The sequence below is a fragment of the Pseudomonas sp. KH_050 genome, assembly GCF_057838875.1.
Map to the genome: position 1 here is coordinate 1359817 of NZ_CM174478.1, position 114704 is coordinate 1474520.

The 114704-nt window shown below is 58.9% G+C and carries 101 protein-coding genes (1 of these 101 running past the window's edge); 44 read left to right on the top strand and 57 right to left on the bottom strand.

All coding sequences use genetic code 11. The annotated features are described in order from the left end of the window. Positions 1-144 precede the first annotated feature (144 nt). Positions 145-291 carry a hypothetical protein gene (locus AC3IUA_RS06240; protein WP_168756985.1) on the bottom strand — a complete coding sequence of 49 codons (147 nt, stop codon included), beginning with the start codon at positions 289-291 and terminating at the stop codon, positions 145-147. A 182-nt stretch (positions 292-473) separates the two neighbouring features. On the opposite strand from AC3IUA_RS06240, the gene AC3IUA_RS06245 reads away from it, so the two are divergent. Continuing rightward, positions 474-680, top strand: coding sequence for a co-regulatory protein PtrA N-terminal domain-containing protein (locus AC3IUA_RS06245; protein ID WP_277352211.1), 207 nt, complete (start codon positions 474-476; stop codon positions 678-680). A 199-nt stretch (positions 681-879) separates the two neighbouring features. On the opposite strand, the gene merR is transcribed toward AC3IUA_RS06245, so the two are convergent. Beyond that, positions 880-1299 carry a mercury resistance transcriptional regulator MerR gene (gene merR / locus AC3IUA_RS06250; protein WP_168758921.1) on the bottom strand — a complete coding sequence of 140 codons (420 nt, stop codon included), beginning with the start codon at positions 1297-1299 and terminating at the stop codon, positions 880-882. A 71-nt stretch (positions 1300-1370) separates the two neighbouring features. Between merR and merT the strand changes: the two genes are divergently transcribed. The 8 genes from merT to merB all read left to right on the top strand — a co-directional run bounded on the left by merT (position 1371) and on the right by merB (position 6022). Further along, positions 1371-1721 carry a mercuric ion transporter MerT gene (gene merT, locus AC3IUA_RS06255; RefSeq protein ID WP_168758920.1) on the top strand — a complete coding sequence of 117 codons (351 nt, stop codon included), beginning with the start codon at positions 1371-1373 and terminating at the stop codon, positions 1719-1721. Positions 1722-1734: 13 nt separating this feature from the next. Then, on the top strand, positions 1735-2013 hold the full coding sequence (gene merP, locus AC3IUA_RS06260; RefSeq protein ID WP_168758919.1) for a mercury resistance system periplasmic binding protein MerP: 279 nt from the start codon (positions 1735-1737) through the stop codon (positions 2011-2013). Positions 2014-2025: 12 nt separating this feature from the next. Next, the gene (gene merC / locus AC3IUA_RS06265; RefSeq protein WP_168758826.1) at positions 2026-2460 is read left to right on the top strand and encodes an organomercurial transporter MerC; all 435 of its coding nucleotides are present in this window, start codon (positions 2026-2028) and stop codon (positions 2458-2460) included. 33 nt (positions 2461-2493) lie between these two features. After that, positions 2494-4176, top strand: a complete 1683-nt coding sequence (merA, locus tag AC3IUA_RS06270) for a mercury(II) reductase (RefSeq protein WP_168758825.1) — start codon at positions 2494-2496, stop codon at positions 4174-4176. A gap of 226 nt (positions 4177-4402) precedes the next feature. Then, positions 4403-4765, top strand: a complete 363-nt coding sequence (merD, locus tag AC3IUA_RS06275; RefSeq protein ID WP_168758823.1) for a mercuric resistance transcriptional repressor MerD — start codon at positions 4403-4405, stop codon at positions 4763-4765. Further along, entirely contained in the window at positions 4758-4994 is a 237-nt protein-coding gene (gene merE, locus AC3IUA_RS06280; protein WP_168758822.1) for a broad-spectrum mercury transporter MerE, read from the top strand. The genes merD and merE overlap by 8 nt, the downstream gene beginning before the upstream one ends. Before the next feature lie 132 nt (positions 4995-5126). Further along, positions 5127-5354: a DUF3330 domain-containing protein gene (locus AC3IUA_RS06285; RefSeq protein ID WP_168758821.1), complete on the top strand. Its 228-nt coding sequence runs from the start codon at positions 5127-5129 to the stop codon at positions 5352-5354. A gap of 26 nt (positions 5355-5380) precedes the next feature. After that, on the top strand, positions 5381-6022 hold the full coding sequence (merB, locus tag AC3IUA_RS06290; RefSeq protein ID WP_168758918.1) for an organomercurial lyase MerB: 642 nt from the start codon (positions 5381-5383) through the stop codon (positions 6020-6022). A gap of 216 nt (positions 6023-6238) precedes the next feature. Here the strand turns inward: merB and AC3IUA_RS06295 are convergent, their stop codons facing one another. The 6 genes from AC3IUA_RS06295 to AC3IUA_RS06320 all read right to left on the bottom strand — a co-directional run bounded on the left by AC3IUA_RS06295 (position 6239) and on the right by AC3IUA_RS06320 (position 10261). After that, positions 6239-6418, bottom strand: coding sequence for a DUF1289 domain-containing protein (locus AC3IUA_RS06295; protein ID WP_096511483.1), 180 nt, complete (start codon positions 6416-6418; stop codon positions 6239-6241). 2 nt (positions 6419-6420) lie between these two features. Continuing rightward, positions 6421-6792: a hypothetical protein gene (locus AC3IUA_RS06300; RefSeq protein ID WP_168758917.1), complete on the bottom strand. Its 372-nt coding sequence runs from the start codon at positions 6790-6792 to the stop codon at positions 6421-6423. A 251-nt stretch (positions 6793-7043) separates the two neighbouring features. Next, positions 7044-7784 carry a DUF6602 domain-containing protein gene (locus AC3IUA_RS06305; RefSeq protein ID WP_168758916.1) on the bottom strand — a complete coding sequence of 247 codons (741 nt, stop codon included), beginning with the start codon at positions 7782-7784 and terminating at the stop codon, positions 7044-7046. Positions 7785-7832: 48 nt separating this feature from the next. After that, complete coding sequence (locus AC3IUA_RS06310; RefSeq protein ID WP_168758915.1) at positions 7833-8771, bottom strand: AAA family ATPase; 939 nt, start codon at positions 8769-8771, stop codon at positions 7833-7835. Then, a complete protein-coding gene (locus tag AC3IUA_RS06315) occupies positions 8771-9286 on the bottom strand; it encodes an HORMA-1 domain-containing protein (protein ID WP_168758914.1) in 516 nt (171 codons plus the stop codon). The genes AC3IUA_RS06310 and AC3IUA_RS06315 overlap by 1 nt, the downstream gene beginning before the upstream one ends. Before the next feature lie 9 nt (positions 9287-9295). Beyond that, positions 9296-10261 (bottom strand): CBASS oligonucleotide cyclase, encoded by a 966-nt coding sequence (locus AC3IUA_RS06320; protein ID WP_063341191.1) that lies wholly within the window; start codon positions 10259-10261, stop codon positions 9296-9298. 194 nt (positions 10262-10455) lie between these two features. Between AC3IUA_RS06320 and AC3IUA_RS06325 the strand changes: the two genes are divergently transcribed. Next, the gene (locus AC3IUA_RS06325; RefSeq protein ID WP_063341190.1) at positions 10456-10779 is read left to right on the top strand and encodes a helix-turn-helix domain-containing protein; all 324 of its coding nucleotides are present in this window, start codon (positions 10456-10458) and stop codon (positions 10777-10779) included. Then, entirely contained in the window at positions 10779-11651 is an 873-nt protein-coding gene (locus tag AC3IUA_RS06330) for an ImmA/IrrE family metallo-endopeptidase (RefSeq protein WP_168758913.1), read from the top strand. Before AC3IUA_RS06325 ends, AC3IUA_RS06330 begins: the two co-directional genes overlap by 1 nt. 55 nt (positions 11652-11706) lie before the next feature. Here the strand turns inward: AC3IUA_RS06330 and AC3IUA_RS06335 are convergent, their stop codons facing one another. Beyond that, positions 11707-12360, bottom strand: coding sequence for a transcriptional regulator (locus tag AC3IUA_RS06335; RefSeq protein ID WP_168758912.1), 654 nt, complete (start codon positions 12358-12360; stop codon positions 11707-11709). A 161-nt stretch (positions 12361-12521) separates the two neighbouring features. Continuing rightward, entirely contained in the window at positions 12522-12740 is a 219-nt protein-coding gene (locus AC3IUA_RS06340; RefSeq protein ID WP_168758911.1) for a hypothetical protein, read from the bottom strand. Between the two features lie 321 nt (positions 12741-13061). Here AC3IUA_RS06340 and AC3IUA_RS06345 point away from each other — a divergent pair, with 321 nt between their 5' ends. Further along, positions 13062-13634, top strand: a complete 573-nt coding sequence (locus AC3IUA_RS06345; protein WP_489359625.1) for a LuxR C-terminal-related transcriptional regulator — start codon at positions 13062-13064, stop codon at positions 13632-13634. Between the two features lie 230 nt (positions 13635-13864). Here the strand turns inward: AC3IUA_RS06345 and AC3IUA_RS06350 are convergent, their stop codons facing one another. From AC3IUA_RS06350 to metG, 8 genes are all read right to left on the bottom strand, one after another. Then, entirely contained in the window at positions 13865-14044 is a 180-nt protein-coding gene (locus tag AC3IUA_RS06350; RefSeq protein WP_018926601.1) for a PA3496 family putative envelope integrity protein, read from the bottom strand. Positions 14045-14151: 107 nt separating this feature from the next. Further along, positions 14152-14790 (bottom strand): endonuclease III, encoded by a 639-nt coding sequence (gene nth, locus AC3IUA_RS06355; protein WP_489359626.1) that lies wholly within the window; start codon positions 14788-14790, stop codon positions 14152-14154. Between the two features lie 25 nt (positions 14791-14815). Then, positions 14816-15406 (bottom strand): Rnf-Nqr domain containing protein, encoded by a 591-nt coding sequence (locus tag AC3IUA_RS06360; protein ID WP_489359627.1) that lies wholly within the window; start codon positions 15404-15406, stop codon positions 14816-14818. Continuing rightward, entirely contained in the window at positions 15399-16010 is a 612-nt protein-coding gene (locus AC3IUA_RS06365; protein ID WP_489359628.1) for an RnfABCDGE type electron transport complex subunit G, read from the bottom strand. The genes AC3IUA_RS06360 and AC3IUA_RS06365 overlap by 8 nt, the downstream gene beginning before the upstream one ends. Beyond that, a complete protein-coding gene (locus AC3IUA_RS06370) occupies positions 16007-16996 on the bottom strand; it encodes an RnfABCDGE type electron transport complex subunit D (RefSeq protein ID WP_489359629.1) in 990 nt (329 codons plus the stop codon). The genes AC3IUA_RS06365 and AC3IUA_RS06370 overlap by 4 nt, the downstream gene beginning before the upstream one ends. Further along, positions 16983-17987: an electron transport complex subunit RsxB gene (gene rsxB / locus AC3IUA_RS06375; protein WP_489359630.1), complete on the bottom strand. Its 1005-nt coding sequence runs from the start codon at positions 17985-17987 to the stop codon at positions 16983-16985. The genes AC3IUA_RS06370 and rsxB overlap by 14 nt, the downstream gene beginning before the upstream one ends. After that, complete coding sequence (locus AC3IUA_RS06380; RefSeq protein ID WP_489359631.1) at positions 17984-18571, bottom strand: electron transport complex protein RnfA; 588 nt, start codon at positions 18569-18571, stop codon at positions 17984-17986. The genes rsxB and AC3IUA_RS06380 overlap by 4 nt, the downstream gene beginning before the upstream one ends. Positions 18572-18707: 136 nt before the next feature. Continuing rightward, a complete protein-coding gene (gene metG, locus AC3IUA_RS06385) occupies positions 18708-20762 on the bottom strand; it encodes a methionine--tRNA ligase (RefSeq protein ID WP_489359632.1) in 2055 nt (684 codons plus the stop codon). Between the two features lie 234 nt (positions 20763-20996). Here metG and apbC point away from each other — a divergent pair, with 234 nt between their 5' ends. Then, positions 20997-22091, top strand: coding sequence for an iron-sulfur cluster carrier protein ApbC (gene apbC / locus AC3IUA_RS06390; RefSeq protein ID WP_489359633.1), 1095 nt, complete (start codon positions 20997-20999; stop codon positions 22089-22091). A gap of 89 nt (positions 22092-22180) precedes the next feature. On the opposite strand, the gene AC3IUA_RS06395 is transcribed toward apbC, so the two are convergent. Then, entirely contained in the window at positions 22181-22939 is a 759-nt protein-coding gene (locus AC3IUA_RS06395; protein ID WP_489359634.1) for an SDR family oxidoreductase, read from the bottom strand. Positions 22940-23102: 163 nt separating this feature from the next. Between AC3IUA_RS06395 and AC3IUA_RS06400 the strand changes: the two genes are divergently transcribed. From AC3IUA_RS06400 to groL, 4 genes are all read left to right on the top strand, one after another. Next, complete coding sequence (locus AC3IUA_RS06400) at positions 23103-23834, top strand: HugZ family pyridoxamine 5'-phosphate oxidase (protein ID WP_489359635.1); 732 nt, start codon at positions 23103-23105, stop codon at positions 23832-23834. Positions 23835-23900: 66 nt separating this feature from the next. Further along, positions 23901-24374 carry an FxsA family protein gene (locus AC3IUA_RS06405; protein ID WP_489359636.1) on the top strand — a complete coding sequence of 158 codons (474 nt, stop codon included), beginning with the start codon at positions 23901-23903 and terminating at the stop codon, positions 24372-24374. Positions 24375-24631: 257 nt separating this feature from the next. Then, positions 24632-24925 (top strand): co-chaperone GroES, encoded by a 294-nt coding sequence (locus AC3IUA_RS06410; RefSeq protein ID WP_489359637.1) that lies wholly within the window; start codon positions 24632-24634, stop codon positions 24923-24925. A 49-nt stretch (positions 24926-24974) separates the two neighbouring features. Beyond that, on the top strand, positions 24975-26618 hold the full coding sequence (gene groL, locus AC3IUA_RS06415; RefSeq protein WP_489359638.1) for a chaperonin GroEL: 1644 nt from the start codon (positions 24975-24977) through the stop codon (positions 26616-26618). A gap of 138 nt (positions 26619-26756) precedes the next feature. On the opposite strand, the gene AC3IUA_RS06420 is transcribed toward groL, so the two are convergent. Further along, positions 26757-27506 (bottom strand): phosphatase PAP2 family protein, encoded by a 750-nt coding sequence (locus AC3IUA_RS06420; protein ID WP_489359639.1) that lies wholly within the window; start codon positions 27504-27506, stop codon positions 26757-26759. A 219-nt stretch (positions 27507-27725) separates the two neighbouring features. Here AC3IUA_RS06420 and colR point away from each other — a divergent pair, with 219 nt between their 5' ends. From colR to AC3IUA_RS06445, 5 genes are all read left to right on the top strand, one after another. After that, entirely contained in the window at positions 27726-28409 is a 684-nt protein-coding gene (gene colR, locus AC3IUA_RS06425) for a two-component system response regulator ColR (RefSeq protein WP_150803962.1), read from the top strand. Then, positions 28399-29679: a sensor histidine kinase gene (locus AC3IUA_RS06430; RefSeq protein WP_489359640.1), complete on the top strand. Its 1281-nt coding sequence runs from the start codon at positions 28399-28401 to the stop codon at positions 29677-29679. The genes colR and AC3IUA_RS06430 overlap by 11 nt, the downstream gene beginning before the upstream one ends. A 197-nt stretch (positions 29680-29876) precedes the next feature. Beyond that, positions 29877-30557, top strand: a complete 681-nt coding sequence (locus tag AC3IUA_RS06435; protein ID WP_489362251.1) for a class I SAM-dependent methyltransferase — start codon at positions 29877-29879, stop codon at positions 30555-30557. Positions 30558-30561: 4 nt separating this feature from the next. Beyond that, positions 30562-31278: a lipopolysaccharide kinase InaA family protein gene (locus tag AC3IUA_RS06440; RefSeq protein ID WP_489359641.1), complete on the top strand. Its 717-nt coding sequence runs from the start codon at positions 30562-30564 to the stop codon at positions 31276-31278. Next, positions 31278-31505 (top strand): hypothetical protein, encoded by a 228-nt coding sequence (locus tag AC3IUA_RS06445; protein ID WP_489359642.1) that lies wholly within the window; start codon positions 31278-31280, stop codon positions 31503-31505. The genes AC3IUA_RS06440 and AC3IUA_RS06445 overlap by 1 nt, the downstream gene beginning before the upstream one ends. 863 nt (positions 31506-32368) lie before the next feature. Here the strand turns inward: AC3IUA_RS06445 and AC3IUA_RS06450 are convergent. The 7 genes from AC3IUA_RS06450 to AC3IUA_RS06480 form a co-directional block, all read right to left on the bottom strand. Beyond that, a complete protein-coding gene (locus tag AC3IUA_RS06450) occupies positions 32369-35395 on the bottom strand; it encodes a multidrug efflux RND transporter permease subunit (protein ID WP_489359643.1) in 3027 nt (1008 codons plus the stop codon). A 13-nt stretch (positions 35396-35408) separates the two neighbouring features. Then, positions 35409-36560: an efflux RND transporter periplasmic adaptor subunit gene (locus tag AC3IUA_RS06455; RefSeq protein ID WP_489359644.1), complete on the bottom strand. Its 1152-nt coding sequence runs from the start codon at positions 36558-36560 to the stop codon at positions 35409-35411. 233 nt (positions 36561-36793) lie between these two features. Next, a complete protein-coding gene (locus tag AC3IUA_RS06460) occupies positions 36794-37891 on the bottom strand; it encodes a DUF1513 domain-containing protein (protein ID WP_489359645.1) in 1098 nt (365 codons plus the stop codon). Between the two features lie 14 nt (positions 37892-37905). After that, positions 37906-38970 carry an imelysin family protein gene (locus AC3IUA_RS06465; protein ID WP_489359646.1) on the bottom strand — a complete coding sequence of 355 codons (1065 nt, stop codon included), beginning with the start codon at positions 38968-38970 and terminating at the stop codon, positions 37906-37908. Between the two features lie 67 nt (positions 38971-39037). Continuing rightward, positions 39038-40465, bottom strand: coding sequence for a di-heme oxidoreductase family protein (locus AC3IUA_RS06470; RefSeq protein WP_489359647.1), 1428 nt, complete (start codon positions 40463-40465; stop codon positions 39038-39040). A 259-nt stretch (positions 40466-40724) separates the two neighbouring features. Further along, positions 40725-42068, bottom strand: coding sequence for an imelysin family protein (locus tag AC3IUA_RS06475; RefSeq protein WP_489359648.1), 1344 nt, complete (start codon positions 42066-42068; stop codon positions 40725-40727). Positions 42069-42378: 310 nt separating this feature from the next. Then, complete coding sequence (locus AC3IUA_RS06480) at positions 42379-44430, bottom strand: putative bifunctional diguanylate cyclase/phosphodiesterase (RefSeq protein ID WP_489359649.1); 2052 nt, start codon at positions 44428-44430, stop codon at positions 42379-42381. 1002 nt (positions 44431-45432) lie between these two features. Between AC3IUA_RS06480 and AC3IUA_RS06485 the strand changes: the two genes are divergently transcribed. After that, positions 45433-45852 carry a hypothetical protein gene (locus tag AC3IUA_RS06485; RefSeq protein WP_489359650.1) on the top strand — a complete coding sequence of 140 codons (420 nt, stop codon included), beginning with the start codon at positions 45433-45435 and terminating at the stop codon, positions 45850-45852. A gap of 12 nt (positions 45853-45864) precedes the next feature. On the opposite strand, the gene AC3IUA_RS06490 is transcribed toward AC3IUA_RS06485, so the two are convergent. The 3 genes from AC3IUA_RS06490 to AC3IUA_RS06500 all read right to left on the bottom strand — a co-directional run bounded on the left by AC3IUA_RS06490 (position 45865) and on the right by AC3IUA_RS06500 (position 47646). Further along, complete coding sequence (locus AC3IUA_RS06490) at positions 45865-46461, bottom strand: superoxide dismutase (RefSeq protein ID WP_489359651.1); 597 nt, start codon at positions 46459-46461, stop codon at positions 45865-45867. Positions 46462-46636: 175 nt separating this feature from the next. After that, positions 46637-47239 (bottom strand): LysE/ArgO family amino acid transporter, encoded by a 603-nt coding sequence (locus AC3IUA_RS06495; RefSeq protein WP_489359652.1) that lies wholly within the window; start codon positions 47237-47239, stop codon positions 46637-46639. A 5-nt stretch (positions 47240-47244) separates the two neighbouring features. Next, on the bottom strand, positions 47245-47646 hold the full coding sequence (locus tag AC3IUA_RS06500) for an ACT domain-containing protein (protein WP_489359653.1): 402 nt from the start codon (positions 47644-47646) through the stop codon (positions 47245-47247). Between the two features lie 96 nt (positions 47647-47742). Here AC3IUA_RS06500 and AC3IUA_RS06505 point away from each other — a divergent pair, with 96 nt between their 5' ends. The 3 genes from AC3IUA_RS06505 to AC3IUA_RS06515 all read left to right on the top strand — a co-directional run bounded on the left by AC3IUA_RS06505 (position 47743) and on the right by AC3IUA_RS06515 (position 50672). Beyond that, positions 47743-48654, top strand: a complete 912-nt coding sequence (locus AC3IUA_RS06505) for a LysR family transcriptional regulator ArgP (RefSeq protein ID WP_489359654.1) — start codon at positions 47743-47745, stop codon at positions 48652-48654. A gap of 84 nt (positions 48655-48738) precedes the next feature. Next, positions 48739-49731: an NAD-dependent epimerase/dehydratase family protein gene (locus AC3IUA_RS06510; RefSeq protein ID WP_489359655.1), complete on the top strand. Its 993-nt coding sequence runs from the start codon at positions 48739-48741 to the stop codon at positions 49729-49731. A gap of 104 nt (positions 49732-49835) precedes the next feature. Further along, a complete protein-coding gene (locus tag AC3IUA_RS06515) occupies positions 49836-50672 on the top strand; it encodes an ATPase (RefSeq protein ID WP_489359656.1) in 837 nt (278 codons plus the stop codon). 53 nt (positions 50673-50725) lie between these two features. On the opposite strand, the gene AC3IUA_RS06520 is transcribed toward AC3IUA_RS06515, so the two are convergent. Beyond that, positions 50726-52237 carry an MDR family MFS transporter gene (locus tag AC3IUA_RS06520; RefSeq protein WP_489359657.1) on the bottom strand — a complete coding sequence of 504 codons (1512 nt, stop codon included), beginning with the start codon at positions 52235-52237 and terminating at the stop codon, positions 50726-50728. Positions 52238-52601: 364 nt separating this feature from the next. Here AC3IUA_RS06520 and AC3IUA_RS06525 point away from each other — a divergent pair, with 364 nt between their 5' ends. Next, positions 52602-53498: a helix-turn-helix domain-containing protein gene (locus tag AC3IUA_RS06525; RefSeq protein WP_489359658.1), complete on the top strand. Its 897-nt coding sequence runs from the start codon at positions 52602-52604 to the stop codon at positions 53496-53498. A gap of 8 nt (positions 53499-53506) precedes the next feature. Here the strand turns inward: AC3IUA_RS06525 and AC3IUA_RS06530 are convergent, their stop codons facing one another. After that, positions 53507-53686 (bottom strand): hypothetical protein, encoded by a 180-nt coding sequence (locus AC3IUA_RS06530; protein WP_489359659.1) that lies wholly within the window; start codon positions 53684-53686, stop codon positions 53507-53509. Positions 53687-53937: 251 nt separating this feature from the next. Then, on the bottom strand, positions 53938-54843 hold the full coding sequence (locus AC3IUA_RS06535) for a LysR family transcriptional regulator (RefSeq protein WP_489359660.1): 906 nt from the start codon (positions 54841-54843) through the stop codon (positions 53938-53940). A gap of 114 nt (positions 54844-54957) precedes the next feature. On the opposite strand from AC3IUA_RS06535, the gene AC3IUA_RS06540 reads away from it, so the two are divergent. Continuing rightward, a complete protein-coding gene (locus AC3IUA_RS06540) occupies positions 54958-55842 on the top strand; it encodes an MBL fold metallo-hydrolase (RefSeq protein WP_489359661.1) in 885 nt (294 codons plus the stop codon). 168 nt (positions 55843-56010) lie between these two features. Here the strand turns inward: AC3IUA_RS06540 and AC3IUA_RS06545 are convergent, their stop codons facing one another. After that, positions 56011-56895 carry a LysR substrate-binding domain-containing protein gene (locus tag AC3IUA_RS06545; RefSeq protein WP_489359662.1) on the bottom strand — a complete coding sequence of 295 codons (885 nt, stop codon included), beginning with the start codon at positions 56893-56895 and terminating at the stop codon, positions 56011-56013. A 157-nt stretch (positions 56896-57052) separates the two neighbouring features. On the opposite strand from AC3IUA_RS06545, the gene AC3IUA_RS06550 reads away from it, so the two are divergent. From AC3IUA_RS06550 to AC3IUA_RS06575, 6 genes are all read left to right on the top strand, one after another. After that, complete coding sequence (locus AC3IUA_RS06550; protein ID WP_489359663.1) at positions 57053-58690, top strand: 5-guanidino-2-oxopentanoate decarboxylase; 1638 nt, start codon at positions 57053-57055, stop codon at positions 58688-58690. Beyond that, complete coding sequence (locus AC3IUA_RS06555) at positions 58687-60135, top strand: aldehyde dehydrogenase family protein (RefSeq protein WP_489359664.1); 1449 nt, start codon at positions 58687-58689, stop codon at positions 60133-60135. The genes AC3IUA_RS06550 and AC3IUA_RS06555 overlap by 4 nt, the downstream gene beginning before the upstream one ends. 211 nt (positions 60136-60346) lie before the next feature. Further along, on the top strand, positions 60347-61450 hold the full coding sequence (locus AC3IUA_RS06560) for an ABC transporter substrate-binding protein (RefSeq protein ID WP_489359665.1): 1104 nt from the start codon (positions 60347-60349) through the stop codon (positions 61448-61450). Between the two features lie 164 nt (positions 61451-61614). Further along, positions 61615-62523, top strand: a complete 909-nt coding sequence (locus AC3IUA_RS06565) for an ABC transporter permease (protein ID WP_489359666.1) — start codon at positions 61615-61617, stop codon at positions 62521-62523. Further along, positions 62520-63368, top strand: coding sequence for an ABC transporter permease (locus AC3IUA_RS06570; protein WP_489359667.1), 849 nt, complete (start codon positions 62520-62522; stop codon positions 63366-63368). The genes AC3IUA_RS06565 and AC3IUA_RS06570 overlap by 4 nt, the downstream gene beginning before the upstream one ends. A 14-nt stretch (positions 63369-63382) precedes the next feature. Beyond that, the gene (locus AC3IUA_RS06575; RefSeq protein WP_489359668.1) at positions 63383-64438 is read left to right on the top strand and encodes an ABC transporter ATP-binding protein; all 1056 of its coding nucleotides are present in this window, start codon (positions 63383-63385) and stop codon (positions 64436-64438) included. Positions 64439-64641: 203 nt separating this feature from the next. Here the strand turns inward: AC3IUA_RS06575 and AC3IUA_RS06580 are convergent, their stop codons facing one another. Further along, complete coding sequence (locus AC3IUA_RS06580) at positions 64642-65571, bottom strand: AraC family transcriptional regulator (RefSeq protein WP_489359669.1); 930 nt, start codon at positions 65569-65571, stop codon at positions 64642-64644. Positions 65572-65906: 335 nt separating this feature from the next. On the opposite strand from AC3IUA_RS06580, the gene AC3IUA_RS06585 reads away from it, so the two are divergent. Together AC3IUA_RS06585 and AC3IUA_RS06590 are read left to right on the top strand one after the other, a co-directional pair. Further along, positions 65907-66272 (top strand): putative quinol monooxygenase, encoded by a 366-nt coding sequence (locus AC3IUA_RS06585; RefSeq protein ID WP_489359670.1) that lies wholly within the window; start codon positions 65907-65909, stop codon positions 66270-66272. Positions 66273-66282: 10 nt separating this feature from the next. Further along, a complete protein-coding gene (locus AC3IUA_RS06590; RefSeq protein WP_489359671.1) occupies positions 66283-66555 on the top strand; it encodes a hypothetical protein in 273 nt (90 codons plus the stop codon). On the opposite strand, the gene AC3IUA_RS06595 is transcribed toward AC3IUA_RS06590, so the two are convergent. The 9 genes from AC3IUA_RS06595 to AC3IUA_RS06635 all read right to left on the bottom strand — a co-directional run bounded on the left by AC3IUA_RS06595 (position 66548) and on the right by AC3IUA_RS06635 (position 87679). Continuing rightward, on the bottom strand, positions 66548-67177 hold the full coding sequence (locus tag AC3IUA_RS06595; RefSeq protein WP_489359672.1) for a flavin reductase family protein: 630 nt from the start codon (positions 67175-67177) through the stop codon (positions 66548-66550). The two genes, AC3IUA_RS06590 and AC3IUA_RS06595, sit on opposite strands and share 8 nt — an antisense overlap. Before the next feature lie 256 nt (positions 67178-67433). Next, positions 67434-67796 carry a heme utilization protein gene (locus AC3IUA_RS06600; protein ID WP_489359673.1) on the bottom strand — a complete coding sequence of 121 codons (363 nt, stop codon included), beginning with the start codon at positions 67794-67796 and terminating at the stop codon, positions 67434-67436. Positions 67797-68096: 300 nt separating this feature from the next. Continuing rightward, positions 68097-69416 (bottom strand): MFS transporter, encoded by a 1320-nt coding sequence (locus tag AC3IUA_RS06605; RefSeq protein ID WP_489359674.1) that lies wholly within the window; start codon positions 69414-69416, stop codon positions 68097-68099. 294 nt (positions 69417-69710) lie between these two features. Next, entirely contained in the window at positions 69711-71045 is a 1335-nt protein-coding gene (locus tag AC3IUA_RS06610; RefSeq protein ID WP_489359675.1) for a sigma-54-dependent transcriptional regulator, read from the bottom strand. Then, on the bottom strand, positions 71039-72805 hold the full coding sequence (locus AC3IUA_RS06615) for a sensor histidine kinase (protein ID WP_489359676.1): 1767 nt from the start codon (positions 72803-72805) through the stop codon (positions 71039-71041). The genes AC3IUA_RS06610 and AC3IUA_RS06615 overlap by 7 nt, the downstream gene beginning before the upstream one ends. Before the next feature lie 97 nt (positions 72806-72902). Further along, on the bottom strand, positions 72903-77492 hold the full coding sequence (locus AC3IUA_RS06620) for a SpvB/TcaC N-terminal domain-containing protein (RefSeq protein ID WP_489359677.1): 4590 nt from the start codon (positions 77490-77492) through the stop codon (positions 72903-72905). Between the two features lie 12 nt (positions 77493-77504). Next, positions 77505-82307, bottom strand: a complete 4803-nt coding sequence (locus AC3IUA_RS06625) for a Tc toxin subunit A-related protein (protein ID WP_489359678.1) — start codon at positions 82305-82307, stop codon at positions 77505-77507. 27 nt (positions 82308-82334) lie between these two features. Continuing rightward, positions 82335-85916, bottom strand: coding sequence for a Tc toxin subunit A (locus AC3IUA_RS06630; protein ID WP_489359679.1), 3582 nt, complete (start codon positions 85914-85916; stop codon positions 82335-82337). 239 nt (positions 85917-86155) lie between these two features. Then, entirely contained in the window at positions 86156-87679 is a 1524-nt protein-coding gene (locus tag AC3IUA_RS06635; protein ID WP_008156025.1) for a fumarate hydratase, read from the bottom strand. A gap of 789 nt (positions 87680-88468) precedes the next feature. Between AC3IUA_RS06635 and AC3IUA_RS06640 the strand changes: the two genes are divergently transcribed. From AC3IUA_RS06640 to AC3IUA_RS06650, 3 genes are read left to right on the top strand one after another with little or no spacing between them, the layout of a single operon-like run. Further along, positions 88469-89575 (top strand): GGDEF domain-containing protein, encoded by a 1107-nt coding sequence (locus tag AC3IUA_RS06640; RefSeq protein WP_489359680.1) that lies wholly within the window; start codon positions 88469-88471, stop codon positions 89573-89575. Continuing rightward, positions 89568-90503 carry an iron-sulfur-binding ferredoxin reductase gene (locus AC3IUA_RS06645; protein WP_489359681.1) on the top strand — a complete coding sequence of 312 codons (936 nt, stop codon included), beginning with the start codon at positions 89568-89570 and terminating at the stop codon, positions 90501-90503. Before AC3IUA_RS06640 ends, AC3IUA_RS06645 begins: the two co-directional genes overlap by 8 nt. A gap of 30 nt (positions 90504-90533) precedes the next feature. Then, the gene (locus AC3IUA_RS06650; protein ID WP_489359682.1) at positions 90534-91283 is read left to right on the top strand and encodes an enoyl-CoA hydratase-related protein; all 750 of its coding nucleotides are present in this window, start codon (positions 90534-90536) and stop codon (positions 91281-91283) included. A gap of 96 nt (positions 91284-91379) precedes the next feature. Here the strand turns inward: AC3IUA_RS06650 and AC3IUA_RS06655 are convergent, their stop codons facing one another. Then, positions 91380-92738 (bottom strand): NHL repeat-containing protein, encoded by a 1359-nt coding sequence (locus AC3IUA_RS06655; RefSeq protein ID WP_489359683.1) that lies wholly within the window; start codon positions 92736-92738, stop codon positions 91380-91382. Positions 92739-92973: 235 nt separating this feature from the next. After that, positions 92974-94425: a pyruvate kinase gene (pyk, locus tag AC3IUA_RS06660; RefSeq protein WP_489359684.1), complete on the bottom strand. Its 1452-nt coding sequence runs from the start codon at positions 94423-94425 to the stop codon at positions 92974-92976. A gap of 155 nt (positions 94426-94580) precedes the next feature. On the opposite strand from pyk, the gene AC3IUA_RS06665 reads away from it, so the two are divergent. Both AC3IUA_RS06665 and AC3IUA_RS06670 read left to right on the top strand, forming a co-directional pair. Continuing rightward, positions 94581-94955 carry a tetratricopeptide repeat protein gene (locus AC3IUA_RS06665; RefSeq protein ID WP_489359685.1) on the top strand — a complete coding sequence of 125 codons (375 nt, stop codon included), beginning with the start codon at positions 94581-94583 and terminating at the stop codon, positions 94953-94955. Positions 94956-95187: 232 nt separating this feature from the next. Continuing rightward, positions 95188-95547 (top strand): PilZ domain-containing protein, encoded by a 360-nt coding sequence (locus AC3IUA_RS06670; protein ID WP_489359686.1) that lies wholly within the window; start codon positions 95188-95190, stop codon positions 95545-95547. 220 nt (positions 95548-95767) lie between these two features. Here the strand turns inward: AC3IUA_RS06670 and AC3IUA_RS06675 are convergent, their stop codons facing one another. Then, positions 95768-96136, bottom strand: a complete 369-nt coding sequence (locus AC3IUA_RS06675; RefSeq protein ID WP_489359687.1) for a DUF6124 family protein — start codon at positions 96134-96136, stop codon at positions 95768-95770. A 776-nt stretch (positions 96137-96912) separates the two neighbouring features. Here AC3IUA_RS06675 and AC3IUA_RS06680 point away from each other — a divergent pair. After that, a complete protein-coding gene (locus AC3IUA_RS06680) occupies positions 96913-102090 on the top strand; it encodes a hypothetical protein (protein WP_489359688.1) in 5178 nt (1725 codons plus the stop codon). Between the two features lie 80 nt (positions 102091-102170). Here AC3IUA_RS06680 and AC3IUA_RS06685 read toward each other — a convergent pair whose 3' ends face one another. The 6 genes from AC3IUA_RS06685 to AC3IUA_RS06710 form a co-directional block, all read right to left on the bottom strand. Beyond that, positions 102171-103502: a DUF58 domain-containing protein gene (locus tag AC3IUA_RS06685; RefSeq protein WP_489359689.1), complete on the bottom strand. Its 1332-nt coding sequence runs from the start codon at positions 103500-103502 to the stop codon at positions 102171-102173. Between the two features lie 157 nt (positions 103503-103659). Beyond that, on the bottom strand, positions 103660-104682 hold the full coding sequence (locus AC3IUA_RS06690) for an AAA family ATPase (RefSeq protein ID WP_489359690.1): 1023 nt from the start codon (positions 104680-104682) through the stop codon (positions 103660-103662). After that, positions 104679-105842, bottom strand: a complete 1164-nt coding sequence (locus tag AC3IUA_RS06695; RefSeq protein WP_489359691.1) for a DUF4350 domain-containing protein — start codon at positions 105840-105842, stop codon at positions 104679-104681. Before AC3IUA_RS06695 ends, AC3IUA_RS06690 begins: the two co-directional genes overlap by 4 nt. After that, positions 105839-107377 (bottom strand): DUF4129 domain-containing protein, encoded by a 1539-nt coding sequence (locus AC3IUA_RS06700; RefSeq protein WP_489359692.1) that lies wholly within the window; start codon positions 107375-107377, stop codon positions 105839-105841. Before AC3IUA_RS06700 ends, AC3IUA_RS06695 begins: the two co-directional genes overlap by 4 nt. Then, complete coding sequence (locus tag AC3IUA_RS06705) at positions 107364-108344, bottom strand: stage II sporulation protein M (RefSeq protein ID WP_489359693.1); 981 nt, start codon at positions 108342-108344, stop codon at positions 107364-107366. Before AC3IUA_RS06705 ends, AC3IUA_RS06700 begins: the two co-directional genes overlap by 14 nt. Continuing rightward, on the bottom strand, positions 108341-109066 hold the full coding sequence (locus AC3IUA_RS06710; RefSeq protein ID WP_489359694.1) for an RDD family protein: 726 nt from the start codon (positions 109064-109066) through the stop codon (positions 108341-108343). Before AC3IUA_RS06710 ends, AC3IUA_RS06705 begins: the two co-directional genes overlap by 4 nt. A 180-nt stretch (positions 109067-109246) precedes the next feature. Here AC3IUA_RS06710 and sbcB point away from each other — a divergent pair, with 180 nt between their 5' ends. Next, the gene (gene sbcB, locus AC3IUA_RS06715; RefSeq protein ID WP_489359695.1) at positions 109247-110674 is read left to right on the top strand and encodes an exodeoxyribonuclease I; all 1428 of its coding nucleotides are present in this window, start codon (positions 109247-109249) and stop codon (positions 110672-110674) included. Between the two features lie 87 nt (positions 110675-110761). Here the strand turns inward: sbcB and mvaT are convergent, their stop codons facing one another. Further along, a complete protein-coding gene (gene mvaT, locus AC3IUA_RS06720) occupies positions 110762-111139 on the bottom strand; it encodes a histone-like nucleoid-structuring protein MvaT (protein ID WP_150805129.1) in 378 nt (125 codons plus the stop codon). A gap of 349 nt (positions 111140-111488) precedes the next feature. On the opposite strand from mvaT, the gene purU reads away from it, so the two are divergent. Then, entirely contained in the window at positions 111489-112337 is an 849-nt protein-coding gene (gene purU, locus AC3IUA_RS06725) for a formyltetrahydrofolate deformylase (RefSeq protein ID WP_150805131.1), read from the top strand. Positions 112338-112565: 228 nt separating this feature from the next. Here purU and gpgF read toward each other — a convergent pair whose 3' ends face one another. The 3 genes in view from gpgF to gpgS are tightly spaced (each overlapping or abutting the next) and all read right to left on the bottom strand, a layout consistent with a single transcriptional unit that may run on beyond the window. Then, entirely contained in the window at positions 112566-113561 is a 996-nt protein-coding gene (gene gpgF, locus AC3IUA_RS06730) for a glucosaminyl phosphatidylglycerol flippase (RefSeq protein WP_489359696.1), read from the bottom strand. Then, positions 113558-114334: an N-acetylglucosaminyl phosphatidylglycerol deacetylase gene (gene gpgD, locus AC3IUA_RS06735; protein ID WP_489359697.1), complete on the bottom strand. Its 777-nt coding sequence runs from the start codon at positions 114332-114334 to the stop codon at positions 113558-113560. The genes gpgF and gpgD overlap by 4 nt, the downstream gene beginning before the upstream one ends. Next, positions 114327-114704 carry the end of an N-acetylglucosaminyl phosphatidylglycerol synthase gene (gene gpgS, locus AC3IUA_RS06740; protein ID WP_489359698.1) on the bottom strand. The gene runs 744 nt beyond the window's last position, so only the last 378 of its 1122 coding nucleotides appear in the window; the start codon falls outside the window, past its right edge — the gene reads right to left on this strand; the stop codon is at positions 114327-114329. The genes gpgD and gpgS overlap by 8 nt, the downstream gene beginning before the upstream one ends.

Genomic DNA, 114704 nt, shown 5'->3' on the forward strand with positions numbered 1-114704 from the left:
TGTGGGTTCATGGGCGATCTTGAATGGCTGCTATTAACCATTGCAGCCGGTCGCGATAGGCAGCACAAGGCCAGAAGCGACTGTCAACGCAGGTCTGCTTCCCGCTAGAAGCGCTCGGTTCCGATCCTGCTTCGGATCAGACACTTAGGCGTTGATGTTGGTTTGGCCAATGTCACCACCGAAGATCGCAAGAATGTTGGATTTTTCGGCTGCCCCGACAATTGCCGAGATCGCCATGACCAAGGTCGTCACCAGGGTGAGTTTCGATAGCCACTTGCGTATAGGAATCATCTGACTTACTCCCTTGCTCGTTGGGGGTTGTGAAGCAACGGACCAGTAAGTGCACTTAAGCCCTACCATCTTCTCTCAGCGCCATAATCTAGGTTCTCTTCAACCCCATCCCTTCCTTGATTCCGTACTTAACTACGGAAATAGAGTCCACTCGTGGAAATAAAACCCGAGAGGAGGCTGTTATGAAATACCTAAGACTACTGCTGATAGTTGGTTCGACTCTGTTGTCATCCACGATATGGGCCGAGGGCGGGAGCGATCGTTCGATTGAGCGGGCCGCCTCTATGCACGACAAGGCGGAGGCGGCCTTGGTGGTGAAGATTGAGCAACGAGGGGGCACGGCGGCTAGCCGTGTCGAAGAGCAGCCCGCCTGTTCACCTGCAGGGTAGGACATGAACGACCGCCGCACGCTCCACTCAACCAGACTCAGCGTGAGCCGTCCTGATAAGGCGCGAGCGTAGATGTCAGTTACCCATCTGTGGCCTCGCAAGTGCTCCTTCGGCCATTCAGCGGCGCTCATTGAGCGCCGCTTTTTTTTAAGCCCCCAGCCGACCAACAGGGGCGCCTTACGAAACTGCTGATCGTAGGTCAGCGCGGCTCTTTGTTGCTATGCAGTGAAAGGATCAGCGGACAGGAAACAGTCCCGTGGCTCGCACAACAGTCCTGAACCAGTTGCTCCAAAACTGACTCGATCCGCTTCAAATCCGCAAGTTTCCCGCGCACATCCCCAAGCTTCTGCTCGGCGAGCACACGCGCGTCATCGCAGTGAGCGCCGTCATCCAGCCTCAATAGCCCCGCCACTTCTTCGAGGCTAAAGCCCAGCCTTTGCGCGGATTTGACGAATTTCACCCGTGCAACATCCGCCTCGCCGTAGCGGCGAATGCTGCCGTAGGGCTTGTCCGGTTCGGGCAACAGCTCCTTGCGTTGATAGAACCGGATGGTTTCCACGTTGACCCCGGCCGCCTTGGCGAAAGCGCCGATGGTCAGTCTTTCAAAATTGTTTTTCATTTCGCTTGATTCCGTACACGACTACGGAAGTAACGTTAAACCATCAACCAAATCCTCGAAAGGAGAAATGCATGTCTGAACCATCAAACGGGCGCGCCCCTCTTGTCGCTGGGGTGCTTGCAGCGATTCTCGCCTCAACTTGCTGTCTTGGGCCATTGGTACTGATCGCACTGGGATTCAGCGGGGCCTGGATCGGCAACCTGACCGTGCTGGAACCTTACCGCCCGATCTTTATCGGCGGGGCGTTGATCGCGCTGTTTTTTGCCTACCGGCGAGTTTTTCGACCGCAACACGCTTGTAAGCCGGGCGAAACCTGCGCGATCCCTCAGGTACGCACCACCTACAAACTGCTGTTCTGGGTGGTAACGGCCTTGGTGCTGGTCGCACTCGGCTTCCCCTACATCCTTCCCTTGTTCTACTGATCAGGAGTAAACCATGAGAAAACTGCTTGCATCCTTAGCCCTCGCCACTCTCGTCGCCACACCTGTCTGGGCGGCCATGCAAACCATCACTCTGGCGGTGCCGGGCATGACCTGTCCTGCCTGCCCGATTACGGTGAAGAAGGCGTTGACCAAGGTCGATGGCGTGACCAAGGCTGAGGTGAGTTTCGAGAACCGCGAGGCCATCGTCACCTTCGACGATACCAAGACCAATGCCCTGGCGCTGAAAAAGGCGACCGAGGACGCTGGCTATCCGTCCAACATCTATCAATAGGAGGCCATTCTGATGGCAAATCCTCTCAATCTGTTCACTCGGATCGGTGACAAAGCTGGTTCCGTCGGCGTGCTGATTTCTGCAATAGGCTGCGCCATGTGCTTTCCCGCCCTTGCTAGTCTGGGGGCCGCAATCGGTCTGGGCTTTTTGAGCCAGTGGGAAGGCCTGTTCATCACCACGCTGCTGCCCCTGTTTGCTGGACTGGCTCTGCTCGTTAACGCCCTTGGCTGGCTCAATCATCGGCAGTGGAAACGGACTGCGCTCGGCCTGATCGGTCCTACCCTGGTGCTGGCAGCGGTATTTTTTATGCGGGCTTACGGCTGGCGGAGCGGCTGGCTGCTTTATATCGGCCTGGCCCTCATGTTTGGTTTGTCGATATGGGATTTTGTGTCGCCCGCCAACCGCCATTGCGGGCCGGATTCCTGTCCGACTCCGCAGAAAAAATAATCCCGACAAGAGATCCATCTGAGGAATATCGCTATGACCAAACTAAAAATCATTGGCATGACCTGTGCCTCCTGCGTCGAGCATGTGAAAGATGCCTTGGAGAAGATTCCGGGCGTGCATCAGGCGGATGTTGCCTACGCCAGCGGGCAGGCTGAATTGAAGGCCGACAAGGGCGTAAGCCGAGAGCAAATGCAGGCCGCCGTCGAGGCCCTGGGGTATCGAGCGACGTTCGAAGACGCCACAACACCAGTCCGTCACGGCCTGCTCGACAAGGCTCGGAGCTGGCTGAGCGGTGGCACTGACGCCGGGAAAGAGGGTGACAGACTGCACGTTGCGGTCATCGGCAGCGGTGGCGCCGCCATGGCGGCCGCGCTCAAGGCGGTGGAAGGCGGTGCGCGCGTCACGCTGATCGAGCGCGGCATCATCGGCGGCACCTGCGTCAACGTGGGCTGCGTGCCCTCCAAGATCATGATTCGCGCCGCGCATGTGGCCCATCTGCGCCGCGAAAGCCCGTTCGACGCCGGGCTTTCTGCCATGACGCCGACCGTCCTGCGCGAACGTCTGCTCGTGCAGCAACAAGACCGTGTCGCCGAACTGCGCCACGCCAAGTACGAAAGCATCCTGGAGAGCACGCCGGACATCAGCGTGCTGCGCGGCACCGCCCGTTTCCAGGACGGCCACACGCTCAGCGTGGAACTGGCCGAGGGTGGCGAGCGCATCGTGGCCTTCGACCGCTGCCTGGTTGCCACCGGCGCAAGCGCGGCCGTTCCGCCGATTCCAGGGCTGAAAGACACGCCGTACTGGACCTCGGACCAGGCACTGGCGAGCGACACAATCCCTAAGCGGCTCGCCGTGATCGGCGCCTCCGTAGTGGCGGTGGAACTGGCGCAGGCCTTCGCCCGGCTGGGTAGCGAGGTCACGATCCTGGCACGCAGTGCGATGTTCTTCCACGAAGACCCGGCCATCGGCGCGGCGGTGACGGAGGCCTTCCGTATGGAGGGCATCGAAGTGCTGGAGCAAACGCAAGCCAGCCAGGTGTCCCACGCCAACGGCGAGTTCGTACTGGCCACCAACCATGGTGAGTTACGTGCCGACCAACTGCTCGTCGCCACCGGCCGCACGCCCAATACCCAGGGCCTGAACCTGGACGCGGCCGGCGTGCAGCTGGACGAGCGCGGTGGCATCCAGATCGACCAGGGCATGCGCACCAGCGCAGCGGATATCTATGCGGCCGGCGACTGCACCGACCAGCCGCAGTTCGTCTATGTGGCGGCAGCGGCTGGTACCCGCGCGGCAATCAACATGACCGGCGGCGAGGCCAAGCTCAATCTCGACGTCATGCCGGCCGTGGTGTTCACCGATCCGCAAGTGGCCACCGTCGGCTACAGCGAAGCCGAGGCGCAGCACGCCGGCCTCAAAACCGACAGCCGCACCTTGACCCTGGACAACGTGCCGCGCGCGCTGGCCAACTTCGACACGCGGGGTTTCATCAAGTTGGTCGCCGAAGCGGGCTCCGGCCGGCTGCTGGGCGTGCAGGCGGTGGCCCCGGAAGCGGGCGAACTGATCCAGACGGCGGTGCTCGCCATCCGTGCCCGGATGACCGTGCAGGAACTGGCTGACCAGTTGTTCCCCTATCTGACGATGGTCGAGGGGCTGAAGCTCGCCGCACAGACCTTTAACAAGGACGTCAAACAATTGTCCTGCTGCGCCGGGTAATGAGAGAGGGAGGTTGAAACATGAGCAACACGGCAGACGATCTCGGTAGGTGCGACAGCCTACGCAAGACATGGCAGGTGATCAGCATCTGGGGGCTGCCTGCCGTCGTGTCCAGACTGCTACTGGCTCTGGGGGCTACACCGTTGCTCCTCTGGCTACCTGAGCGCTTGGCTGGAAGGAAATATCTGGGCGCCCCAGTTTACGTTGAAGACCGGGAGTGTCGGTGATGAATTCCTACTCCATATCCAAATTGGCCGAGGACGCGGGCGTCAGTGTCCATATAGTCCGCGATTATGTGCTGCGCGGCTTGCTGCATCCCGCGCGGCGCACGGAAAGCGGTTACGGCATTTTCGATGAGCGGTCCCTGGCGCGGCTGTGCTTCGTGCGTGCCGCCTTCGAGTCCGGTATCGGACTCGACGAATTGACACGGCTCTGTCGAGCGCTCGATGCAGACGATAGTACCGATGTGATCGGGTGTATCGACCGCTTGCTTGGGCAAATCGCGACACGGCTGGCAGCTTTAGCCGCAGTGAAAACGGAGTTGGTCGGACTGACCCATCGCGCCGTCGAAGGTCACACCCATGCGTAATACCAACCAATTCGAATCAATCAAAATGCCCCGCTGGCGCGCCTACACATGGGGTGTGCTCGCCGCGCTCACTTGCCCCTGTCATTTGCCGGTGTTGGCATTGCTGCTTTCAGGGACTGCGGCCGGGGCCTTTGTCAGCGAACATTGGAGCCTTGCCGCGCTCGCACTGGCGGTTGTCTTCATCCTTTTCCTGAGAGCGGCACTGCGGGCCTTTCAGGAGCGGCGGTGACCAGCTCAGACACTGCGCGGTCTCCGCTACCGAATTGCGGCAGGCTCGGGAGCGTCGGGAGTTTTTGCTGCAGTACCAGCCCCAGGTCGATCTGTGCACCGGTGCGGAAGGGTTACTAGGTTTTCTTGGACGATGGAGGAACCCCATCATGAACGCAAACCACACCCCACCATCAATTGCTGCGAATGTTGCAAGGAAGGTTCCCTTGACACCGCGCTTATTCCAGAAGGTACCGAGTACGTCGTGCACTTCTTTGGCCTGGAGTGCTTTCAGCGTTCCAAGTCGCGCGTGGATGAGAGCGCGGCATCCGAGCCTGGCCATCCTTGCACACCAAAGGTCAGTACCCGTCACGACGGCTAAAACAGCAATGAAATGGGACAGGAACTATGGAAACCACGCTGTACATCACCAAAATCGTTGAAAGCCTCTCGTCTGCGAATAGCACTGATGATTTCGCGGACCTCTTCGTTGCTCTTCTTCGCCAGATTGCCTTGGGAAGTCCAGTTTCACGAGAGACGCTTGGAGCCGCGCTCAGTTGGTCTACCGAAAGAACCGCGGCGGCACTTGACCAGATACCCGGCACCGAGAACGACGAGGAGGGGAACATCGTCGGCTATGGCTTGACGCTGCGCAAGACGCCTCATGCTTTTGAAATCGATGGCCAACGCCTCTACACCTGGTGTGCACTGGATTCCTTGATGTTCCCCATGATAATTGGCAAGGAGGCGCGCGTGCTTTCGCGCTGCCCCGCGACAGGAGCGCCAGTGTCGCTCATCGTGACACCGGATCAAGTCAGTCATATTGAGCCTGCGGAAGCAGTGGTATCGCTGCTGCTGCCGGATGAATCGTCCGACATCCGCCGCTCCTTTTGCTGCCATGTGCATTTTTTCGCCTCTGCCGCTGTGGCCGACAAATGGATGTCGCAACACGGCGAGACGGCGATTGTTGTTAGTGTTGAGGAAGCGTTTCGTCTGGGGCACGCGATCGGTTGCAAATTGTTAGATCCTGCCGGACCAGCCCCATCGTGAATGCCTACTCGTGGTCAGGTCGGATGCAAGCGCCTAGTTAAATGGAGTGCAAATGGGTGGTCACGTCGATGCAATTACACAGTCCGCTGCGTACTGCTGTGCGCGCTAAAATTCCCCCGCCTCGTTTCACCTGGGTAACCGTCCGCTTCTGGCCGTTTTCTGCCCATCGTGAGAGGCAGAAAACGACCCAAAGCGCTTATCTAGGACAGGTGACTATCAGTGTGCTTTCTTTAGTCCCTTCAAGCGCACATTCGCCCTCTGCACCGCAGCCATTTTTTCAGGCCGCTTCATGCGTTTCCACTTCCTGATGTCTTCCTTGCTGCGCCCGCAACTCACACACAGATCGCCGCTCAACTGGCAGACCGAAATGCATGGGTTTTCGATTTCTTTAGCCATCGTCAACCACCCTGGATCACGCGCGGCTGCGCAAGGCGCTTCTGCCAATCACCACCATGAGTGCGTTGGCACTCCTCCTCAGAGTCGAACCGGACAGTGTGATCTGAAGGTTTAACATCAATGTTTGCCTCGATCAACGCGATAGCTGTCAGCTCGAAAATCCGCGCTTTCACGTTAGACTGGGCGAGCTTTTTGTCGCTCAACGTTTCGAACACCCAAGTCACCTTCAGTGTTTGAGCAAAGGCGTTCAAGTCAGCTGTATGGGTGAGCCAGGTAAAACCTTTGATTTCACCTTTTGCGGTCTCGCAGGCATCGGTAAGCGTTGTAACTAAACGGCGCTCGATCCGAGCAAGTTCACGTTTGCCCAAGGGCATAGCGGGCTCCTTTGGAGAGGAAAAAGGGAAGCACTTTGCACCGTGTGTAGGGAGAAAGCCGCAAAAGGACTCAAGCCTGTTCACGAAATCAGCCAACAATTAACCCTGCTTGGTAGCCCTAGCAGGAGTCAGAAGGAGGTGCATTCGATGATTTCCCCCCCTGTGAGCATCTTTAACAGTCCCACGAGGTTTTTTAGTTGCCAGGGCTCTCCGCCATAATTACCGCCGAAGCTTCGCGTTATCATCGATGGTTATTTATTGATCACTGAAGCATAGGCAGCCCAATCGATTGCTGGGACCGTTCCCAGGGATTGGAGTCGAGCGAGGAGGCGGAATAAGAAATAGATGAGTGCCCCTTCAGAGCCGACAACTTTTAAGCTGTCATCGAAACTGTCGAACGCACCGTCATCAAGGGCGCATCCACAATCCAACCTCTCCATATTTTCGATCGGAAGATTTTTTAGAAAATGCTCTCCTAGCCCATCCGCCCAACTCGATTTCGCGGCAACGATGCCTGCGATGATTGGAAATAGCGGCTTCGGCGCAAAGGTCCCGCCGGCATGCGCGATGGGAACAGAGGTTCGGTGTAGCTTTCGCACCGAGGCAGCTTTATCCCCGGCATACTCGATATAGCTTTTATCGAAATGTGGCTTCGATTCGAATACGGCATACACCGCTTCGACTGGGATGTATCGATGGTTCTGTTGGTCAAGCAGCGTAGGAGTGAAGTGACGGTCAAAAATCACAATGTCAATCTGATCACTGCGATTACCTAGGCTGTCGATCACTAAGCCTGTATTCACCGCATAACGGTTGGGTAGGTAAGACCGGAAAATATCGATCCAATGATCTTCGTTGACTGCGCCGTGGGTCCCTGCGTGTGAAATGGATTGAGCCGCCCGTTTCAGTTTGATTGCTAATTCCGCCTGAACGTCTACGAAGGACTCTTTCATCCAGGCTGTATCGGCAATGCGATCTTTTTTGGTGGCCATAATTCACTCCTTATCGATGCATTCAGTGGAACGGCAAGCTATTGGCGGCTAACGGACGTGATCTTGAAACGGAGGTGTCGGATCCATTTTTCGTGCGATTTCCACTGCACGTATTGGATCAACAGCTTGCGTCGGATAGGCATCCAAAACTATCGATGGGATCAGACGCTGGGTCAGGTCCGAGAATGTGAAGCCTGGAACTTTGCCATCTTTAGGACCCGTGAACTTCACCATGGCTTCGATGATTGATGCCGGGATGCCAAGCGTACCAAGCTGCCTAGTCAGAATGTATCGACGCTGCTCGTCATTTGGACGATCGAAAGTAAGCACTTCAGCCGCGCGGCGACGTACAGCCGGGTCCAGGGAATTAAGGCGGTTGGTGCACATGATTACCGCCGCTGGAAGCTGAGCGTTTGCGATCCTGTCGATGCCCCGGATGAAAGCATTAACGCCTGCGCGATCTTCGTGGTGCATCTGAGCGTTTTCACGGGATTGAGCTAGCGCGTCTGCCTCATCCACGAGCAGGATGACAGCTCCACGGGAGCGTCCTTCTCTGGATTTGAGCTTTTGTGCTTCTTCAATGGTGTAGTCAAAAGCTGCTGAAATAAGCTGAGTCATCTCGCCGACTCGACCTTGTCCGCGAGTGGAGAGGCTCAATGGAAAAAGTGTGATGCCAATTTTTTCTTGGCGCGCGACAGCATCACCAATCGTTTCCCCAAGCTCCGACTTGCCTGAGCCCACGTCGCCGGCCAGGACAACGAGGGGAGGGCGCCGTAGTACGGTTTCCAACAAGGCTACGGAATTAGGGTGAAAGTTATTTGCCCACTCGGTCAAACCAGTCGAGTTGACCAGCAGACCAAGGGCTTTTGTCAGGCGCAGCTTCTGTTCATCCAGACCTACTAGCCTCGCCAAGCGCGCTTGGGGCTCGAAGTCTGGGTAATTCACTCGGTTTTCGAACAGTTCATCAAGCGTAGGTTTAGTGCTCATTAGAAACTCCTTACTGTCGAGCGATTGAGGGCGCGACCACCCGAGGAATAAGAGCGGTCGTCGACGAGATAGCCGCTAACACCAGGTGCTGAAGCAGTACCGCGAGAAAATGGTCGCTCTCTTTCAAAGGCGTCTTTTTCGCTTTGCGTAGAGAGTTCCCAAGCCGCGCTATAAGTCAGGTAACTGTAGAAAGTGGCACCTGAGATATCCGCCCCTGGGCGAATGCGACCAGGAGAATCGTCGGTCCCTGTGCCCGAAAGCTCAGACGCTGAATAGTTGAGTGTGGGTTCGATCCAGTTTTCTCCACGCTTGAATCCGTAGATCACCGATCCGAGAAAACCCGCCTTCAACAGCAGGGTTATCTCCTGTTCGAAGTCAAGAATTCGTTGAGTGGTCGGTGTCCCATAAAGACGCTGGAGGCGCATCAGATCGGCAGCGACCTTTGCGGCCATATGCTTGGCATGGGTGAGAGTAAAGGTTTGGGTCTCCGCGACCGTATAGCTGTAAGACGACATATTGCTACCTCACACTTGGAAGGAAGACCCAAAGACCTGTTGCCAGTAACCGACAGTTAGCTGCTTTGTCGGCGCATAAAGAGCTGCATCGATGGCGTCACCTGCATCCAGAGCAGCGTCGATGATTGCGTCGACATTTTGCTTTGTGTAGAGGCAGGCGACGTTGTTGTCGGGGTTTACTGGATCGATGATTTGCACGGGATCTGTGAATACACCGACCTTTGAGGCTGAGTAGTTATCTTCGAAGAAGATTTTTTCCCGAAGCTCTGAGCGAGCGATGTACGTAAAGAAAGCCTGTAGGGCTTCGGGGTAATCGGAAAAGTCGACGCCTTGGTCGCTGAGTTTTGCCAAGATCATTTCGATCATGAACGACTTGAAGCGAAATCCGTCGCGCTCCTGTTTCATCAGTCGGGCCCAGAATTTCACAAGCCTTACGATTTGCGCGTAATGAGTAGGCTGTGCCTGCTTACGCTTTTTTGCGAAGGCCAGGTGCAGTGGGATGCTAGTTTCCAGAAAGGAGCCGTCATCTTGGCTGATCAGGTTGCCACGCCATTCAGGCAGGCCCGAATACAAGACAGGAACGATGTCGACGTCCAGGCCCGAACCGCGAAAGGAAACAGTTACGGAATAGGTTTGTGGTACCACTTGATCAGGGGTGAAGTTCGGAAAAGCCTTACGCAGTTTTTCCGCCAGGTAGTCGAGCAGCGCCTTGGTGTCATGTGGAGCATCGGAGCCACTCACATAAACAGCGACATCGATGTCATTCAGGGAGCGTAGCGCGGTGCCTTTCGCCAAGCTCCCGGAGACCATCATCCGCTTCAATGAAAAGTCAGGGTGATCGGAAAGGTAGCCTTCCAACTTGTCCTGCAAACGTCCTGCCTGCTCCCGATATGCGCTAGCCTTGTCTTTCGGAAGGTTCACCTTTTCTTCGGCAAATCGAACGAGGTCTCGGTGATCAACGTGTTCTCTGGACATACCTGCCCCCAGTGGGAATAGATCAGTTGAAGGCAGGACGACTACACCTAAACTGCGGGTTATCGGCTAGCCAGACAAAAAGTTCGGTATAGCGAACTTTTTGTAAACCTACTCCTTCTATCGCGGTTGTCAAACGCTTTGTTCGGAATAGTGGTACTATTTTTACCAATCACCATCAAAAGGGAGGCGCGATCGTGACAACCCGTCTCGGCGAAAAGCTTCGCGACTTGCGCAAGCAACGCGGGCTGACCTTAGAGAAGCTGGCGGACATGGCAGGTCTGAGCAAAAGCTATCTCTGGGAATTGGAAAACCGTGAGTCTCAGCGGCCCTCCGCGGAAAAGCTAACGGCCCTAGCAGACGTTTTAGGCGTAGCGACACCGTATTTTTTTGAAGAGGATGTCCGTGCACCACAGGAACGGCATTTAGACGATGCATTCTTTCGCGGGTACAAAAACCTTGAGCCAGATGCGAAAGAGCAGCTTCGAAAGATTTTGGAAACCTTCAAAAAGGGATCTTGATGAGCGACGAGCAGGTATGGACACCTCAAAAAGCTGCTAACCGGCTATCTAAAATCTCAGAGGCATTCGGTAAGGCGCATGGCGGGGGCAGGTTCCCGGTCGATGTGCCTTTGCTCGCGTTGGAGGCTGCTAACATTTTCGGCTGGTCTGACCCCATTACCGAGGTCAAGCCTGTCGATATCAAAAGCTTCGACGGCGCGCTGTTCCCGGATGGTGAGCGTAAGAAATGGATGCTTTTGTTTAATAGCGCGATGTCATCACCAGGTCGTATCCGTTTTACCCAAGCCCACGAGTTAGGCCATTACATTCTGCACCGACAGATGCGTGAGGCATTCCAGTGCAGTAATGACGACATGCTTGATTGGGAAGAAAAAACGATTGAGGCACAGGCTGATCTTTTTTCCTCTTACCTGCTTATGCCTTTGGACGATTTTCGAGCGCAAGTCACGACGCTGGTCGATCTTGAAATGCTTGGGCACTGTGCAGATAGATATGGCGTATCGCTGACCGCAGCTGTGTTGAAGTGGATTCAATACACGGAAGAAAACGCCGTCCTGGTCTTGTCACGTGATGGCTATATGCAATGGTCTTTTTCGAGCCGACAAGCAGCGCGTGCCGGTGCTTTTTTTCGGACTCGAAAACAAACTGTTGCCGTACCGGCAGGCTCTATTGCCGTCGCACCTGGAGTGAAGCATGAACGACGAGGCATCGAAGTACCCGCCAAAGTCTGGTTTCCTCATGCTGATGCAGGGATGTCGGTCCGGGAGATGAAAGTATCCTCTGACCAGTTTGATTACGTCCTATCTCTCCTCTACCTGCCGCGATCAGCATCGGTATGGCGTCCATCTGAGACTGAAAGGCATAGCTGGTAACATTCGACGAAGCCGGTCCTCTATTCCGGACTATCGGAAGCTTGCGTTGGACAGATCAGATGTCAGCATCCTTAAAAAGGATCTTTGGATCTAATGTAGTTCTTTCAATTCCCTCCAAGAGAGTTTTTACGAAGGCTTCGGAGGCCCCATTCTTTGGATCATCTGGTATCAGCGAGTGTTCCGTTTTAGAGGTTCTGAGAACAATCATTCTGAAAATTAAGGTCATCGAACGCAGGAACACCTTGCGCGGAGGAGAGCCTTTTTCGCCAATGCCATAGTAATTCAGCTCCATACATCGAGACTTGATGCTATGTGTTTCAAACGTCTTGGGCGCCGTGCTATGAGCGAATTCATTTCTGATGGCGCGTAGCAGGTGGAGGTCCTGCCTGAGAGCATTAGGTAATAGGCCCAACAAAAAAGCATGGTCTATTCTTCCCGAAAATGATCCAAGCGCGCCGTTAAAAGAAAAAGCGCTTTTGATAAGCTTCTTATCATTTACCATTTTTGACTTTATGAGCTTTGCGAGTTCTTCACAGAGGATCTCCGCGGCAACCAAGGCAGCACCTCGGTCGCTTTCTTCGTTAAGAGTCTCGGTAAACTCTCTGAGTTGCTTGAAGCTAGCCGCCGCTTCCTTCGTTAGGTAGCTATAAACCACCTCCTCAAGCTCCTCCATAAATTTGTGTTCGTCGCTTTTTTCGTCGTCAGCCATGGTTTTCTCGAATAGAGGAGCGTTCGCAGAATTGAGAGTTCTGAATTGCCTTTTTTTAGACATCTCTGAAGGGGCTTTTGGCCGAAACGCGCGCTTCATGGGAGGCTACTTTCGACACCATAGATGTCGGACATTTTGTTTAGAGAACCATATGAAATTCACTAGGACTGTCGTATTCGCATAATCGCATCTGTAATCGCCTTTGCATTTGTGTCCAGGGTTTCCATTGCCACTGCTGCATTAACTGCGACACTCTCTACGCCATTCTCTGACAACCACTTGCTGATCTCTTCGATCGCCGCGCTTAGGGCATGCTGATTGTGCAGGAGCAGTGTCAGAGCATCTGCAGTGGCGATCTTGCAGCCTGAGTTATCTGGCATGGCGGTCGTCCTTGGGTAATGGTTAAAGAAGTCTAGTTCATCCCACCGCTGACTACGGCTGGGTAGGTCATCGCATAGAAGCTCGACCGAGAGCAGCGACCGAATGACAGCAGGCAGTCACAAATGGCGATGTACAGCCAGAGGCGGTCCTGTGTTGACTGAAAAATGGAGCCGGTTCAGATCCAATGCAAACAAGTTGTTACGGCCGTGTAATTACCAAAGAGCACTATTTTTGAAAAATTTGATAATTTACAATCTATTGGAGATTAAAATAGCGACGCTCCACGGATAGTCCACCCCGTCATCCGTCTTGCTGTACGTATGCTGATGGAACGTCATGGCTATGAAGTCATCGCGGAGACGGGTAATGGCGTGGATGCGTTGCAACTGGCCCGTGAGCATATGCCGGATATTACTATTCTGGATATCGGGATTCCAAAGCTGGACGGTCTGGAAGTTATTGCGCGTTTGACTTCCAATCCCATGCCATTGAAAGTGCTGGTGTTGACCTCACAAACACCCGGGCATTTTTCCATGCGTTGTATGCAGGCCGGTGCCGCGGGATATGTGTGCAAGCAACAAGACCTCACCGAGTTGCTCAGCGCGATCAAGGCGGTACTTTCCGGTTACAGTTATTTCCCCAATCAAGCGTTGCATACCGTGCGATCGAGTATGGGCAATGCCAGCGAAGCCGACATGGTGGACCGTCTGTCTGGCCGGGAAATGATGGTTTTGCAGCAGCTCGCACGAGGAAAGACCAACAAGGAAATCGCCGATGGCATGTTCCTCAGCAATAAAACCGTGAGTACCTACAAGACCCGCTTGCTGTTGAAGCTCAACGCTCGCTCATTGGTTGACCTGATCGAGCTGGCGCAGCGCAATGGGTTGGTGTGAGTTCCAATCCCCAAGACTGTAGGGAAGTTGTAGCCGGGGGCGACTGTATCTGCGCTGCTGCCCTCAAGCGATCGTCCGTGGCTTCCTGAGTTCCTGCAAACGATGCTTTCGCGGGTGATGTGTCGGGCACTGCTTCATCGGTCCACAGGACGCCTGTGGCGAAACGAATGACCGCTGGTCAATGCTGGACACCCTACAAAAAAGCCTCCGTTTCGGGAGGCTTTCAGGTGTTAAAGGTCAAAGTCGTAATCGGCCAGTTGCTTTTGCAGGCGCCGTTCTTCCAGCAGGTTGTCAATGGTGCGGCGTTTGCTGAGATTGGTCTTCGCGACCTCCACCACAGGCTCGGCGTCGTCTGCTTCAACAGCGGTGAAGTCGTCTTCTACGTCCAGTTGCTCTTTGCCAGTGCTCATAAGGTTAACTCCAGGCTTCGACTGCCATTGGCGCTCCTTATATCGATAAACCGGGTGCGGGTAAAAAAGATTTTTTCAATCGGTTTATCAATAAAGCTAATAGCCCCTCAATCGTCAGAGGTCTTGTGCTTGTATTCGCACAGGTCTTCGATCCGACAGCTGCCGCAGCGTGGCTTGCGGGCCAGGCATACGTAGCGGCCGTGGAGGATGAGCCAGTGGTGGGAGTCGAGCAGGTACTCCTTGGGCACGAACTTCATCAGTTTTTTTTCTACCTCCACGACATTTTTTCCCGGCGCCAGGCCCGTACGGTTACTAACCCGGAAAATATGCGTGTCGACGGCCATGGTCAGCTGGCGAAAAGCAGTGTTGAGCACTACGTTGGCGGTTTTTCTACCGACCCCGGGAAGCGCTTCCAGCTCTTCTCGCGTTTGCGGGACCTGGCTGCCATGGCGCTCCACCAGCAATCGGCAGGTTTCGATCACATTTTTAGCCTTGCTGTTGAAGAGGCCGATAGTCTTTATGTATTCCGACAAGCCTTCGACACCCAGGGCATGAATCGCTTCGGGGGTATTGGCGACCGGGAACAGTTTCGCGGTGGCCTTATTGACGCCGACGTCGGTGGACTGGGCCGAAAGGATCACGGCTATCAGCAGTTCAAACGGCGAGGAATAGGCCAGCTCGGTTTTCGGTTCCGGGTTGTCTTCGTGAAGCCGACGGAATATTTCCAGACGTTTTGCGGCATTCATGGGTAAAGCGTTTCCTTGAAGGCGGTCAGTGTGGTTTGGAGAAGGCGGCGCAGGCCTGTTTTGCGGCAATCAGCAGCCCCAGCAGAATAAACCCGCCCGGTGCGAGGCTGAGCAGACGCGGCCCTGTGTCCTGAGCCCATAACCAGAGCTGCCAGTGAGTGTCGGCGGATCTGGCCAGCCATGCCAGGTCGCTGCCCAGCGAACCCGTACCGAGAACTTCGCGCAGCGTGCCCAGCGCAAGCAACAGTGCACCGAACAGGCCGGACAGTCTTACACGTTCAGGCATTGGGCTGTGTTCGAAAAAGCCGCCGAGTTCGAGCAGCACGCATTGCAGTGCAATCAGCCCCACGTAGATTCCCAGGCTTTGATGCAGCTCCAGCGACCAGACCTGCAAGGCCAGCCCTGCACAGCTGACGATAGTGGTCGCCAGCAGGATGCTGGCCGCCAGACGCAGGTTCGGACTGAGCCAGCGGCGAATCGCTTTCATGGCCATGCCATAGAGGGTGATGACCAGAACGAACATCAGCCACACGCCAATGGCCTTGACCAAGGTGTCGCTGACGCCAATCAATGGCGCGAGCATCAGCGAGTTGCGCAGTGTCGAGGTCTCAGTCATGAGCAGGCTTTCCTGTGAGTTGCGCCTGATGCTCGTCGAAATAACGCAAGGCATCATGAATGGCGCTGATCACCGACCTTGAGGTAATCGTGGCGCCGGCCATTTGATCGAACTGGCCATTATCCTTTTTCAGTGCCCAGCCTGAGTCGGCCAGCTCATTGCGCGATTTCCCGGAAAAACCCCGTAGCCAAGGGTTCGGGGTCACCGCAATGTTCCCTCCCAGTCCAGGGGTTTCCGTTTGTTTGAGGGTTTTCACGCCCAGCAGCTTGCCGTTGGCCCCGATCCCGATCAACAGTTCGATGGGGCCGGCGTAGCCCACTGTCTGGCTGCGCAGAATCACTGCGCTGGGTTGAGCGGATTGAGTCGCCAGATAGCCACCCAGTAGTGTGCTGCTGCCAAGTTGCACATCGTCGATCGATAGTGGCTTATCCAGTGGCTGATTGTCGTAGCTGCCTTGGGGCAGCATTTCCAGCAGGTTACGACTTTCTATCGCCCGTCGTTCTGCCGCGATGTACGGCGTGGCAATTCGCTGCGCGAGGAATGCCGCGCTCGCCCCCAGACCGGCCAGCAACACCAGGATCAGCACACCGATGTTTCGGTTCATGGCACAGACGGCTCTGGTTGCGGGGCGAAGAGGCGCTCCAGTGCGGGCACGCTGAGGTTCATCAACAGCACGGCAAACGCAATGCCGTCTGGATAACCCCCCCAGGTTCGAATCAGATAGGTCAGCAGGCCCACGCCCGCTCCGAACAGCAACCTGGCTTTTGGGTTTTTGGCGCCTGAGACCGGCTCGGTGACGATGAAGAACGCGCCGAGCATGCTCGCCCCGGTCAGCAAGTGGAACAGAGGCGAGCCATGGGAGTCGGAGCCCGAACCGTTCCAGCAGAGCAGGCTGATGATGAACAGACTGGCCAGCATTCCGACCGGTGCATGCCAGCTGATTACCCGCCGTTGCAGCAAAAACGCGCCACCGGCGAGGAACGCCAGATTGACCCACTCGACGCCTTTGCCACCCCAGTGGCCGAACGCCGCATTGCTGGCGAACAGTTCATCCATGGTCAGACTTTTATTGATCCGCAAGCTATCCAGGGCAGTGGCCCGGGCCCAGGCATCGGCTGGCTGGGTACTGAAGCCGAAAACCTGCTGCAGGCCGCCAAACAGATCCATACCGTGGGACGCCGGCCAATGAGTCATCTGCTGTGGAAACGACACCACTGCCAGTGCATAACCCAGCATTGCCGGATTGAACGGGTTTTTGCCGACTCCGCCATACAGATGTTTGCCGAAAAACAGCGCGAACGTGGTTGCGGTCAGGGTTAACCACCAGGGGCAGTAGGGTGGTAGCGCCAGTGCCAGCAATGTCGCGCTGACCAAGGCGCTGCCATCGCTCAGGGAGGGTTTGAGCGGGTGCTTGCGCAAACCGAGGACGGCCGCCTCGACGGCCAGTGCCGTGAAACCGGCCAGCAGCAGGTTGATCAGCACGCCCCAGCCATACAACCAAAGTAAAACGAAGATGCCCGGCAGGGTTGCCAGCAGCACCAGCTTCATTGCCTGCTGAAGGCGCTCGTCGACCGTTTCAAGAGGCGTCATAAGCATTTACCTGGCGCTCGGCTTCAGCCAACGCTCGCCCCAGAGCCGCAATCTGCTCGCTGGGAGCTTCGCTGTCCTGGGCTTTTTTCAGTTCGGCGCGGCGCATGGCCAGTTGGATTTTCGCTCGCTTAAGCTCGGCATCCTTAGGCTGAACCGGCTGCGGCGCGGGCTTGGTAGTGCTTTCAAGCTGTGCCAGCGCTTGCTCGGCGAGCTCGAACTGTTGCTGCAGAATGATCAGCTGCGATTGCTGCTCGAAGGTGGGTGGATGCCCGAAGGCTTTCAGTGACTTGTTCAGTTGTGCGCGGCTCATCGCCAGATCGATTTTGGTCTTTTTCAAGGCAGCATCGGCAGCGGCGGCTTTCTGCGCCTGAACTCGCTCAATAGCGGCCTGAACCGGGTTGACGGGTGCTTCGTTGTGCTGCGTTGGACGCTGGGCCCGGGCCAGGCGCTCGGTCTGCTTTTGCTGTTCTTCACGGTGTAGACGGGCATTGCGTTGTTCGAAACGCTGCCGTGCGTGATTGCGCTTTTCGGCGCGGGCACATTGTTCCTCAAAACTGAATGCCAGCCCGCCGACAATCGGCAACACGCTGGCCTGCGGTAATGGATGCATTTCAATGCAATCCACTGGGCAGGGCGCCACACACAGGTCGCAACCGGTGCATTCGTCGATGATCACGGTATGCATCAATTTGGCCGCGCCGACAATCGCATCCACCGGGCAGGCCTGGATGCATTTGGTGCAGCCGATGCATTCCGCTTCACGAATAAAGGCGATTTGCGCCGGCGCCGGACCACGTTCCGCGTCCAGTTCCAGTACCGGTACTTTCAGCAACTCGGCCAGGGCCGAAATGGTCTCTTTGCCGCCCGGTGGGCACTTGTTGATCGCCTCGCCATTGGCAATGCCTTCAGCGTAGGGTTTGCATCCGGGGTGGCCACATTTGCCGCATTGGGTCTGCGGCAACAGGGCGTCGATGCGTTGAATCAGACTCATGTTTTGATCAGTCCGCTGAATCCGAGAAATGCCACTGCCATCAGCCCGGCGCTGATCAGTTCGATCGGCAAGCCGCGAAAGGGCAGGGGCACATCATTGTTGGAGGTGCGTTGACGCAAATCGCTGAACAGGCTCAACACCAGCCAGAAACCAAGGCCCGCGCCGAGGCTCAACGCAGTGGTATAGCCCAGGCCTCTGTCGTCCTGGGTGCTGAGCAGGGCCAGGCCGAGAGCGCCGGCGTTACCCAGCAGCAAAGGCCATAGGCCGCTGAGCGACAGCTGTGGAAGCCAGCGCGAAAGCAGACTCAGGATCGGCCTGATCAACACCACGCACAGAGGCACGAAGATGAACAAACCCAGCGAGGTCAGCGCAAGGGGGGCCAGCAGGTAGTGATAGAACCCGTAGTTCAGTACGCAACTGATCAGCATCAGGCAAGTGGTAGCAATACCCAGGGCATGCACTTGTCGACGCTCGGCACCCGGTTCGCGGGTGGTCTGCAGCAGCGGATCGACACCCAGCGGCCAGTGCAATACGAAATTATTGATCAGGGCTGCGCTGATAAGTGTGAGAAACAGGTCGGTCATGGTCGTGCCGGGTTGTGCGAGCAGGTCTGCCTGCCTACAGATTAGGCATTATCCGGCAAGGAAGGAGGGTGGGCCAGATATGAAAATCCCACCGCCACAAAACAACGTGACGGTGGGATCGATCGAGCAGGGACGCTTACTTGATCCGCTGACCTGGCTTGGCGCCGCTGTCCGGGCTCAGCAGGTAGATTTCTTCACCGCCGGGACCTGCCGCCATCACCATGCCCTCGGAGATCCCGAAGCGCATTTTGCGTGGCTTGAGGTTGGCGATCATCATGGTCAGTCGACCTTCCAGCTCGGCCGGGTTCGGGTAGGCGCTCTTGATGCCGGAGAACACGTTGCGCTGCTCGTCGCCGATATCCAGGGTCAGGCGCAGCAGTTTGTCGGCGCCGTCCACGGCTTCGGCCTTGAGGATCAGCGCTACACGCAGGTCAACCGCGGCAAATGTGTCGAACTCGATCTCCGGCGACAGCGGGTCCTTGGCCAGTTCGCCGTTGCCTTGAGGTGCGGCAGCTTCGCCGGTATCGGTCTGGCTGGCGGTCAGGTCTTCTTTCGAGGCGTCGGTCATGGCTTGCACTTTTAGCGGGTCGATCCGGGTCATCAAGGGTTTGAATTCGTTCAGCTGATGGTTGCTGAGCAGGTTCAGGTGGTCGTTCCAGGTCAACGGCGCGACGTTCAGGAACGCCTCGGCATCAGCGGCCAGCAATGGCAGCACCGGCTTGAGGAAGATCACCAGCTGGCGGAACAGGTTGATGCCCAGGGCGCAGATCGCCTGAACTTCTTCCTGTTTGCCTTCCTGTTTGTTCAGCGACCACGGCGCCTTGTCGGCGATCCAGGCGTTGGCGCGGTCGGCCAGGCCCATGATCTCGCGCATGGCGCGGGCAAAGTCGCGAGCCTCGTAGGCTTCGGCAATGCTCGGCGCCGCGACGAGGAAGGCTTCGGTCAGCTCTGGCGCGGCGTTGCCGGCCACCAGCACGCCAGCGTTGCCTTTATGAATGAAGCCGGCGCAACGGCTGGCGATATTGACGACTTTGCCCACCAGATCCGAGTTGACCTTCTGTACGAAGTCTTCGAGGTTCAGGTCCAGGTCGTCGACACCACGCCCCAGCTTGGCTGCGTAGTAGTAGCGCAGGTATTCCGGCGACAGGTGATCGAGGTAGGTCCGGGCCTTGATGAACGTGCCGCGGGACTTGGACATCTTCTGCCCGTTGACCGTCAGGTAGCCGTGCACGTTGATGCCGGTTGGCTTGCGGTAGCCCGCACCGTCCAGCATCGCCGGCCAGAACAGCGCGTGGAAGTTGACGATGTCCTTGCCGATGAAGTGGTACAGCTCGGCGTTCGAATCCTTGGCCCAGAACGCATCGAAGTCCAGTTCCGGACGACGGGCGCAGAGGTTCTTGAAGCTGGCCATGTAGCCGATTGGCGCGTCCAGCCAGACGTAGAAATACTTGCCTGGTTCGTCGGGAATCTCGAAGCCGAAGTACGGCGCATCGCGGGAGATGTCCCACTGTTGCAGGCCGGCGTCCAGCCATTCGGCGATCTTGTTCGCTACGGCGTCTTGCAGGGTGCCGCTGCGGGTCCAGCTCTGCAGCATTTCCTGGAAGTCCGGCAGCTTGAAGAAGAAGTGTTGCGAATCTTTCAGGACGGGCGTGGCCCCGGAAATTGCCGACTTCGGATCCTTCAGGTCGGTTGGCGCGTAGGTCGCGCCGCACTTCTCGCAGTTGTCGCCGTACTGGTCTTCGGTACCGCATTTCGGGCAGGTGCCCTTGATGAAGCGGTCGGCCAGGAACATTTTCTTTTCCGGGTCGAAATACTGAGTGATCGAACGCGTGGCGATGTGCCCGGCGTCGCGCAGCTTCAGATAGATCAGGCTCGACAGCTCGCGGTTTTCTTCGGCGTGGGTCGAGTGGAAGTTATCGAAGTCCACCAGAAACTCGGCAAAGTCGGCGCTGTGTTCAGCCTGGACGTTGGCGATCAGTTGTTCCGGGGTGATGCCTTCCTTTTCCGCGCGCAACATGATCGCCGAACCGTGAGCGTCGTCCGCGCAGACATAGAGGCATTGATTGCCGCGATGCTTCTGGAAGCGCACCCACATATCGGTCTGGATGTACTCAAGCATATGGCCAAGGTGGATTGAACCATTGGCATAGGGCAGGGCGCTGGTGACGAGGATCTTGCGTGGCTCGGACATGGGGCTCGGCTACTTGATGAAACGGAGGTCGAGCACTATAAAGCGCTGGCGCATATTTTTCACCCTTGAGGCTGTTTCCTCTGATGATCGAGTTGGTGGAGGCCCTGAAAGATCGCAGCCTCGCTGCGCTCGACAGCTCCTACGGGGGGTGCGATCTTTTGGGCATGCCGTCTACCCGCCAGAACAGGTAGGATAGCCCCCTGAATTTCTAAAGCCTTGCTATCGGAGTTGCCCATGAGCGCCGTCAATCGCGCAGCGGTGGAAGCCGTCCTTCGCCAATACACCGACCCTTATCTGAACCAGGATCCGGTCAGCGCCGGTTGTGTCCGCGCCATCGATATCCAGGGTGATCGCGTCAGCGTTGCGCTGGAACTGGGCTACGCGGCCGGCCTGTTCAAGAGCGGCTGGGCGCAGATGCTGCAAATGGCTATCGAAGGTCTGGACGGGGTGGCGATGGCCAGGGTCGAGATCACTAGCGTGATTGCCGCGCACAAGGCTCAGGCGCAGATTCCGGGGCTGGCCAATGTCAAAAACGTGGTGGCAGTGGCTTCCGGCAAGGGCGGCGTGGGTAAATCCACCACCGCCGCCAACCTGGCGCTGGCGCTGGCTCGCGAAGGCGCCAAGGTCGGGATTCTCGACGCGGACATCTACGGTCCGAGTCAGGGCATCATGTTCGGTATTGCCGAAGGTACCCGCCCAAAGATCAAGGACCAGAAATGGTTCGTGCCGATCGAGTCTCTCGGTGTCGAGGTCATGTCCATGGCCTTCCTGACCGACGACAATACGCCGATGGTCTGGCGCGGTCCGATGGTCTCGGGCGCGTTGTTGCAGCTAGTGACACAGACGGCCTGGGGGGATCTGGATTATCTGGTGATCGACATGCCGCCAGGCACCGGTGACATTCAGCTGACGCTGGCGCAAAAGGTCCCGGTGGCCGGTGCGGTAATAGTCACCACGCCGCAGGATCTGGCGCTGCTGGATGCGCGCAAGGGCGTGGAAATGTTCCGCAAGGTCAACATTCCGGTGCTGGGTGTCGTGGAAAACATGGCCGTGCACATCTGCTCCAATTGCGGGCATGCCGAGCATCTGTTTGGCGAAGGCGGCGGCGAGAAGCTGGCCACTCAATATGGTGTCGAACTGCTGGCCTCGCTGCCGCTGTCGATCGTGATTCGTGAGCAGGCCGACGGTGGCAAGCCGACGGTCATTGCCGAACCTGACAGCCAGATTGCCATGGTCTATCAGGAACTGGCCCGTCACGTCGGGGCACGGATCGTTCTGCAGGAAGCCGCAACGCCAGCGATGCCGAACATCACCATCAGCGACGATTGATTCGCGGTGCCCCCTAAAAGATCGCAGCCTCACTGCGCTCGACAGCTCCTACGGGGGCTGCGATCTTTTGATCTTGCTTTAAATGCGCTTTAGATTCGCAACCCGCCATCCAGCTCCAGGATCCGGCCGGTGTAGTAATCATTCTCGAAGATGTAGGCCGCCGAGTGGGCGATTTCCTCGGGTTTGCCCATGCGTTTGAGCGGGATGCCCGAGGTCATTTTTTCCAGCGCTTCAGGCTTCATGCCCAGAGTCATCTCGGTTTCGATGAAGCCCGGTGCGATACCCGCTACACGAATCCCGTAACGCGCCAGTTCCCTGGCCCAGGTCACGGTAGTTGTGGCGACTCCGGCCTTGGCGGCGGAGTAGTTGGTCTGGCCAACGTTACCGGCGCGGGAAATCGACGAGATATTGATGATTGCGCCCTGATTATTCAGCTCGATCATCTTCGCCGCCACTTCGCGGGTACAAAGGAACACGCCGGTCAGGTTGACGTCGATCACCGCCTGCCATTGGGCCAGACTCATCTTGGTCATTTCACCGTCCTTGACCTTGACCAGCAGGCCATCGCGCAGGATTCCGGCATTGTTGATCAAACCGTGGATCGCGCCGAAATCATCGGCGACCTGCGCGACCATATGGCTCACTTGTTCTTCATTGGCGACGTTGCACAAATAAGCGCGTGCTTCGACACCAGCGGCCTGGCAGGCCGCCACGGCCAGATCGAGTTTTTCCTGGTTCAGGTCGACCAGGGCCAGCTTGGCGCCCTTGATGGCGAGATACTCCGCCATGCAGCGGCCTAAACCCTGGCAACCGCCAGTGATAATGATTACTTTGTCAGTGAGTTCCATTCGCATGCCCCGGTAGCAGATCAGAGTGGTTCCCTTTTATATAGCCTCTCTTGCGCGCCTGATGTGGCCTGGCTGCCTATGAGAACTGCCCCGATGGCGCCACTGCAGACTTTCACCAGCTGCCCGTCTGTTTTTTGACGGATACTATATAAGGAGTCATAAATTGAGCGTTGATGCCGCTAAGCATGCCCGAGAATTGTTACTCAAGGAATACCGTGGAATGTTGTCGACGCATTCCAGGGCAATGCCCGGTTTTCCTTTTGGCTCAGTGGTTCCTTATTGCCTGGACGAGCAGGGGCGGCCGCTGATCCTGATCAGCCGGATCGCCCAGCACACCCACAACTTGCTCAGGGATGCCAAGTGCTCACTGCTGGTAGGCGAACGTGAGGCTGAGAATGTGCAAGCCGTCGGGCGCCTGACCTATCTGGCCGAGGCTGAAAAGCTCAGTGATCCCGAGGCGATCGAAGCCGCCGCCGAGCGTTATTACCGCTACTTCCCCGAGTCGCAGAGCTATCACAAGGCCCATGACTTCGACTTTTGGGTGCTCAAGCCAGTCCGTCATCGCTACATCGGCGGTTTCGGTGCGATTCACTGGGTCGATCAGTTGACCCTGGCCAATCCCTTCGCCGGCAAGGCTGAAGCGAGCATGGTCGAACACATGAACAATGACCACGCCAAGGCTATCGCCCATTACGTCGAGTTGGCCGGGTTGCCGAAAACCGTGCCGGCGCAACTGGCCGGCATCGACAGCGAAGGCATGCACTTGCGTATTGGCCAGGGCCTGTACTGGCTGCCCTTCCCAAGCCCTTGTAATACGCCGACACAAGTGCGCGAAGCCTTGGTTTTTCTGGCTCACGCCGAGTATTGGCCAAAAAATGAGGCGGCTGACGCTTGAATTCAGGAAACAGCGACGTCATCTAATGTGAACCTGGAAGGCATTCTTCCGTTGAGGAACCATTTGATGCGCGCTTTTCTGTTGCTCTTTCTGCTGTTTCCGGTGCTAGAGCTGTTTGTGTTTGTCAAAGTCAGTTCGGCCATCGGCTTTTTCCCGGCCTTGCTGCTGATTATTCTTGGCTCGATGCTCGGAGTGCTGGTATTGCGCGTCGCCGGCCTGGCCACGGCCTTGCGGGCGCGTGAAAGTCTGAGCCGCGGCGAGTTGCCAGCCCAGCAAATGCTTGAAGGCCTGATGATGGCCCTGGGTGGCGGTCTGTTGATCCTGCCGGGTTTCATAAGCGACGTGTTTGGTTTGATCATGCTGTTGCCGATCACTCGGCGGTTGCTGGCCAACAAGATGCGTCAACGTGCCGAGGAGCAGGCGATTCGTCAACGCGCCTTTGCCGAAGACATGCAGGCTCGTGGCGGTCCGACCCCACAGCAGCCGCTTGGGCGCCAGCCGAACGTGATCGAGGGTGAGTTCGAACATCGCGATCCGTAACCCGTTTTGCTGGTCGACATGGCACCTGTGGGTGCCATGTTTGTTTTTTCTGGCTGACGTCGAAGGTAAAAATATTCGCTCATCAGCCCTTGTAATAAGCTGATACGCCCTTATGTAACGGTCACCGCAAGGTTTTGGTGGTGACACCAGACAGACTTCCGCGGTTCGCTTTGCGAGCCGCACCCGGCACCGCCGGATTTGTTAAACCCGCCGGGAATACACCGGCCGATGAAAACCACAATTAGGAGAGATCGACAATGATGCTTCGTCCTCTGCATGACCGCGTAGTCGTCCGTCGCAGCGAAGAAGAAAAGAAAACCGCTGGTGGTATCGTCCTGCCAGGTTCCGCTGCTGAAAAGCCAAACCAGGGTGAAGTCCTCGCCGTAGGCCCAGGCAAAGCGCTGGAGAACGGTGAAGTGCGTGCGCTGTCCGTGAAAGTGGGTGACAAGGTTGTATTCGGCCCTTACTCCGGCAGCAACACTGTGAAAGTAGACGGCGAAGACCTGCTGGTAATTGGCGAGAGCGAAATCCTCGCTGTTATCGAAGGCTGATTCCCCGCTCATTTTCCCGCTACTACAAAGTATTTAAGGAATATCGATCATGGCTGCTAAAGAAGTTAAATTCGGCGATTCCGCCCGCAAGAAAATGCTCACCGGTGTCAACGTCCTGGCTGACGCAGTAAAAGCGACCCTGGGCCCTAAAGGCCGTAACGTGATCATCGAGAAGAGCTTCGGCGCTCCGACCATCACCAAGGACGGCGTTTCCGTAGCCAAAGAAATCGAGCTGAAAGATCGCTTCGAAAACATGGGCGCGCAGCTGGTCAAAGACGTTGCCTCCCGTGCCAACGATGACGCAGGCGACGGCACCACCACCGCTACCGTTCTGGCTCAATCGATCGTCAACGAAGGCCTCAAGGCCGTCGCTGCCGGCATGAACCCGATGGACCTGAAGCGCGGTATCGACAAAGCCACCATCGCCATTGTCAAAGAGCTGAAAGCCCTGTCCAAGCCTTGCGCTGACACCAAGGCCATCGCTCAGGTCGGCACCATCTCCGCCAACTCCGACAACTCCATCGGCGACATCATTGCCGAAGCCATGGAAAAAGTCGGTAAAGAAGGCGTGATCACCGTTGAAGAAGGCTCGGGCCTGGAAAACGAACTGTCGGTTGTTGAAGGCATGCAGTTCGACCGTGGTTACCTGTCCCCGTACTTCATCAACAAACCAGACACCATGGTTGCCGAGCTCGACGGCCCGCTGATCCTGCTGGTCGACAAAAAGATCTCGAACATCCGCGAAATGCTGCCAGTACTGGAAGCCGTTGCCAAAGCCGGCCGTCCACTGCTGATCGTTGCCGAAGACGTTGAAGGCGAAGCCCTGGCGACTCTGGTCGTGAACAACATGCGCGGCATCGTTAAAGTTGCTGCCGTCAAAGCCCCGGGCTTTGGCGACCGTCGCAAGGCCATGCTGCAGGACATCGCTGTTCTGACTGGCGGTACCGTTATCTCCGAAGAGATCGGCCTGAGCCTGGAAAGCACTACCCTGGAACACCTGGGTAATGCCAAGCGCGTCATCCTGTCCAAAGAAAACACCACCATCATCGACGGTGCCGGCGTTGAGGCTGATATCCAGGCCCGCGTTCTGCAGATCCGTCAGCAAGTGGCTGATACTTCTTCGGACTACGACCGTGAAAAACTGCAAGAGCGTCTGGCCAAGCTGTCTGGCGGCGTTGCAGTGATCAAGGTTGGCGCTGGTTCCGAAGTTGAAATGAAAGAGAAGAAAGCCCGCGTTGAAGACGCCCTGCACGCTACCCGTGCAGCCGTTGAAGAAGGCGTGGTACCTGGCGGTGGCGTAGCACTGATTCGCGCTCTGCAAGCCATCAGCGAACTGAAAGGCGACAACGCTGATCAGAACGTCGGTATTGCTGTACTGCGTCGCGCTATCGAATCGCCTCTGCGCCAGATCGTTGCCAACTCCGGCGACGAGCCAAGCGTAGTTGTCGACAAGGTCAAGCAAGGTTCGGGTAACTTCGGTTACAACGCAGCCAGCGGCGAATACGGCGACATGATCGAAATGGGCATCCTGGATCCTACCAAAGTGACTCGTTCTGCTCTGCAGGCTGCGGCGTCCATTGGTGGCCTGATGCTGACCACCGAAGCCATGATCGCTGATGCTCCGGATGACAAACCAGCTGCCGGCGGCATGCCAGACATGGGCGGTATGGGTGGCATGGGCGGCATGATGTAAGCCAGCCTTACCCTGTACTGAAAAACCCCGTCGGCGTTAAGCCGGCGGGGTTTTTTTATGTCCCGGATTTGTGTAAGCCCCGTAAAGATCGCAGCCTGCGGCAGCTCCTACAGGGGACTCGATCGGCGTCTTTTGATCTTAAGACACCCTGACGCCGACAGGCTCTGCCTGAATCACCCGCTCAGCCTTGGATACCGGCCGATACAGAACGTAGTAATACGACCCCAGACAAATCAACCAGCAGAAAATCGCCGTCCACACGTTGTGGGAAAAGAAGTGCGCGCCCTGCATCATCCGGCCGATGGAAAACACCGTACCCAGCCCGAACGCAAAGATCAGCGCGTTGCGCGCCATTCGCGGGCGTCGGTCACGCAACACAAAGAACAGCGCAAATAACGTAAACCCCGTAGCCGCATGGCCGCCCGGCCAGCAACGACCGGGATTGTCGGTTTGTGGGCGCGGGCTGAGCAACTCGCTGTAAGTTTCCTTGCCACCGAACTCCTTCAGACTCCAGGGGCATTGCACGGCCGTCACGGCCTTGAGCGGGGTAATGAAAGACGTCGCCAGGGCCAGCGACATCACCAGGCAGCCCAGTTCGCGCTTGAGGGGTTTGAGTCGCGACAGAAAAAAACTGCCAATGAAACCGATAATCGCCAACATCGAGAAGCCGATGACCACCTGCTTGGCCCGCTCATGCAGGATGTCTTCCAGAAGGTAACTGTGCCTGATGAAACCGCCTGTGACAGGGCTATAAAACAGCTGCGCAAGGTCCATGTCCAAAGACGTCAACTCCAGCAAGACCAGGATGATCGCTGCAATGGCGGGCACACCCAGGCATAGCCAGAAGTTCAGCGGGCGTGAGTCGGGGCGGGCAACAGTTGAGGCCATGGCAAATCCTGCTTGGATAAACGTGCTCGGGAAGCGGCTGCGCGCGGAGTCTGGGCCGGGTCCTGTCGTCAGGTTGTGAATCGAGGGTGAAAAACTCGTCAAGCCGTTTCAACGACTTACCAACAGTCCCTGGCGCGGGAGACAGCCCTAGCCGTGGGCCACACTTGGCCTTAAGCTGCGCGAGCCAAGACGGCGGTTACTGTGTACGGAGGAGTGCCCATGCGAATTTTATTGGTTGAAGACAACCGCGATATCCTCGCCAATCTGGCCGATTACCTGGGGCTTAAAGGCTACACCGTGGATTGCGCGCAGGACGGATTGTCGGGTTTGCACCTGGCGGCGACCGAGCATTACGACCTGATAGTGCTCGACATCATGCTGCCTGGCATCGACGGTTACACCCTGTGCAAACGACTGCGTGAAGATGCCCGGCGCGATACCCCGGTAATCATGCTCACCGCCCGCGATCAACTGGATGACCGTCTGCAGGGCTTCAAGTCCGGGGCCGATGATTATCTGGTCAAGCCCTTTGCGCTGTCGGAGCTTGCGGCGCGGATCGAGGCGGTCATGCGTCGTACTCAGGGTGGCGGTCGCCGCGCTCTGCAAGTCGGCGATCTGAGCTATGACCTCGACACCCTTGAAGTGACCCGCGAAGGGCGTCTGCTCAAGCTCAATCCGGTAGGCCTCAAGCTGCTGGCGGTGCTGATGCAGAAGAGCCCGCATGTGTTGCGTCGCGAGATTCTCGAAGAGGCCCTGTGGGGCGATGACTGCCCGGACAGCGACAGCCTGCGCAGTCATGTCCACCAGTTGCGCCAAGTGATCGACAAACCCTTCGCCAAACCGTTGTTACACACGGTGCATGGCGTCGGCTATCGCTTGGCCGAGGGCCGTGATGGAGTTTAGACAGAGCCTTGCTCAACGAATCATCATCGCCTTTGCGTTGATGAGCGCGTTGGTTGCAGGGGCATTCGCCATGGGCATTGTGGCGACCGTGCATCTGGTGGAAGAGAAGCTGATTTCCGCAGGTCTGGGCGGCGATCTGCAGCGTCTGTTGCTGATGGACAGCGTCGCCGACTGGAGCCATCGACCGGAACCGGACCAATTGTTTTACTTCAGCGGTGGCCCCGGCGACTTTGACGTGCCCAAGGATCTGCGCAATCTGGATACGGGATTTCACGAGGTGTTTCGCGACCAGCTGTCGTATCACGCCATGGTCGAAATAGTCGACGGGCGGCGTTATGTGTTGATGCAGGACCAGAGTGATTTCGAAGAGCGTGAACGAGTACTGTTCGCCGTGGTGCTGGTGGGCTTTGTGCTGAGTCTGGCGCTGGCGGTGTTCCTCGGTTGGGTTCTGGCACGCAAGGTCATGGCGCCGGTGGTACGGCTGGCCCGACAGGTACGGCATCGCGACCAGTTGCTCGGCCTGGCACCGCCCTTGGCGCCGGACTACGCCGCGGATGAGGTGGGTGAGCTGGCGGTAGCCTTCGACGCCACCCTGGGGCGTTTACGCCAGGCATTGAGCCGTGAGCAGCTGTTTACCAGCGACGTCAGTCACGAACTGCGTACGCCGTTGATGGTGGTGGCCAGCTCTTGCGAACTGCTTCTGGAAAACCACGGCATCGACCAGCGCGGGCGGGCCCAGGTCGAACGGATTGCCCGCGCCTGTGAGGAAATGCGCGAACTGGTGCAGACTTTTCTGATGTTGGCCCGTGCCCAGCACGAAGATGCCAGCATGTCGCCGCAGCTGACCTTGAGTCAGGTGGCCGAAGAACTGATTGCACTGTGGCGCGAATCCATCGAGGCCAAGGGGCTCAAGCTTATCTATGAGCCGGGCGACCCGCTGGATACCCGCTATAACGCGACATTCCTGCATGCCGTCATGAGCAATCTGTTGCGCAATGCATTGCACTACACCGACCGTGGCTTTATTCGCCTGACGCTGGAACCGAGTGGCTTTGTGGTCGAGGACAGCGGTGTGGGAATTCCCGAAGAAAAACGCGAGGCGATGTTCGAGCCGTTCGTGCGCGGCAACGAGAAACGCGGTGAGGGGCTGGGTCTTGGCCTGTCACTGGTGCAGCGGATTTGTGAAAACCAGAGCTGGTGCGTCAGCCTCAGCACCATGCAGCCCAGTGGTTGTCGTTTCCATGTTCAGCTCAGTCCATTCAACGCCTGACACCTTCCTGTGCCCGGCTCCCCAAGGCTTGCAATGACCCGAAGCCTTAGCCGGCAGTGGCCTTGAGCCATTGCTGGCTGCTTGTAAAATCTTGAAATGCATCAGGATTGGACGGGACAAAGTTTTCACAACTCGATGACCTGACGACGACATGCCACGGCCTAAGGTGGAGCCATCAGTTACAGGAGACCCTGATGATGGCGGCGCCGATCAAACTTGAATTTTCTGAAAAATACACCGAACAGCACGCGCGCGAGTATTTGCTCAAGCACCAGGACGGCCTGGCTCGCAAGTTGTCTCATACACGCGACGAACAACTGGCCTCACGCGCGCTTGCGCTAGCCGCAGAGCCCGGTCTGGTGCTTGACCTGCCTTGCGGCGCCGGGCGGTTCTGGCCGTTGCTGGCGAGAAAACCGAATCGCGTCATCATCGGCGCCGACAACTCCCAAGCCATGCTGCAGATCGCCATGCTGGCCCAGCCCGCCGACGTGGTGAAAAGGGTACAACCCTTGCAGACATCAGCATTTGCCATTGACTTGCCGGATAACGCCGTCGACAGCATTTTTTGCATGCGTTTGCTTCATCACATCGGCGAGTCCAGTCATCGAATGGCCCTGTTGCGTGAGTTTCAGCGTGTTACTCGCGACAGCGTGATCATCTCCCTGTGGGTCGATGGCAACTTCAAGGCCTGGAAACGCAAGCGCATGGAGAAAAAGCGCCTGGAGGAAGGTGGGCAGGAGAGTTACCAAAATAGATTTGTGTTACCCGCCGCTACGGTAGAGGAAGAGTTCGAACAGGCCGGTTTCCGGATTCAGGAACATCTGGACTTTATTCCGCTCTACGCCATGTGGCGAGTGTACGTATTACGCAAGAGGTAACCGGATGGCAGTTAAACATGCTTCAGAAGCGGACGTCCCTTCTGAAGACCGCTTTGACTACTTCTGGAATTTACGCGGTGAGTGGGTAGAAGAGCCCAACCAACGCCGCGGCGGGGAAAGCGGCGTACAACGGATTCTGAGCAGTCATGGTCGATTGCTCTATTCGAAACGTCAGATCGGGCATATCTACCGCAGTTGGCTGCACCCTTTCGGGCGGCCGACGGTGCTGCGTGAGCGTGATGCCCTCAATGGCCTGCGTTTACTGGATGTGCGGGTACCGGAATTGGTGTTTTGCGGGGCGCAACGCGATGCTCAGCATCAATGGCGAGCGCTGTTGGTGACTGCGGCACTGGAGGGTTTCCTGGAAATAGACAATTGGTATGCCGCCGGTGGGCGCGAGCGCCATGGCGAGGACGTGCATGAGCGTCTGCTGCAAGAGTTGGCCGCGACTCTGGCGCGCATGCACAAAGGCCGATGGCAGCATGGATGTCTCTATGCCAAGCATATTTTCGTGCGGGTGACGGGTGAAGATGAAGCGGCCCGGGTCGAGGTGGCCTTGCTGGATCTGGAGAAGTCCCGACGGCGTCTGAGCAGTACTTTTGCTGCCGTCCACGACATGAAACAACTGCGTCGCCATTCGTCGTGGAGCCCTACGGACTGGCAGAAACTCAGCTATTTTTATAGCACGGCGTTTGGCAGCGCTATCAAAGGTTTAGAGTAATGAAACTAGAAGTTGCTCGAGGTTTGTTCTTGATTGGAGCCTTGGCAATTACTTCTTGGGCGGTAGCTGCTTGGGAACAGCCCCGCACACAGGTCCTCAGCGCAATGCACAGCGACGCGCATTGCCCCTTGCCACGGAAAGCCAAGGCAGCCGTGGTAACAAAACCCGATCAGGATTTTCTGCTGTTCATGTTCGGAATATCTCAGGGAATGAGGCCACAGAGTTGAAGAAAATGAAACCCGGATAAAAGGCCTCGCATTGCGAGGTCTTTTGGTATGTGCGTGGCTTGCCCGCGAAGGCGGCTTGGCGCTTGAGGGGCGGTGTACATATCCATTTCTGCGGTAACGGCCACTTAGGGTTTCGCCCTTACGGCGAGGCCCTTTTGTCAAACGCCACAAAAGGACCCAAAAAGGCTTGCCCCGAGCGTACGGCACCTCGCCAAGGCTCGGTGTTCCCTCGTTCCGGTGTCCATCATGGGGCGCCGCAATGCGGCGGAGTCAGCTGCGCTGACGGCGCTACGCGCCACCCCCCTGATGAACACCTCCACTCGGCCTGCCGAAGGGGCGGGTAGATCAAGATCAAGATCAAGATCAAAAGCCAGAGCCAGAGCCAGAGCCAGAGCGAAAGCGAAAGCGAACAAGCGAAGCAAAAACCGTCCGTGACAGTTCTTCAATGGTTCTGATAAGCATTGCTCTCACAGGCTAGGACCAGGCCCCTTTTCCAGTAGAGCCGAGTGGAGGTGTCATCCAGGGGGATGGCGCGAAGCGCCCCTCGGCGAAGCCGAGTTCCGCCGCATTGCGGCGCCCCCTGGATGGCGCCGGAGCGAGGGTATGCCGAGCCTTGGCGAGGGACCGGATGGAGGGGCAAGCGTTTTTTGGTTACTTTTTTTGGCGTTTGAAAAAAAGTGACTCGCCGTAAGGGCGAAACCGCCAGCCGCCGTTACCGCAGGAACGGATATGTACTCGGAAAAACCGCCAGCCGCCGTTACCGCAAGAACGGATATGTACTCGAAAAAACCGCCAGCAGCCGTTACCGCAGAAATAGATATGCACTTGGAAAAAAAACGCTGGCGTTCGCAGGCTGGTAAACCTCAACGCTTATCCGGCTTGGCCAGCAGGGTGTAGACGCAAGGCAGCACGAACAAGGTGAACAGCGTACCGATCGACATCCCGGTGGCGATCACCGTCCCGATATCGAACCGGCTGACCGCACCCGCGCCAGTGGCGATGATCAACGGCACCATACCGAACACCATCGCCGCGGTAGTCATCAACACCGGGCGCAAGCGAATTGCCGCGGCTTCTTCCACGGCTTCCCGGGCCGACATGCCCTTGTCCTTGCGCAACTGGTTGGCAAACTCGACGATCAGGATGCCATGCTTGCTGATCAACCCGATCAAGGTCACCAGTCCGACCTGGGTATAGATATTCATGCTCGACCAACCCAGGAACAGCGGGATCAGCGCACCACAGATCGACAGCGGGACGGTCACCAGGATCACCAGCGGGTCGCGGAAGCTTTCGAATTGCGCCGCCAGCACCAGAAAGATGATGGCCAGCGCCAAGGCAAAAGTCACCCACAACGCGCTGCCTTCCTGGACGAATTGCCGGGAAGCGCCGCCATAATCGAAGGCATACCCCGACCCGGCTTCCTCTTGGCCGATCTGGCGCACAGTCTCGATCGCTTCGCCCATGCTGACGAGCGGAACGCCCGAAATCGTCGCCGAGTTAAGCTGCTGGAACTGATTCAGCTGCCGCGGTCGAGCTCGCTCGGAGACGGTAATCAGGGTGGACAGTGGCAGCGCTACGCCCGCGGTGTTTTTCACGTAGTAGTTGCTCAGCCAGTCTGGATTGTCGCGGTAGACTCGTTCTACCTGGGCAATCACCTTGTAACTGCGGCCTTCGATGGTGAAGCGGTTGATTTCCGCCTCACCGAGCAATGTCGCCAGAGTGCCCCCCAGGTCCTGCATTGAAACGCCCATCTGCGCGGCTTTGGCACGGTCGATATCGACCACTACCTCAGGCTTGTCAAAGGCCAGGTCGATGTCGAGAAAAGCGAACTTGCCGGATTCCAGCGCGCGTTTTTTCACTCGGTCGGCGATTTGCAGCAGCGACTCATAGTCGTTCGGGGTGTTGATGATGAACGCGAATGGCATGCCCTCACCGGTACCCGGCAAGGACGGCAGGTTGAAGCCAAAGATTTGCAGCCCGGTGACGGCGGCGAGCTTGCCTTGAATCTCGGGGAGAATTTGCATCTGGGTCCGGCTGCGCTCGCTCCACGGTTTGAGCAGGAAACCGCCGATCCCCGATTGTACCCCGTTGAAACCGTTGATCTGGAACGATGAGTAGTACTCGGGGAACTCTTTGAAGATGGTGACGAATTCGTCGGTGTAGGTGTTGAGGTAGTCGAGGTTGGTCGGCTGTGGTGCGCTGGCCATTATGAAGACGACACCCTGATCTTCATCCGGCGCCAGTTCCGACTTGGTGAACTTCAGCAGTACCGGGATCAGGCACAGGACGATCACGGCGAACACCAGCACCACCGGCCGGGTGTTGAGGGTGCCGTGAAGCAGGCTCTGATAGCGGCGCTTCAAGCCATCGAAAATCAGGTCGAGGCGATGGGCCAGGCCGGTCGGATTTTCATCGTGGCGCAAGAGCAGGGCGCACATCATTGGCGACAGGGTCAGGGCGACGATCCCGGAGATCACTACCGCACCGGCCAGGGTCAGCGCAAACTCCTTGAACAACGCCCCGGTCAGGCCTTCGAGAAACCCGATGGGCGCGTAGACCGCAGCCAGGGTGATGGTCATCGAAACCACCGGCATGGCAATTTCCCGAGCGCCCTCTATGGCGGCGTCGAGCGGTGTCTTGCCTTCTTCGATGTGCCGGTGGATGTTCTCCACCACCACGATCGCATCGTCCACCACCAGCCCGATGGCCAGCACCATCGCCAGCAAGGTCAACAGGTTGATCGAGTAACCCATCAGCTGCATGAAAAACATCACGCCAATCATCGACAGCGGGATGGTGATCACCGGAATCAGCACCGAACGCAGCGCGCCGAGGAACAGGAACACCACGACAATCACGATCAGCACCGCTTCAAACAGGGTTTTCACCACCTCATTGATCGACGCCTGAATAAACAGCGTGGCGTCGTAGGCGATCTCCGCTTTCAGGTTCGTTGGCAGTTGGGCTTCCAGCTCCGGCATGATCTTGCGTACTTCCTTGATCACGTCCAGCGGGTTGGCGGCGGGGGTGGCCTTGATGCCGATGTACACCGACGGCGTACCCCCGAAGGAGCTGACGGTGTCGTAGTTCTCGGCGCCCATTTCCACCCGTGCCACATCACTGAGCAGCACCCGGCTGTCACCCTCGGTTTTCAGCGCGATAGCGGCAAAGGCCTCGGCGGACTTGAGCTCGGTGTTGGCGTTGATGCTGGTGACCACGTACTCGCCTTTCACCTCGCCGGCGGCGGAGAGGAAGTTGTAACGACGTACCGCATCGGTCACATCACTGGCGCTGAGGCCGTAGCCGGCGAGCTTGACCGGGTCCAGCCACAGGCGCATGGCGAACACCTGGTTGCCAAGAATCTCGGCTTCAGCCATGCCTGGCAAGGTCGCCAGTTTCGGCTGGATCACCCGTGACAGGTAGTCGGTGATCTGCGGGTTGCTCAGGTCATTGCTGAAGAAGCTGATGTACATCAGCGCCGAGGCGTCCGCAGCCTCCTTGCTCAGCACCGGGTCTTCGGCATCCTGGGGTAGCTGGTTCTTGACCTCGTTGGCCTTGGCCAGCAGCTCGGTGAACAACCGGTCGCTGTTGGCGCCGATTCGCGCATAGATCGAAATCACCGAGAAATTCTGCCGGCTGACCGAGGTCATGTAATCGATGCCTTCGGCACTCGCCAGGCTCTGCTGCATCGGCTGGGTGATGTAACCCTGGATGGTTTCGGCATTGGCCCCGGGGTAGGCGGTGGTCACGGTGATCAGGGCGTTTTCCATCTGCGGATACTGGCGCAGCGGCAGCTTGCTCCAGGCCTGGACGCCCAGTAGCACGATCAACAGGCTGATGACGGTGGCGAGCACCGGGCGGCGGATGAACGGATCGGTAAAAGCCATGGGGATTCCTTGATCAGTCAGCGCGGGGCTGGCTGTTCTGTTCGGCTGGCAAATGCTTGTCGGGGCTGATGGCAATGTGGGCGTCGTTGGTCAGTTTGATCTGACCGGCGCTGACCACTTGTTCGCCGTTCTGCAGGCCTTTGGTGACCAGCACCAGCCCGTCGCGCCGCTCGCCGGTCTCGATAAAGCGTCGCTCGGCGATCAGTACCGGTTGCCCGTTGGCGTCCTTCTCGACGCTACCGTCGGCGGCTTTTTTCTGCGCCACCACAAATATCGAATTGCCATAGAGGGTGTAGGTGATCGCGCTTTCCGGTACCACAATCTTTGGCTGAGGGTCCGGCAGTATCACTTGCAGGCTGGCGAACATGCCAGGCAGCAACTTGCCTTCCGGATTGGCCAGGGTCGCGCGCACCAGCACGTTGCGGGTGCTGTCTTCGACTTTCGGGTTGATCGCGCTGATGGTTCCGGGGAAGTTCTGCGTCGGGTAGGCCGAGACGGTGACCTGAACCGGTTGCCCCAGGGCAATTTTCGGTATCGCCTGCTCCGGCACGAAGAAGTCGACGTAGAGGCTGCTCAGGTCCTGCAAGGTGGCGATCATCGTGCCGCTGGGCAGGTAGTCGCCGACATCCACCTGACGGATACCGATGGTGCCGCTGAAGGGCGCGACGATGTGTTTCTTCGCCAGGATAGCCTTGAGCTGGTTGACCGTGGCTTTGTTCTTGTGCAGCAGTGCCGAGAGCCGGTCGAATTCGCCTTTGGAAATCGCCTGGCTGCCCACCAGCTGACTGCCTCGGCCGTAGTCCAGTTGCGAGAGGCCGAGGTCGGCCTGGGCGGTTTCCAGCAGGGCGCTTTCCACCGCGCTGTCGAGTTGCACGAGCGGCTGGCCGGACTTGACCTTCTGTCCGGACTGGAACTGCACTTCCTTGACCGTCCCGTCAGTCTCCAGGCTCAAATCGACCCCTTGCAATGCCTTGAGCGTGCCGACTGTGGGTAGACGGCCTTGCCACGGACGTTCAGTGGCAGTGGCCACCGCCACGCTCACCGGTGGTTGTGGCGCAGAAAACACCTGGATCTCCTGATAGATGGAGAAGGCTTTATAGCCGGCCAGCATCAGTACGATAAGCAGGACAACACCCAACATGATCAGCATGCGGCGGCGCAGCATATTCCGGTTCCTTGGAAAAAAAGCTGAAACAGACAAGATGAGACAGACGGGACATTACGCCCGGCGTGCCGCTGATTCTATATGCTCGTCTGAGGATTGTGCATAGCCCTGAAAGATCGCAGCCTTCGGCAGTTCCTACGGAATGTGGCCTGCCTCAATATCGAGGCGCGCCTCGGTCCGCGTAGGAGCTGCCGAAGGCTGCGATCTTGGCGGCCTCGTTGATGCCGAAAATCTTAGATCAAATGCAGATGGTTGTCCCAGAGCCCCGCGGGTAACTCAAGGGGTTTGGCAACCAGCGGCGTCTGACGACAATCGTAGAATCGGCAACGTCCCTGACCCGAGGTGACGACGAAGCCATCGGCCACGGCGCCGACCCCGGCACAGTCGGGCAACGGCGCGTCGAGGCGCAGTTGAGCGGTGTCCAGGTCCCAGATAAAGAAGCGGTTGCCCCGCGGTGCGGTGAGCGCCACCAGGCGCAATTCGCTGTGCACCGCGACGCTGGCGGTGTAGTGCCCCATGGCCTGCAACTGCTGCTCGGCAACCGGGAAGGCCACAAAAGGCTCGCCGGGGCGCTTGATCGCCAGCAGCTCGGAGGACTCGTGGGCATCGCCCATGAACTGCTGGCCGGCGACGATGGTGCCGTCGCTGGCAATGCCCAGGTGACGCACGCTGTTCATCGACTGGGCGAGGGTTTCTTTGCTCAGTAACCTGCCGTCGCGCTGCATCAGCACCAGGCTTGGCTGCATGGCATTGAGGTTCATCTCGACCCGGCTTTCGGCCTCTGTACGGATTCCGCCATTGGCCACCACCAGGGTTTCACCGTCGGGCATCCATGACACCTGATGCGGGCCGATGCCATGGGTGGAAAGCTCGCCGGAGTGAACCAATCGTTCACCTTCGAAGCGGTACACGCCAAGCAGGCCGCGACCCGGATCGGTGGTGTCGTTTTCGGTGGCGTAGAGCCAGTCACCGCTCTGGTGAATCACCGCGTGACCATAGAAATGCCGGTTCGGCTGCGAGACCAGAGTCTGCAACAGCGTGCCGTCGCGCAGATCGATCAGGTAACTCTCGGTCCCGGGGCGCCGGGCGACGAACAGGGCAATCGGCAGCGTCGGATGATTGATGATGTCGTGGCAGCGCTGGCCGACCCGGGTGGCGAACACTTGGGTGCCATCCAGCCGATAACCGACGGCATAGTGCTGGCCGTCGCCATCGTTGCGCGCCGAGAGCAGCAGCGGGCTTTGGTCCTTTTGCCGAAACAGCGTCCAGCCGCCCAGCGTCACCGCACCCAGCAACAAACTGCCTAAAGTCAACGCCTGGCGTCGCAGCATGGAGCTAACCCTCATCAGTCACCGTCGTTGGCGTTGAAGCCCAGTTGGATGCCCAGCGCCTTGGCCAGTTCGCCTTCGTGCAGGCGGTGGACCACGTTGAGGCTGTCGTAAAGGTCATTGAGTTGCTGGCGACCGGCATCGTCGCTGAGCATTTCAGTCAATGAACGCTGGCTGCTGGCGAACAGTTTCAGCGAGGCGGCGTAGGCGGCATCGATCTTCTCCGCCAAGGGCTTCTGTTCGGCAGGCAACAGACCACGCAGGCCTTTGTTGTCGACCCCGACCCAGACGGTTTTGGCCGCGGACAGGCTGGCTTCCAGGCTGAGCAGCGAAGACTGGCTGCGCCAGGCATCGGCCTGGAATGGTTGTGGAATGCCCTTGCTCTGACGGCCCATCGGGGTGCCGAGTTTTTTCTTCAGGGTGTCCAGCGCGGTGACTTGCACGCGCAGCAGATCGGCGATGGCTTCGTGTGAATCGGCGTAGCGCTGGTTCGGGAATTTGCTCATCTGCGCGAGCATGCCGTCGTTGGTGTTCCAGCGTGACAGGATCTCTTCGGCGAGGATTTTCTGGCGTTCGCCAATGGCCGTCAGCAGGGGGCAGTAGCGGGCTTTCTGCGCGCTATCGGCCATGTCGACCTTGCTGTCGAACAGGATGTATTCGTAGGCCGACAGGCCTTGTACCACCACGCTGGACTTGGCCAGGGCGGCGGCATCGATCTGCGGCTGGGCGCTGACCAGTTGTTCGACCTGACGGCCGACCAGGTTCTTCTTGTCCGGCCAGAACTGCACCTGCCAGGCCCGGTTGCCCTCGGCCAGCGGACCGATCAGCAGCGGTTGCAGCTCGGCCCAGGCTTTTTGTGCGTGGTGGAAATCGGCCCGCGCGGTGTCCAGGTTTGACTTGCCTTCACAGAACGCCAGCGCGCTGATCGCCAATTGGCGGTCGGCTTCGACCCAGCGGCTGTAGGTTGGCAGAATCACTTGCTTGGCGATGGCCGCCGAGGTGACTGCTTGAGGATCCTGCGGCGAGCAGGCGCCCAGGGCGAGTGCGGCAAGGCTGGTGAACAACAGTTTGGGGCGGAACATGTCGGGCTCCCTTTCTTTGGGTAGAAAGCTTGGGTGGAAAGCTTTGGGTGAAAGCTTAGGGAAAGCGTTATAGAGAATTCAGGAATGCCAGCAACGCGGCGCGCTGCTCGGCATTGAACGTCAAAACCTGTTGCTGTGCCGCCCGGGCTTCGCCGCCGTGCCAGAGCACCGCTTCAAGCAGGTTGCGGGCACGGCCGTCATGCAGAAACCGGGTATGGCCACTGACTGTTTGTGTCAGGCCGATACCCCACAACGGCGGCGTGCGCCAGTCGCGGCCGCTGGCCTGGAATTCCGTGCGATTGTCGGCCAGCCCTTCGCCCATGTCGTGCAGCAGCAGGTCGCTGTAAGGGCGAATCACCTGGTTGGCCAGTTCAGGTTCTGCGGCATTGGCCGCCGTGGTGAATTTCGGCGTGTGGCAGGACTGGCAGCCGGCCTGATAGAACAGGCTTTTACCGGCGAGCACCTGCGGCGAACTCACGTCCCGGCGGGCCGGAACGGCGAGGTTGCGGCTGTAGAACAGCACCAGACGCAGGATGTTGTCACTGACCTCCGGCTCACCGTCCGGGCCATTGCCGTTGGGCGCCTGCAGGCAGCCGGCCTGGGTCTGGGTGCAGTCATCCACGGGTTTCAGGCGGGTGGTCAGGCCCATGTCGCCGGAAAATGCGTGAACGTTCTGTTGATTGAGCGTGGGCTGGCCGGCTTTCCAGCCGAAGCGCCCGAGCACGGTTGTCTGTTGCGCGTCATCCCAGACCTGGTTCGGTCGCCCGGCGATGCCGTTGTTATCCTGATCTTGCGGGTCGGCGTTGCGCAGAATGTCGGCATCGGAGATGGCTTCGAGCAGGCCCAGGCCAATCATTGGCGGTGCGATCCGGGCCGAGAAGCGTGTATCCGGGTGCATGGGCCCGTAGCCGAGTTGGCTGATGTGCAGTTTCGGTTTGTGCAGTTCGACTTCGCTGCCGTCCTTGAAGCGTACCGGCACCGGGGTGTAGTCGACCCGCACTTTGCCCTCCGGCACGACGCCGGGAACCGACATGTCCTGGAGTTGCCCACCGTAGACCGGTTCCGGTACTACGCCGAGCTGCTCGATGGCTTTGGCATAGGCCGGGGCATTGGGGATCGACAGGCGGACCAGCATCGACACCGAGTTGCTCGCATCGGGGGCCGGCGGGTGACCGCGACCGTCCTTGATGTGGCAGTTCTGGCAACCGTTGGAATTGAACAGCGGGCCCAACCCGTCGCGTGCGGTAGTGGTCGCTGGGGCAATCACCCAAGGGCTGCGAAAGAAACTGTTGCCGACACTGAAATCCAGGCGCCGGGTCGGCGACAGGTTGGCCGAGGGCAGGGAAAAGGCGTTCTGATCGGTCTTTCTCACCGTCGCATTGCCACCGGAGCGGGCTTCACCGGGCTCGGCCTTGGTGAAATGCGGGACGTCATCGCAGGCACTCAGGCCCAAGGCCAGCAACAGAGTGGACAAGCGAAGCGGCAGCGAGGGCATCAGACTTCCTGCAGGACGAGCAAAACAAGGGCGCAAAGTCTAACAGGGCAGCTGAATTTGAATAAGAGGAATTAGCGTTTAGTTTGATGTGGGGCAAGGATTCTGGGGGCAGAGCAGGATTTTGTGGTGGCTGTTAGATCCACCCCTCTCCCCAGGGGGTCGGTTTCCATTCCAGCCAGAATCTCCAGCCGATCAATGACTGCCCCACAAAAAAGGGCGACCCGAAGGTCGCCTTTCTATTGACTCAAACAACTCGTGATCAGAACTCGTGATCAGCGTTATCCGGGTTCAGGTCGGTGATGCCCAGTTTGCCGGCCGCCTGTTCGATCGAACCGGTCTGCTTGACCAGCGAAGCGATGGCGTCGCGAACGATCTGATTGCCGGCAGTATTGCCTGCGGCGATCAGCTGGTCGTAGTGCTCACCCTTGTTGGCGTGGTCGACGATCACTTGCATCTTGGCTTCGGTAGCCGCCAGGTCAGCTTTCAGCGCGGTGTCGGCGGCCGGGTCGGCTTTGGCGACCAGCGAGGACAGGCTGGCGCCGGTCATCCTGGTGCCGTCGACACGGCTGTATTCGCCCAGGTACACGTTGCGAATGCCTTTGGCATCGTAGAACTGCGAGTAGTGGGTGTTATCGCTGAAGCAGTCGTGTTCGTCTTCCGGCGAGTTGGCTTCCAGGGAAACCTTCATGCGCTCGCCCGCCAGTTCACCCAGGGACAGGCTGCCCATGCCGAAGAGCATTTTACGCAGGCCGGTATCGGTGGGTTCGGCTTCCAGAGTGGCGCGGTAGTTGTCAGCCACGTTCGGCTTCCAGTTACCGACCATTTCTTCCAGGTCGCTGACCAGCAGTTGGGTGACGGATTTCAGGTAAGCACGACGACGATCGTTATGACCGCCGGTGGCGCCTTTGCCTTCCATGAAGTCGGAAGCTGGACGGTTGCCGGCGCCAGGGCCGGTGCCGTTCAGGTCCTGGCCCCAGAGCAGGAATTCGATGGCGTGGTAGCCGGTGGCAACGTTGGCTTCGGAACCGCCCAGCTCATTGAGGCTGGCGAGTTTTTCCGGGGTGATGTCCTTCACGTCGACCTTGTCTTCGCCGACCTGAACTTCGGTGTTGGCGATGATGTTGGCGGTGGCGCCCGGGTTACCCAGCGCGTGTTCGTAGGATTTGTCGACGTAGTCGATCAGGCCTTCGTCCAGTGGCCATGCATTAAGCTGGCCTTCCCAATCGTCGACGATAGTGTTGCCGAAACGGAACACTTCACTCTGCAAGTAAGGCACGCGCGCAGCGACCCAGGCAGCCTTGGCGGCTTTCAGGGTGTCGGCGTTCGGCTTGGCGAGGAACGCGTCGACGGCGGTTTGCAGGGTTTTCGCGGTGGATTCGGCATCACTGTAGACGGCGAAGACGATGTCGGCGTAATGCGCGACAACGGCTTTGGCAGCGGCTTCATCAACTTTACCGGCAGCAGCAGGAACTGCCGGGGCTGCAGTGCTGGCAGTCGGAGTAGGCGCTTGCGGAGCGGCGGCCTTGTCTTTGCCTTCGCCACAACCGGCGAGGGAAATAGCGATGGCCAACAGACTGGCGGTAGCCAGAGGCATACGAATCATGGCGAACATCCTGCTTCGAGAGAGGTGGACAGGCGCGCGGGCGCGCAAAACTGCAACATAATGCGAAAGATTTGCATTATGTGTAAAGGGTTGCGTTTGTAAATATTTCGTATTCACGCGGTGGTGGCACTTTGTCGCAGCTGGCGAAGGCAGCATTCGGCTCTGTAGCAGCTGGCGAAGCCTGCGTTCGGCTGCGCAGCAGTCGTGAAATCAGGCACTGCGTTGTGTCAGCCTAACCGCGGCCTCAGGATTTACGGCTGCTGCGCAACCGGACGCAGCCTTCGGCAGCTGCTACGTTCGTCAGCGTGTGTCAGAAGATGGCGGCATTACTGCGTTGGGCCTGCTTCAAATAAGCACTCAATTCCCTGGCCGGCAGAGGCTTGCTGTAGTGATAGCCCTGACCCTCGTGACAGCCTTCGGAGATGATGTAGGCCTCCTGCTCGGCGGTCTCCACGCCCTCGGCAATCACCTGCATGCCCAGGCTCTTGCCTAACTGAATGATCGCCCGAACGATGGTGGCATCGTCGTCGTCATCCAGCAGGTCCTGGACGAAACTCTTGTCGATCTTGATCTTGTCCAAGGGCAGGCTTTTCAGATAACTCAGGGACGAGTAGCCGGTGCCGAAGTCATCGATAGCGATCAACGCCCCGGAACGGCGCAGGCTGAGCAGATGCTGGGCGGCGGTGCTGATGTCTTCCATCAGGCCGGTTTCGGTGACCTCCAGTTCCAGACTGCGCGGCGGCAGGCGATACATCTGCAGCAGATTGTTGACCACCCGAGGCAGCTCGGCGTGGTGCAACTGCACGGTGGACAGGTTGACCGCCATGCGCAAATCGGCAAAACCCTGATCATGCCATTCGCGTAGCTGGCGGCAGGCCTGGTCGAGTACCCATTCGCCGATGGCGATGATGGTGCCGTTCTGTTCAGCCAGCGGGATAAACAGATCCGGTGGCACCAGGCCGTGCTCCGGGTGCTGCCAGCGAATCAGCGCTTCAACCCCGACCACGCGGTGATCGCGGTAACTGATCTGCGGTTGGTAGACGAGGTAGAACTGTTCGCGAGTCAGGGCCTCGCGCAGGTCTTTTTCCAGCTCCCGGCGGCGACGCATTTCGCTGTCGACGCTGGCGATATAGAACTGGTAGCGGTTGCGCGAACGGGTCTTGGCCAGGGTCATGGTCTGTTCGGCTTTCTGCAACAGCTTCTCGGTGCTGTCGCCGTCCTCCGGGAACAACGTGATACCGATCGTGGCCCGCAGACGGATCTCCTGATGATCGAGGGCGAAGGCCGCTTCCAGATCATCGAGAATGCTTTGCGCCAACTCGGCGGCTTCATAAGGCTGTTCGATATCAGCCTGAACCAGGGCGAACTGGTCACCACCCAGACGGGCGAGGGCGCCCAGGCGCCCGCTGTGAGCGCGCAATCGGTCGGCCAGGGCCAATAGCAATTGGTCACCGGTCTGGTAGCTGAATTGTTCGTTGATGCTCTTGAAGTCATCGAGGCCGACACAGATCACCGCGACCCGGCGTTGCAAACGTCCGGCATCCACCAGGATCTTGTCCAGTTGTTGCTGCAACTGCTGACGATTTGGCAGACCCGTAAGGAAGTCGTACTGGGCCATGCGCAGCAGGCTGTTTTCCGCTTCATGGCGCAGGTGGGTGTTGCGTTCAATGGACTCGAGCAGTTGATTGGCGGTACTGATCCAGATACCCAACTCGTTTTTCTCGTGGCCCTTGAGCTGCGGGATTTTGTGTTCACTGGGGCGGTCGGGGTTGATCTCGGTCAGGTGTTCGATGATCCGTGACAGTGGCTTGGTCAATAGCCAGTGATAGACCAGATACAGCACCAGACCCATAGCCAGGGCGCGAAGCACTCCGGCAATAAAGATGATCACCGAATTGACGATAAACCCCTGGCCATAGGTAGCGGTATCGAGGGTGATGCTGAGGTCGCCGTAATACTCGCTGTAGGGGCCGCGGCCCACCAGTTGCGTGGTAAAGGTGCGTTCCTGGCCGAGAATCAGGTCGGTCAGCCAGCGACTGGCCGACTTTTGCAGTTCACGGTGTTTTTCCGCGAGCATGGTTTCATTGGGATGGCCGATGGAGGCCATACGCACTGCGTCATCCTGAAACAGACCTTCGATCACCTGCATGCCCATCTCCCGATCGAGGCTGTACACCGCCTGGGTCGATGGGTCGCGGAACATGTCGAGGATGCGCTGGGCATCGCCGGCCACCGCTTGCCGTGTCTTGTAGGCATCGAAAACGATCTGCGCGCAGCTCAGAACCACGCCGACGATCAATGCCGACAGCAGCACAACCCGGAGCAACTTCACCGACAAGCTGTTTTTGAGTTCCAGCTTCAAAGGGCTATTCCTTGTTCCGTGCGGGTAGCGTCAAGTTGCCATGAGTATTGGCAATCCCGTGATGGCAGTCAAAGGGACAATCAAGCACAGGATGTTTCGTCTGGATGCTTGGCCAAAATGCGGTTTCCTGGTTTGTTCAGGCGATTAGTACTGTGTCGGTAGCAACCCTGTACAACTTGAGGGGTGTGCGTGAGTTTTTCCCAGTAGGATGATGTTAGCGTGCCATGGCGTTGGGGCAAGGGAAAATTGGATCCTTGTGGGGCTGACTTGCTCGAAGGCGGCCTGACAGCCGGCCTGGCACTTGATGGTCGGTGTACATATCCATTTCTGCGGTAACGGCCACTTAGGGTTTCGCCCTTACGGCGAGGCCCTTTTGTCAAACGCCACAAAAGGACCCAAAAAGGCTTGCCCCGAGCGTACGGCACCTCGCCAAGGCTCGGTGTTCCCTCGTTCCGGTGTCCATCATGGGGCGCCGCAATGCGGCGGAGTCAGCTGCGCTGACGGCGCTACGCGCCACCCCCCTGATGAACACCTCCACTCGGCCTGCCGAAGGGGCGGGTAGATCAAGATCAAGATCAAGATCAAGATCAAGATCAAAAGCCAAGCCAGAGCCAGAGCCAGAGCCAGAGCCAGAGCCAAAGCGAACGCGAACAAGCGAACAAGCGAACAAGCGAACAAGCGAACAAGCGAAGCAAAAACCGTCCGTGACAGTTCTTCAATGGTTCTGATAAACATTGCCCTCACAGGCTAGGACCAGGCCCCTTTTCCAGTAGAGCCGAGTGGAGGTGTCATCCAGGGGGATGGCGCGAAGCGCCCCTCGGCGAAGCCGAGTTCCGCCGCATTGCGGCGCCCCCTGGATGGCACCGGAGCGAGGGTATGCCGAGCCTGGGCGAGGGACCGGATGGAGGGGCAAGCGTTCTTTGGTTACTTTTTTTGGCGTTTGAAAAAAAGTGACTCGCCGTAAGGGCGAAACCGCCAGCCGCCGTTACCGCAGGAACGGATATGTACGCCGAAAAAGCCGCCAGCCGCCGTTACCGCAGGAACGGATATGTACGCCGAAAAAGCCGCCAGCCGCCGTTACCGCAGGAACGGATATGTACGCCGAAAAAGCCGCCAGCCGCCGTTACCGCAGGAACGGATATGTACGCCAAAAAAGCAGCCAGCCGCCGTTACCGCAGGAACGGGATATGTACGCCGAAAAAGCAGCCAGCAGCCGTTACCGCAGGAACGGATATGTACGCCGAAAAATCGCTAGCCGCCGTTACCGCAGGAACGGATATGTACGCCGAAAAAGCAGCCAGCCGCCGTTACCGCAGGAACGGATATGTACTCGGAAAAACCGCCAGCCGCCGTTACCGCAGGAACGGATATGTACTCCAACAAAAACCCATAAAAAAACCCGGCAAATGCCGGGTTTTTTGACTGGCGCGAAGCTTAAGCAGTGAAGGTTTTGCCTTCGAATTGCTCAGCCACGAATTTCCAGTTGACCAGGTTCCAGAACGCTTCGACGTACTTTGGACGAAGGTTGCGGTAGTCGATGTAGTAGGCGTGTTCCCAGACATCGCAAGTCAGCAGCGGGGTATCGCCACTGGTCAGCGGGTTGCCGGCGCCGATGGTGCTGGCCAGGGCCAGGGAACCGTCAGCTTTTTTCACCAGCCAGCCCCAACCGGAACCGAAGGTGCCGATGGAGGTTTTGCTGAATTCTTCTTTGAACTTGTCGAACGAACCGAAAGCCGCGTTGATGGCTTCAGCCAGCGCGCCGGTTGGTTGACCGCCGGCGTTTGGCGCCAGGCAGTTCCAGTAGAAAGTGTGGTTCCAGACCTGAGCGGCGTTGTTGAAGATACCGCCCGAAGAAGTCTTGACGATTTCTTCCAGGGTCTTGCCTTCGAACTCGGTGCCTGGCACCAGGTTGTTCAGGTTCACGACGTAGGTGTTGTGGTGCTTGTCGTGGTGATACTGCAGAGTTTCCTCTGAAATGTGCGGCTGCAGGGCATCGTGTGGATAAGGCAGCGGCGGCAATTCGAAAGCCATGGTGATTCTCCTAATCAGGTCAGTTGCGGTGAGCGCACGGCCGATCACGGGCGGCCAGACTAGCGCCGGAGAGTTTGTACTCTTTGCGGCGCAGGTTTTGGATCATAGCACCGGGGGTGCGGCATAACCACGCAACAACTGTGTGGGATAGAGGTTCCAGAGCCTTTTGGAATAATCAGCCGGCACTGATTAATTGAATCGCCACAGTGAACATCATGATTGCCACCAGCATGTCGAGGATCCGCCAGGTACTGGGGCGCGCCAGCCACGGCGCCAGCCATGCCGCGCCCAGGGCCAGGGTGAAAAACCACAGCAACGAGGCGCTGGCCGCGCCCACCACGTAGGCGCCGGGTACGGTTTGCTGGGCCCCGAGTGAACCGATCAGCAACACGGTATCCAGATACACATGAGGGTTGAGCAAGGTCACTGCCAGTGCGCTGAGCATCACTGCACGCAGCGAGCGCACGGTCTGGTTTTCGGACTGCTGCAGGCTTTGCCGGGAACACGCCCGGCGCAGTGCCAGGCTGCCGTACCACAGCAGGAAGGCTGCGCCCCCCCAGCGGGCAATGGCCAGCAGCAGCGGGTTTTGCGCCAGCAGGGTCGCCAGGCCGAAGACTCCGGCGGCGACCAGCAAGGCATCGCAGGTCACGCACAGCGCGGCCACTGGCAGGTGATGTTCGCGGCGCAGGCTTTGCGCCAGGACGAACGCGTTTTGCGTGCCGATCGCCATGATCAGCCCCGCCGCGACCAACAGGCCGTTCACATAGCTTTGCCACATAGGGTTTACTCCGCGCCCGCCGCCAATTGCCGCAGCACCGTCATGGCGCGCTCGGCATCGGCCTGGCCGACAAACAAATGATCGTGGTAGTACCCGGCAATCACGTTGCAACTGATTCCGGCCTGGCCCAGGGCGCTGGCGAATGCAGCGGTGAGGCCAACGGCTTGCAGGGCCGAATGCACATTCAAAGTGATCCAGGCCGCCACATAATCGAAACTGAAACCGGCTTTTTCGGCTTGCCTGCGTTCGAGGATGACCGTCAGGCCTTCCTGCTCGCGGAAGCTGCCGATGACTTCACAGTCCTTGGGCAGATGGCCGTCACGGATGCTGCAGAACACGTACTCGCCGTCGTTCAATTGCGGGCTCATGCTGCGCAGCAGGGTTGCCAGAGAGGTTTCGCCAGTCATGTAAGGTGTCCTTGATCGAAGAGGCTTGCTGGCTATTCTCCGGGCAGAAGTTGTATAAGAAAAACCAATATTGCTGATCGCTCATTAGGAAAACTGATGTTCGACTATAAATTGCTTTCCGCCCTCGCCGCAGTGGTCGAACAGGCCGGCTTCGAACGGGCTGCCCAGGTATTGGGATTGTCGCAATCGGCCATCTCGCAGCGGATCAAACTTCTGGAGGCGCGGGTCGGCCAGCCGGTGCTGGTACGGGTCACGCCGCCGGCGCCGACCGAGATCGGCCGGCGTCTGCTCAACCACGTGCAACAAGTGCGGTTGCTCGAGCGTGACCTGCAAACGCTGGTACCGGCGCTGGACGAAGAAGGTTTGCCGGAGCGTCTGCGCATCGCCCTCAATGCCGACAGCCTGGCGACCTGGTGGGCAGAGGCCGTGGGTGAATTTTGTGCCGAGCAGCACCTGCTACTGGACTTGATAGTGGAAGACCAGACCGTCGGCCTCAAGCGCATGCGTGCCGGTGAAGTGGCCGCGTGCGTGTGTGCCAGCGAGCGACCGGTGGCCGGGGCGCGCAGTCTGTTACTGGGGGCCATGCGTTATCGTGCCCTGGCCAGCCCGGCCTTTATCTCCCGACACTTTGCGCAGGGTGTGCGTGCCGAGCAGTTGGCGCACACGCCGGCCCTGGTGTTCGGCCCGGATGATTTTCTGCAGCATCGCTACCTGGCTTCATTGGGCGTCGACGGCGGTTTTGAACACCATTTGTGCCCGTCTTCCGAGGGGTTCATTCGATTGGCCGAGGCGGGGCTCGGTTGGGGACTGGTGCCCGAATTGCAGGTCCGCGATCAGCTGGAACGTGGCGTGTTGGTAGAGCTTTTGCCAGATAGACCCATCGACGTGCCGCTGTACTGGCATCATTGGCGCAACGGCGGACAATTGCTTGGGCAGTTGACCGAGCATCTGGCGCGATCATCACCGCAATGGTTGGTGCCCTTAAGAGCAGCACAAGCGTCAAGCTGAAAGCTGCAAGCCAGGCGCTTGATATTTTGCTTCGACTTGAAGCTTGCAGCGTGTGGCTTGTAACTGCATTTCTAGGAGCAATACATGAAAATTCTGGTCACAGGCGCAAGCGGCTTCATTGGCGGGCGCTTCTCGCGTTTTGCCCTGGAGCAGGGCCTGGACGTGCGGGTCAACGGGCGTCGGGCCGAGAGTGTCGAGCATCTGGTGCGCCGCGGTGCCGAGTTTGTCCAGGGTGACTTGAGTGATCCGCAACTGGTTCGAAACCTGTGCCGTGACGTCGACGCGGTGGTGCACTGTGCCGGAGCGGTGGGATTGTGGGGGCGTTATCAGGATTTCCATCAGGGCAACGTGGTGGTTACCGAGAATGTGGTCGAGGCCTGCCTGAAACAGCGCGTTAGGCGGTTGGTGCATCTGTCTTCGCCGTCGATCTATTTCGATGGTCGCGATCACCTGGGGCTGACTGAAGAGCAGGTCCCGAAGCGCTTCAAGCATCCCTACGCCGCCACCAAGTACCTGGCCGAGCAAAAGGTCTTCGGCGCCCAGGAGTTCGGCCTCGAAGTGCTGGCCCTGCGCCCGCGTTTCGTCACGGGTGCCGGGGACATGAGCATCTTCCCGCGGCTGCTGAATATGCAGCGCAAAGGGCGTCTGGCGATTATCGGCAATGGCCTGAACAAGGTCGATTTCACCAGTGTGCAGAACCTCAATGAGGCCTTGCTCAGCAGTTTGCTGGCCAGCGGTTCGGCCCTGGGCAAGGCCTACAACATCAGCAACGGCGCGCCAGTGCCGCTGTGGGATGTGGTGAATTATGTGATGCGCCAGATGCAAGTCCCGCAAGTCACCCGCTACCGTTCCTTCGGTCTGGCTTATAGCGTTGCCGCGCTGAACGAAGGTTTCTGCAAGCTCTGGCCGGGGCGTCCGGAGCCAACGCTGTCGCGCCTGGGGATGCAGGTGATGAGTAAAAACTTCACCCTGGATATCAGCCGCGCCCGCCATTACCTGGACTATGAACCGAAGGTCAGCCTGTGGACGGCCCTTGATGAGTTCTGCGGTTGGTGGAAGGCTCAGGACCTTCACTGAAAATAAACACTGAACCGAGTTTGGGGTTCAGGGTCGATCAGTGCTGCGAGTAGCGGTTTATACTGCCGCATCAAGCCATCACTGCGGTTCAGAAAGGTTGACCCATGCGTAACGATGCTAACGACGACTTCGATAATGTACCCAGCCTGCGGGCCGATGCTCTGGACGATGATTTTCCGGACACTGCCGGGGCTCGTGAGCGGACCAGCGTGCATTCGCGGCCCACTCAGCTGGTCAAGGTCAAAGGCCCGAGCACCGGCCCGTTGTGGGCATTGGTCGGGGCGATGTTTTTTGCCTTCGCCGGCCTTGCCTGGTGGAGCTTTCAGCAGATCTCGCTGATGGAGCAGCAACTGGTCGCCACCCAGGAAAGTTTCGCCCGCATCAGCGAGGAAGCGGCGGGGCGCCTGCAGGCTATTTCCGGCAAGGTGGTCGCCAGTGAATCCAGCGTCAACAACGGCAGCGAAGCGCTGAAGCTGCAGATCAAGCAGCTGGAAAGCAAATTGCTTGAGCAGACCAGGCAACAGCAGGGCGTCGCAGGCCAGGCCACTAACCTGGACAAGCGCCTGGCGCAAATGACCGCACAGACGACCGAACAGCAAGCCGCCAACACTCAGCTGCAAGCCGAGGTGAAAGCCCTGTCCGGCGAGCTGGCCACGCTGAAAAGCACCCCGGCCGACACCAGTAAAGTCGACGCAGAACTCAAAAGTCTCAGCGCCGAGATCGCCGCGTTGAAGAAACAAGGCAACCCAAACGCCGCCATCGAGCGTCTGGAGCAGGACATGATTGTTCTCAAAAGTGAACAGGACAATCGTCCGGCTGCGCCTCAGGGTGGCAGCAACACCGCCGAGTTCGACGCCTTCCGTGGCCAGGTCACGCGCAACATCAACACCCTGCAAAGCCAGATCCGCAACCTGCAACAGCAGATCAGCGCCCGACCTTGATGGGGCGCTTGGCGCGCACTTGTGGCGAGGGAGCTCACAGGCGACGGGGTTTCCTATCTGACTTTGTCCTCCCGCCCCCGCAACACCCTGTTCGGCATGGCAATCGCCGCGGCCAGGCCGAGCAGCGAGACTGCCGCGCTGACCATCAGTAAATGCCGGAAGGTCAGCAACAGCTCGGCGCGCAAGGCGTTCTGCGCGCCACCCGGTGCCGCGTTCAGACCATCGAGCAGCACATTCCCCGAGCGGCCCTCGGCGATCAGCGTCGTGCCGGCCAGGTGGGCGAAGCTGGAGTCTTGCAGCAAGGTCAGCAGCAACGCCGACATCAACGCCACACCCATGGCGCCGCCCAAAGAGCGGAACAGGTTAGTGGTGCTGGTTGCCACGCCGATGTCCCGTTGCTCCACCGAATTTTGCGTGCCCACCAGCGAGGTCGGGAACTGCATGCCAGAGGCGATCCCGCTCAACAGCATGAACAGGCTGCTCAGCACCAGCGCTTGGGGCGGGCTGAAGGCCATGCCGAGAATCGCGAGTGGGGTCAGCAGTGCTCCGGTCAGAATCATCGGTTTGTAGCGACCGGTCACCGAGGTCTGGCGTCCGGCGAAATAGGCCCCGATCGGCAAACCAATCGCCAGTGGCAACAGGTGTAACGCGGCGCTGTCGGCCCCGGCGCCGGTGACGCTCTGAAAGCGCAGCGGCATCAGCACGATCAATGAGATGGCCTGGAAACTGGTGAAGAAAATCGTGCACCAACACAGCACCGCATTGCGGTTGGCGAACAGGTGCATGGGGAGCAGGGGTTCGGGTGTCCGTTGTTCGTGCCAGACGAACAGCGTCAGCGCCACCACGCCAGCAACCAGCAAACCGAACACTTCAGTGTCGCGCCAATGATGGCCCTGGCCGATTTCGGTGATGCCCAGCAACAGTGCGGTCAGGCCGATGATCATCAGCAGCGTGCCGAAGTAATCGATGACCGGTTTGCGCTGTGGCACCGGCAGGCCGACCAGCGTGCGACTGGCTATCAACCAGGCCCCGAGGCCCAGCGGCAGGTTGATCAGAAACACCCAGCGCCAGGACAGGTACTCAGTCATGTAACCGCCGAGCACCGGGCCGGCGACACTGGCCACCGCGTACATGCTGCTGAAATAGCCTTGATAACGACCCCGCTCACGAGGTGGCACGATGTCGCCGATGATCGCCTGACTGACCGAAATCATCCCGCCAGCACCGATGCCCTGGATGATCCTTGCGAGGACCAGTTGCTCCATGCTCTGGGCCATGGCGCAAAACAACGAAGCGAGGGTGAACAGGCCCATGCCGAACAGCATCAACCGGCGCCGGCCATACAGGTCGCCGAGCTTGCCGTAGATCGGCACCGCCACGGTCATCGCCACCATGTAGCCGGAGATCACCCAGGCCAGCAGGCTGACATCCTTGAACTGCGCCGAAATGGCCGGCATCGATACGGCGACGATGGTCTGGTCCAGCGCACCGAGGAAGATTGCCAGCATCAGGGCGATCAGCACGCTGCGAATGGCCGGTTTGCCAGGCTGGTTGAGATTGGTCACGGTGGAACCTGCTGACAGGGGTTGACCCGCAGGTTAATGGACGAGCGGGAGTACCGCCAGTTTACTCGATAGGTTCCTACTCGATAGCCTCGTAAGGAAGTCCGACGTCATTTTCCGCGATGGTTTTGCGACCGTCTTTGGAGTCGACGAAATACTTGGCACCGATAATGGCAATTTGGGTTTTCAGGGTTTTCATTATTTTTATGGCTCGCAAGCTTCACTGAATAAATCGGTGAATGGGTTCTGAGTGCTTGCATTTTTCGCTTGAGAGCCCGTCAAATGAAGGTGAAAACTGAGTCGATAGCTGTACATTTCACCCAACGGTGCGATTATCGCCCAACTCTCTGAGGCCTGGACTGCAGTTATGAACAAGCCTGCCCTTCCTTCGATTCCGGTGTTCAAGCTCTATGGCGAAAGCCTGGACTGGCCGACACCGGATTTGCTGCACTGTGAAACCATTTCCAAACGCAGCCGCGAGCATCAGTGGGAAATCAAACCCCACCGGCATGCCGATCTGTGTCAATTGCTCTTCGTATACAAGGGGCAGGCGGAGCTTGAGATCGAGGGTAAGCGCACGCTGCTTGAAGAGTCGGCGATCCAGATTTTGCCGCCCTTGTCAGTGCATGGCTTTCGTTTTTCAGAAGACGTCGAGGGCTATGTCGTGACCCTGGCCGCGCCGCTGGTGGCGCACCTTCAGGCGCAGCTGGGCAATTCAGTGGATGCGCTGGCGGTGGCCGAAAGCTACCCGTCGGCCGCCGACAGCGACTATCTGAACAGTCTGTTTTCGGCATTGCAAAGCGAATACGTGGGCCATCAGCCCGCGCGAGAAATGCTCATGCACTCGCTGGTCAGCGTGATCCTGGTATGGGTCAGTCGCCAGGTGATCCAGCGGCGTGCCGCAAGCCAGCGTCCGCAACGGGCACGCGAATACCTCAATGGTTTTATCCAGCTGGTCGAAGAGCATTATCGCGAGCACGTGAAAGTCGAAGACCTGGCGCACAAACTGGGAATTTCCGTCTCGCATCTCAACGGCACATGCCGTGAGCTGGCCGGTCAGCCAGCCTTGCAGATCATGCATGAGCGCCAGTTGTTGGAGGCCAAGCGGCTGTTGACCTACACCAGCATGACTATCTACGAAATGTCCGATCTCCTGGGGTTCTCTGACCCGACCAACTTCACGCGGTTGTTCCGCCGACGAGTGGGGATTTCGCCCAAAGCGTTTCGGGACAGGTTGAAGACCGATCAGGATAACCAGGCCTGAGGCGCTGGTTATCTGAGCGCGTTCAGTGTCGCGTTGTGCGGGATGCAGCGCTCGAAGTTGCAGGCGGCTGATGCGCTGCCTGGCTGCATACGGGCCTGTTCGACACGGTAGGCAGCGGTTCCGTACAGCGCGAGCGTCGCGGCGCAGGTGATGAAAATCGCAAGGTATCTTCGGGTCTTGATGTTCATGGCGCTGACCTCTGAACGAATACCCTTTGGTCGGGGGTACTGCTATGAGCATAGGTCAGCCGGAGTGAGTTGCCATGGAGGTGGACCACCCCATTGATGAGGTATTCAGCAGGTTGATCCGAGGGCCGGGTGTGCCCTGAAAAGATCGCAGCCTGCGCCAGCTCCTACACCACCGGGTACACCCGCCAAGACACCTGCGTGCACAAATCCGTAGGAGCTGGCGAAGCCTGCGATCTTTTGATCTTCCTCTCTTAAAGCCCCAGATCCCACTCCGGTTCCTGTGGAAACCTCAGCACCAGGAAATCCAGCATGCTGCGCAGCGTCGCCGGCATGTGCTTGCGTGAGGCGTAGACCGCGTAGATGTTCATTTGCCGGGGCTCTGCGTCGGGCAGCAGGCGGATCAGTTCTGCGCGGCGGATATGCACTCCCGCCTGATAGCTGGGCAGCATCGAAATCCCGGCGCCGGCCATGGTTGCCCGCAACAGGGTACTGGCCTCGTTGGCGCTGATGTTGCCCTGCACGGGGACTGAAATCTGTTCGCCGTCCTGCTCGAAATGCCAGAGGCTCTTGCCGAAGTAGGAGTGGGTCAGGCAATTGTGCTGGCTGAGTTCTTCCACACGCTGCGGCGTAGAGTGCTGGCGCAGGTAGTCGGGGGAGGCGCAAATGACCGAACGGCAGACGGTCAGTTTGCGGGCAATCAGGTTCGGGTCCAGGTCATTGCTCGTGCGGATCGCCAGGTCGATGCGCTCATCCACCAGGTTCACCGTGCGGTCGAGCATCTGCAGATCGATGCTGACGCCGGGGTAGCGTTTGACGTACTCGGCCATGGCGTCGGCCAGTTGTGCCTGGCCGAATGAAGTGCTGACGCTAATCCGCAGCAAGCCTCGCGGCGCATCGTCCGGCTCGCTGACTGCGGCTTGCATGTCGCTCGATAACTCGAGCATCTGCCGACAGCGCGGCAAGGTTTCGGTGCCGGCGGCGGTCAGGCTCAGCTTGCGGGTGGTGCGGTGCATCAGGCGCGCGCCGACCCAATCTTCCAATTCCGCCAGATACCGCGACACCACGGGCCGCGAGAGGTCCAAATGATCGGCGGCGGCCGATTGGCTGCCGAGGTCGACCACGGTGACGAAGACCCGCATTGCTTGAAGCCGATCCATGATTTGCACGCTTTCAGAAACAAACTATGTTCAAGCATCGCATTTTTTGTAGCGAGTGAGGCAACTAAGCTCTGTCCATCGTCAATCACGGCGCACTGAACTCTGGAATTGCACATGATCGGATTTGCTTCACTCAAGCGTGTTTTGCTGGCCACCGCGACCCTGGGCTTCGTCGCCCACGCCGCGGCAGCCGAACCGGTGCTGACCCTGGACGTTTACAACCCTGGCAGCGCTGCACTCTTCCCGGTGACCTCGGTGCTGGTCAGCGGCAAGAAAGAGGCCATTCTGGTGGACGCGCAGTTCGGCAAATCCCAGGCCGAGCAAGTGGTGGAAAAAATCCGCGCCAGCGGCAAGCAACTGACCACCATCTACATCAGCCACGGCGACCCGGATTACTACTTTGGCCTCGACACCCTGACTGCGGCCTTCCCGAATGCCAAGGTGCTGGCTTCCAGGCCGACCGTCGACCACATCAAGGCCACCGTTGCCGGCAAACTGGCGTTCTGGGGCCCGAAAATGGGCACCGACGTACCGAACAAAACCATAGTGCCGCACGTGCTCCAGGGCCACAGCCTGACCCTGGAAGGGCAGACACTGGAGATCATCGGCCTCGATGGCAAGCAACCGGACCGAACCTTCGTCTGGATCCCGTCGATCAAGGCCGTGGTCGGCGGTGTGGTGGTGGCAGAAAACATCCATGTGTGGATGGCCGATACCCAGACCCCACAGTCCCATTCCGATTGGCTCGCCACCCTGAAAACCATCGAAGACTTGCAGCCGAAAACCATCATCCCGGGTCACTATCTGGGTGAAAGCAGCCGTTCGGTGGCAGCCGTGCACTTCACCGCCGATTACATCAAAGCCTTCGATGAAGAAACCGCCAAGGCCAACAACTCGGCCGAGCTGATTGGCGCGATGAAAAAGCGTTACCCGAACTTCGGCGAAGAAAGCTCCCTGGAGCTGAGCGCCAAGGTCGCCAAAGGCGAAATGAAGTGGTGAGTAGAACATGTAGCAGCTGGCGAAGCCTGCGTTCGGTCTGGGCCGCATCCGGACGAAGCGGTCGCAATCCGGCTGATCTGTTTTAACTGAAAAAATGCGAGTGCAGGTTTTGCGACTGCTGCGCAGCCGAACGCCGGCTGCGCCAGCTGCTACGAAATGCGCATCGACTTATACCTGGCGCTCCTGCGCCTGTTCCACCAGCCAATCCATCAATTCGCGCAACGGTACCGACGGCTCCGGCCTTTGCGGGTAGACCAGGTAATAGGCCTGGCCGGTGCGCACCTTCAGTTCGAAGGGCGTGACCAGCCGTCCGGCGCTCAGGTCTTCGCCGATCAACGACCAATCGCCGATCGCCACCCCTGTCCCTTGGGAGGCGACGGACATCGCCAGGTCCAGGGTATCGAAATGCTGGCCTTTGCCGATGTTGCTGACTTTGGTTCCGGCAGCCTCGAGCCAGGCCTCCCAATCCCGTTCGTCGCGAGTCGGGTGCAGCAACATGTGCTGTTCCAGGTCGGTGAGGGTCTTGAGCGGCGTCGTGCCATTGAGCAGTTGCTGCGAACAGACCGGCGTCAGCTGCTCATCGAACAGGTGATGGAAGGCGGCATTGTTCGGTGCCGTGCCATATACCACCGCCGCATCGAACTCTTCGCGACGAAAATCCACCTCGTGCTGCACGGTGGTGGTCAGCTCTACCGGTACGTCCGGGCGTTCCTTTTGCCACTGCAACAGGCGCGGCAGCAGCCAGCGCATCATGCAGGTCGGCGCCTTCAATTGCAGGGCTTCGCGCTTGGCGCCGACATGTTCGACGGCTTCGTCGATCAGGTTGAAGACCTGTTGAATGCGCGGATACAACTCACGTCCTTGTGCCGTCAGGCTCAGGCCGCGGGCCTGGCGCTGAAACAACGCATAACCGAGATGGCTCTCCAGCCCGGCGATCTGTCGGCTCACCGCTCCCTGGGTAATGTGCAGCAGATCCGCCGCCCGAGTGAAGTTGCAGCACTGGGCGGTGATCATGAATGTATGCAGAGCGGGCAAGGGTGGAAGACGTTTCATGGGAGCTCAGGCATGAGTGGAGGACATGCCTAGTATGACTATTTTTGGTTTGTCACCGCTATACGCCGACGGGTCCAATTGCGTCACCTTTGTGCCCCGTCGCGTGCCTGAAAACGCCATCGGGGTGCAGTTTCAACAAATAAGAAGGGCAGCAGAAATGGCGACGTGCGGCGAAGTATTGGTCAAGTTACTCGAAGGTTATGGCGTCGAACAGGTGTTCGGCATTCCGGGCGTACACACCGTCGAGCTGTATCGCGGGTTGGCCCGCTCGAGCATCAACCATGTGACGCCACGCCACGAACAGGGCGCTGGTTTCATGGCTGACGGCTACGCTCGCACCAGCGGCAAGCCGGGGGTCTGCTTCATCATCACCGGCCCGGGCATGACCAACATCACCACCGCCATGGGCCAGGCTTATGCCGACTCGATCCCGATGCTGGTGATCTCCAGCGTGCAATCGCGCAGCCAGTTGGGCGGTGGTCGCGGCAAGCTGCATGAGCTGCCGAACCAGAGCGCATTGGTCAGTGGCGTTGCGGCATTTTCCCATACGCTGATGTCCGCCGCTGAACTGCCAGGCGTGCTGGCGCGGGCGTTCGCCTTGTTCCAGGCCGGGCGCCCGCGTCCGGTGCATATTGAAATTCCGCTCGACGTACTGGTCGAAGACGCCGATGAACTGCTCGCCAGCCTGCCGGTAGTCATTAACCGCGCGGGTGCAGCGCCGTCAGCCATCGCGCAGATGGGCCAACTGCTGGCCACTGCCAAACGCCCGTTGATTCTCGCCGGTGGCGGTGCCATCGATGCGGCGGCCGAACTCACCCAACTGGCCGAACTGCTGGACGCACCCGTAGCGCTGACCATCAACGCCAAGGGCATGCTGCCCTCGCGCCATCCGCTGTTGATCGGCTCGACGCAATCGCTGGTCGCGACCCGTGCCCTGGTGGCTGACGCTGACGTGGTGTTGGCGATCGGCACTGAACTGGCCGAGACCGATTACGACATTACCTTTGCCGGTGGCTTCGAGATTCCCGGTGCCTTGTTGCGCGTCGACATCGACCCGGACCAGACCGTACGCAACTACCCACCGAAGGTGGCGCTGGTATCCGACTCGCAAACGGCGGCGCAAGCCTTGCTGACCGAGCTTGCCAAACACACCCTGGCCGAACGCCGCTCCGACTGGGGCCGGGCCCGCGCCGCCACCTTGCGTGCCGAGCTCGAGACCACCTGGGACGCACCGACCCGCGCCCAGACGCTGTTCCTCGAGACCGTTCTGCACGAGTTGCCGCAAGCGGTATTTGTCGGCGACTCGACGCAGCCGGTGTACACCGGCAACCTGACCTTCAACCCTGAGCAACCGCGCCGCTGGTTCAACTCGTCCACCGGTTACGGCACTCTCGGCTATGCCTTGCCGGCTGCCATTGGCGCCTGGCTCGGCGGTGGCTCCGAGCGCGCAGAGCGTGGCCCGGTGGTATGCCTGATCGGTGACGGCGGGCTGCAGTTCACCCTGTCGGAACTGGCCTGCGCGGTGGAAGCGCAAACGCCGATCATCGTATTGCTGTGGAATAACCAGGGTTACGAAGAGATCAAAAAATACATGGTCAACCGTGCCATTGAACCGGTCGGAGTGGACATCTACACCCCGGACTTCATTGGCGTGGCCAAGGCCCTGGGCTGTGCCGCCGAAGCCATCGTCGGCGTCGAGCAACTGCGCAGTGCCTTGCGGGCCGCCAGTGATCGTCAAGGTCCTAGCCTGATCGAAATCGACCAGACCACCTGGATGAAGGCGGTGCAGGCATGAGCAATTCTTCGACCTTGAATGGACTGTACATCGATGGCCAATGGCGCGCCGGCAGCGAAGAGTTAAAGGTCATTAACCCGGCCACCGAAGAACCCCTGGCCATCGTGAGCGGTGGCAATGAGCAAGCGGTCGATCAAGCGGTCAATGCCGCCAGCGCGGCCTTTTCGCAGTGGACCAACACCAGCGGCGCCGAGCGTGGTGCAGTGTTGCGCAAAATCGCCAGCGGCGTGCAGGCGCGTCGCGAGCGCTTGATGCAGTTGCAGTCGAGCAACAATGGCAAACCGTTGTTCGAAGCGGCCATCGATGTCGATGACGTGATTGCTACCTTCGACTATTACGCCGGTCTGGCCGAAGGTCTGGACGCTCAGCAAGACCGCAGCGTGGCCTTGCCCAGCGAAGACTTCGCCGCCCGTGTGCGCCGCGAGCCTTGTGGCGTGGTCGGCCTGATCGTGCCGTGGAACTTCCCGATGGTCACCACCGCCTGGAAGCTCGCTCCGGCGTTGGCGGCCGGGTGCTGCGTGGTGCTCAAGCCGTCGGAAGTCACGCCGTTGCCGGAGCTGGAACTGGCGGCGATCATTGCCGAAAGCGGCTTGCCCAACGGCGTGTTCAACCTGGTCTGCGGTACCGGCCTGGCGGTCGGCGCACCACTGGCAGCCGATCCGCGGGTAGCGAAGATCTCCTTCACCGGCAGCAATGCGGTGGGTGTCCAGGTCATGCAGCGGGCGGCGGAAACCGTCAAGGGTGTGAGCCTGGAGCTGGGCGGCAAATCCTCGCTGCTGGTGCTCGCCGATGCCGATCTCGAGCTGGCGGTGGAACTGGCCAGTGGCGGTGGGTTCTTCAATGCCGGGCAGATGTGCTCGGCCACCAGCCGGGTATTGGTCGCCGATACACTGGCGGACGAGTTTTTGCTGCGACTCAAGGCGCGCGCCGAAGCGATTCGCGTGGCCGACCCGTTTGACCCGGAAGTGGAGATGGGCGCGCTGGTCAATCAGGCGCAATATCAACGGGTGCTTGGCCACATTGATCGTGGCCTGAGCGCCGGTGCGAAGCTGGTTTGCGGCGGTGAGCGCCCGGCAGACCTGCCGCGCGGATATTTTTTGCGGCCGACCATCTTCACCGAAGTGCCCCTCGACAGTGCGTTGTGGTGTGAAGAGATCTTCGGCCCGGTGCTCTGTATCCGCAGTTTTGCCAGCGAAGCAGAGGCCATCGCCCTGGCCAACGACAGCGAATTCGGTCTGGTCGCCAGTGTGGTCAGCCGCGATGGCGAGGCTGCAGAGCGGGTCGCCAATGCCTTGCAGGCCGGGCTGGTGTGGATCAACGCGCCGCAAGTGATCTTCCCGCAGACGGCCTGGGGTGGCTACAAGCAGAGCAGCATCGGCCGCGAACTGGGGCCGTGGGGCCTGCAGGCGTTTCAGGAAATCAAACATGTGATTCGGGCTGTCTGACGGTCTGAAATGGGTCCGCGCATGCCTCGAAACAAGGCATGCGCTGGACACATGGCTTCAATGACAAATTTTCGATTGTTGCGCGTTCTGCGCGACCTCAGGATGAACCAACGATTCAGCTACATCCCGTATTTGCGGGGATCAGCGCTAGATCGAACCGGGCGCCTGGATGCGACCAATCTCATACCTACAAGAATAAAGGGAGTCCGTAATGGGCGAGCATGATCTGAACAGAAGACAGTTCATCAAAACGGTAGGCGTAGCTTCGGTTGCCGCGGCAGCCATGAGCATGCCGTTTATCCGGGCCAACGCCAGCGACACGCGGTTCCAGGGCAAGACCCTGCGCCTGCTGACCTGGTCGGATGACACCGGCCTGGCAGCGCTGCGCAACATCGCCGCGACCTTTGAAGCCAAGACCGGTGCCAAGGTGATTGCTGACCGTACCGGCAGTACCTCGGAAATGGTCGCCAAACTCAAGGCCGCCGGTGATCGCCCACAATACGACATCATCACCCTGGCCGGGGTCGGCGCTGAAGGCCTGGCCGCCGCCGGTCTGCTGGAAAAACCCGATCTGAACCGCATTCCCAACCTGGTGGACGTGCCGGAGAAATACCGCACTGGCGCCAACGGTCACGGCATCGGTTACCTGCTGTGGTGCAACAGTCTGGTCTACAGCACCCGCACCGTGAAGGAAGCGCCGGACAGCTATGCCGCGCTGTGGGACGCGGACCTGGCGCCGAACATCTTCCTGCCGCCGCCGAACTGGACCGAGGCCATGGACCTGATCATCATCGCCGCCAAACTGGCCGGTGGTGACGAACACAACATCGAGCCGGGCTTCAAGAAGCTTGCGGAACTCAAGGATCGTGTGGTCACCCTGGGCGAAAACCCTAACCAGATCGCCGAACTGTTCCGCACCGGCTCGCTGGATATGGGCGGCCTGTACGCCCCGGCGTTTTTCCCTAAACAGATCCGCGATCCGGCCTACGGCCTGGGTGCCACCTTCGGCATGAAGGAAGGCTTCTACACCGACCTGATGCTCTCGGTAATGCCGAAAAATCGTCCCGGTGATACCGATCTGACCTACGCCTTTATCAACCACTCTCTCGACCCGCTGGTACAGGGCAAGATGGCCGAAGACATCTACAACGGCCCGGTCAACGCCAAGGCGATCATCTCCGCCGAAGCGCGCAAAAGCCCGTACATCCTGACGCCGGAGCAGATTGCCGAGAAAGCGATCATGCACGACAACGCCTTCCTGGCGTCGGTGCATGACCAGTGGATTCGTCGTTACACGGAAATCTTCTCTTCCTGATCTGTGCTGCACAGGGTTTTGAAGTGTGACCGAATCACCCTGTAGGAGCTGCCGCAGGCTGCGATCTTTTGATCTTCAAAAGATCGCAGCCTGCGGCAGCTCCTACAGGGGATCGTGCACTCAGATACTCCTGCGCTTGATCTTCCATTGACGAGACCATTGCTATGGAACACCAACCCCTGACCCACCCTGTTGGCGCTGCTGCACCGCGCCCAAGCCGGGGTATTTCGCAGACGACCCGCGCCTGGTTTTTCCTGTCGCCGTCGATGCTGTTTCTCGGTGTGCTGATTGCCGCCAGCCTGCTGGTACTGCGCATGAGCGTGGGCACCAAGGGCGCGGAATGGACCGGCTTCAGCCTGGCCAGTTACGCCCAATTGCTGGAACCCTATTACCTGAAATCATTGCTGCTGACCTTGCGCCTGGCCTTGATCAGCGCGGTGATCGCGGTGGTGTTGGCGATCCCGGTGGCTTACACCATGTCGCGCCTGACTTCACCCTTTGTGCGGCGGGTATTTCTCGCTGCGGTGCTCTTGCCGTTGCTGGTCAACCTGCTACTGCAGAGTTATGGCTGGCTGGTGATCCTCGGCCCCGGCGGGATGCTCAACCAGGCGTTGATGGGCCTGGGCCTGATCAAGCGCCCGATCATGATGCTGTACAACCAGAACGGCGTGTTGATGGGGCTGGTGCAGACCGCATTCCCGTTGGCGGTGCTGCCGATTGCCAGCGCCATGCGCGGCGTCGCCCGCTCTTACGAAGAGGCCGCCGCAACCCTTGGAGCCAGCCGCTTGCAGGTATTCCGCCAGGTGGTCTTGCCCATGAGCTTTCCGGGAATCATCACCGGCGCGACCCTGGTATTTGCCTACAACGCCAGCAGTTTCGTGGTGCCTTTGTTGCTTGGCGGTCGGCGGGTGCCAATGCTCGCGGTGATGGTCCATGACCAGATCGCGCCGCTGATGAACTGGCCGGCCGCGTCAGCCGCGGGGGTGGTGTTGATCGTCACCACGCTGGTCATCATGACCTTCTCCGAATACATCACGGGCCGTCGTCGGCGCATGCTGGAGGCTTCGCAATGAGCACGCTAATCAAGAAGCGCCAGTCGCTGCTGCCTGGCGAAACCGGGCGGTTTGCCGGGATCCTTTCAGGCTTCATTCTATTGCTGGCGGTGTTGCCGATTCTGACCATGATCGTCATGTCCTTCAGCGGCGCGTCGAACCTGGACTTTCCACCCAGCAGCTACAGCCTGCAATGGTACAAGGCGGCCTGGACCACCTTTGTCTCGCCGGACAGCAGCGATGTGCTGAGCCTGGGCAAAGCCATGACCACCAGCCTGATGGTGGCATGCCTGACCATGGTCTTTGCGACCGTGATCGCGGTGCCTGCGGCCTATGCACTGACCCGTTGCGAATTTCGTGGCAAGGCCGTGGCGCTGCAGCTTATGTCTTTGCCCTTGGTGTTCCCGATGGTGGTGCTGGGGCTGGCGTTGCTGCTGGTATTCGACAGCCTGCCGTTCCAGATGAACACCTCGCGGCTGGTGATCGCCCACGTGATCCTCGCGCTGCCATTCGTGGTGAAAAACTGCACGGCGGCGATGTTGTCCATCGGCAGCGAAGTTGAAGAAGCCGCGCAGATGCTCGGTGCTTCACCGCTGCGGGCGATTGTCGATGTGGTCGTGCCGTTGATGAAATCGGGGATTCTTGCCGGGATGCTGCTGGCCTTTATCGTCTCGTTCAACGAATTCACCGTGACCTATTTTCTCTACACCATCGATGTGATGACCGTGCCGATCTGGATGTACAGCCGCACTGTATCGTCGCTCGATCCGACCGTTTTCTCGTTTGCCGTGCTGATCGTGCTGATCGACTTCGTCCTGATCTGGGCGCTGGAGAAGCTGGTTGGCGAAGGTGGCGTTTCCTTTTGATTTTGAGGTGCAACATGACTGGACTGATTCTGGAAAACGTCGAGAAATTCTACGGCTCGGCGTGCGCGGTAAAGGACGTCAACCTGCATTTGCCCGAGGGCAAACTGGTGTGTTTCCTCGGCCCTTCGGGCTGCGGCAAGACTACCTTGCTGCGGATGATCGCCGGGCTGGAAACCCTGTCAGGCGGCGAGATTCGGCTGGACGGCGAAGACATTGGTCATACCCCGGCGCACCAGCGCAACTTTGGCATGGTCTTCCAGTCCCTGGCGTTGTTTCCGCACATGACCGTAGGCGAGAACATTGCCTATCCGCTGAAACTGCGCGGGGTCAGCAAGGCCGATCAACAGGCTCGGGTCACCGAATTGCTGCAACTGATCCAGTTGCAGCAAATGGTCGACCGGCCGGTGTCGAAACTCTCCGGCGGCCAGCGCCAGCGCGTGGCGATAGCCCGGGCGATTGCCTCGCACCCGAAAATCCTCCTGCTCGATGAGCCGTTGTCGGCACTGGATGCCAAACTGCGTGAATCGATGCAGGTGGAAATCCGTCAACTGCAGCAACGCCTGAACATCACCACCATCCTGGTTACCCATGACCAACGCGAAGCCATGACCATGGCTGATATCGTGGTGGTGTTGGGTGAGCATCGGGTGCAGCAGGTGGGGACACCGATCGAAATCTATCGGCATCCGGCCAACGAGTTTGTCGCCGACTTTATCGGTTCAGGGAATATTTTCCCGGCCACTGCGTTGGGCAATGGCCAGATCAGTTTGCCGGGCGGCGATGCGATTGATGTGCCGATTTGCAGCAGCATCGTGGTCGGCGAGAAGGTCAAAATGCTGGTGCGTCCCGAGGACCTGCAACTGTCGCAACCCCTGGCGACGGCGGGTAATCGCCTGTTGGGCAAGGTGACCTTCGTTCGGGATATCGGCGCGACCATCGAAACCACGGTCGAGTGTTCCGGGGTTTCGTTTACCGCATTGAGCACGCCAAGCCAAGGCTTCGGCCTGAGTATCGGCAACCCGGTGTCGGTGACCATTCCGGCCGAGGCGTGCAGGGTGTTGGGGGCTTAAGGACAGTAGCCATGATGCGATCCGTAGCAGCTGCCGAAGGCTGCGTTCGGCTGCGAAGCGGCCGTAAATCCTGAGTCCTCGGTTTATCTGAGACACCGCAGTGGTTGATTTTACGACTGCTGCGCAGCCGAACGCAGGCTGCGCCATCTGCTACGGGAACGTAGCCTGCGGCAGCTGTTACGGGGGCATCCCATCAAATTGCTTTAGACACTCAACCTTAAGCGCGCCAGATCGCGCAACGGCGGTGCGCCAAACAATCGGCTGTATTCACGGCTGAATTGCGACGGGCTTTCATAGCCCACCCGATAGCCCGCCGCCGATGCATCCAGCCCTTCAGCCAGCATCAAGCGGCGCGCCTCTTGCAGGCGCAGTTGCTTCTGGTATTGCAGCGGACTCATGGCGGTCATTGCCTTGAAACGGTGATGCAGGGTCGACACGCTGAGGTTTACTTCTTTCGCCAGATCATCGATGCGTAAGGGCTGCTCGAAGTTGCCGTTGAGCCATTTGATCGCTTGGCTGATCCGATGGCTCTGGCTATTGGTAATGGCGATTTCATACAGCCGATGGCCCTGGTGGCTTCGCAACAATCGGTAAAGAATTTCTCGACGAATCAGCGGCGCGAGCATGGCGATGTCTTTCGGGTGGTCGAGCAGGCGGGTCAGGCGCAGCACCGCATCGAGCATCGGCTGGTCGAGCCGCTCTACATAGAGGCCGCGGCCGGTGGGCCGGCCGGGCACGCCCGAGGGGCCGGCATCGGCAATCAGCGCGGTGATCTCGGTCGGGTCGATATCCAGGCGCAAGGCCAGGATCGGCTGTTCTGGCGAAACATTCACCACCCGTCCGCTCAGCGGCATAGAAACCGAAACCACCAGATAATTGAGCGGATCGTAGTTGAAGTACTCGTCAGCCAGCCGTACTTCCTTGCGCCCTTGGGCAAGGATGCACAACGCCGGCTGTGCGAGTACCGGCGCAAAGTCGTGGGAGCAGCTGTGCCGCGCCAGAAATAACGAGCCGATGGCCGTCGCGTAGTTGCCATCCTCGCCGGTGTTACGACCGATGATGGTGCAGAGTTCTGCACGCTGCTTTTCCATGTCGGCGTCCAGCGGGGCTTGGGTGTGATCGAGTGATGACATGGGCTGCATCCTCTGCGCGGCTTTCAGGATGGGCACAGCTTAAGTTTGTGCAAGGCCGGGTGGTAGGCAATTGCTGCTTAAAACTTGCCTGATTCTGTCTGGAACTGAAGAACAACGAAGAAAAAACGGGTTCGGCGTTGGAAAAGTTGCTTGAAATACGACGTTTACCTTCATGTCGTGGTTTCTGCGCCGAACTGTGCAACGGGAACGCTGACGCAGGAATGTGCAACAAGCCGGCAGGAATCGACTAACGGCCAGTGCACCCGGGGCTTAATCTTGGATCTTGTCGCAGCCGGTTCAAGGCTGCTGATCGAGTCATCTTGGGAGAGTTGAATATGTCCATGCAAATTCCCGTCAGTCACATGGCCTTTGTTCGCGCCAGCGGTGGCCGCTCGATGGAGTTAGGCACGCGTTTGAGCGGCCTGATCGAGCCGACCCGTCAGGCACCCGGTTGCCTTCACTTTACCCTGCAACATTCACTGTGCGACCCGGAGTTGTGGCTGGTCTCGGGTTACTGGGTCAACCAGCAGGCGATGACCGAGTACTTCAGCACCCCTGCCATGGATATCTTTGCTGAGCTGGTGGAGGAACTGGTGATCAAAAGCCTGGATTTTCATACCTTCATTGATGTCTCGGCGGTTCAGGCCCACGGGGAATGCGCGCAACACAACAGGCTTGTGATGCAGCAGCTGGCCAGCTGAAGGGTTTAGAATGGCCGACTTTCAATTGGCCAGGATCCGCGACATGGCACGTAAAGAGTTTGCGCAGTTCGAAGCAGTTTCCGCTGTTGTACCGGGAGAGGGGGGTTACAGCGCTGCCATCGCCGTCAAGGCCCTGGGCGGTTCAGGTGCCCCGCGTTTTCATAAAGTGCTCGATGACCAGACATTCAAGACCGCCCACGACGCCGATCAGGCTGCCGCGCAACGGCTCGAGCAGCTGATTGACGTGACTGAAGACGGCGAGTTGTCCTGGGAAACTATCTGACCGCCCCTGGGCGGAACATCTTGAACAAAGCCTCAGGCCCCAGCTGGAAATAATCCGCCGGCCCGCCGCCGCGCAGAATAGGCTCTGCGGCGGCGGTATCGTAAACCCCATCCTTGAGCAGCCACTTGGCGATATGCACGGCGACCACTTCGCCGAGTATCAGCCAGCTTGGCACCAACGCCTTGTCTGCACGTTGCAGTTGAATGATCTGCGTGACCTTGCATTCGAAGGACACCGGGCTTTCTGCCACTCGTGGCACTTTGATCACCTTCGAAGCCACTGGCGTCAGTCCGGCCAGTTCGAACTCGTTCACCTCAGGCGCAACCATGGCGCAACTCTGGTTCATTCGCTCGGCCAACGGGCGGGTCGCCAGGTTCCAGGCGAACTCGCCAGTCTGCTCGATGTTATTGAGGCTGTCTTTGCGCCCGACGCTGGAAAAACCAATGATTGGCGGAATGTAGTTGAACGCGTTGAAGAAGCTGTAAGGCGCCAGGTTCAACCGCCCTTCGACATCCTGCGAGGAAATCCAGCCGATAGGACGCGGGCCGACGATGGCGTTGAACGGGTCATGGGGCAGGCCGTGGCCCTGGGCGGGTTCGTAGTAATGGATATCGTCAGGCATGGCGCTGAGGTTCCTGGAGCGGGGGATGGCGGGGAGGTGGTCATAGTGCCGGGGGTTGGGGGTTAATTCCAGTCAGGAGGGAAGATGTGGGGGCTGATGCGCCGCTTTCTTGTGCGGGCGGGCGGCCCTGTAGGAGCTGGCGCAGGCTGTGATCTTTTGATCTTGCTCCTGAGTCGTCTCCAGAACCGCCAAAAGATCGCAGGCTGCGCCAGCTCCTACGCTGGCCGGGGCCGGGCTGTGATGCCGCATTCATGGGTTAGCTGATGGACGCGGAACCGGTGCGGTCGAAGCCATCGGCAGCCAGGGTGGCAGCGCCGGTGCGGTCGAAGCCATCGGCAGCCAGGGTGGCAGCACCGGTGCGGTCGAAGCCATCGGCAGCCAGGGTGGCAGCGCCGGTGCGGTCGAAGCCATCGGCAGCCAGGGTGGCGGCGCCGGTGCGGTCGAAGCCGTCGGCAGCCAGAGTGGCAGCGCCGGTGCGGTCGAAGCCGTCGGCCGCCAGGGTGGCAGCGCCGGTGCGGTCGAAGCCATCGGCAGCGATGGTGCGGTCATAACCGTCGGCGGCGAAGGTGTTGGCCGCCAGTACGGAGAGGGTCAGGGCGATGATCAGTTTGGTTTTCATGGTGGTTACTCTGGTTCGTTGGCGTGGTGTGCGCTGGGTATGGAATGAATCTTACGCTTGATAAATTGATTGAAAAGCGCAAATAAATGCTCATATTTATCGAATAAATAGATGTTAGCTGCAGCCGCTTTACCAAGCCGGTTAACACTGGCTTAGGTAATCGTTGCTTGAATTCGATTGATGCTGAGGATGCGCGGTGAGAATTAACCGAGCATTAATCAATGAGACTGCTTTCCAGAACCCATGAAAAAAGGGGCAGAACCCTTGCAGGTCTGCCCCTTCTTTTTACCGCCTGTAGCGTTAGTCAGTCTCGATCCGCGAGTGTTTGCGGGTGTCTTTCATGGTCACGTAGACCAGCAGCGAAACCGCGATGCAGGCGGTGACGTACCAGTAGTAACCGGTCTCCATGCCGATGCTCTTGAACCACAGCGCAATGTATTCAGCGGTGCCGCCGAAGATCGATACGGTCAGGGCATACGGCAGGCCGACGCCCAGGGCGCGGATTTCGGTCGGGAACAATTCGGCTTTGACCACGGCGTTGATCGAGGTGTAGCCGCTGACGATGATCAGTGCGGCCATGATCAGGAAGAACGCGCCCCACCAGGTCTGGACGGTATGCAGAGTGGTAAGGATCGGTACGGTGAACAAGGTGCCGAGAATGCCGAAGGCAATCAGGATTGGCCGCCGCCCGACTTTATCCGATAGCCCGCCAATGATCGGTTGCAGGCACATGAACAGGAACAGCGTGGCCGCCGAGATGGTGGTGGAGTCGGAAATGCTCATGCCGACGGTGTTCACCAGGTACTTCTGCATGTAGGTGGTGTAGGTGTAGAAGGCCAGGGTGCCGCCCATGGTCAGGCCGACCACTGTCATCAGTTCCTTTGGATGGCGCATCAAGGTGCGCATCGCGCTTTCCTTGGCCTTCACTTTCTTGGTGAACGACTCGGTTTCTTCCATACCACGACGCAGGTAGAGCGCGACCACGGCACACAGCGCGCCGATGGCGAACGGGATGCGCCAGCCCCAGGCGTACAGCTGTTCGGTGGTCAGGGTCTGTTGCAGCACGATCAGTACTGCCAGGGCGATAAGCTGACCGGAGATCAGCGTGACGTACTGGAAGCTGGAGTAGAAGCCGCGACGTTCCTTGGTTGCCATTTCGCTGAGGTAAGTCGCCGAGGTGCCGTACTCACCACCGACCGACAAACCTTGCAGCAGGCGAGCGAACACCAGCAGGATCGGGGCGCCGATACCGATGGTTTCATAGCCCGGACTCAGGGCGATCAGCAGTGAGCCGAAGCACATCAGATACACCGAGGCCATCAACGCAGCCTTGCGACCGGCGCGGTCGGCGTAGAGGCCCATCAGCCAGCCCCCGATCGGACGCATCAGGAAGCCCACGGCGAAGATCGCAGCGGTGTTCAGAAGTTGTGCAGTGGTGTCGCCCTTGGGGAAGAACGCTTTGGCAAAGTACAGCGAGAAGGCGGCGTAGACGTACCAGTCATACCACTCGACCATGTTGCCGACAGAGCCGCTGAAAATCGATTTGATACGGCTGGAAGTGGTTCGTACTGTTGCCGGCGCAGCCGCCGACCCGAGGGGCAGGGTATTGGAGTTATCCATATAGGATCCTTCATCTCATTGTTTTTGTGGAGCGCGCCGAAACGCAGCCTGACCATGTCTATAGCAGGAGCTGTGCCAGGATGGAGAGGGTTGGTTTAGAGGGGTTGCAGGGGATTGGTGAGCGGAAATCCGCTTGTTGGAGGGGTGGGCATGAGCGGAAAGTCGCCTATTGTGGCGCTCTCTGGAAAAGATCGCAGCCTTCGGCAGCTCCTACGTGGATCATCATTCATTCGTGGAATTGCTGCCGAAGGTTCGGGCCGCGTTCGGACGATCTTTTGATCTGTTGGAGGCAAATCACTCCTCCTTCAAAAACATCTCCCGTACCAACCCATGGCGCTGCATCTTTTCATTGAAAGTCCGCCGCGGCAGTTGCAACTCGACGAGCACTGCCTTGATATCGCCCTTGTGCCGGGTCAGTGCCGCCCTGAGGCAATGGGCTTCGAAGGCCTCCTGCTGCGCGGCGAGGGACTGGCCGGGTTCGATGCCGTCCGGTTCCGGCTCACCGAGCCCCAACACCTGACGCTCGGCGACGTTCGCCAGTTCGCGGACATTGCCCGGCCAGTCGTGGCTGAGCAGGCGGCTCAGTTGCGGACCGCTCAAAGGCGGGAAACTGCGCCCCAGACGCTCGGCAGCGCTGTGGGCAAAATGTTCGAACAACAGCGGAATATCTTCACGGCGTTCGCGCAACGGTGGCAGGCGCAATTCAGCGACGTTCAGCCGATAGGCCAGGTCTTCGCGAAAACGTCCGGCGCGGGCCTCATCCAGCAGATCAGGTTTGGTCGCGGCGATGATCCGCAAATCAACCCGGATGCTCTGGTTCGACCCCAGTCGTTCAAGCTTCTGCTCCTGCAACACCCTTAGCAGCTTGACTTGCTGGGCCAGCGGCATGCTTTCGATCTCATCGAGAAACAGCGTGCCACCGTCGGCGTATTCAAGCTTGCCGATACGCTTGCCCTGAGCGCCGGTAAAGGCGCCGCTTTCATGGCCGAACAGCTCGGCTTCGAACAACTGCTCGGGGATCGCCGCGCAGTTCAGCGCGACAAAAGGCTTGTCGGCGCGCGGACCGAAATCGTGCAGGCAACGGGCGACCAGCTCTTTGCCGCTGCCGGTTTCGCCACGGATCAGCACGTTGACCGGCAACGCCGCGAGGTCCAGCACCTGTCGGCGCAAGGTCTGTAGCCCACGGGAAACCCCCAGCAGGCTGGCATCGAGTTTGGCGCGGTTATCGGCCTGCTCATGCAACGCGCGGTTTTCCAATACCAGCCGACGTTTGTCCAGCGCCCGACGCAGGCTGCCAAGCAAGGTTTCGGGGCTGAAGGGTTTTTCCAGGAAGTCGTAGGCGCCATCGCGCATTGCTTCAACGGCCATTGGCACGTCGCCATGGCCAGTGAGCAGGATCAGCGGCAGGTCAGGGTCCAGCGCCCGGACCTTGCCCAGCAGTTCCAGGCCGCTCATGCCGGGCATACGCACGTCACTGAGAATCACCCCGGGAAAATCCCTCGGCAGTTGCGCCAGGCACTCTTCGGCGCGGCTGAACAGTTGCACCACAAAACCCGAGAGACTCAGCCACTGCTCCACGGCGCTGCGGATACTGGCTTCATCGTCGACCACAATCACCGAGTTCAACATGGGCTTTGTACCTCCAGAGCGATAGGCAGGGTCATGGTGAAGATCGCGCCGCCCGGACGATTGCCGGCACTCAGGCGCCCGCCGTGTTCGTGGACGATGGCATACGACACCGCCAGCCCCAGACCGAGACCGTCACCCACCGGTTTGGTGGTGAAAAACGGGTCGAACACATTCGCCAGATGCTCATCGCTAATACCGCCGCCGCTGTCGGCAACAGTCAGCCGCCACACATGTTGATCAGCCTCGATGCGGATTTCCAGGCGCTTGAGCGGTTTGTCGCGCATCGCATCGAGGGCATTGCGCAGCAGGTTGATCAGCACCTGCTCCAGACGAATCGCATCGCCTCGGACCCACGCCGGGCGGGTCAGGTGCAGCACGCTGCTGACATGTTCATCGCGCATGCGCGCGTCGAGCAAGTGCAAGGATTGGTCGACTACCGCCGCCAGGTCCAGGCGCTCGCGCAAACCGCTGGGGCTCTTGCGGGCAAAGGTCTTGAGATGACCGGTGAGGGCGGCCATGCGCGTCAGCAGGTCATCCAGCGGGCCGAGGGCTTTATAAGCGTCGTCTATCCGACCGTGATTCAGCAGCAAGCGCAGCGTGGCCAACTGCATGCGTTGCGCGGTCAGCGGCTGGTTGATTTCATGGGCCAGCGCGGCGGACATCTGCCCCAGGGCGGCGAGTTTGGCGGACTGCACCAGGCCGTCCTGAGCGGTGCGCAAGTCGCGGGTGCGTTCTTCCACCAGCTTTTCAAGTTCTTCGCGGCTGCGCTGCCGCATCCGGGCCAGGCGCCAGCGCTGGTTGAGAAACAGCAGCAGGAACACCAGCGTCAGCCATAACCCGGCCGCGGCCAGCCCGGCGTTACGGCTGTCTTCAAACGCGACTTGCGGGCGGCGCAGCAGGTGCAGGGTCCAGCCTTCGGCGGTCAGTGGCAGTGATTCCCACAAATAATCCGCAGTACCGTCCGGTCCCTCGACACGGGTCAGGGAACTGTTCTCGTCGAAGTGCCGCACGGCGCGGTATTCGAGTGGGGTCAGCGGTTGCTTGTCGTATTGGCGGGTGGCTTTGAGCTCTGCCCGGTCATGTTCCGACAGTGGCTGCAACAGGCGATACCGCCAGCCAGGCTGATTGGCGATGAACACGATGCCACGGGCATCGCTGACCAGCAGAGTGTCGCTGCCCTGACGCCATTCGCGCTCAAGTTCGGGGAACTCCAGTTTCACCACCATCGCGCCGAGAAACTCGCCGCTTTCACTGGTCACCGCGCTGGACAGGAAGTACCCGGGAATGCCGCTGGTCACGCCGACGGCGTAAAAACGTCCGCTGCCCTGACTGCGGGTCTGGCTGAAATACGGGCGAAAGCCGTAATTGTGACCGACATAACTGCTCGGCAGGCGCCAGTTACTGGCGGCCACGGCCAGGCCGGTGCGATCGAGCAGTTCCAGGGTCGAAGACTGGGCGGCACCGTTGATTTTCTCCAGATTGCGATTCAGAGCGTCTTGCTGCTCGCGGCTCACCGGGCCCTTCAATGCGCTGCTCAACTGCGGATCCAGCGCCAGCACGGCGGGCAAGGCACGATAACGTTCGATCAGCGTGTGCAGGGAATTGGCATACAGCGCCAGTTGTTCGCTGGCGAGGGCGGCGTCGTCCACCAGGGCCTGGCGCTCGGTGTGACGCACGGCCAAGCCGGCCGCGAGTGCGGCGCCGGCAATGATCAGCAGGGTGTAGAGCGTCAGACGCAGGGTGCGGGACGTTGGGAGCATGGGCGGAAGTCAGGCCGATGATTAGGAGGCGCAAGATAGCATGAGACTATCTTGCGCCAGCTGCCTCCTCGTAGGGCTGCACTCATTGCGTGCCTTGCTAGTGGCTGTTTTTTCGGGCCTCAACCTCTTCTTGCGTATCGTTTTCGTCTTCGCTGATGTTGTACCAGTTGCAGTAGGTCATCCGCCGCATCCAGCCATTGGCGAGCCAGGTTTCGGTGGGCCGGCCGGGGGCGTCATAGAACTGTTTGTCGTGGTAGCCGTGCTTTCTGAACGATTCATCATTGATGTAACGGTACAGGTCGGCGAAATAGGGTCGATAGACCCGGATGGCCAGCCCTTTGTTGTTGTATTCCTGTCGTTCGCTGACCCGCCAGCGGCGCGCTGCTTCTGCTTGCAGCGGGTTGCCCTGGTCATCAAGTTTCAAGTTGCCGTTTTCGTCGACCACATAGGCTTTGCCTGGCTCGACTTCCTGCTTGGTTTGCAACGCCCGCCCGAAACCGTCCCAGCAGGTGATGGTGCAGCGAAATTGTTTCTCCTCCTCGGGGTCGTAGGGGTAGCGATCGGCCTGTAGGGTGGTGGCATGCACGGGTTCGCGTTGTGCAGCCTCGATCAGCGCTTGCAACTTCAGGTCTGCCGGTGTCGGGTTTTTGAGGTTTTCCAGGCGGATTCGAGCCGAGGCCCGTATGCAGTAGTCAGGCACAAGCAGGTCACCTTGATCCACCCATTGTTTGAGCCACTGCGGGTTTTGCTTTTCGGGCTCCGGGATGCAGCCCATCCAGCTGAACGAGTCTTCGAAGGTCGCCGTGGCAGCATTGAGCAGGGCGTCCTTTTTATGCTCGATAGCCCAGGCCGGGCTGTCGACCTCGGGCCGTTGGTAGGTGTCGATGGGGTCGAAACCGACCGCTTTTACACCGCCAATCGAACTGTCCCACTCGGTGCCATAAAAGCTGGTGGCGAACAGCTGCCCGAAAGCGCCGTAGCAGGCTTCCCGAGAGTTTGCGTTCGGGTCGACGATGCGGGCGGGCTGGCCGGTGCGATAGTCGACCTGCTCGACATGGGTCTTGCAGCCGTCGGGCAAGGTGATCGCGGTGCTCAGCAGGTAGTAACCGTCGTAGGCGACGCTGGTAATGCCATGGCTCTTGGTCGCCTGGAAGCTCTGGACGTTGTAGAACGTATCCAGCCCGCCGTGTTTGGCGAAGCCACGTTTGACCGACCAGAGCTTGATCGTTGCGTCGTCTGGAAAAAAAGCCGGCATTTCGTGGTAGCCGATGGCTTTGAATTTCGCATCGTCCGGACGCTCCGCGGGTGGCAGAACCTCGTAAGCCTTCAAGGCGCCTTCATCCAGTTCGGCCGTTTCGGTGTAGTCGGGCAGAGCATCGAAACGAGCGGTACCGTCGTCCAGTGTGTCACCGGTTTTCGCGTCTTTGTAACGTTGCACGGACATCCCCGCCAACATCCGATCGACGTTTGGATGTTGTGGGTCAAGCGGGTTGTAGGTACTGCCTTCGCCGAAGGATTCCCAGCAAATGAGGAACGGCTTGGGTCCGTCCTCCTTGCTCACCACCAGGGCATTGCCGCGCTGGCGATAAGGCAGGCCCAGGCGCCAGCCTTGCCAGTTCTGTTCTTTCTCGTCGAGGTGGATGTAATCGGCCAGGGTTTCAGCCAGGTAGTGATATTGCTGTGCTTTGTCATGAGCGTCACGCCACCAGGTTTGCTGGTAAGTATCAGTGAACGGTGGTGTGTCCTGGTCGGTCTTGCGTCGCCCATAGGCAATCGTCACGCCATGGGTGAGGTGACCTTTGCGATCCCGACTCAGGTTGAGGCTGTGCTGGCACAGTGGGTCGAAGTGATCGGGGGCATCGGGGTAGTGCTCGTACTGGTAGCTGATGGATTCAAGGGGCAGTGGCAGCATCACCGAGTAGGGCTGGGGCGGGATCACGTCTGGCGTCAAGCCGCGCAGTTCACGCACCAGATAACGGCTGTGCTGCACGGTGTAGGGCACAGCGGTCTTGGGGTTGGCTGCAACGTCTGCCGCGGCATAAACCTCCATACACAGCACTGAGCCACTGAGGGTACGGGCTATTTCCCGTGCCTGGTCAGGGGTGGGATTTTTGATGACCTGATCGGCCTCGTCCTGATGATGGTAGCGAGTGTAGACATGGCCTTTAAGCGGGTGGATCTCGGCGTCGCGGCTGAAATCGTCATCGCCGGGCATGTCCAGATACTGACCGGTGTGAAACCGGGTCCGGGTCAGGATGGCAGCGGTGTATCCCTCTGCAAGTGCCTCATGGCTCGGGGTTTCGGTATCGGTGGCCAACACTATGGCAAATCCGCGAAATTCACGCTCGGTGCCGTCGTAATAGCCTCCAAGGTACTGGAACCCCTGGGTCAGCCGGTTGCCGGTAATCTCGTCGAACTGGGTCTGTTGGCTGACAACGTGTACGGGGAACGGCAGGTACGAGACCGCAGGTTTATTCTCGGCCAGCAAGCGTTGCTTTTCATCCAGCCACTCTTGCGCGGAGCTGCGATAACTGACGCTGCCGGCGGCGCCCATATTGTTGTTGGTGCTGCTGAGCAAGTAGGGTTTGGCACTGACGAAATCGTAGTGCCAGTGCCGCGGCGACATGTGCGGCACGGTCAGAATCAGGCTGGAACAGCCAAGCCCATGCAGATCCGCGAGGCTGACCTGACAGAAACGGTCGTAACGCACACCTTCGGGCCAAGGCAGCTCGACCGGTATTTTCTCGAAACCCGTGCCGCAGCGGTTCATGAAGATCAGTGCGTGATCGCTCGTCAGGTAGATCAGATCTACAGCACCCGAACCGTCCAGATCTGCCAACTGAATGTATGAGGCGTTGAAGGTGCTGTAATCAAAACCACTCAACGTGGAAAACAGAAAACCTTCACCGAACACCCCCCGGCCCAGGTTTGGCCAGCACCACACTTCGTTGTAGCGGATGCGGATCAGGTGTTGCTGGCCGCTGCCGAGCAGGTCGGCGAACGCCACCAGTTCGGTCTGTGAGTTGCCGTGCAGGGGCAACCGGTCGTCCGGAATGTGAGGTACGTCCACACCCTTTTCGAAGCCTTGCTCACGGCCGTTGGCATACAGCCGCACGCTCTTGGGGCCGATCATGGCCAGATCGGACAGGCCGTCGCCCACCAGGTCGGCCAGTTGCGCCGACGGATGGAAAAACTCGGTCGGCATGGCAGCGAAGGAGACAGGAGCCGACCAACTCTGGTCCGGGTTGCGAGTGAAGAACACGCTGTAACCAGGCCGGGCCACCAGCCATTCCAGGCGGCCGTCACCGTTCAGATCCGTGAGGGATTGGCGCAGCGGTTTGCTGCTGTCGGCATTTGGCAAGTTGGGGAGCAGTTCCCAGTCAGCGTAAGTCACTTCATCGGGATGGGTTGCAGGGGTTGCCCTGAGGGGCGCGCGGTAATACCAGGCCTTGTCGCTTTGATACAAAATCCCCGGCAGGCCCTCGCCGTTCAGATCGACCAGGTGATAATGCTGCCCGTCATTGAGCCCGGGCATGGCGTCAAAGGCATGGTAACCAGAGGTGTCGGGTTTGAGCTCGAAGGGGTTATAGGCGAACTCCACCGGTGGCCGGTTTTGCATCTTGCCCTTGGCGTCATAGGCTTGGTGGTGGGCGGCCTTCAGGTGGTTATAGCCCAACGGGCTTTGCTGATACTCGAACAACAGGCGTTGCACCAGCACCGGTTCGGGGCCCATCGTCGGCTCTTCCGGGAAGCGGTGAAACATCAGCACCTGCCGGCAAAGGCGCCGGGTACACAGCTCAAAACCGTAGGCGAAGTTGGTGAAGGGGTCGCCGCGTTCGAGCCAATTGGCCCCGTCATAGCCTGGCGTCGCCGCGTACCCGGTGTCGCGCTCGCCGTAATCGAACACCAGAATAAAATGCCACTGGTCCTCTTTCCAGCCATCGGCTTTCCACGAATACAGATTCGCCTCGGCCTTGAAGTTACCGTAGTACACCTTGCTCAGGTAGCGCTGGGCGCTGTAGTCACGGGGCTGCGTTGGGTCTGCGGGTTTCTCTTCGGGCTTGTACTGGTAGACGATGTGTTCGCCTCGCAGATTCACACTCTCGTCCAGCAACCAGACGCCGACATGTTCTTGCGCGTTTGGATCGGCTCGGCGTGAGGCCTGGGTCTTGCCGAACAGATGCAGGCTGCCATCGGCGCCGTGGATCAGCCAGAAGCCCGGCTTGTCAGTGGCCGAGGACCAATGTTCGATCAGGGAAAACGCGCCTTCGACCCGGGGCCAGTAACGAACCACGTCATGCTTGCCGAGCGTCGTGTCCAGGTAGGTGGTCTCTTCTCTGGAGATGATCTTGCCAGTGCCATCTCGTTCCGCCATCAAGTCACTGGCGCCTGGCATTTCGAACAGGTCTGCATCGGTATAGGTCGGCACCCCCTTGCGGGTGCGTCGGGTAATGGCATTCACCGACAGGCTGAAGCCGATACCGAACAGACTGTTGCCCACGCCGCTGCTGTAACCCAGGCTCAATGCCGGGGCAAAGCCTCGCCCCGGGGAGATGGGCAGCCCGAGCTCGAACGAGGCCGTGCCCGTGGCACCGACCGGGCCCATGCCCTTGCCGATGCTTTGGATGGCGCCGCCGCCCTTGGGGAGGGATGGGGCGTTGATTTCCATCGCAGATTGCTCGTTCATGGCGGGTTCCCGTTATCTTCTGGCTGTGTAGAGGATATGAACGATGATGTCCGTGATGGACTCGAGCATGGCTTTCTGTTCTGGGGTGGTGTTGGCGAGCTCCAGTGTCCACTCCGAAATCAGCCCGGTGAACTCGAAGGGCAAGTAGCGTTCATCCTGGAAGTTCAGGTTGAACACACCGCTGTCATCGACCCCGGTAGAAAGAGCGACTTGTTGGTTGGCGCGCCGATCCTTGAGCTCTGACTTGTCGTACAGCTCGATGGTGTTGTTGACCTGGGTCAGCGTGCCATGGATGTCCTTATAAGGGCCTACAACGACCGGCAGGGAGATGCTGACGCTTTTGATCCGCCGCAGGTAGAGACCGTTGTAGTCATCCTTGAACGTATCCTTGAGCAGACTGAAAGCGATCGAGCCGTTGCTTTTCAAGCCTGCCAGTTCAGCGGTCCAGCCTGCCCCCAGGAGCTGGCTCAGCGACACGGTCTTGCGGATTTCCAGCTCGCGCTCGTCTTCCAGCAGGTACTTGCTGTGCAGCTGCAGCAGGCTGGTCTTCAGGGACTCGCCGGCGCCCAAGCCGCGCCAGGTGGCATTCCAGGCGCCCGGTTTGATGAAGGATGGACTGCTGTAATCGGCCCGTTCATAGCGCCAGCAAGCTTCGACAGCACGGCATAACGACTGGGTCGCGTCGTAGGCCTGGTAGTAGAAGGTGGCGAACTGGCTGTTGAGCCATTCGTAAGTCTGGGCTTTGGTAAAGCGGTTGCTGTTGGTGAGCAGATCGTAGGTGGCTTTGGTCTGGGTCAGTGAGGTTTCGGCCTGGCGCAGTTGCAGGCGGGTGGCTTTTTCCTGCTCGGCCTGGAGCTTGAGTTGGGCGTCGAGTTGGAGTTGCTCCGTGTTTGCCTGATCGAGTGCTTGTGCCCATTCCTGGGCGCGGCGGTCGAATTGGGCGGTGCGGTCGAGGGCCAGGCCTGTATTGCGCTGACCGGTGGCAAAGGCTTGAGCCGCAGCCTGTGCAGCAAAGGGGATACCTTCAAGGCGAGCGCCGCCATCAGCTGTCCCAAAAATATTTGGGGGGACCATCACAAGGTGGCCGATACCCTGCATTACGTATCCGGCGATTTCCGAAATGTTGCTTTGGATAAACCAGTCAGCTGCCTGCTGTTCACCAGAACTCACCCCATCAAGCAGCAACTTCCCATAAAAAACGACCCGTCCACTGACGACATTCCGGCTGGCAATCAATGCCTCCCTGTTTTTCCCCTCGATCACCAGCGCCTGGGTTTGCAGGTCTACGGCAATCTTCGCCATATCCCAGGCTTGCTGCTGTTGCAGTTCCAGGTGCTGGACCTGCTCCTTGCGCTCGATCAGTGACAGCAGCGTGGCGCCGAACTGGATCACGCTGTCGACGGCATTCATCGCATGGGCATACATGACGCTGAAGCGATAAGGCGGAATGTCCGGAGTCAGCAACCGGTCAAGTCCGTCACCCGAGATGCCCTGACTCCAGGCTGCCAGCAGGGCTCGCGGGTCAAGCGGCTTGGCGAACAATGGCAGGTGCAACAGCTTGCCAGTGATGTCGAGGTTATGTCGCAGGTTGTACAGGCGGCTGTCACACAGATCCCAGTATTTGACCAACTCACGATTGAAGGGCAGGCGAAAGTGCGGGTTGTCGGTGGTCGAGAGCATTGTGTGCGAAGCACCGCCAACCACGCTCAACCGTGGGACAACATCCGAGTAACCGAACGAACGGTTGCTGAGGGCATGGTTTTCGATACGGCGCTGGTCTTGCTCGATCAGCCGTTGTTCAAACGCGCGCAGCTGCGGACTTTTCGCCGCATTCAGCTCCTTGAGCGTGATCGGTGCCCATGAGTCGACCGTTCGCACGTCCGGGCGCTGGCCCAGCAAGTCCAGCACCCGCACATACCAGAGCTTGGCTTCAGCCAGGCCGTCGGGCGTCAGCTGCCGGTACGCCGCATCACCACGATTGATCAGGATATCGAGGTACAGCAGGTACAACGCCTTGCGAAAGTGCACCGGAACGCTGCGGGCAATAAAATCGGGGTCGTTTGGCCATAGGGCCGGCCAGGTCGGAACATTCGGCGCTTTGCTGTCATCCAACGGAACCGCATCCCAGTAGGGGGGCCGGCCGGAGCTGTCTTTTTTACGGTTAGTATCGAAGACATAGCCCAACCAGCGCTCGGCCTCGCTGTACTGTTGTTCCTGGTTCAAACGGTCGGCAATCAACCAGGGCAGGTAGAGGAACAACTCCCTGAAATACAGGCCGTAGGCACCATTGAAGTCCATGACTTCTGCATGGCCTTCAGCATGCATTGGAGGCTCTGTCAGCTGTTGTGTACCCCACGTCAGCAGTTCGTCCAGGCCTGATTCGGCGAGATTGATCAGGTGACGGGCAAAGGTGGTGTTCATGCGGATAGGCGGGCGCTCGACCGTAGTAGATCCGTCGCTGTTGTGGATCGTAGTACCGTAGAAATCAATGGACTCTGCGTTGCCCAGCGATGGGCTTTCCTGATGCCAGATAATTGGGGAAATCTGGTCTTCGGCCGGATTTTTTTCTCCCCAATTCACGGAAATCGCCTTGAGGGCGCCGCCTAAGCGCTTGCCCGTCGTTTCACCTGGTTCTGGGCCTCTGCTGATGCTCACGCCGTGGATAAAGGGAATGGATGCAGGGTTGTCTGGCCAGTCGCCTGGCCAATCGGGCCGCATTTTTTCTTGGTCGATTTTAATCGATAGTCTATAAATGTCTCCCGCTAATAACTTGGTTTGGGGGGAAGATTGACCTAAAACGATCATGTCTTCGTAGCGTTCGGGTGTGGCCTCTGTTGCATCCTTGGGGTGCAGGATGACGTGTTGGAAGATCAACGGTTCGGCGATGAAGATTGCGACTTTTTCTGCTCTGAGTTCCGGAGCGCTATCACCGTGACCTTTGACAAGGGTTAGTTGAATCTTTTTACCTGAGTTGAAATACGGCAGCGCTGTTCCTGGTATTTCTTTCCCTTTGAGTGAGTACTCGTCGCCAGCGGGCAGATTGTCTATTGTGAGCCAACCTTCACTACTTCCTGCGTCCGTTAACAAGTCCTCGAGTTCTGGAGGACGGGTATCATCATGGTGAGTCATAAAATAATAGTTGTGGCCATTATTATTAATGAAGAATTCGGTGTTTATAGGTGTCAGTTTTGATCCCTCAAGAAGCTGTACTCGTCCTGTGATAGGCGCTGTAGAAGAGATAATAAAAATTAGTTCGTAAAGTTGAGTTCCAGAATTGTCGCTACACATCAGGTCTATCGTGGTGTTGCTTTCGAAAATGTTGGTTGTTTTTGAAGTGATTTCGAGTGTGGCTTTTTGTCGGTTGTAGATGACGTCTATATCTTTGGTTAGATCTGCTATGTTTTTCTGTGTTTCTTTATAATTCCAATCGTCTTTATTCGAGTGTGTCGGGGAATTTGTTATGTTGGAGAGCTCGATAATGAAGCTTGGTAGCCAAAACTGAAATCTATCCAGGTTGAAATTTTGGTGGGCAAACAGACGGCCTATTTTCAGAACATGTGCCTGGGTCTCGGCATCGTTGTTTTTTGGAGTAATGATATTTGGTTTTATTGATGAGTTAGGTACCTTTCCATTTGAAGGAAACATCGGCGTAACGTTGAAGTTTTTGTCGATGCGTGCTGTCTTCAAGAACGTATATTTATCCTCCAGTCCAGTTTCTGCAGTGCCGTGGGTATAGCCAACATACAAGCCAATAAATAACGACTCGGGTGTAGTTGAATGATCATACACGGCGATGGTGTTGGTTAACTGCTTTACAAGGTTCTGGTCTGCCTCAGACAGTTTTTTGTCATTGCTGTAACCTTGAAGATAGGTCTGCGGGGCGCTCCAGCTGTTGTCGTATTTTTTATAGGAGATATTCAAGCGGAACTGCGGATTGGTCTTTGAAGTGTTCTCCGCTTCTGTTCCTGGTGGAGGGGTCGTCGCGGCCGAGTCCTGGTAAATGATTTCCGCCCAAACGACAAACAACCGATTATTGAACCAGACCGGACGAATCGAGTGTTCGACGGCATTGTCCGAAATGGGCAGGTTGGCGCGTTTCCAGTCGGACCAGGCGTCGGGCTCCGGGATATCGGATTTAGGTGGTGGTGGGACTTCATCGGGTTTGCGATTGGGATCAGTGGGTCTGCGCTGGCGCATATCCAGCGAACGCCAGTAGTAGGCTTTCTCGGCGCGGGACGTGGCAATGAAGTAATAAATACTGTTGGCGAAGTCTTCACCGTCGATATAACCGTTGAGCACATTCAGGTTGGCGATTTCTTCGAACCGCGCCAGGTACGCCAGTACCGCCGTCTGCACGGTCTCGGGTTGAATCTGGTTTTGGTTGATGTCGTTTTCCAGTTGGCGGAAATTATCGGTCTTGTTCAGCCGCAGAGCAGGGGCCAGATAGAGCGCCGGGAAATGCTTCAACTCCTGGTTGGCCGCCCAGAGCGGGTACTGATGCATCTCATTGCGCCAGTTCCTGATTTGCTCAGGCGTCAGGCTGGCCTGCTCATAACCCGGCTCCATATTCATCAGGATGCCGTTGACATACTGCTGCAGGCTGGCGATGGCGCAGGCCACCGGGCTGGTGGGCACATTCTGGCTGACCAGCACATCCAGGAGCAGGAACTCGTAGATATCGTTGGCGGTCTTGATTTTGTCGTCGAGCTTCAGGTCTTTGATGGTTTCGTCGTTGGGCACGACGACATGCAGAAACAGCGCGACCAGAGCATCGCGCAGGGATTCATTGAGCTGGCTGTCGATGGATGTGGACATGATCGTTCCTTGAGCGCACAGACGTGACTAATGGGGGGTGTGGTTGGCGGCCATGACTGCTGCTGCGACCGGTTTCCATTTATCGAGCCCGCTTTCTGCGTTCAGGGCGGTGGCCTGCATTAGAGCGGTCGCGGATAGCCCGGCGGTTTGACAGGCGGCCTGGCAACGTCGCAGCCAGTCGATCTGTCCCATTGAAAGGGCGCGTTCTTCATTCAAGGTTTTGCTCAGGACAGTTATCTCTTGGGCATCCCATTCCAGTAGCGTGGCCAGATAGTTGGCAGTGTCTTCGTTGACGGCTTTGCGCAGGGCTTTGTTTTTCAGCTGTGGTTTTGGCGGGTTAGCGATGATGAAGTAATTCAGGAGCTTCTCTTCGGGCTGTTTCTGGGTATTGAGCCAGTGAGTGAAACGTTCGAGCAGGTAAAGATTGGCGAGCGACAGTTGGCTGGTAGAGGCCGGGTCCGGGTAGTCACTCATGCCCAGCCATGCCGGGCAAGCCACGAACAACCGCAGGGCGTTGTTGCTCAGGTGCAGCTGCCGGGAGGCTTGGGCATGGCCAAAAACCGGCTGCAACAGGGTAATCAGTGCCAGCAGTTTCGCATCGTCGATGGGTTGTTGTGGTCCTGGTTTCACTCCGAGTGCTGCGCTAAGCAGCGCGTTCACCGTGGTCTGCGCCCAATGCACAACTGTTACTGCACGGTCCATCGGTAGCTGACTGATCTCCTGCAACAGGACTTCGATCAGGTGCGCCTGTTGGTCGTGGGCCTTGAGCAATAGATGACTGAGTTTTTCCACGCATTTCTGCTTGACGGGCTCTTTCAGGTTCAATGGGTCGATCAGGCCTTTTACTGCAGCCTGGAGTTGAGTGGAGGTTTCATCGCTTGAGGTAAAAGGCAGCGGACACACGAGGCCTTGCGCATCGATCACGGGCTTCTTGGGGGTGCCTTTGTCGTCCTGCAGTAATTTGAACCAGTCGATGACGTCGCCATAACCCCGTGATAAGGGCTGCTTATCTTCATTGGCTGGAAGGTTCAGTGCCTTGAGCTGTTGTTCGGTGACTACGCTGGTCGGCGTCTCCATCACCAACCGGGTCACTCTATCTTTCAGCGCTTGGGTGGGGTGCGCATTGTCGACGCCCAGCCCTGAAAGCTGACGCAGCTGTGGCACGTTTTGCTGGCTTTCCTTGAGCCAGTCGACTGCCCAGACCATTTGCATCAGGATGTCGAGGATGTCCGGGGTGTTATCCGCGGGTGTATCCCGGGGGGCGAGAAGGCCCGTGGTCAGTGCAGTTTTATAGGCAGCACCTCCAAGCAGATCCACCAGCGCCAGGAAATCAACGGGCGACAGGTCGAGCATTCGGGCAATCCGCGCTTGTCGGTAGATGGACGTTACCGTGGTCAGGTCGCGCTTCAGCGATTTGAAGTGTTCATTCGTCTGTTTGACGAACGGCAGTAACGAGTCTTCCGTCGGTTGCAAACCCAGCCCGGCGCACAGTTGCAGCAGGGTTTTCTGTGATGGGACATCCGTGTTGTTCAGAGTGAAGGGAGTTTGATCCAGTACCAACGCTGTATCGAACAGCTTCACCCGGTTGAATACCTGATCGAACAATGGCAATCGATCGCCGATGGCATAGGGTGACAAGTCATGCAGCAGGGCGGCGAACTCTTCCGGTTTGATGTCAAAGCGCTGGTTCAGGTAGCGATAAACCCCCAGGGCGCGCAGGGTGTTGGTATTGAGTTCCAGGCCCAGGTTGCGTTCGCCTTCGGCCCGCATGGCACTGATGATCAGCGTATCCAGTTCGGCGAAGCGAATGCCTGTCCAGCGTTGCAAGCGAATCATGCGTTGCAGGCGGTCGAAGCGGTTGAGGGAGGTTTTGCTCAGGTACCAGACAATTATTTTGTGGTCTTCTGTACCGTAGTTGACCTCCTCTAGCCCCATCGAGTTATCGAAACGATCTGCATGGGTGTCCCCATACAATGAGGTAGCGGCACTGTCATACAAATCAGACCCGGTGCCGTTGACATAACAGGCGCCATAGTGGGACGCGTGAGGGAATGGCAGGATTTTTTTAGTCGGATCCTTTGGGTCCGTCATACCTTCATGCTGCGGATGGGGGCTTGGGCAGTTGGGGGACAATCGGGGGAGTTGCGTACGTTGCGACAGGAGCGCTTCAACCTGTTCGGCGTTCAGGTTGGTCCGTTGCATGAAGGTTGTCAGTTCAATCAGGTTCAGGGTTGGATCCTGTGTCGCGGTGAGGCCGTAATGCCCGGTAAAAAAGGCACTTTCCTGAGCCGTCAGCGTGTAGTGATCATCCAGCGAGAGGGTGAAGCTTTGCTGGGCCACGCCCGATGTTTGTGTGCTGGTAACGACATGGAAGGTCGCTCTATAACCCGATTCCGGAGGGGAGGGGAAAGCCTCCTTGAGTTTGATAAATGAGCCGGTGCTCGTGGATGTCGCGTCATGCGGATAGTTAAACTGCCAGAACGTATCGTTGCTCAGAACGTAGGAGTTTAAATTCAGCTCCACATTTTTTGGAACCGTACCCCCTTCCTTGAGGAACTTGACCTGAGCAATGTTCGTTCCCGCAGCAACGGTTCCAGGTTTGTCAGCGGGCGGTACCACAGTCCCAATGGCTGATTGTGACAATGGCAAAAGAAAGCAGGTGCTCCAGGCTTGGAGTGGCTGAATGCAGGTGGTGCCAGGGCTTGCCCAGCCGATACCCAGATCGACACTTGAAAGATAAAACGTCGTGAACACAGAGGGTTCTGTCAGCAACTTTTGCTGTTCTGTACTCAATCCCGACAACAACCGCTGAGCCTCGACGGGCGGGTTGGCAAGTACCTGGCCATAAGCGTTATCGGCCTTCTGGGTAAGGGGCAGCAACGTACTGACGCGATAGTTCAACTCCCCCAGCCCCGGTTTCTCCGCGGTTAATCCCAGCAGGCACTGATGATGGTAAAGAGTGTAGGGGAACTCGAAGGGATAGCGCCGGCTGGCCAGTTCTTCGTAGATATCTTTGCCCAGGTGACTTTGAATACTGTTGGTCAGCACTTCATTGACGATATTCAACATCGGGATGGGCGTGTTGGTGGTTTCCTCGTTTATCAGCAGGTCCTTGATGTCCGGGCGGCGTTTATCCAACAAAACTCTGCTGACATCGGTGCTTGATGCTTCGAGTTCCTTGGTGATGAAGGTATAGAGCGCGTTCAGGTAGGCCACCGGCCCGTCGATGGCTGCCAGGGCTCCCACTTTGCAAAACTCATCCCAGTTTTCCTGGAACAACTTCTGGTAACCGGGACCTATGTCCAGCAAGGCGCGGACGCCGGTGCGCTGGCCCAGACGTTGGGGAGCGCCGGAGGAGATCTGGTGTTCCCGGTACAAACGGGCGATCTGCCGGGCATAACCCATGGCATTGTCATAGGCTCGATTGGCGTCGGCATCGCTGAGTCTGGCAAGTTGCTGAGCGAATTCGGCCCTGGACAGGCGAATGATGTCGAAGACCGATGTGCACCCCATTTTCTGCATGGCCGTCTTGAAACTGACATGACCCTTTTTGGGCCGACCGTCGTCCTCGACCAGGGAGTGCATCAGGGTAGTGTTTTCGCCGTCCATCTAATCGATCTCCTGCCAGAAGGGGGGCGGTTTCGGAACGCCCGGCAGGTTCAAACTAGCGATAAACGAAGAGTGTGTAACCTGTCAGAACTGACAGTTCGATGGGTGTTTCTTAGAGTAAAATGGTTACAGGAACATCATTTTTATTACTAAGCGTCGAGCGGCGATTCTTCAACGAACAGGTAACAAAAAAGGCGGCAGAGTTGCCCCAGCCGCCTTTTGTCTGGAAATAGAAGCCCTTACTGCACTTCTACCGCCAGGCTTTCACTGATCTTTTTCTGCCAGATGGCAGGACCGGTGATGTGTACTGACTCACCCTTGCTGTCGACTGCAACCGTCACAGGCATGTCTTTAACGTCAAACTCGTAGATCGCTTCCATGCCCAGTTCGGCGAAAGCCACCACGCGGGATTTCTTGATCGCTTGCGCCACCAGGTAAGCCGCGCCGCCGACAGCCATCAGGTAAACAGCCTTGTGGTCCTTGATCGCTTCGATCGCGGTCGGGCCGCGCTCGGATTTGCCGATCATGCCCAACAGGCCGGTTTGCTCGAGGATCTGCCGGGTGAATTTATCCATCCGCGTCGCGGTCGTCGGACCCGCAGGGCCAACCACTTCTTCGCGCACCGGATCGACCGGGCCGACGTAGTAGATGAAGCGACCCTTGAGGTCTACCGGCAAGGTTTCACCCTTGTTCAGCATCTCGACCATGCGCTTGTGCGCAGCGTCGCGGCCAGTGAGCATTTTGCCGTTGAGCAGGACGGTTTCGCCCGGCTTCCAGCTCTGCACGTCTTCCGGGGTCAGGGTGTCGAGGTTGACTCGACGCGCCGACGGGCCGGCTTCCCAGACGATTTCCGGGTAGGCGTCCAGCGGTGGCGCTTCCAGCGACGCCGGGCCGGAGCCGTCGAGCACGAAGTGTGCGTGACGAGTGGCGGCGCAGTTCGGGATCATGCACACCGGCAGGGACGCGGCGTGGGTCGGGTAATCCATGATCTTCACGTCGAGCACGGTGGTCAGGCCACCGAGGCCCTGGGCGCCGATGCCCAGCTGGTTGACCTTCTCGAACAGCTCCAGGCGCATCTCTTCGATACGGTTGGACGGCCCGCGTTTCTTTAGCTCGTGGATGTCGATGGATTCCATCAACACTTCCTTGGCCATCACCGCGGCTTTCTCGGCGGTGCCGCCGATGCCGATGCCGAGCATGCCCGGTGGGCACCAGCCAGCGCCCATTTCCGGAACGGTTTTGAGCACCCAGTCAACGATCGAGTCGGACGGGTTGAGCATGGCCATCTTCGATTTGTTTTCGGAACCGCCGCCTTTGGCCGCCACGTCCACTTCCACGGTGTTACCCGGGACGATGGAGTAGTGGATCACCGCCGGGGTGTTGTCCTTGGTGTTCTTGCGAGCGCCCGCCGGGTCGGCGAGGATGGAAGCACGCAGGACGTTTTCCGGCAGGTTGTAGGCGCGACGCACGCCTTCGTTGATCATGTCGTCCAGGCCCATGGTCGCGCCATCCCAGCGCACATCCATGCCCACACGGACGAACACGGTGACGATGCCGGTGTCCTGGCAAATCGGGCGGTGGCCAGTGGCACACATGCGCGAGTTGATCAGGATCTGCGCCATGGAGTCGCGGGCAGCCGGCGATTCTTCACGCAGGTAGGCCTCGTGCATGGCCTGGATGAAATCCACGGGATGGTAGTAGGAAATGAATTGCAGGGCGTCAGCAACGCTCTGAATCAGGTCGTCTTGCTTGATCACGGTCATGAGTCGCGCTCCTCTATAAGACGGGAACATTTAATAAGGTGTCTTCAGTCGGGTGGATCTGGTCACTGAAAACACCTTTTAAGGCACGCCGGGCATGCTGGCGCGACGCTAAAAAGGCGCGGCAGTATAACCCGCCAAACGCTCGGGCACACCCGCTTGTAGGAGCTGCCCCCGTAGGAGCTGCCGCAGGCTGCGATCTTTTGATCCTGGCGTCCGTCCGTTCGGCGCATTCCCCATGGAAAATATCGCAAGCTGCGCCAGCGCCTACGCCGACCGCGTTCATCCGCCGGTTAACCGATCCCCCGGTAGGAGCTGCCGCAGGCTGCGATCTTTTGATCCTGGCGTCCGTCCGCCCGACGCATTATCCCTGGAAAATATCGCAAGCTGCGCCAGCGCCTACGCCGACCGCGTTCATCCGCCGGTTAACCGATCCCCCGGTAGGAGCTGCCGCAGGCTGCGATCTTTTGATCCTGGCGTCCGTCCGCCCGACGCATTATCCCTGGAAAATATCGCAAGCTGCGCCAGCGCCTACCCCGACCGCGTTTATCCGCCGGTTAACCGATCCCCCGGTAGGAGCTGCCGCAGGCTGCGATCTTTTGATCCTGGCGTCCGTCCGTCCGACGCATTATCCCTGGAAAATATCCCTGGCTTCCGTGAAATGGTCGGAACAGGCGATCCTGCCAGCCATCCAAAAATTGAATAGTCATTTCTCAGGCACGCCACTAAAGTGGTATATGGCCCGTAGGGTAGGAAACCCGTTCAGCCTCCTTTAGCACGGTGAGTCAAAGATTGACCCATACAGCCATACAGAGTCTGTTACTCAAGCGCTTCATTCTGGCGGCGGGCACCTATGGGCTGGCGTTGCTGTTGCTGTGGCTGGCGATTCTCGGCGATCACTATCGCGCGCCGATGAGCAGCGCAGTGATTGCCACGGTGCTGGTGGTCCTCAGTCAGCTCGCCTTGCTCGGGATATTTCTCAGCGGGCGTAACCTGCGCTTCGTCGACCCCAGCCTGACCGAATTGCAAACAGTGCTGGGCCTGGCCTGGCAAACCTGGTTCATCGCCCAGCTCGACACGGCCCGCGGCGCGTTCCTGGTGTTCTACGTATTGATCCTGTTGTTCGGCCTGTTTCACTTGCCGCGTCGGGCATTCGTGCGCTGTGCGGCGCTGGTTTTTTTCAGTTTCGCCGGGATCAATCTCTGGGAAGGTTTCCACTTCGAATTGGCCGACCCGACACTCGCGGCGTTGCAAGTCTGTGTGCTGTTTATCGTGCTGGCGTGGCTCTGCCTTTATGCCAGCTACGTCCAGGCGTCACGTCTGCGCATGCGCCAACGACGCTTCGCCCTGCAGGCCCACCAGGACACCCTGCGCGGGATGATGCGCCAGCTCGAAGACCTGGTGGCCACCGACGAACTCACCGGGCTGTTCAACCGCCGGCATTTTCTGCGCCTGGCCACCCGCGAATTGCACACAATGGACGTCGATGTCATCCACGGCCTGGCGCTGATCGACCTGGATCATTTCAAACGAATCAATGATATCCACGGGCATGCGGCCGGCGATCAGGTGCTGCAGGCCTTTGCCGCCGTCGCCAGCGCCTGCCTGCGCGACGGTGATGTGCTGGCCCGTTACGGTGGAGAGGAATTTGTGGTGTTGTTGCCCGATTGTGATGCCGAGCGCCTAACCTCCTGCTGCGAGCGTCTGCGCATTGCCTTCACCGATGTCGAGTTGGTCGGCCTGAGCGTGCACGGCCTGAGCCTGTCGGCGGGGATGACCTTGCTTGAGCTCGGCGATGATCTGGATGAGGCCTTGCAGCGCGCGGATCAGGCGCTTTATCGGGCCAAGCGTGACGGGCGCAACCGTTGTGCGGCCGCCTGGGAAAACGTCGATGCCTGAATTACGGGTGGGTGAGCGACAGTGGTCGGTGGCAGCGGGGAGCAACCTGCTCGACGCCTTGAATCAGGCCGGTATCGCCGTTCCTTACAGCTGTCGCGCCGGCAGTTGCCACACGTGCCTGGTGCATTGTCTGCACGGCCAGCCGAGTGACCGCAAACCTGATGCACTGACAGTAGAGCAACGTCAGCGGGGCTGGCGGTTGGCCTGTCAGTGTCAGGTGAACGAGGATTTGCAGGTCGAGATCTTCGACCCTTTGCGCGACGGTTTGCCGGCACAAGTGGTGGGTGCCGACTGGCTGAGCCCGAGCGTTCTTCGCCTGCGTTTGCAGCCTGAACGGCCATTGCGCTATCAGGCCGGGCAACACCTGGTGTTGTGGACGGGCAACGTGGCGCGCCCCTATTCGCTGGCCAGCTTGCCGGAAGAAGACCGCTTTCTCGAATTTCACCTCGATTGTCGTCAACCTGGCGAGTTCAGCGACGCGGCCCGTCAGCTCAGGATCGGTGACCCGATCCGCCTCGGCGAACTGCGCGGCGGCGCCTTGCATTACGACCCGGAGTGGCAGGCTCGACCGCTCTGGCTGCTGGCGGCCGGTACTGGCCTGGGGCCGTTGTTCGGCATACTGCGCGAAGCCTTGCGTCAGGATCACCAGGGTGTCCTGCGGGTCATTCACCTGGCGCATGACGCCAGTGAACATTACCTGGCCAACCCCCTGGCAGCGTTGGCGGCGAACTATCCCAACCTGCAAATCGAACTGCTGACAGCGGCCGAACTGCCTGTGGCCTTGACACATCTGCGGCTTGTTTCCCGACAAACCCTGGCCTTACTCTGCGGCAGCCCCGACAGCGTCGACGCCTTTGCCCGGCGCCTGTACCTGGCGGGGTTACCGCGCAATCAACTGCTGGCCGACGTCTTTGTGCCCCGTGGTTGAGCGCTGATTTTACTTCGCGAGACTCACACCATGACTGACGCGATATTGCTGGAGCGTGAACGCGGGCTGCTGACCTTGCGCCTCAATCGCCCGGACAAGAAAAATGCCCTGACCCGTGCCATGTACAGCCAGTTGGCCGAAGCGCTGGAGCAGGCTGACCTTGATCCCGGGATCAATGCTGTGCTGATCACCGGCAGTAGCGACTGCTTCACCGCCGGCAATGACATTGCCGACTTCCTCCAGCAACCGCCGAGCAACCTCGACAGCCCGGTGTTCCACTTCATGCGCAGCCTGCTCGAATGTCGTAAACCGGTGATTGCCGCCGTGGCCGGGGCGGCGGTGGGGATCGGCACGACCCTGCTGCTGCACTGCGATCTGGTGTACGTCAGCAGCGATGCCCGTTTGCGCATGCCGTTCGTCAACCTCGGCTTATGTCCAGAGTTCGGTTCGAGCCTGATCCTGCCGCGTTTGCTCGGACAGGCCAAAGCCGCCGAACTGCTACTGCTTGGCGAAGGCTTCAGCGGCGAGCAGGCTGCGGCCTGGGGCATCGCCAACGAGGCCTTGCCCGATGGCACCGCCGCATTGGCCAAGGCACGCGAAATGGCCTTGCGCTTCGAACAATTGGCACCGGGTGCCGTGCAGATCAGCAAACAACTGATGAAAGCGCCGGACCAAGAGCAGCTGCGCAAGGTGATAGAAGAAGAGGGCGCCGTGTTCACCCAGCGGCTGCGCTCGCCGGAAGCGATTGCGGCGTTGTCGGCGTTTATCAATAAGCCTTGAGTCTGTGCTGACGGTTCGGCCCGCGAAGACGTCAGCTGCGTCAGCAAAGGTTTCTGTAGATGCCCTACAGCTACTCAGGCGAGTTCGCAATTTTTATCAGCCAAGAAAACCTGCCAGAGCACCCTCTCTCCCTCCAGTCGGGCCTACAGTTCCAGCTACAACAATGGCGTCGTTGGGGCCCAATGCGATGGATTGCAGAATGTCTTCTCCGGGGCCGAGCTTGAGAGTGGTCCATCCTTTTTTGTTGAATGAAAGATCCGGATTTCCATCGCTCAAGAATCGCGCGAGCACGAAGTCCAGATCAAAGAGTGAATTATCCGGGTCGCGCCAGGCCCCAGCGGCCACAATTCTACCTTTGCTCTGCTCAGCCGCAGTCAGCCAATAGGTTTCACCATTGCCCAGTTGAGTCGATAGAGGCTCGGCGCCGTTAAACTGAATATTGAATGTACCATCAAGTTCAAGGCTGATCAGTAATCCCGCATACGTGCTGAAAGAGGTGTGACCCACCCCGAGAATTCGTTTGTTGGTTTGCTCCGTCACGTGCAACAAGGTCGGGTTGACAAGGGCGGCCTCATCCATTCGTACGATGAGATAGCCCGTCTGGTTGAAGGTTGTGTCGAATGTACCGTCGTAGTTGACGCTGACGAACAGCGCTCCACTTGGCTCCCTGTAACGCGATACTTCTCCGACGCCTACGTACTTGCCATTGAACGCCATCAGGCTTTGAATTTCGGTCATGCCGTCGACATAGTTGGGGTGGATGATTTCTACGTGCCCGATATCATTGAAGGTCTCATCGAGATCACCCAGCCGGTCGAGCCGAATGATTACGCTGATCCGGCGTGGGGGCAAGGTGGCGAGTGTGTTATAGGAATAGATGCGGGTGATCACTATTTTGTCGTCAGCCACCGTGTAGGTGCTGCTTACGTATGAGCGGGTTCCTGAGTCATGCTGTGCCTCGTCAGATTGAAAACTGGCAAATGGAGGGCTCAGTTCGATGCAAATGATGGCTTTTCCTTGCTTCCCGAATCCAGTGTCCAGATTTCCATTCATGTCGAAGCGAGCCAGGGCATTGGCTCCGTCAAGCCCGTAGGCCCGCCCGCCGAGTAAAAGAAACTCAGCATCGCCCTCCTTCACAACCGTGACATATTCTCCGTACGAAGGAACTGGAGATTGGTCATCGCTGCCGAAGTGTCCTGTCACAAAACCCAAGTGACCAAATGAGGTTTCCAGTGAGCCCTTCGAGCTCAGGCAAGCGATCCAGAAAATCGAGCGGTTGGAGGTGATGGCATTACCCGTGACATAGAGCTTGCCGTCCGCTGCTTGCGTCATATTCCGCAGGATCGTTGATTGAGTATCAGGAACTGTGATGAACACTTTGCCTTCGATACCGAATGTGGGATCAATGGCGCCAGACTCGAGCGGTTGATGGGGGGTGACGTTTTTAGTGTCCATAATCTCTCATCCATTAGTGTTATTGTTGATTGCTCACAGCCTTCGTCATGCACTTCTTCGATCGGCATACTGGAACTCTTGGCCAGCGCCAGGCTGATTTGGCGCTCCCCGTGCCAGACTGTCTACTGTCATAGTTGACAGTAGACAGTGAAGTTAAAAACCAGCTATGCACGCTGAAACAAAAAAGCCCCGCAGTTATAAGCTGCGGGGCTTTGGTTTTTCAGCGGCCTGAATCTCAGACCATCGGGTCGCCGACATGCAGGATCTTCATGCCGTTGGTGCCACCGGTGGTGTGGTAGCTATCGCCCTTGGTCAGGATCACCCAATCGCCTTTCTCGACCACGCCGAGTTTGAGCAACTCGTCGATCGCGGCCTGGCTGACTTGCTCGGGCGGCAAGGACGCCGGGTCGAACGGTACGGTGTAGACGCCACGGAACATGGCCGCGCGGGCCTGGGTTTCGCGGTGCGGGGAGAACGCGTAGATCGGGATCGAGGAGCGGATCCGCGACATGATCAGCGGCGTGTAGCCACTTTCGGTCAGGGAGATGATCGCTTTCACGCCCGGGAAGTGGTTGGCCGTGTACATGGCCGCCAGCGCAATGCTCTGGTCGCAGCTTTCGAAGACCTTGCCGATACGGTGGCTGGAGGTTTTGCTGGTCGGGTGCTTTTCAGCGCCGATGCAAATCCGTGCCATGGCCTGGACCGCTTCGAGCGGGTAGGCGCCGGCGGCGCTTTCGGCCGAGAGCATGACGGCGTCGGTGTAGTCGAGCACGGCGTTGGCTACGTCGGACACTTCGGCGCGGGTCGGCATCGGGTTCTGGATCATCGACTCCATCATCTGGGTCGCGACGATCACCGCTTTGTTATGGCGGCGTGCGTGCAGAATAATCTTCTTCTGAATGCCCACCAACTCGGCGTCGCCGATTTCCACACCGAGGTCACCCCGGGCAACCATCACCGCATCGCTGGCCTCGATCAGACCGTCGAGGGTTTCGTCGTCGGCCACGGCTTCGGCACGCTCGATCTTCGCCACCAGCCAGGCGGTACCGCCGGCTTCGTCGCGCAGTTGGCGAGCGTATTTCATGTCGGCTGCGTCGCGCGGGAAGGACACGGCGAGGTAATCGACTTCCATTTCCGCGGCGAGCTTGATGTCAGCCTTGTCTTTCTCGGTCAGGGCTGGAGCCGTCAGGCCACCACCACGGCGGTTGATGCCTTTGTGGTCCGACAGCGGGCCACCGATCAGCACGGTGCACTGCAGCGCGTCAGCGGTCGCGGTGTCGACGCGCATCACTACGCGGCCGTCATCGAGCAGCAGTTCGTCGCCGACGCCACAGTCCTTGACCAGGTCCGGGTAGTCGATACCGACGACTTCCTGGGTGCCTTCGGTCAGCGGATGGCTGGTAGAGAAGGTGAAGGTGTCACCGACTTTCAGCTCGATACGCTTGTTGGCGAATTTGGCGATACGAATTTTCGGGCCCTGCAGGTCACCCAGCAGCGCGACGAAGCGCCCGTGCTTGGCGGCAAGAGCGCGCACCAGCCTGGCGCGAGCTTTATGCTCGTCGGGGGTACCGTGGGAAAAGTTCAGCCGGGCGACGTCCAGGCCAGCCAGAATCAGCTGTTCGAGAACTTCCGGCGAGTTGCTGGCAGGGCCAAGGGTAGCGACGATTTTAGTACGACGTACGGACATGCAGAGACTCCTGAGTTCAAGCGCAAGCAGAGGCTACTATGCTGCGATGTTGTAGTCATTGTTCGTTTGCACTACTTATTCGTTAGTTTGTTGAACGAACATTCCTGAAGATTTTCGACGACGGGCCGATACCATGCACAAGACAGGAGAACCCCATGCGATTCGTGCTCATTGCTGTGCTGGCCCTCAGCGCCGTCGGCTGTACCCGTTGGTCGATGGACCATCATTTGAACAATGCCTACCACGCTTATGACCGCGGCAATTGCGAGCAGGTGATGCTCGAGCTGTCCAAGGTCGAGCGCGAGAGCCGCTCGCGGCGTTATGTGCAACCGGAAGTGTCGATGATGCGCGGGCTCTGCCTGGAGCGTCAGAAATGGTTTATCGATGCGGCTCAGACCTACCAGTTCATCATTACCCAATACCCGTACAGCGAATACGCCTTCCGCGCCCGCGCGCGCCTGGAAACCCTGCAGTCGTTGGGGCACTACCCGACCCGCAGCGCCGCGCAGGCCAGGCCGAGCGCTTACTGATGACATCTGCAAGCTGATCACTGGCCGATGATGAGCATTCAGCTAACATTTGGATAAGCCGTTTTAGCAGCTCCACACTAAACGACAGCACCATCCGGGATCGGCAGGAGTAGGTGACAGGGCCAGCACAGCCACTGTCGCACCGTGACCGGAGAGAGTGAGCTTGCCTGGCAGGCCCGTTCCGAAGCATTAGTGCGGCCATGCTTAATGGCCTTCTATAGTGATACCCAGCATGTTTACCGACCGCCGGATCGAGCGGCATCAACTGCCGTATTTTTTAAGGGTGTTCAACAGCGTCACCGATAAACCCATTGGCTTTCTGGGCAACGTTTCCGTAGACGGGCTGATGCTGATCAGCCAGTTGCCGATGATGATCGGCGCCGACTTCGAACTGCGCCTGAAAATCCCCACCAGCGGTACCTGCCTGCAGGTGATCGACCTCACCGCCTCTTGCCTGTGGTGCCATGAAGACACGACACCCCATCACTACGATGCGGGCTTTGTCGTGCTTCAGGCACCGGAGGAATATCGGCAACTGGTCAGCGCCTTGCAGCAATACTTCAGCTTTCATTCGTTGTCGGCTTCGGCGTAGCTCTCAAGGTTGCCGGAGGACATTTGTGGCGAGGGGGCTTGCTCCCGCCGGCCGGTCCGCGCTCGGGCGAAGCCGTCGTAAAGCCGGCTGACGCGTACTACCTGATAAAACTCGGCGGCTGGTTTTAGGGCCGCTGCGCGCCCCAGCGGGAGCAAGCTCCCTCGCCACAGGGTATATGCCCGGCGCCTGATTCCCTGAAGCCGACGGGCACTCCTGCTGCCTACACCCTGACCGACCCCTCCCGATCCATCGCCCTCTCGACCAACAACACCGCCAACTCCATCAGGCTATAGATCGCCAGGGCGAGGTTGCGCTGTTTGCCTTCCAGATCATCGGACAAATCCAGGGTCAGGGTGCTGGCCGAGCATAAGGTTTCGTAGGCATGGGCCATCAAGGCTTCGGGGTTGATGTCCGGGGCGACGGTGAAGATCTGCGTGCGGTCGGCGCTGGAGCCGGGCTTGTCCGATGGTGGTGGGATCAGATAGTGATCCAGTGCTCGGTACGCGGCTTCGCGGAGCTTTTTCGAATCGAGGGCTTCGTAGGGTGAAACGTTGGATGTTTCGGGCGGATCGGGGGTCACTTTGAACATTGATTTGTTTCCTTTGGTGGGGCTGCCACCGCTTCGCCACTAAACGAAGGGGTGGCGGCTGTACGCAGGTTAGTAGACCGGGGAAACAAAAAAAGCCGGCGCGCCCGAGGGCGCCCTACGCACAGCCACCATCAAGTGCAGGCAATAGGGAAGCCTGACTGTTTGGAGCTCGATGCGCTTTGTTTTAACCACGGGCTACTAAACCCGATCGCTGATAGGCAGCGACAGGGATCACGTTAGCCATGGCGGCCAAGGCGCACAAGCGGGCGGATTCTGGGGGATGTGTAGGCAGCGGCGCAAGGTGATGTAGTCAACGGAGAGTTCTATCGGAGAAGCGGATTGTCGCGTAATTGAGCACCGTTTGTCGGAACTGTCAGTTCTTACAGGTGGTTTTTCATTCTAACGAGCAGTAGAAACGGTTCCCAAGAGGCCGGCAACTTCGCCTGGCAAAGGAGAGCTGACACATGGCGGATGAAATAGAGCTGTTGCCGAATGGGTTGTGGCCCGGCCCAATTATCAGTAGCCCTGGAAATGGGGCGACCCTCTCACCTAATGGCTTTTATGTTATAGGCATAGCGGCGTCAGGGGGAATCATCATTACAGACTGGAAGCTGGAGTTTTGGGGGGCCAGCGACCCTCATTACTCGGCAGGCGCTTGGATAGAGTTCAATAAATGGATACCTGGTTCCGACTTCAGGGTAGGAACTTATCATTTTAGGCTTCGCTTTCGTTCAACGGGTATATGGAGTAGCTGGAGCGAAAGGTACAACTTGACGATGCCTGCCCGATTACCTCCCCTGCCGGTGATCGATCAACCGGGTGAAAATGAGCATAAGGCAAACCCCGTGACGGTCACTGGCCGGGGGGCGTTGTCGGGAGCCACAATATTTGTTCACACCGGGGGAAGTGGCGGCGAACTGGGTAGCAAGCCGGCGAACCCGGACGGTAGCTGGTCAGTGCCTCTGAGTGCATTGCCAGTGGGACCCGCGCTCTACCCGCTTGCAGTCCGGCAGTTTGCTAATGGCCAGTATTCCGAAGGTTGGGCCCCGCGCAATATCTACGTGATCCCCCCCCCGCCAGTGGTAGATCAACCGAGTGAAAATGAGCGTAAGGCAAACCCCGTGGTGGTCTCTGGTCGGGGGGCGTCGCCGGGAGCGACGGTTTATGTGGCCATTGGGGGACACGGTGGCGAACTGGGTAGCAAGCCGGCGAACCCGGACGGTAGCTGGTCAGTGCCTCTGAGTGCATTGCCAGTGGGAGCCGCGCGCTACCCGCTTGCAGTCCGGCAGTCGGTGAATGGCCAGTATTCCGAAGGTTGGGTCCCGCGCAATATCTACGTGATCCCACCGAAACCGGCCATCACTCAGCCATCCGGCTCGGTGCTGCCGGATCAAACGCTGAGCATTACCGGGGTTTATGCGGGGACCGGGACCGTCACGCTGAAGATGCAGTATGGCGCTGGCAACCCGGTGGCTGGAAGCTTTACGGGCAGCGGTTCCACCCGCACCTTCATACCCACTTCAGCGTGGGTCCCGGGCAGCGGCCGGATGGTCAAGGTGGTGCAGACCGTCAATAATGTGGATTCCGATCCGAGCGAGGTGCGGACCTTCACCGTGAAGCCGCCGAAACCGGCCATCACTCAGCCATCCGGCTCGGTGCTGCCGGAGCAAACGCTGAGCATTACCGGGGTTTATGCGGGGACCGGGACCGTCACGCTGAAGATGCAGAATGGCGCTGGCAGCCCGGTGGCAGGAAGTTTTTCGGGCAGCGGTCCCACCCGCATCTTCACACCCACTCCAGCGTGGATCCCGGGCAGCGGCCGGACGGTCAAGGTGGTGCAGACCGTCAATAATGTGGATTCCGATCCGAGCGAGGTGCGGACCTTCACCGTGAAACCGCCGAAACCGGCCATCACTCAACCATCCGGCTCGGTGCTGCCGGAGCAAACGCTGAGCATTACCGGGGTTTATGCGGGGACCGGGACCGTCACGCTGAAGATGCAGAATGGCACTGGCAGCCCGGTGGCTGGAAGTTTTTCGGGCAGCGGTCCCACCCGCATCTTCACACCCACTCCAGCGTGGATCCCGGGCAGCGGCCGGACGGTCAAGGTGGTGCAGACCGTCAATAATGTGGATTCCGATCCGAGCGAGGTGCGGACCTTCACCGTGAAACCGCCGAAACCGGCCATCACTCAGCCATCCGGCTCGGTGCTGCCGGAGCAAACGCTGAGCATTACCGGGGTTTATGCGGGGACCGTCACTCTGAAGATGCAGAATGGCACTGGCAGCCCGGTGGCTGGAAGTTTTTCGGGCAGCGGTCCCACCCGCACCTTCACACCCAATCCAGCGTGGATCCCGGGCAGCGGCCGGACGGTCAAGGTGGTGCAGACCGTCAATAATGTGGATTCCGATCCGAGCGAGGTGCGGACCTTCAGCGTGAAACCGCCGAAACCGGCCATCACTCAGCCATCCGGCCCGGTGCTGCCGGAGCAAACGCTGAGCATTACCGGGGTTTATGCGGGGACTGTCACGCTGAAGATGCAGTATGGCGCTGGCAACCCGGTGGCTGGAAGCTTTACGGGCAGTGGTTCCACCCGCACCTTCACACCCACATTTGCGTGGACCCCGGGCAGCCGGACGGTCAAGGTGGTGCAGACCGTCAATAATGTGGATTCCGATCCGAGCGACGAGCGGACCTTCACCGTGAAACCGCGGAAGCCGGCCATCACTCAGCCATCCGGCCCGGTGCTGCCGGATCAAACGCTGAGCATTACCGAAGTTTATGCGGGGACCGGAACCGTCACGCTGGAGATGCAGTATGGCGCTGGCAACCCGGTGGCTGGAAGCTTTACGGGCAGCGGTTCCACCCGCACCTTCACACCCACATTTGCGTGGACCCCGGGCAGCCGGACGGTCAAGGTGGTGCAGACCGTCAATAATGTGGGCTCCGATCCGAGCGACGAGCGGACCTTCACCGTGAAACCGCCGAAACCGGCCATCACTCAGCCATCCGGCTCGGTGCTGCCGGATCAAACGCTGAGCATTACCGGGGTTTATACGGGGACCGGAACCGTCACGCTGAAGATGCAGGATGGCGCTGGCAGCCTGGTGGGTGGAAGTTTTTCGGGCAGCGGTTCCACCCGCACCTTCACACCCAATCCAGCGTGGATCCCGGGCAGCGGCCGGACGGTCAAGGTGGTGCAGACCGTCAATAATGTGGATTCCGATCCGAGCGAGGTGCGGACCTTCACCGTGAAACCGCCGAAACCGGCCATCACTCAGCCATCCGGCTCGGTGCTGCCGGATCAAACGCTGAGCATTACCGGGGTTTATGCGGGGACCGTCACGCTGAAGATGCAGGATGGCGCTGGCAGCTCGGTGGGTGGGCGCTGGTTGGGCAGCGGTTCCACCCGCACCTTCATACCCACTCCCGCGTGGGTCCCGGGCAGCGGCCGGACGGTCAAGGTGGTGCAGACCGTCAATAATGTGGATTCCGATCCGAGCGAGGTGCGGACCTTCACCGTGAAGCCGCCGAAACCGGCCATCACTCAGCCATCCGGCGCGGTGCTGCCGGATCAAACGCTGAGCATTACCGGGGTTTATGCGGGGACCGTCACGCTGAAGATGCAGAATGGCGCTGGCAACCCGGTGGCTGGAAGTTTTTCGGGCAGCGGTTCCACCCGCACCTTCACACCCAATCCAGCGTGGACCCCGGGCAGCTGGACGGTCAAGGTGGTGCAGACCGTCAATAATGTGGGCTCCGATCCGAGCGACGAGCGGACCTTCACCGTGAAACCGCCCATACCAAAGATCACTTACCCCGAGCATGAAGGAAAAACCTCAGGGCAACTTCCAAGGCTTGAAGGCGAGGGTTATTCCAGTTCCACGATCGAGGTCCGATATCTGGACGAGACTCCGGTGGCCAAGGATGTGCTGGTGGGGGACGGTAGCTGGCTTCACCCAGCCCGTGATCCATGGATTCTGGGGCGGCACACGCTGAAGGTGCAGCAAACCTTCAGCGGGCAAGCGTCCGATTGGTCGGATCCGCACACGTTTGATGTCATTCCTGATGAGCCCTTGTTCACAGAGCCAGAGAAGGACACTGAAACTTCGTCGCTCCCGACAATCGGCGGCAAGAGTTTGCCCTATGCGGATGTCACCGTCCGGCTCAAGGGCGGTAGGGAGTTATTCACCAAAACGGCGGATGCGGATGGAGTGTGGTCGGACCAGGTAACAAGGCACCTGGATGCCGGGGGGCAGTTGATCGAAGCGCAGCAGGAGTTAAACGGGCATGTTTCCGAATGGAGTGATGTTCATACGTTTATCGTGAAAAAAGATTCGCTGTACCAGCCACCAGGCATCACTGCTCCTAGGGATGGCAGCAGCATGGGGGCTAACAACATACTCTTTCGCGGGACCGGCCTTAATACCTTACAGGTCAAGTTGAAGGTCAAGCAGGGAAGTGAAGAAAAGGGTGCGGACGAAGCTTCAGTGAAAAATCGTCAGTGGAGTTCTCATAAAAAAATCCCGCTGCAAGCAGGCCCCTATACATGGCAAGCGCAACACAGCTCTGATAGTGGCGAGTCTGACTGGACCCCCCCTCGTAACATTACCATTACCGCTGCGGCATTCGAGTTTGCCGAAGCCGGCCCGGTGATCGGCCGGCCGGTGGTGGACACCGGGGAGAGCGTACTGTTGCGAGTTCAGGCTGTGTCCAGCGAAACCGGGGACGGGAGAGAGGGGCTTCACGTCGACTGGAGTGTTGATGGGCAAGCCGTCATGGCGACCACTGTCACAGGTCCGGGCGGTTGGACCAGTTTCAGGTATATACCGGACACCGCTGGTGAGCACTTGGTCATTGCCGATTTAACAGAAGAGAACGACGGAGTCGTAGTCGCACAGCCGTTTGAGGTGACCGCGTTGCAGCGCGATGCCTGGGCGCGGGAGTTCACACTTTGGTTGAATGGCGAACAGGTGGATCTGGCCCAGCGGGATCTGGTTCTGCTACACGGGGAATCCTATAATCTGGAGCTTAAAATCAACAGTGGTAGTCCATTGATTGGCTTGACCAGTGTCGCTCTGGAAGACCTGTTGGGCGCTGTGGAACTTGGCTTGGCGTTTGTTCCGCCCTTGGGAACGCCACAGCCGGTAGTGGCAGGAACTTTGCGCTGGTCGATTTCTTCCAGCACAGACAAAACCGGCTTTTTCGGCCTGAAGCTGAGCAGCCCGAAACTGCCGGACTGGCAGCTGCCTGGACGATTGGTTTCCAGAATGCTTGCCGACGAAGTAGAAGCGATCGAAGTTGACGGACAGGATGTGTATCGTTCGACATTAGGGATGGTGCTAAAGCCTGGGGTAAAACGTCAACTGAAGTTGATTCTGAAAAGCAGTAGCGTATTGGTAGGACTGGATTTTAAAGTTCAGATCAGTGATCGCCCTGATGTGACCTATGATCCACCAGAAATGGTCGCCAGGCCCATGCTGTCGGAAGGTTTGCAATGGAGTGCTGAAGCCAGAAAAATTCAAACTAATACGCATTATTTCGGTTGTACATCCGTCCCGTCAGTGAGGGCGGTCATTTTCAACGTGCGGCAAGTGGGCGCAACCCTGGATACAACCATTCCGATAACGAATGATTCCAATCCAGTGGGCGAGTCTATCCCGCAGGGGACTGCTGTTTTCAATCGTGGTGCACGCCACCTTATTAAAGTGTCGGTACCTAACAGGCTAACGCCGGTATTAGATTTGCATATCGTGCTGGATCATTCGGACGGTCCAGAGAGTCTAGTAAATTATTCACCTGCTCTAGGTGAACCGAGATTAGTCAAAGCCAATGATTGGGACAATGATTTGACTTGGACCGTTACAGTGGCAGACCAAACGGGGAGTTTCAGACTTAAAATCAGCTGTCCGGAGTTGGAAATGAGCAGTTACATCAATTGTGAGGTGAGGTGATGATCAGGGCTCAGACGAAAGTCGACGGTGATTGGGTAAGGTGGTTTTAAGACCTGCCTTTTGCGTAAGGGAGCTTGCCGCTAAAAAGTCCCCGCCTTCTTCCAACTCAAATACCGCGTCACCAACTCGGCCCCCAGTTCATGGGGGCTCGCATCCAGCACCGGCACGCCATGAGCGCTCAACCGCTCATGGAGCTGCGCTCGTGCATTCAAGTAATCGACCGTCCCGCAATAGGCCAGCGCTTCAGACAAGGTTTGCACCGGAGCCTGGCGCAGGTGGTCGAGCACTTCTTCGCGCAGGCTGGCGACCAACACTCGGTGTTGTCGGCTCATGCGCTTGACGGCAGTCAGCAATTCTTCATCGTCTTCATCCCGCAGGTTGGTCACCAGCACCACCAGTGCCCGGCGTTTTTGTCGGGTCAGCAGCTGGTTGGCGGCGGCCTGGTAGTCGGCGGGGCGTTGGCTGCTGTCGAGGTTGTAGACGGCGTTGAGCAGTACGTTGAGTTGGCCCTGGCCTTTGACCGGGGCGAGGTAACGCGATTGTTCGCCGGCAAAGGTGCTCAGGCCCACGGCGTCGCCTTGACGCAAGGCGACGTAACTGAGCAGCAGGCAGGCATTGAGCGCATGGTCGAAGTGCGCCAGTTCGCCGTCCTGGCTGCGCATTCGCCGACCGCAATCGAGCATGAAGATGATTTGCTGGTCGCGCTCGTCCTGATACTCACGGGCGATGGGTGTGCGCTGGCGGGCGGTGGCTTTCCAGTCGATCTGGCGCAGGCTGTCGCCTTCGCGAAATTCGCGCAGTTGGTGGAATTCCAGGCCCAGGCCGCGACGTTGACGCTGGCGGACGCCGAGCTGGCTGAGCCAGTTGTCCACGGCCAATAGCTGCGCGCCATACAAGCGGGCGAAGTCCGGGTAGACCCGGGTGCTGTCGATCGCGCTCAGATAACGTCGCTCGGACCACAGGCCCAAGGGGCTGGGCAGACTGATTTCGCAACGCTCGAAGCTGAAATGACCACGTTTGAGCGGGCGCAGGCGGTAGCCGATCTGGCTCTGCTGGCCCGGTTGCAGTTCGACTGATTGCGGCAGGTTTTCGAAGCTCAGGCCATCCGGTACGTGGTCGAACAGCTGTATGTTCAGCGGTTGGCGGTAGTCGTGCTGGATATCGAGGCGCACTTCGCCCCAGCGGCCGAGCGCCAGGCTGCCGGGCATTTGCCGCTGCAGGCGGGGTGAAGGCAGGCGTTTGAGCCTGAGGGCATCGAGTAGCGCCAGGAGCAGGAGGGCGAGTAGCAGTCCCCAGTGGATGGACAGCAGGCTCGGCGCAACCGCGACGCCGAGCGCCCCAAGCGTGCCCAGCACAATGCCGATGCCCAATAGCACTGAAAGCCAGATCAGCAGCAGGCGCGATGGGTTCATGGGTGTCGGGATCCCACGCAGGGGTAAAGATCGCAGCCTGCGGCAGCTCCTACGCCGACCGTGTGCAACCGTGATACCGCAGGTGTACGCAAATCCCGTAGGAGCTGCCGCAGGCTGCGATTTTTTTGAGCGCACCGCCGATTCATCATGAACGTATTCACAACCGTGGCGCCGGGACTTGATCGAGCAGTTGCTTGAGCACTTGATCCACCTCCAGCCCTTCGATATCCAGCTCCGGCGCGATCCGCACGCGGTGACGCAGCACGGCCAGGGCACAGCCTTTGATGTCATCCGGGGTGACGAACTCACCGCCGCGCAACAAGGCCCTGGCTCGTGCGCCGCGTACCAGGGCAATCGAGGCGCGCGGACCGGCGCCGAGGATCAGGCCAGGCCAGCTGCGAGTGGTGCGGGCGATGCGCACGGCGTAGTCGAGTACCTGTTCGTCCAGCGGCAGGTCGCTGGCGATGCGTTGCAAGGCCGGCACGTCCTTGGCTTGCAGCACAGTGCGCAGCGGTTGAACGTCGAGCATGTCGGCCCTGGTCGAGCGACTGACCTGGCGGACCATGTCCAACTCCTGCTCGGCGTCGGGGTAGTCCATGCGCACTTTGAGCATGAAACGGTCGAGCTCGGCTTCCGGCAGCGGGTAGGTGCCTTCCTGTTCAATCGGGTTTTGCGTGGCGAGTACCATGAACGGCTGGCCGATCGGCAACGCCCGGCCTTCGAGGGTGACCTGGCGTTCCTGCATGGCTTCGAGCAACGCTGCCTGGGTTTTTGCCGGGGCGCGGTTGATCTCGTCGGCCAGCAGCAGGTTGGTGAACAGCGGACCTTTGCGCAGCTTGAACTGCTCGGTCTGCATGTCATACACCGCATGGCCGGTGACGTCGCTGGGCATCAAATCCGGGGTGAACTGGATGCGTGCGAATTCACCGCCAAAGCAGCGGGCCAGGGCGCGCACCAACAAGGTCTTGCCCAGCCCCGGCACGCCTTCGAGCAGCACATGGCCGCCGGCAATCAAGGCGGTGAGCACGTCATCGATCACTGCATCCTGGCCGATCACGGCTTTGCGCAGTTCCTCGCGCACCGCCTGAGCCAGTTGGCTGGCCCGCTGACGCTGCTGGGCGATATGGGCCTGGGTGCTGACGGGCTCGATCTGGCCCGCATCCGTCGGTTGTTCGCTCATAGGGCATTCCTGAGGGTTTGCAGCTGGGCCACCTGACGGCTGAAGTCGGCGCTGGAAAGCCGCTGTTTTGGCCGTGGGGCGAGGGCCTGGCTGATGGCACGGGTGGGTTGGCCGGTCAGGCGCGCGAGCACCTGCCATTGTTCGGCAACGCCGAGTCGTTCAAAACCGGGATGGCGGTGTCGGGCGCGGCGCAGGAGGTCTTGTTGCAACGTCTGTAACAGGCTGCGTTGACCGCTGCGCCGCAGCAGGAAATCGGCGCTGGCGCGCAAGTGTTCCTGAAGTTGTCGGCGGGCCTTGGGCGCTGGTGCTTGCAGCGGGCCGCGACGCATCGCGACGTGCCAGATCCCCAGGCCGGCCAGGGCTGCGAGCGCGATCAGGGCTTGTGGGAAATAGCGCAGCAGCAAGGTCGGCAGGTTGTCGTGGGCGATGTTGAAGAGCAGCGTCACGCGGGTGTCCGAACTCAGGTACCAGAGCAGCCAGGCATTGTCGTAGCGGCCGATGTTCGGGGTTTTCCAGAGTTCGGCGTCGGTGACCACGGTGATAGAGCCGAGGCCATAATTCAGCTGCATCATATGGGTGGCCAAGGCACTGTTGGCCCAGGCCTGGGTGAGGTTGTTCGGGTCTTCGAGATGAAAGTCGGTGTCGAAACTGGCGTAGGCCGGCGCGTCTTCGTCTTCCAGATAGAGTTTGGTCAGCTTGGGATGGGGGCCTTTGGCGGCTTTGGACGACGGCTGTTTCAGGTCTTTGCTCAGGTATTGGCGCAGTTGCAGGCGGTCGAGCAGCAGATCTCCACTGCGGCCCGTCTCTTCATCCCACAGTGCTTCGGCGACAAACAGCAAGCGCCCGCCGGCCCGGGCCCAGTTCAGCAGCTGATCGGCCTGGCGCGGGCTCATGTTCGACCTTTCGCCCAGCAATAGCAGGCTTTGTTGACGCGGCTCCAGAGTCGGCAGGATATCCAGGCTGTTGGCGTGGGCGACCTGCAAACCTTGCTGGCGCAGAAAGTGTTCGGCGGCCAGGTACGGATTGGCCACGGCCTCGGGAGAGGGGCCGTGATCGATCACTTCCTGATACGGCTTGGCGTTCAGGTAGAGCCAGGCGCCGAGTGCTATCAGTAAACCGCTGATGAGCACGCCGACGAGCAACAGCAGTCGCCGATTCATCGGGTCGCCCCCGAGTCGAACAGCTCGCGCCAGGCATCACAGAGTTCCTGGTGCAAATGCGCAGGTGGCAATCGATGACCGTAAGCCAGGTTCTGCCAGTGCAGGGTGAGGTTTTTGCTGAAGGCTTGCAGGGCTGGATGTTGCAGCTGCTGGATGCGCTCCAGCACCTGGCCTTCGGTATCGGCGGCTTTCAGCGGAAGGTCAAAATCATGCAGCAGACGGCTGAGCAACGCCCGATAAAGCAGGCCAAGCGCTTCACGAGGTTGCGTTGGCCAGAGGCGTTCGGCGCTGGCGGCGACATCGGCGGGCAGGGTGTCGAGGCTGACATCCAGGCCGAACAGTTGCTCGGGGGCTGGGCGAGCGATCCGGTTGCGCAGCACCGGGCGGCGACTGACAAAAGTTTGTAACCACTCGCGATAATGCCAGAGCAGCAAGGCAATGCCACCGGTAATGCACGCCCACAGCAGAATCTCTATGACCTTGGCCAAGGAGCCTAAACCCTGGCTATCGAACATCCCCAACAGTGCTTTCAACCATTGCGGCGCTTGTACGTCGCGGGTCTGCTCTGGCGAGTCTTCGCCGAAGCGATAGCGGGTAACGGTTTGCGGATGCTGGAACGGCGGTTTTTCGAGTATGGCTTCGATGCTGTCCCTGGAAGCCTGGCTGGTCAGCGATTGGTCAAGCAAACGCGGACTGTCCGGGCCGTTGGGCGCTTCAGCGGCCCAGGCCGGCGGTGCCATGGGAATCAGCATCAGCCCGGCCAGCATCAAGGTCACGGCGACGTTACTCAAACGTTGGCGCAGACGACGGAAGATCAGTTCGATGTCCCAGGCTTCGAGCACGGTGCGCCGATTGAGGTACAGGCTGAAGCCGCAGGCGACATAGATAGGTTCCCAGACGATCAGCACCAACACGTAGAGGGCATTGATCAGGTGTTCCAGCCACAGCCAGTCCTGCGTGGCCGCGGTAATCAATGCCTGCCAGCTCCAGTCCAGCTCGACCTGTTGCGGCAGGAGCAGATAGAACAGCACCATCAGCCCGATCCACCAGGCGATCTCCAGGTGCACGCCGATTACCGTCAGCCAGCGTGCCGCGCCGCTATTGCGTTGTTGCAACACCAGCAACCGTTGCTGTCGCGCCTGCCCGCTCAGCCCCTCCAGCTGCACCACCGGCATGATGAAACTGCGGCTCAGGCTCAGGCGGCGCCAGGTCAGGCTGGCCAGCAGTTGCGGTTTGAGCAGGCGCGGCCACTGGCCCAATGCCTGTTTCAACGTTGGGGTTTCACCGAACAGGGCTTTGGAAAGGATATGCAGCGGCAAACGATCGAACGCCGGTTTCAGCCACCAGAACAGCAGCAGGGCGAGATTGGGCGAGTCCCATAGCAGCAGGCTGAGCAGCGCGAAGACTGGCAGGGTGATGATCGCCCAACTGGTCATCAGCAGGCGTCGGTGTTGCTGGCTGAGCAGTACGCCCAGGTCCATGGCTTCCCAGCGGGTGCGCGGGCGGATGACCACGCTGGCATCACTCAGGCGCATGGGGCGTACGTCCGGCAAACAACAGGTAAGCCGCCATCAGCAGCCAGAGGAGTGCGCCCACCAGGTATTTGATCAGTGGCGTGGGCTCGGTCATGGACGACCAATAGGCTTCTATAAAGGCCGCAATCAGCAAAAACAGCATTACCCCGCAGATCAACTGCACGCTCTTGCGCGCTGCCAGCCGCAAGGCTTCACCGCGCGGCAGACGCCCTGGCGCGATCAATGCCCAGCCCAGTTGCAGGCCGGCGGCACCGGCCAGGGCAATGGCGCTGAGCTCGAAGGCGCCATGGCCGATGACGAAGGACCAGAAGGTGTCCCCATAGCCGATGTGCGTCAGGTGACCGGCGACGGCACCGATCATCAGGCCATTGAAGAACAGGAAAAACACGCTGCCCAGGCCGAACAGCAAACCGCTGGCGAAGGTCTGAAAGGCGATGCCGATGTTATGCATGATGTAGTAGCCGAACATCACCCAGTCTTCACTGGAAGCGCGCTCGGCAGTACGCCCGAGATGGGCGGCGGCGGGATCGTACATGCTTTGCAGGTTGGCCAGCTGCTCGCTGGAGACCAGGCTGTAGACCAGCTCCGGGAACAGAAAAACCAGAAGGCCGATGCCCAACAGACTGCCAAAAAACAACAGGCCGGCCACCACTACGAAAGGCCATTGCTCACGGACCAGTCGTGGGAAGCCAGCCAGGATGAAACTCAGGGTATCGGCGCCCAACTGTCCGCGGCGCCGATAAAGTTGCTGATGACCCCTTAATGCGAGCTGTTGCAGCGGATCAATCAGGAAACTGCTGTAGCCGCGTTCCTGGGCCAGGGCCAGGTGCTGGCAAAGGCGCCGGTAGTCCCTGGGGAAGTCGCTGCAGTCAGCGGCCTGCGCCTTGCCACTTTCCAGCTGTTCCAGGCGTCGGGCAAATTGATCCCACTGGGCTTGATGGCGGCTTTCGAACAGGCTTTGCTTCATGGCGGCCCCAGCAAGCCGCGGGCGATGCCGTTGAGTTCGGCGACGGCGCGTGGCGCAGAGACTTGCAGCGGCTGGGCGAGGATGGCTGCCAGCTCGTTGACTCGTTCATCGGAGAGCTCGCCCTGGCGTTCGGCAAAACTCAATACCGCGCGCTGTTCATCCAGATTGAGGATAAAGGGCGGCCGCAGCGGTTGCGCGAGGGGCAGGTGCGGGCGGGTTATCGGCTGTTCGCGGTAGATCACCAGCGTGCCGGCTGCCAGGTCGCCAAGACGCTTGAAGGCAGGATGTTGCAGGCAACTGAGGGCGCCGAGGAAGTAACCGAACGGCAGCATATCGACAAACCGCAGCAGGTTACGGGTCAGCGAGGCGCTCCAGCCGATGGGCGTGCCGTCGTCATGGACAACCCGCAACCCCATCAGTTGTTTGCCCGGCGAGCGGCCCTGATTGAGCACTTCGAACAGCACCATGTACCACCAGCTGAGCAGGAACAGCAGGATCGAGCCCAGGCCGATGCCAAGTTCTCCGAGAAACCCCAGGGCAATAAACAGCAGGGCAAGGATCAGCCCGCGAATCCCCAGGTCGATGGCGAAGGCCAGCGTTCGCGGCATCAGCCCGGCTGGACGCAGTGGCAGGTCGATGCCTTCTGGCGTCTCGACCTGGTACCGGGTATCCAGTGGCGGGTGCAGCGGCGCGTTCCGTGGCAGTGCTGAAGTCTGGAGCATGGGCAACTTGGTGGGTGTTGGTTGTGGGTCAATACTGAGCCGATGCTAGCAGTGACCGAGGGATAAACGACATAACTATGTAACAAACAATGCCGCGAATAAGGATTGAATGCACACAGCGCTGGTCGGGCCAACCTGTGAGCGCCTAGACTTTGCCGGTCTTTAGATCAGGAATAGCCCGTGACCTCCATCTTCTGGTACGACTATGAAACCACCGGCATCAACCCACGCTGCGACCGTGCGTTGCAAGTGGCAGGGATCCGCACCGATGCCAGGCTCAATGAGATAGGCGAGCCAGTCAATCTCTACTGCCAGCCGAGCGACGATATCCTGCCGCACCCGGTGGCCAGCATGATTACCGGCATTACCCCGAGCCGCCTGGCCGAGCAAGGCCTGAGCGAAGCCGAGTTCATGACCCGGGTTCATGCACAACTGGCGGCACCCGGGACTTGCGGGGCGGGCTACAACACCCTGCGCTTCGACGACGAAGTGACCCGCTATAGTCTGTACCGGAATTTTTTCGACCCTTATGCCCGCGAGTGGCAGGGCGGTAACAGTCGCTGGGATCTTATCGATGTGGTGCGCACCGCGTATGCGTTGCGTCCGCAAGGCATTGTCTGGCCCGAAGAGGACGGCCGCGTCACACTCAAGCTCGAACGCCTGACTGCCGCCAACGGCATCGACCATGGCCAGGCCCACGATGCCTTGTCCGATGTGCGGGCGACCATTGCGCTGGCGCGGTTGATCCGCGACAAACAGCCGAAGTTGTATGACTGGCTGTTCCAGTTGCGCAGCAAGCAAAAGGTCATGGAGCAGATAAAGCTGCTGCAGCCGATGGTGCATATCTCGGGGCGCTTTTCCGCTGCCCGGCACTATGTGGGCGTGGTTTTGCCGCTGGCCTGGCATCCGCGTAACCGTAATGCCTTGATCGTTTGTGATCTGCATCTCGATCCCCAGGGGTTACTGGATCAGGACGCCGAAACCTTGCGTCAACGGTTGTATGCTCGCCACGACGATCTGATACAAGGCGAGTTGCCCGTTCCGCTCAAGTTGATCCATATCAACCGTTGTCCGGTGGTGGCGCCGTTGTCTGTTTTACGCGCCGAAGATCAGCAGCGCCTGCAATTGGACATGGCACAGTATCAGGCTAGAGCGCTGCGGCTAACTGACGCACAAGAACTTTGGCGAGATAAAATCCTGACGATTTATACCAGCGAGGAATTTGTCCCCTGCCTGGACCCTGAGCAACAGTTATACGATGGCTTTATTGGAGACCGCGATCGCCGGTTATGCGAGCAAGTCAGGACCGCCGACCCTGCCCAATTAGCGCAAGAGCAATGGCCGTTCGATGATGAGCGCCTGCCGGAATTATTATTCCGCTACCGTGCTCGTAACTTTCCAGACACCTTGAATGTCCAGGAGCAAGAACGCTGGCGATTATTCTGTCAGCAACGTTTGATCGATCCTGAATGCGGCGCTCCGAATACTCTGGATACTTTTGATCAAGCCACGGCGCAAGGCCTGGCCACGGCGACAGTGGGGCAGCGTCAGGTACTCGATGAGTGGAACGATTATGCACAGGCGTTACGCAAACGTTTGAGCCTTTGAGTTCAATCACTGAATGTCAGGCATAAAAAAACGCCAGCGGGCTGGCGTTTTCTTGATCGTCACAAAGTGCTCTGCGACGGCTGTTGCTTAGCCCAGCAGGGTAGCCCAGCCTTCAACCACGTCACCGCCCCACTTGGCTTTCCACTCTTTCAGAGTCTTGTGGTTGCCACCTTTGGTTTCAATGACTTCGCCATTGTGCGGGTTTTTGTATTGTTTAACCTTGCGAGCACGTTTGGTGCCAGTAGTTTTCACGGCGCCACGTGGAGTTTTGCTGGTTTTGGATTCTGGATCCAGCAGAGCAATGATGTCGCGCAGGGATTTGGAGTATTCGCCCATCAGGGTGCGCAGTTTGCCTTCGAATTCCAGCTCGGTTTGCAGTTTGTCGTCTTGGGACAGATTCTTCAAACGGGCTTGCAGCTCTTTGATAGCTTCTTCGGTGGCGCGGTATTCGTTGATCAAGGACATGGGGACTACCTTATGTTGGGCACTGGATGACACGGTTACAGTGTCGCAATAATAGTCAGACGGTTTCAGCAAGTAAACATTAAAGCGGACTTTTATTTAATTTAAGTACAGAGTTTGCAAGAATTCCGAGTGTCAGTTAAATAAACTGATGGATTCATTACAGATATTCACATTAGAAACCTTGCGCAATTTGTGGGAAAGACACTCGTGGGGTTTCGCGTAACGAAAGACGTTGAAGGTCGGCGTTCGAGGTCTGACCGGACGTGTGATCAATGCGTCAGGAATACTGCAGTTTTGCCGCACAATGGCTAGAATGGCCGCCTTTGCGAAGTTCTGGAGTCTCCCCCTCATGCGCACTTTTCGGCTGGTGATTGCTTGCCCGGACCGCGTCGGCATCGTTGCTAAAGTCAGTAACTTTCTGGCGTCTCATAACGGCTGGATCACCGAAGCGAGCCATCACTCGGACAATCAAAGTGGTTGGTTCTTCATGCGTCACGAGATTCGTGCCGATTCGCTGCCCTTCGGGCTTGAGGCTTTTCGCGAGGCCTTTGCGCCGATTGCCGAAGCGTTCTCCATGGTCTGGCGCATTACTGACACCGAGCAGAAAAAGCGCGTGGTGCTGATGGCCAGCCGTGAGTCCCATTGCCTGGCCGACTTGCTGCACCGCTGGCACAGCGACGAGTTGGACTGCGAAATTTCCTGCGTGATCTCCAACCACAACGACCTGCGCAGCATGGTCGAGTGGCACGGCATCCCGTATTACCACGTGCCGGTGAATCCGCAGGATAAAGAACCGGCATTTGCCGAGGTCTCGCGCCTGGTCAAGCAGCATGACGCCGAAGTCGTGGTACTTGCCCGTTACATGCAGATCCTGCCGCCCGAGTTGTGCCGGGAATATGCGCATAAAGTCATCAACATCCATCACAGCTTCCTGCCATCGTTCGTCGGTGCCAAGCCCTACCATCAGGCTTCGATGCGTGGCGTGAAGCTGATTGGCGCAACCTGCCACTATGTAACCGAAGAGCTGGATGCCGGGCCGATCATCGAACAGGACGTGGTCCGGGTCAGCCACAGCGACAGCATCGAAGACATGGTGCGTTTCGGTCGTGACGTCGAGAAGATGGTGCTGGCTCGTGGCCTGCGCTACCACCTGGAAGACCGGGTGCTGGTGCATGGCAACAAGACCGTGGTGTTCTGACGGGTGTGTAGGAACTGCCGAGCCTGCGAGGCTGCGATCTTTTGATCCTGCCTTTGCGGCGGGCCCGAAAAAATCGCAGCCTGGCGGCAGCCCCTACGCCGACCGGGTACACGCGCAATGGGGTGGGTGCACACAATCCCCTGTAGGAGCTGCCGAGCCTGCGAGGCTGCGATCTTTTGATCCTGCCTTTGCGGCGCCCCCGAAAAGATCGCAGCCTGGCGGCAGCTCCTACGCCTGTTTGAGTTTCATCAGCTTGTGCAACAAGGGGCGTCCGACCATCAGCAGAAACACCGGCCCGCCTGCCAGCAGGTAGAAATAGTAGGTCACGGCCCGCCAGATCAGAATCGCTGCCGCCGCAGTCGACTTACCCACCATGGGCGCCAGCAACGCTGCCGAGGTGAGTTCCGCCGCGCCTGCGCCGCCGGGTATCAGGCTCAATTGCCCGGCGCTCAGCGCGAGCATCTGGATCAGAAAGCTCCAGGCCCATTGCAGGTCTGCGCCTAACCCTTGTAAAACCAGGTACAGCACGCTGTAGCGTAGAAGCCAATGCAGGCAGGTCAGGGCAAATACCTGGACGAGGGTTTGCCACGGCAGCTTGAGCGTGACACTGAAGGCCGCCAGAAACAGCAGCAGTTTGCGCGCCCAGCGTCGGCGGGTCAGCGCTTTGACGTTCAGGCGGTTGAGCACGCGGCCGCAGAAGAGGATCAATGAACGGTGGAAACGCGCCAGAATCAGGCAGCTGCACAGGCCGGCAAACAGTGAGATGGCACTCAGGGCGAGCATCCATTCCATGCGCTGACTGAGGTTCTGGAACAGTGCGTAGAACAGAATCCCGATCACCGCGCAGAGAAAGAACAGCAGATCACTCAACTGGTCCATGGCAAATACCGCGCTGCCATGGGCCGGACGCACGCCGTTGCGCGCCAGCAGGGCCATCAGGGTCAGAGGGCCGCCACTGCCACCGGGTGTGGCGCAGTAGGCAAACTCGGTGGACATCACCACCCCGAGGCTTTTCAGGCGTCCGATCCGGCCGCGGTGCTCCCCCAGCAACAGACGCAGGCGAAATGAGTTGAGCACCCAGCACAGCACAATCATGCCCAGCATAGTCAGCAGCAGCGCAAGCGGGAAACGCTGCATGCGCAGCCACATATCGCTACCACCGAGCAGCAGCGGAATCAGCACCGCCGCCAACAAGGCTACGACCAGCCAGATCGCCCTGATCATGCGGCACCCCGGGCGAGCTTGGCCTGCGTCGCCAGCCAGTTGGCCTTGGTCATTGGCACGCGACCCTCGGCCAGCAAACGCTTGAGAGTCTGCAGCCAGTAATTGCGAGAAAACTCGTGACGCAGGTCCATGGGGTGCACGCCGAGGCGAATCACCGGTGCTTGCCGCCATCGCTGTTCGCGTTGCTCGCTGAGTGCTTTCGACAGGCGACGGCGCCAGGCGCTGCGTGAACTCCAGACCAGCCCGGGAGCATCGACCGGTGTAAAGTCCGGCAGGCGGTAGAGATGTTGCGAGTCACTGGTATAGGCGAGCGGTACCTGACGCAGCGCCTGACGCGTGCCTTGGCTCATCAGCCAGGCCGGAGCGATAAAACCCCGCAGCGGCCAGTGGTAGCGCTGGAATAATTCGATTCCGGCGTGCAGGCGGGCGAGGGCGGCATTTTGCGACAAGCCATAGAACTCGCCCTCATGGGTATAGATGCGCCGCATGAACCAATCCTTGGGATTATGCGCAGGAGGGCTGTCGTCGCAGTGGAAATACCCGTGCAGCGCCAGTTCGTCGCCCCGGGCCAGGCGACTGCCCAGCAGGCGGCGAAAATCCGGGTGGGCGGCCAGTGCATTGTGCTTGTGGAAGTCGGGCACCACCAGCCAGGTCATCGGCACATTGCCCAGCGCATCGACCGCTTTGACGAACGGCTGATAATCCGCCCAGGTTTGCGGCGCGACGTCATGCAGCACCAGTAATACGCTGCGGGCGTACACAGGCTCAACCATGGGCCAGCAGCGGCGGCTGGTTGCCAAGCACGGCGCGATAGTGCCCCAACAGGCTGTTGACTACTGCGTCCCAGTCGTAATGCTGTTCGACATGCTGTCGAGCCTGCAAACCCAGGCGAGTGCTGCCCTGAGCGAACAGGTCACGCACGGCATTGGCCATCGCCTGCGGGCTGTCCGGGGTACAGAGCAGGCCGCAGTCCCGGGGAATGATTTCCTTGAACGCCCCGGCCGCCACGGCGACCACTGGAATTGCGCTGGCCATGGCTTCAAGGATGACCAGGCCGAAGGTTTCCTGATCGCCGGCGTGGATCAGCGCATCAGAACTGGCCATCAACCGCGCGACCTGTTGAGCCGGGCAGAATTGGTCGAT

Coding starts and splice junctions, on each gene's coding strand:
- AC3IUA_RS06240 (WP_168756985.1), bottom strand. CDS start 291: ATGATTCCTATACGCAAGTGGCTATCGAAACTCACCCTGGTGACGACC.
- AC3IUA_RS06245 (WP_277352211.1), top strand. CDS start 474: ATGAAATACCTAAGACTACTGCTGATAGTTGGTTCGACTCTGTTGTCA.
- merR (WP_168758921.1), bottom strand. CDS start 1,299: ATGAAAAACAATTTTGAAAGACTGACCATCGGCGCTTTCGCCAAGGCG.
- merT (WP_168758920.1), top strand. CDS start 1,371: ATGTCTGAACCATCAAACGGGCGCGCCCCTCTTGTCGCTGGGGTGCTT.
- merP (WP_168758919.1), top strand. CDS start 1,735: ATGAGAAAACTGCTTGCATCCTTAGCCCTCGCCACTCTCGTCGCCACA.
- merC (WP_168758826.1), top strand. CDS start 2,026: ATGGCAAATCCTCTCAATCTGTTCACTCGGATCGGTGACAAAGCTGGT.
- merA (WP_168758825.1), top strand. CDS start 2,494: ATGACCAAACTAAAAATCATTGGCATGACCTGTGCCTCCTGCGTCGAG.
- merD (WP_168758823.1), top strand. CDS start 4,403: ATGAATTCCTACTCCATATCCAAATTGGCCGAGGACGCGGGCGTCAGT.
- merE (WP_168758822.1), top strand. CDS start 4,758: ATGCGTAATACCAACCAATTCGAATCAATCAAAATGCCCCGCTGGCGC.
- AC3IUA_RS06285 (WP_168758821.1), top strand. CDS start 5,127: ATGGAGGAACCCCATCATGAACGCAAACCACACCCCACCATCAATTGC.
- merB (WP_168758918.1), top strand. CDS start 5,381: ATGGAAACCACGCTGTACATCACCAAAATCGTTGAAAGCCTCTCGTCT.
- AC3IUA_RS06295 (WP_096511483.1), bottom strand. CDS start 6,418: ATGGCTAAAGAAATCGAAAACCCATGCATTTCGGTCTGCCAGTTGAGC.
- AC3IUA_RS06300 (WP_168758917.1), bottom strand. CDS start 6,792: ATGCCCTTGGGCAAACGTGAACTTGCTCGGATCGAGCGCCGTTTAGTT.
- AC3IUA_RS06305 (WP_168758916.1), bottom strand. CDS start 7,784: ATGGCCACCAAAAAAGATCGCATTGCCGATACAGCCTGGATGAAAGAG.
- AC3IUA_RS06310 (WP_168758915.1), bottom strand. CDS start 8,771: ATGAGCACTAAACCTACGCTTGATGAACTGTTCGAAAACCGAGTGAAT.
- AC3IUA_RS06315 (WP_168758914.1), bottom strand. CDS start 9,286: ATGTCGTCTTACAGCTATACGGTCGCGGAGACCCAAACCTTTACTCTC.
- AC3IUA_RS06320 (WP_063341191.1), bottom strand. CDS start 10,261: ATGTCCAGAGAACACGTTGATCACCGAGACCTCGTTCGATTTGCCGAA.
- AC3IUA_RS06330 (WP_168758913.1), top strand. CDS start 10,779: ATGAGCGACGAGCAGGTATGGACACCTCAAAAAGCTGCTAACCGGCTA.
- AC3IUA_RS06335 (WP_168758912.1), bottom strand. CDS start 12,360: ATGGCTGACGACGAAAAAAGCGACGAACACAAATTTATGGAGGAGCTT.
- AC3IUA_RS06340 (WP_168758911.1), bottom strand. CDS start 12,740: ATGCCAGATAACTCAGGCTGCAAGATCGCCACTGCAGATGCTCTGACA.
- AC3IUA_RS06345 (WP_489359625.1), top strand. CDS start 13,062: ATGCTGATGGAACGTCATGGCTATGAAGTCATCGCGGAGACGGGTAAT.
- AC3IUA_RS06350 (WP_018926601.1), bottom strand. CDS start 14,044: ATGAGCACTGGCAAAGAGCAACTGGACGTAGAAGACGACTTCACCGCT.
- nth (WP_489359626.1), bottom strand. CDS start 14,790: ATGAATGCCGCAAAACGTCTGGAAATATTCCGTCGGCTTCACGAAGAC.
- AC3IUA_RS06360 (WP_489359627.1), bottom strand. CDS start 15,406: ATGACTGAGACCTCGACACTGCGCAACTCGCTGATGCTCGCGCCATTG.
- AC3IUA_RS06365 (WP_489359628.1), bottom strand. CDS start 16,010: ATGAACCGAAACATCGGTGTGCTGATCCTGGTGTTGCTGGCCGGTCTG.
- AC3IUA_RS06370 (WP_489359629.1), bottom strand. CDS start 16,996: ATGACGCCTCTTGAAACGGTCGACGAGCGCCTTCAGCAGGCAATGAAG.
- rsxB (WP_489359630.1), bottom strand. CDS start 17,987: ATGAGTCTGATTCAACGCATCGACGCCCTGTTGCCGCAGACCCAATGC.
- AC3IUA_RS06380 (WP_489359631.1), bottom strand. CDS start 18,571: ATGACCGACCTGTTTCTCACACTTATCAGCGCAGCCCTGATCAATAAT.
- metG (WP_489359632.1), bottom strand. CDS start 20,762: ATGTCCGAGCCACGCAAGATCCTCGTCACCAGCGCCCTGCCCTATGCC.
- apbC (WP_489359633.1), top strand. CDS start 20,997: ATGAGCGCCGTCAATCGCGCAGCGGTGGAAGCCGTCCTTCGCCAATAC.
- AC3IUA_RS06395 (WP_489359634.1), bottom strand. CDS start 22,939: ATGGAACTCACTGACAAAGTAATCATTATCACTGGCGGTTGCCAGGGT.
- AC3IUA_RS06405 (WP_489359636.1), top strand. CDS start 23,901: ATGCGCGCTTTTCTGTTGCTCTTTCTGCTGTTTCCGGTGCTAGAGCTG.
- AC3IUA_RS06410 (WP_489359637.1), top strand. CDS start 24,632: ATGATGCTTCGTCCTCTGCATGACCGCGTAGTCGTCCGTCGCAGCGAA.
- groL (WP_489359638.1), top strand. CDS start 24,975: ATGGCTGCTAAAGAAGTTAAATTCGGCGATTCCGCCCGCAAGAAAATG.
- AC3IUA_RS06420 (WP_489359639.1), bottom strand. CDS start 27,506: ATGGCCTCAACTGTTGCCCGCCCCGACTCACGCCCGCTGAACTTCTGG.
- colR (WP_150803962.1), top strand. CDS start 27,726: ATGCGAATTTTATTGGTTGAAGACAACCGCGATATCCTCGCCAATCTG.
- AC3IUA_RS06430 (WP_489359640.1), top strand. CDS start 28,399: ATGGAGTTTAGACAGAGCCTTGCTCAACGAATCATCATCGCCTTTGCG.
- AC3IUA_RS06435 (WP_489362251.1), top strand. CDS start 29,877: ATGGCGGCGCCGATCAAACTTGAATTTTCTGAAAAATACACCGAACAG.
- AC3IUA_RS06440 (WP_489359641.1), top strand. CDS start 30,562: ATGGCAGTTAAACATGCTTCAGAAGCGGACGTCCCTTCTGAAGACCGC.
- AC3IUA_RS06445 (WP_489359642.1), top strand. CDS start 31,278: ATGAAACTAGAAGTTGCTCGAGGTTTGTTCTTGATTGGAGCCTTGGCA.
- AC3IUA_RS06450 (WP_489359643.1), bottom strand. CDS start 35,395: ATGGCTTTTACCGATCCGTTCATCCGCCGCCCGGTGCTCGCCACCGTC.
- AC3IUA_RS06455 (WP_489359644.1), bottom strand. CDS start 36,560: ATGCTGCGCCGCCGCATGCTGATCATGTTGGGTGTTGTCCTGCTTATC.
- AC3IUA_RS06460 (WP_489359645.1), bottom strand. CDS start 37,891: ATGCTGCGACGCCAGGCGTTGACTTTAGGCAGTTTGTTGCTGGGTGCG.
- AC3IUA_RS06465 (WP_489359646.1), bottom strand. CDS start 38,970: ATGTTCCGCCCCAAACTGTTGTTCACCAGCCTTGCCGCACTCGCCCTG.
- AC3IUA_RS06470 (WP_489359647.1), bottom strand. CDS start 40,465: ATGCCCTCGCTGCCGCTTCGCTTGTCCACTCTGTTGCTGGCCTTGGGC.
- AC3IUA_RS06475 (WP_489359648.1), bottom strand. CDS start 42,068: ATGATTCGTATGCCTCTGGCTACCGCCAGTCTGTTGGCCATCGCTATT.
- AC3IUA_RS06485 (WP_489359650.1), top strand. CDS start 45,433: ATGTACGCCGAAAAAGCCGCCAGCCGCCGTTACCGCAGGAACGGATAT.
- AC3IUA_RS06490 (WP_489359651.1), bottom strand. CDS start 46,461: ATGGCTTTCGAATTGCCGCCGCTGCCTTATCCACACGATGCCCTGCAG.
- AC3IUA_RS06495 (WP_489359652.1), bottom strand. CDS start 47,239: ATGTGGCAAAGCTATGTGAACGGCCTGTTGGTCGCGGCGGGGCTGATC.
- AC3IUA_RS06500 (WP_489359653.1), bottom strand. CDS start 47,646: ATGACTGGCGAAACCTCTCTGGCAACCCTGCTGCGCAGCATGAGCCCG.
- AC3IUA_RS06505 (WP_489359654.1), top strand. CDS start 47,743: ATGTTCGACTATAAATTGCTTTCCGCCCTCGCCGCAGTGGTCGAACAG.
- AC3IUA_RS06510 (WP_489359655.1), top strand. CDS start 48,739: ATGAAAATTCTGGTCACAGGCGCAAGCGGCTTCATTGGCGGGCGCTTC.
- AC3IUA_RS06515 (WP_489359656.1), top strand. CDS start 49,836: ATGCGTAACGATGCTAACGACGACTTCGATAATGTACCCAGCCTGCGG.
- AC3IUA_RS06525 (WP_489359658.1), top strand. CDS start 52,602: ATGAACAAGCCTGCCCTTCCTTCGATTCCGGTGTTCAAGCTCTATGGC.
- AC3IUA_RS06530 (WP_489359659.1), bottom strand. CDS start 53,686: ATGAACATCAAGACCCGAAGATACCTTGCGATTTTCATCACCTGCGCC.
- AC3IUA_RS06535 (WP_489359660.1), bottom strand. CDS start 54,843: ATGGATCGGCTTCAAGCAATGCGGGTCTTCGTCACCGTGGTCGACCTC.
- AC3IUA_RS06540 (WP_489359661.1), top strand. CDS start 54,958: ATGATCGGATTTGCTTCACTCAAGCGTGTTTTGCTGGCCACCGCGACC.
- AC3IUA_RS06545 (WP_489359662.1), bottom strand. CDS start 56,895: ATGAAACGTCTTCCACCCTTGCCCGCTCTGCATACATTCATGATCACC.
- AC3IUA_RS06550 (WP_489359663.1), top strand. CDS start 57,053: ATGGCGACGTGCGGCGAAGTATTGGTCAAGTTACTCGAAGGTTATGGC.
- AC3IUA_RS06555 (WP_489359664.1), top strand. CDS start 58,687: ATGAGCAATTCTTCGACCTTGAATGGACTGTACATCGATGGCCAATGG.
- AC3IUA_RS06560 (WP_489359665.1), top strand. CDS start 60,347: ATGGGCGAGCATGATCTGAACAGAAGACAGTTCATCAAAACGGTAGGC.
- AC3IUA_RS06565 (WP_489359666.1), top strand. CDS start 61,615: ATGGAACACCAACCCCTGACCCACCCTGTTGGCGCTGCTGCACCGCGC.
- AC3IUA_RS06570 (WP_489359667.1), top strand. CDS start 62,520: ATGAGCACGCTAATCAAGAAGCGCCAGTCGCTGCTGCCTGGCGAAACC.
- AC3IUA_RS06575 (WP_489359668.1), top strand. CDS start 63,383: ATGACTGGACTGATTCTGGAAAACGTCGAGAAATTCTACGGCTCGGCG.
- AC3IUA_RS06580 (WP_489359669.1), bottom strand. CDS start 65,571: ATGTCATCACTCGATCACACCCAAGCCCCGCTGGACGCCGACATGGAA.
- AC3IUA_RS06585 (WP_489359670.1), top strand. CDS start 65,907: ATGTCCATGCAAATTCCCGTCAGTCACATGGCCTTTGTTCGCGCCAGC.
- AC3IUA_RS06590 (WP_489359671.1), top strand. CDS start 66,283: ATGGCCGACTTTCAATTGGCCAGGATCCGCGACATGGCACGTAAAGAG.
- AC3IUA_RS06595 (WP_489359672.1), bottom strand. CDS start 67,177: ATGCCTGACGATATCCATTACTACGAACCCGCCCAGGGCCACGGCCTG.
- AC3IUA_RS06600 (WP_489359673.1), bottom strand. CDS start 67,796: ATGAAAACCAAACTGATCATCGCCCTGACCCTCTCCGTACTGGCGGCC.
- AC3IUA_RS06605 (WP_489359674.1), bottom strand. CDS start 69,416: ATGGATAACTCCAATACCCTGCCCCTCGGGTCGGCGGCTGCGCCGGCA.
- AC3IUA_RS06610 (WP_489359675.1), bottom strand. CDS start 71,045: ATGTTGAACTCGGTGATTGTGGTCGACGATGAAGCCAGTATCCGCAGC.
- AC3IUA_RS06615 (WP_489359676.1), bottom strand. CDS start 72,805: ATGCTCCCAACGTCCCGCACCCTGCGTCTGACGCTCTACACCCTGCTG.
- AC3IUA_RS06620 (WP_489359677.1), bottom strand. CDS start 77,492: ATGAACGAGCAATCTGCGATGGAAATCAACGCCCCATCCCTCCCCAAG.
- AC3IUA_RS06625 (WP_489359678.1), bottom strand. CDS start 82,307: ATGTCCACATCCATCGACAGCCAGCTCAATGAATCCCTGCGCGATGCT.
- AC3IUA_RS06630 (WP_489359679.1), bottom strand. CDS start 85,916: ATGGACGGCGAAAACACTACCCTGATGCACTCCCTGGTCGAGGACGAC.
- AC3IUA_RS06635 (WP_008156025.1), bottom strand. CDS start 87,679: ATGACCGTGATCAAGCAAGACGACCTGATTCAGAGCGTTGCTGACGCC.
- AC3IUA_RS06645 (WP_489359681.1), top strand. CDS start 89,568: ATGCCTGAATTACGGGTGGGTGAGCGACAGTGGTCGGTGGCAGCGGGG.
- AC3IUA_RS06650 (WP_489359682.1), top strand. CDS start 90,534: ATGACTGACGCGATATTGCTGGAGCGTGAACGCGGGCTGCTGACCTTG.
- AC3IUA_RS06655 (WP_489359683.1), bottom strand. CDS start 92,738: ATGGACACTAAAAACGTCACCCCCCATCAACCGCTCGAGTCTGGCGCC.
- pyk (WP_489359684.1), bottom strand. CDS start 94,425: ATGTCCGTACGTCGTACTAAAATCGTCGCTACCCTTGGCCCTGCCAGC.
- AC3IUA_RS06665 (WP_489359685.1), top strand. CDS start 94,581: ATGCGATTCGTGCTCATTGCTGTGCTGGCCCTCAGCGCCGTCGGCTGT.
- AC3IUA_RS06670 (WP_489359686.1), top strand. CDS start 95,188: ATGTTTACCGACCGCCGGATCGAGCGGCATCAACTGCCGTATTTTTTA.
- AC3IUA_RS06675 (WP_489359687.1), bottom strand. CDS start 96,136: ATGTTCAAAGTGACCCCCGATCCGCCCGAAACATCCAACGTTTCACCC.
- AC3IUA_RS06680 (WP_489359688.1), top strand. CDS start 96,913: ATGCCTGCCCGATTACCTCCCCTGCCGGTGATCGATCAACCGGGTGAA.
- AC3IUA_RS06685 (WP_489359689.1), bottom strand. CDS start 103,502: ATGAACCCATCGCGCCTGCTGCTGATCTGGCTTTCAGTGCTATTGGGC.
- AC3IUA_RS06690 (WP_489359690.1), bottom strand. CDS start 104,682: ATGAGCGAACAACCGACGGATGCGGGCCAGATCGAGCCCGTCAGCACC.
- AC3IUA_RS06695 (WP_489359691.1), bottom strand. CDS start 105,842: ATGAATCGGCGACTGCTGTTGCTCGTCGGCGTGCTCATCAGCGGTTTA.
- AC3IUA_RS06700 (WP_489359692.1), bottom strand. CDS start 107,377: ATGCGCCTGAGTGATGCCAGCGTGGTCATCCGCCCGCGCACCCGCTGG.
- AC3IUA_RS06705 (WP_489359693.1), bottom strand. CDS start 108,344: ATGAAGCAAAGCCTGTTCGAAAGCCGCCATCAAGCCCAGTGGGATCAA.
- AC3IUA_RS06710 (WP_489359694.1), bottom strand. CDS start 109,066: ATGCTCCAGACTTCAGCACTGCCACGGAACGCGCCGCTGCACCCGCCA.
- mvaT (WP_150805129.1), bottom strand. CDS start 111,139: ATGTCCTTGATCAACGAATACCGCGCCACCGAAGAAGCTATCAAAGAG.
- purU (WP_150805131.1), top strand. CDS start 111,489: ATGCGCACTTTTCGGCTGGTGATTGCTTGCCCGGACCGCGTCGGCATC.
- gpgF (WP_489359696.1), bottom strand. CDS start 113,561: ATGATCAGGGCGATCTGGCTGGTCGTAGCCTTGTTGGCGGCGGTGCTG.
- gpgD (WP_489359697.1), bottom strand. CDS start 114,334: ATGGTTGAGCCTGTGTACGCCCGCAGCGTATTACTGGTGCTGCATGAC.